The sequence below is a fragment of the Flavobacterium resistens genome (genome assembly GCF_900182645.1).
Lineage (GTDB): Bacteria > Bacteroidota > Bacteroidia > Flavobacteriales > Flavobacteriaceae > Flavobacterium > Flavobacterium resistens.
This window is the reverse complement of record NZ_FXTA01000001.1, coordinates 1,153,432-1,268,774: the sequence shown is the minus strand read 5'-3', so window position 1 is coordinate 1,268,774 and position 115,343 is coordinate 1,153,432. Positions and strand designations below refer to the sequence as shown.

The following is a 115,343-nucleotide window of genomic DNA, read 5'->3' as shown; positions in this document are numbered from 1 at the left end:
GTCTGAATTCTTGGATCGCAAAATTCAATAACTTCTCCAGAATCAGTCATGATGATATGATCATGCTGTTTGTCGAAATATGATTTTTCGTAGTAAGCCTGATTTTGCCCAAATTGATGTTTTCTAACCAAAGCGCAGTCTAACAATAACTCGATCGTGTTGTACAATGTAGCTCTACTCACACGATAGTTTTTGTTTTTCATTTTGATATATAGGTTTTCTATGTCAAAATGCTCTTCGCTATCGTAAATTTCCTGAAGTATAGCATAACGCTCAGGAGTTTTGCGATGCCCTTTTTGTTCAAGATACATTGTAAAAACATTTTTTACAATTTCTTGATTCTTAGTGTTGTCAGTTGAAATAAGTGTCATATCCTGCAAAGATAATTTTTTATTTTTAATCAATAAAAGTTTCGGCTTTAAAGTTTAACGTTCAAAATCATTTCAGAACAGTCAAAGTGTAATAGTTACAGGGTTTAACAGTCGTATTTTTTGGAGAATCTAAAAAAGCTTAATTAACATAAATATTTTTAATTACAATAAAATTAACAAATTCCTATTTGCTTTTTGTCATGTACATATACCAATTCCATTCCCAGGTTTTTCCGTTATCATCAGACATGGCCTGACTCCAAACTGGATTTTGTTTGTCTCTGGCGTCCCAACGAAAAACCTGAATCACATTTTTTCCTTCATAAACATCTTTTGAAAAAAAGTGCCCAATATTATTTTCGAATGAACCCACAACAGGCTTATCTAAAACGCCAGTATTTGAATCTGACCAATAAATACTCCACAATCTGTCTTTTGGATTAAATAATCTGACGGTCATTCCTTCAAAAGGTTCGCCATCAAAAGTGGCCAGGAAATTATCGATATTTCCAATTCCGTTCAGGATTTTATACATTTCCTGAGTTGATGGAAATTCGATCCATTCGGTACAATTTGAAAATCTTTGTTTTAATTTTTTATTTCGAATGAAAGATTTTCCCTGAAAAAAATCAAAATCATCTTTTGAAGAAGATTCAGAAGCGATAATAATAAGTTCGCCATTTTCATCAAAATGTATTTCGGGAATTTCTAGGTTTTCATTTTCCATAAAAAAATATTTAAGTTCGATATTCTCTTGTTACTTTGTCAACGCCATCTATTTTTTTAATAGCACTGATCATTTTCTTCAAAATGGTATTGTTTTTAACAATTACTGCAACCTGTCCGTGAAAAATTCCAGCATCTGTACTTAACGAAATGCTTTGAATATTAACGTTCATATTGTTCGAAATTACTTTTGTTAATTGATTTGTAAGTCCTAAAACGTCCATTCCGGTAATATTGATAATCGCTTTGAATTCTTCCTGTGAAGAGTCAATCCATTTAGCGCTCATGATTCGGTATGCATAATTAGACTGCATCCCAATAGCGTTTGGACAATCTTTTTTATGCACTTTTATTCCTTCGTTAATGGTAACAAAACCAAAAACGTCATCTCCAGGAATCGGGTTACAGCATTGCGAAAGTTTATAATCCAATTTGTCATGCTCAGTTCCAAAAACCAGCATATCATAATTACTGCTGATGACAGGTTTGTGGATATCCTCGTCTGCGGTATCTTTATTTCTTTTGATTTTATTTTTGAAGAAATTGATAAACGAATTACTTTTCTGAGCCGCATAATCTTTTAACTGCTGATTTTCGATAGCTCCAATTCCAACTCTGTAAAATAAATCTAAGCTTGTTTTTAATTTAAAAAAGTTAACTAACTCGTTTGTAACTTGCTCGTTTAGTGTAACTTTTAAATGTTTTAATTTTCGGGTAAGTAGTTCTTTTCCTTCTTCGCCAATTTTTTTGGTGTTCTCGTTAAGAACGTTTTTGATTTTGTTTTTGGCACGAGAAGTCGTTACATATTCAAGCCAGTTTACAGTTGGTTTTTGGCTTGCCGATGTAATTACTTCAACCTGATCACCACTTTTTAATTCGTGATTTAACGGAACCAAACGTCCATTAACACGTGTTCCTCTGGTTTTAATTCCAATTTCAGAGTGAATGCTAAACGCAAAATCTAATGAAGTTGCGCCTTTCGGAAGCGATTTTATTTCTCCTTTTGGTGTAAAGACGAAGATTTCTTTTGAATATAAATTCATTTTGAAATCTTCAACGAAATCTACTGCGTTGGTTTCAGGATTTTCCAAAGCTTCGCGAAGCAAGTTCAGCCAAGTGTCCAATCCGCTTTCTTCCGTAGCACCATTTTTATATTTGTAATGAGCAGCATAACCTTTTTCAGCAATTTCATCCATTCGTTCGCTTCGAACCTGAACTTCGACCCAACGTCCTTTTGGTCCCATAACGGTAATGTGAAGTGCTTCATAACCAGTTGATTTTGGCGATGAAATCCAGTCACGCAAACGACTCGGACTTGGTCTGTAATGATCTGTTACAATCGAATAAATTTTCCAGGCGATAAATTTCTCATCGTGAGGGTCTGATTTATAGACAATTCGAAGTGCGAATTTGTCATATACTTCGTCAAAACTCACATTTTGAGCGCGCATTTTTCTGCGAATCGAGTAAATAGATTTTGGACGACCTTTTATGATATAGTCAATGTTTTCAACATCTAGCGATTTCTTCAAAACATCTGAAATGTCTTTAATGTAGGCATCCTGTTCCTCTTTTGTTTCTCTGATTTTGCTTACAATGTCATTGTAAATAGCTGGTTCAGTATATTTTAATCCTAAATCTTCTAGTTTTGTTTTGATGTTGTAAAGTCCTAAACGATGGGCAAGTGGGGCATAAATATAAAGTGTTTCCGAAGCAATTTTCGTTTGTTTATATTCTGCCATCGAATCCATCGTTTGCATATTGTGGAGACGATCTGCGAGTTTTATCAAAATAACACGCACATCATCGTTCAGGGTCAGGATCATTTTTCTAAAATTCTCAGCCTGCATTGAAGCATTCAAATCTTTTTGAACCAAAGAAATCTTTGTTAAACCTTCTACTAATTGAGCTACTTTTGGATTAAATAATCGCTCAATTTCCTGTACGGTCATAGGTGTATCTTCGACAACATCGTGCAATAAAGCCGCAGCAATAGAGGTTGCACCCAGACCAATTTCTGAGGCAACAATTTTTGCAACTGCAATAGGATGAAATATATACGCTTCTCCAGATTTGCGTCTTTGTTCTTTATGAGCATCAACAGCAACGTCAAAAGCTTTTCGAATTAGTTTTTTATCGGCTGGGGTTAAAGTCTGATAACTTATTCGAAGTAATTCCTTGTATTCCTGCGCAATCGCTTTGTTTTCTTTCTCAATATCTATTTCTATCATAACGGCATATTCAAGTACTAAAAATACGCATTAGTTTGAATATACGCAAGGCTTTAGATTGTTGATTTTAGAAAGGAATTTTTTTGTTTCAAGTTTCAGGTTTCAAGTTTTTAACGATCGTTTTAAGTCCCATTTTTCAACCTGAAACCTGAAACCTGAAACCTGAAACTTTGAACTTGAAACAAAAAAAATTATTCTTTAGAAAAATCCAAATCCTGAAAATCATAACTAAAGTCAGTCAATTCAGAGATTGGGAGCATTTTTAGATTATTAACTTTTCCGCTTTCATCATATTTGAAGAGTAAATGAGCATCGGCATGGAAAAAAGCATTGTTCCATTTTACAACATAATTTCCATCTTTATAAAAAGAAACTTCGCCTGCCAATTGTGGAGAGCGTTTAGAGGCAAAATATAATTTTCCTTTTTTCTCTGTAATCGTGATTTCTCCAAACCAATTGTCTTTATAAGTTCCAACAATTTTAGAAAAATCAGTTATTATTTTATCTTTTTTATTCTTAGCAACAACTGCCCAAACTTCGTCTGTAACTTTATCAGCCTTTTCTTCGTTGGCCTTCATTCTGTTGCTGTAAACAGTCACGTAATCATCAGATTTTATGCCTAAATAACTGTCTTTTATAGTATTCGTAATCGCATTAAAGGCAGCACCAGATTGCTGATTTGTTAAAACAATAATTCCCAAACCAATTTCTGGAATCAAGGTTGTCTGCGTCACATTTCCTTCTAAACCTCCCGTGTGAGATGCTTGTTTGTATCCTTTTACATCGCTTAAAAACCAGCCTAATCCGTAACCTGAAAAATGAGTATTGTATGGCGGTCTGGTTTTAGCAGGAATAATTGTTTGTAGTTGCCACATTTCATCATGCTCTTTTTCAGAAAATAATTGTTTATTCTCGCCGTATTTTCCATTATTGATTTGTAAAATTGCCCATTTGCTCAAATCATTCACGCTTGAGTAAATTCCGGCAGCGCCATCAAAAAGCTGGTTTTCGTAACGTTTTATTGTTTTTAGTTTTCCGTCAATAGGAACGTGAGGCGTAATTACATTTGAAGTATCTTTTAAGCGTTTTATTGAAGCCACGCTGTTATTCATTTCTAAAGGTTTCATGATGCGCTCTTCGACAAAATCTGCCCAGGTTTTTCCGCTTACAACATGAACAATTTCACCAGCAATAATATACATTAGGTTGTCATAATCATATTTTGTTCTAAAGCTCGAAACCGGCTTCAAATAACGTAAATTATGAATTATATCTTTTGCTGTAAAATCACTTCCGTCTGGCCAGATCATTAAATCTCCGGCACCAAGACCAAGTCCGCTTCTGTGTGTTAGTAAATCACGAATGGTGAATTCACGAGTTACAAAATCATCATACATTTTAAAATCAGGAAGATATTTGATCACTTTATCGTCCCATTTTATTTTGCCTTCATCTACCAACATTGCCAATGCTGCACTGGTAAATGCCTTACTGTTTGATGCAATTCCGAAAAGTGTATTAGTATCTACTTTTTGTTGCGTTACGATTGATTTTACGCCATATCCTTTAGCCAGAACTACTTTTCCATCTTTTACAATAGCAACTGAAATTCCGGGAACGTCAAATGCTTTCATCGTTCGTTCTACTAAATTGTCAACTTCCTGATTGGTAATTTGTGCGAAAGTTGTGAAACTGAATAAAAGTGCTAAAAACGATAATTTGTACTTCATAACTTGGTTAGTTTAAGATTATTTAAATTCTCTTTGGCGTTTGGCTTCAAAAATCAAAATTGCAGCTGCCACAGAAACATTCATGCTGTCAATTTCTCCCTGCATCGGAATGATGATATTTTGTGTTGCGGCGTCACGCCATATCTGGGTTAAACCTGTTGCTTCAGTTCCCACAACCAAAGCGGTTGGAGTAGTGAAATTTTGAGTATGGTAGAAAGTCGAATTTTGTAAAGTTGCGCTATAGAAGTTGATCTTTTTTTCTTTTAAAAACGCAATGATTTCGTCAGATGTTCCGGTAGCAATCTGATTAGTGAAAAGACACCCAACACTGGAACGCACAATATTCGGATTGTATAAATCACTTTTTGGATTGGCGATTAAAACAGCATCTAAATTGGCTGCATCGGCAGTTCGTAATACAGCGCCTATATTTCCTGGTTTTTCCAAAGATTCAACAATTAAAATCAATGGATTATCAGATAGTTTTAAATCAGATAATTTTAGGGATTTGGTTTTGGCTACAGCCAAAATACCTTCGGTCGTATCGCGATAAGCCAGTTTTTGATAAACTTCTTTATTGATTTCGATTAGTTGAAAGGGACGAGAAATCAGTTTATTTATTTCTGTTTCAGAAACCAATTCAGGTAAAAATAAAACCGTTTCAATTTCGTAACCGCCTTTTATAGCTAATGAAATTTCTCGTAATCCTTCGATCAAAAATGTACCAGTTTGTTTTCTAGCTTTGGATTTTTCCTGAAGCAAAACAAGCGATTTAATAAATGGATTTTGAACTGAAGTGATTTGTTTCATTTTTTTGAGCGACTAAGATTCTAAGGCGCTAAGGTACTGAGATTTTTTTTAAAGTTCCAAAGCGTCAGAACGGCAAAGGTTTTTTAGCCACGAATTCACGAATTATTTTTTCAAAACTTTGCGTGGAAAAAATTCGTGAATTGCTTCACCTATTCGCTATCGCTCGGGTCGTGGCGAAAAAAAAGAACTATTTCTCAAAAACTTCTTTTACCTCTTCATTAACAGGATGATCCGTTTTAAAATCATATCCCATCAATTTTGCTAATGTTTGCGCAAATTGTTTTTGATACAATTGAGATTCGCTTTTGATTTCGCCTTTTGGAGCAATTTCTGGTCCTATAGTTGCGAACCAAATTTGCGAAGCACCTTCAATATCAGCACCGTGATCTGTCCATTGTTTTTTTATTTTGTCGCCGCGACCGTGATCAACTGTGATAAATAAAGTGGTTTTGTTTTTGTATTGCGGATCGTTTTGCACAAAATTCCAGATTTCCTGAATCCATTTATCCACTTGGTTTGCAGCATCAAGATACGAACGATATTCAGCATGATGTGCCCATTCATCTGTTTCTCCGTAGGCAATATAAAGTACTTTTGGTTTTTTCGTTTTAAGCTCATCCATGGCCTGATAATGTGTGAAAACATCCAGACATTCATCTTCATGAAATGGCTTATACGAGTTATCGCGCATTTCGTTTAATAATTTTTGAGATAAAGTTGGCTTATTTCCGCCCACTTTATCAAATGCTGAAATTACCGGAAACCCGCTTCTTTCTTCGTTTAAAATTCGGTCAAAAGCATCCCAGGCGCCAAATGCGGCAACTTTTCCTTTAAGTTTGGATTGTTTGTTTAAAAATTCTAAAACATTCACATTTGGATTTGCTTTATAACCGTTTGAGTTTACTTTAGTATCTACATTTCCAGTCATAATTTCACTGTAACCTGGATAACTAAACCAATACGGATTGGCAACATCGACTTTATTTCCTAGATCACGATTGCCATAAATTTGTCCTTTGGAAGCAATTTCAGACCAGAAAAAAGGCATTAGTTTTTTGCGTGCTTCTTTGATTTCGGCACTTCCATATTTTTTATAAATGTAAGCGCTGTCTCCCTGATTGAATTTTTTATCATTGGCAATTGCCGGATCTAATCCTTTAAAAACTTCTTGCCATCTGAAACCATCTGTAGTTATGATGATAATGTTTTCTGTTTTTTGTGCTGAAGCTGAAAATCCTGCTAAAAAGAGTAGAATTAGAGATATTTTTTTCATTTTTTTTGAGTTACAAAGGTTCAAAGTTTTTTCAATATTCTTAAATCTAATTTACGAACTATATATCTTATGATTACTCTTTTAGTATTTTCTAAATATAAAGGTTTCGTTAATCTTCAATAGTTAAAAAAATCAGGAAAAATTCATCTATTTCATATTGTTTGTACCATTTTTCAATGTCTATATATCCTTTGGTAACTTCACAATAACCAAGTGCGCCTTTTTCTTCATTATCATTTGGAGGAGTAATAAAAGCAATTTGAAATTCTTTTCCAATCTGGATTTCAATTGGTTTTTGATCAGAAATCTCACGGAGAGAAAATGTATTGTCTTTGTACTTTTTATTTACATCAAAAATATTTTTATTATGAGAATTTGAAAATGCAAATGTGATTTTTTCATTGCTTAAAAGCTGTTGAGCAACAATTGAAAACTTAAAATCTTTACCAATTTTAGGGTCTTCATTTTTTTTAGTGTCTTTTGCAACTTTTTCAATTTCAACTTTTCCGTTTTTATATTTTCGGATTACAATCTTGTAATTCTTGCCAATTAATTTTTCAGAATTTGTAAAAGTTAAATCGATTTTCTCTATTCCCTGAAAAGCTTCTAAAATGAATTCTCGTGACCCCATAGGAGGCATGTCTAATTTGGAAATCATTTCAATTTTGTTCTCTTGTCCATAAGAATAAGACATCAAAAATGTAAAAATAAGAAGTAATGCTTTTTTCATAATATCATTTTATTTTTTACAAATAACGTTTTACAGCATTTACAAAATCCCTCTCGCTTTTATTTCTAAATATTTATTTATCGCATCCAAAGTCAGATTTTCAGGCTGCGTTAAAACCGAATGAATTCCGTACTTTTTAAGTTCATTTGCAATTAATCGTTTTTCGAACATGAATTTTTCAGCAATTACTTTGTCATAAACCTCCTGAATGGTATCTGTTTTTTTGTTAATGATCGAGTTCAATTCCGTATTCTGAAAGAAAACAACAACTAACAGATGATTTTTTGCAATTCCTTTTAAATAAGGTAATTGACGGTTTAAGCCATCCATCGTTTCAAAGTTTGTATATAAAATAATCAAACTTCTTTGGTTGATGTTTTTCTTGATATCAACATACAAACGACTGTAATCGCTTTCGAAAAAATCGGTTTTGATATTGTATAAAGTCTCAAGAATTTTTTGCATTTGCGAGCCTCTTTTTTCGGCAAAAACGCGATTTTCTACTTTTTTAGAAAAAGAAAAAAGTCCGGCTTTATCCTGTTTTTTCAGAATAACATTAGACAAAACCAATGTTGAATTGATCGCATAATCGAGTAGACTTAATCCGTCAAAAGGCATTTGCATCACGCGGCCTTTATCAATTGCCATATAAACCGATTGTGATTTTTCATCCTGAAACTGGTTGACCATCAAAGCATTTTTCTTTGCTGTCGCTTTCCAGTTTATAGTTCTTAAATCATCGCCCTGAACATATTCTTTAATTTGCTCAAACTCCATTGTATGACCAATTCGGCGAATTTTCTTGATCCCGTATTGAAATAAATTATTCGAAAATGCCAATAAATCGTATTTTCTTAATTGAATATAAGAAGGATACGTAGGTACCATTTGATCATTATTAAATATAAATCGTCGTGAAATTAATCGCAAAGGTGAAGAAACATAAATATTTAAATAACCAAAATAATATTCTCCACGCTCGGTTGGACGTAAATCATAACCGATTTCTTTTTGTTCCGAGGCTTTTAACGTTTTAATAATTTTGAAATCACGAACCTGAAACTGAAACGGAATTTCATCAATTATTTTTACCGAAACCGAAAAGGTATAATGATTCTTTAAAACAAGATTTATAGGATTTAAATCTCCATTTGATAATTTCTCGGGAGTAATTCGGTCTGCTTCAAATCCTGTTTTGGTTAAATATAATAGCAAAATATCTAAACCCAAAAAAGTAATTAAAATCAAAACTCCAAACCAAACGGCATCATAAATATTCGGGAAAATAAAAGCGCAAACAAATAATCCTACAATGCCAGCAAGCACATAGAAAAAGAAGTTGTTGAGATATAGACTTTTTATAAACTTCATTTTTTTGTTTAAAGTTTCAGGTTTCAAGTTCTGTCTGCATTGTCAGGCTGAGCGGAGTCGAAGCCCGTTGCGTTCTGCCCTTCGACTTCGCTCAGGGTGACATCAATTATATTTTTGAATTTCAGGTTTTTGATGGTTTAATCAATTCACATTTCACAATTCACATTTCACAATTCACCATTCATCATTCACAATTAATAATTATCTAGGTATTTCTACAGTTTCGATAATTTGTTTGATAATTTCTGAGCTTGTAATTCCTTCCATTTCTCGTTCTGGCGCAACAATTACACGATGTTGTAAAACCGGAATTGCAGCTTCTTTAATATCCTCAGGAGTAACAAAATCACGTCCTCGGATGGCAGCAAAACCTTTAGCGGCATTCAAAATTGCAATCGAAGCACGTGGTGACGCCCCTAAATACAAAAAGGCATTTTCTCTAGTATTCACTACAATTCGGGCAATGTATTCCAATAGATTTTGCTCTACTCTAATCTGTTTTATTAAAGCCTGATATTCTTTTATTTCTGAAGCAGAAAGTACGGCTTTAATTGCTTCCAATTTTCCATGATCCTGTAATAAATGCTCACGTTGAATAATCAGGATTTCTTCATTTAATTTAGGATAATCAACCGCAATTTTGAATAAAAATCGGTCTAATTGCGCTTCTGGCAAACGGTATGTTCCTTCTTGCTCAATTGGATTTTGGGTTGCAATTACTAAAAAAGGAGTGTCAAGTTGATATCCTGAACCGTCAATTGTAATTTGGCGTTCTTCCATAACTTCAAAAAGAGCTGCCTGTGTTTTTGCCGGCGCACGATTGATCTCGTCAATTAAAATCAAATTAGAGAAAATAGGTCCTTTTTTAAATTCAAATTCAGAACTTTTTAAATTAAAAATTGAGGTTCCTAAAATATCCGAAGGCATTAAATCTGGTGTAAACTGAATTCGACTAAAGTCAATATTCACGGTTTTTGCCAGAAGTTTTGCCGTAATTGTTTTCGCAACTCCGGGAACACCTTCTAATAAAACATGTCCATTTGACAAAATAGCAACCAAAAGCTGGTCAACCATTTTGTGCTGACCAACAATTACAGTTTCGATTTCTTTTTTGATGGCATTAACGTGTTCTAAAAGCGGCGTTAAATTTAGTCTGGTTTCGAAATTTACATTTTCATTTGTGATTTCGTTTTCTGTGATGCTATTTTCGTCCATGTTTTGGTATGTTTTCTTTTGGTGAATTTCGGTTAAAAATACTAATGTATAACTTTTTCAATTGCATTATTAATTCGGATTAAATCTTCTTCAAGACTTCCGTGATAACTCTTTCGATGTTCATTTATTAAAAAGACAAGTTCTTGTATATCAGCAATGTTTTTTCCTGTTTTAAGATGCAGTTTTTTAATAAAATCATCATCCAGTTTTGTGGTATCAAGCAAATATTCGGTTCGCATTTTTTCAAGAAAGAAAATAATTTTCTTGTCGATAATATTTGTGTGATCGCCCTCCTGATAATATAAATTTCCGATTGTTTTGGTAAAATCGACTGTTAAATTGGCAAGCGGTTTTACAATTGGCACAATTCGTTGTTTTCGTTTGGCATTAAAAAATATGAAAATCAAAATCCCAAATATACTCATCAAATAAGCCCATTTTAATCCCGGCTGGCTAAAAATATATCGAAGAGGAGAACCAGAAACCGACTCATTATTTTGTCCTTTTGTGTACCAAAAAATAGCTCCTTTAGGAATTTGTGACAATGCATTTTCGGCATATTGATAATGATTTCCTTTCAGCAAATGATAATTAGTAAAAGCGGCCGGCTGTGTATGCAGATAAAAATAACCGCTGTGATATTGCACTTTTATGAAATTAATATGCTTTTCATTTTTTGCTGAACTTTGATAGCCTAAAACAGTAGTATTTGCTGTATCGATTTTAGAAAAATAATCCTCAACCGACTGCGTAAAAATGTATTTTTTTGAACTTGCTTTTTGATTTGCCATCCAAATCAAAGTCTTATGAGGTCTTTTTAAATCGTTCTGAACATCAAGTTTTAAACTATCTAACAAAATTTGAGGAAAACTGCGCATACTCAAAAAAGCATTATTTCCTCGCGAAACAAAATAAAAAAGCTCTTTTACAGATTGCTCGTCAATATCGCCATTTCCAGCAATATTAAGGAATGTGCCTTTTATTCTATAATCTTCAACTAAAGTATCTGGATTGTATTTAGAATCTAAATATTCGTAAGGCGTTACAGCCGTAATTCTTTCGATTTTTTGTCCTTTCAAAAGTCCTTTGATTTCTTTGTCAAAAACATATAATCCGTACGGAATCTTGTCATGTACAGAAAAAGTTGGACGCCAGTCAATTGGTTTTGGCTGTTTCTTACCTGCAAATAAAATCAAGCCGAAAATAAAAACCAGAACACCGATATAAATTTTAATAGATTTATCCATGGTTAAAGGTTTTTATAGCTTTTTTAAATCGGTTTTCAGCTTTTAAGAAAATAGGCTCGTTTATATCAAATTCGCCGTACCAAATGTAATTGTACAAATAAGATAAATAGGTAAATTCTTCCCTATGAACAGGACTTTGAATTTCATATAAATAATCAGAATTGGTTTTTTCAATATCCCATTCTATGTAATGATTTTGCGCCATGACTTTTAATAGCCACAAATAATAATAGCGAATCGCAATCCTTTTTTGATCTGACTGAATATTTTCTGCAATCAGTTTTTCGAAATCTATAAGATGAATATTTTTTTCGGCATCAGAATAATAAATAGTTCTTTTTTTAGAATTTTTGCCAAAAATCCATTGTCCTTCTTTATTGATTAATGCTTTTACTATCAGGAAAATAACAATGATTACAATTATTGCCGCCAAAGTTTTAAAAAGAATAGCAACAAAATCTATTGAGGCTTTTTGATTGCTGAAAGTGAATATTTTGCTGAAAATACGGGCAAGCCATTCTAAAAAATCATCCCAAAATGTTTTTTCAGGAGGCTTAACTTCATAAACAAAATCATCGCTTTTGTATCTCTTTTTGAAATCTTTTTCAAAAGTTTTAGGGGGAATTGTAGCCGTATCAATCTGGATGTCTTTTTCAGTATATTTAATAGAAACGGCTTTTGGAGGTTCTTCGGTCACAAGAGAATCTTGCGCATTTGAAAAACTGCAACAAAAAATAAAAAGTAAAATGAAGAAAATCTTATTCATTATGGTTTCCGATTAAGTCAATTTAGGCTGAGAATTGTTGTGTTTTTTTGTGGACAATAAAAGGATAAACCAAATAGTAAAATGAAATTATTCCTAATGTAAATAATATGATAAAACTGCTGAGCCAATTTGGCATATCAATAGAATATCGTGTAATAAAACCTTCCAGAAAACCAGCACCAATTGTAAAAGGAAAAGTACTCAAATAGATTTTGAAACTATTTTTAAAACCAATTTTAAAAGAATTGATTCTTGAAAAAGTTTTTGGAAATAATATTGAAGCACCTAAAATAAATCCGGCTGCAGTTTCAATTACAATTCCAAAAATTTCCATTGCGCCATGAATCCAGATTCCTCTGACGCTTTTCCAAAAAACGCCTTGTTCATAAAAGAAATATTGAAAAGATCCCAACATAATACAGTTCGACATGCAAATGTAGAAAGTTCCAATTCCGGCAAAAAGTCCAAAAAAGTAGCATTTTGCGCCAACAAAAAGATTGTTCATTGTAATCGAAATAAAACTTCCCCAATTACTTCCTGATCCATAAACGGCCATTGGATTTCCTTTTTTGATGTTTTCCAAAGTTTCGTTTACATAATTGTCGCCAAGAATAAGCCGAACAAAATTAGGATCGTATTTTGCCGAAATAACACCTATCGAAACTGTCACAAAAAATAAAATAAAGGCATAGACTAAATAACGTCTGTATTCATAAACCAGTAACGGAACTTCGGTTACAAAAAATTCGGCAACCCTGTTTTTCTCCGTTCTCTTGGTTTTATAAATCTTCTGATAAATTTGTGATGCAAGATGATTTAAGTAAATAACTGTTTTACTTTTAGGATAATACGTTTGTGCATACGACAAATCATTCATCATCTGAATGTACAAATTAGCTAATTCGTCAGGATTTTTTTTAGCTTTACCAAAAATAGCTAGCTCAAATTCCAGCCATTTTTCTTTATTTTGTTTTATGAAGGCAACTTCTCTCATTGAAGGCTAAAGTATAAAATATGTCAGAATTATCTATTACTACAACACAAAATGTTAAAATAAATTTTATATCGGCTTCGGTAGGAGACCGGTTAGGAGCTTATTTTATTGATGCTGGGATTAAAATTGGCTATATGCTGATCGTGTATTTTATCTTTTTTTACTGGCTAAAAATAGGTATTTTAATGGATGGTATAGATAGTTGGTCAGAACGAGCGATTATGCTATTTTTTGCTGTTCCGCTGATGTTTTACTCGCTTGCCTTTGAAAGTGTTTTTGAAGGACAGTCAATCGGAAAAATATTGCTTAAAATAAAAGTGGTCAAGATTGACGGCTATCAGGCTGGTTTTGGCGATTATTTGATTCGATGGTTTTTTGGTATCATTGACTTTTTTATTCCGCCATTTTATGGGCTTGTAGCATTGATTACCGCAATATCGAGTAAAAAAACACAGCGTTTTGGAGATATGGCAGCGGGAACAGCCGTAATTACTTTAAAAAACAATATCAATATAAGCCACACGATTTTAGAAGATATCGGAACGGCTTATGTGCCAACTTATCCTTTGGTTATTAAATTGTCTGACAATGACATGCGAATTATCAAAGAAACTTTCAAAAAAGCGGTCGTTAAAAATGATTTTGAAATTATAGGCAAATTAGTTGCAAAAATTGAAAGTGTGACCGGAATTAAAAACCAATCCGGAAATAACAGTGATTTTATTCGGGTTATTCTAAAAGACTATAATTTTTATACGCAGAATATGTAAAGAAAAGGTTCTAAGCTTCTGAGTTGCTAAGCTTCTAAGTTTTAAATAGTTGATTAGCTACGTTTTGGATTTAATTTTTTAAATTTAACAAGTTTAATATTTAGAAAAGGAGTAACCGAAAAGCCAAAGAGTAGGAAAACCTAAGCGTAAATACCATGAAAATTAAGAAAGTCGCCGCGTTATTAATATTGTTTTTTGTTTCTGTTTTTTCTTTCGCTCAAAGCGGAAAAAAATTAGATAAAATAATAAAAAGAGATTACACGATTATTGAAGGTACAGTTTCTAAAATATCGGATAAAACTATCGAATATTCACTGCCGGGAGAAACGCTTTTAATAGTTCTCGATGTTTCGCAAATTGCCCGAATTGATTTTGCAAGCGGGCGCTCACAAACATTTGATGTTAGTCAGGGAAGTAGTTCTGCGTTGCCTTCTTCAGGCTCTGGATATATTGCTGCAACCGAGGTAAAACAAAATACAATTGCTGTACTTCCAGTTCCGTTTTTAAATTCAGATACTCAGCAAAGTTCTGAGGAAATGGCAAAATTTGCTCAAAACGATATGTATAATAAATTACTGGATAAATCTGGAAATATTGCTCCTTTGACAGTTCAGGATTTGAGAACTACCAACAGTTTATTGAGCAAAGCAGGAATCGATTATCACAATATTGATTCGACTCCGATTGAAGATCTTGAAAAAATATTAGGCGTTGATAATATCGTTGCAGCAAAGGTTTCATACACAATTAACTCAGGAACAACGTCTACTACATACAACAGCGGTAATGCTACGATTAGCAATAATGACAAAAAGGTCAAAACAAATGATTATTCAACAACTACTGCAAATAATCAGGTTTATTATTACTACACAGTTTATTTTGATATGTATAAAAATACTTCAAAAATATATTCTCAAACGCGTAAACCCTTTTTGGCTGTTAAAGACAGTTGGATGGAATCTGTTCAGTATTTATTGAAAAGAAGTCCGATTTACGTAAAAAAATAAATAAAATAGGAGAGTTGTATATTAAGAAAAGAAATCTTTGCACCTTTGTAACTCTGAACCTTTGCACCTAAAAAGAAATGTTTCATTTACTAGATATTATCGGTACAATGGCTTTTGCCATGTCTGGCGCATTAACGGCAATGCACAAAAAATTAGACCCGTTTGGGGTTTTTATTATCGCTTTTGTTACGGCCGTTGGTGGCGGAACTTTGCGTGATGTTTTAATTGGACGAACTCCCGTTGGTTGGATGCGCGATATGCAGTACGTTTATGTGATAATTTTAGGTTTTTTCCTTGCTATTCTTTTCAGAAAAAGCTTTGATAAACTTCGAACTTCATTGTTTCTTTTTGATACAATTGGACTTGGCGTTTTTACTTTAATTGGTCTCGAAAGAGGATTAACAACAGGACTTCATCCGGTAATTTGTATTGCTTTAGGAACGATGACAGCTTGTTTTGGAGGCGTTATCAGAGATATTTTATGCAACGAAATTCCGAACGTTTTTAGAGAAGAAATTTATGCAACAATCTGTATTTTAGGCGGAATCGTTTTTTTTGGTTTGAGAAAATTAAATTTGAACGACGATATTTTATATCTGGTAACTTCATTGGTAATAATTGTAATTCGACTAATGGCAGTGAAATACAAATGGAATTTAAAAGCATTTGATCATAAGTAATTTGGAAATGAAATTTACCGTAAAAAAATACGATCAAAAAGATTACCAGCTCTGGAACGATTTTGTCGCTTCGGCAAAAAATGCTACATTTTTGTTTCATCGTGATTTTATAGAATATCACAAAGATCGTTTTGAAGATTTTTCGCTTTTGATTTTTGATGACGAAAAACTGCTTGCCGTTTTACCAGCCAATAAACAAGGAAATTCGATTCATTCACATCAAGGGCTTACTTATGGCGGATTGATTTTTTCTTCCAAATTAAAAGCAGAAAAAACAGAAATGATTTTAGATGAAATTCTGTTTTTTTTGAAAGGAAATAAAATAGAAGTTTTTCATTATAAACCAATTCCCGATTTTTATTTTTCAAAAGGAAATCAGGAAATGGACTTTTTTCTATTTAAAAGAAATGCAATTCCAGAAAGAAAAGAAATGAATTTGGCGGTTAATTTGCAATTGCCTTTAAAGATTTCTAAAAGCAAAATGAAGCATTTCAGACGAATTGAAAATCTCGATTTGGATATTGTCGAAGAACAAGATTTTCAGCCTTTTTGGGAGTTAATTCTGGAACCAAGATTATTGGAGAAATTCAATGCAAAGCCAGTTCATTCAAAAGAAGAAATCAAACTTTTAAAACAAATTTTCCCCAAAAATATCAAACAATATTCGGTTTATCAAAATGACGAAATTATTGCAGGAATTACCCTTTTTGAAACCGAAAACGTGGTGAAATCACAATACGGTGCAACTTCGAAAAAAGGTGAAGAAGTGCGCGCTCTCGATTTTTTATTCATTAATCTGATCCATAAATACAAACGAAAAGGAAAGCATTTTTTTGATATGGGAATTGTAAATTCTGATAATGAAAGCGGTTACCATTCAGGTCTTTTGAAACAAAAGGAAGAATTAGGCTGTGCAGTTTACAATCAGGATTTTTATAAAATCGATTTAAAATGATATCCTTTTTAGACCTGAAAAAAATTAACGAACCGTATGAAACTGCATTTCAGGAAAAGCTGAAAAAAGTTTTAGAAAACGGCTGGTACATTTTAGGAAAAGAAGTGGAAACTTTTGAAAAGGCTTTCGCCGTATATTGCCAGTCAAAATATTGTATAGGAGTTGGAAATGGATTTGATGCTTTAGTGTTAATCTTTAAAGGGTATATTGAACTCGGAAAACTAAAAAAAGGCGACGAAGTAATTGTTCCGGCAAATACTTATATAGCAAGTATTTTAGCCATTTTGCAAGCCGATTTAGTTCCGGTTTTCGTCGAACCAAAATTAGAAACCTACAACATAAATCCTGATTTAATCGAGGAAAAAATAACTTCAAAAACAAAAGCAATTTTACCAGTTCATCTCTACGGACAATTGGCTGAAATAGATAAAATAAATGAAATTGCAGAAAAATTTAATTTAATTGTTGTTGAAGATTGTGCACAATCACACGGCGCAATTCATAATTCACAATTCACAATTCACAATTCAAGAGCTTACAGTTTTTATCCCGGAAAAAATTTGGGCTGTCTTGGTGATGGCGGTGCGATTACAACAAATGATTCAGAATTGGCTAAAGTGCTTTTTTCGCTTCGAAATTATGGTTCAGAGAAAAAATATTACAACGAACATATTGGCATAAATTCAAGATTAGATGAACTTCAAGCTGGTTTTTTAAATCTTAAATTGATAAATTTAGATGCTGACAATCAAATACGAAGAGCAATTGCAAAACGTTATTTGACAGAAATTAAAAATGATAAAATAATATTGCCGTTTTGGGATTTCTCGAATAATCATGTATTTCATTTGTTTGTTGTTCGAACTGAAAACAGAGAAGATTTGCAAAATTATTTGACGAAAAATAATATTCAAACTGTTATTCATTATCCAATTCCGCCACACAAACAAAAAGCGTTTTCTGAGTGGAATAATTTGTCATTTCCAATTACAGAAAAAATTCACAATGAAGTCTTGAGTTTGCCAATGAGTCCAGTTTTAACCGAAACTGAGGTGAATTTTATCATAGAAATTTTAAATAAATATTAATTCGTGTCTGATAAAAAGTCATATCAGCAGATTTTAAAAACGACTTCGCTTTTTGGAGGCGTTCAGTTTTTTTCGATCTTAATGTCAATTGTTCGTACCAAATTAATTGCTGTTTTTATCGGACCAGCCGGAATGGGAATTATCGCTTTGCTGAATTCAACTTTAGGCGTTTTAAGCAGTGTTTCCGGTTTCGGAATCGAAACGAGTTCAGTAAAAAATATCTCTGAAAATTATAAAAATGATGATTTAAAAACCGTTTCCAAAACCATTCAAATCGTAAAAAAGATTGTGTTTTTTACGGGAATTTTTGGAATGGCGATAACGCTGGCTTTTTCAAAAGTATTGAGTATAATAGCTTTTGGAGATTCAAGTCAGACATTTGCTTTTGCAATACTTTCTGTTACGGTTTTGTTTAAACAATTAAGTTCGGGGCAATTAGCAGTTTTGCAAGGTTTGCGATCTTTTCGTTTTTTGGCGAAAGCCAATTTATTTGGAAATCTTTTCGGGCTTCTTTTCTCAATTCCGCTTTATTATTTTTTGAAAATTGATGCGATACTTCCAACAATTATAATTGCTTCATTTTCAGCTTTGATTTTTTCATTTTATTATTCAAACAAAGTAAAATTTGAGAAAGAAAAAATAGATAAATCCACTTTGTTTTTAGAAGGAAAAACGATTGTGAAATTAGGTTTTATGCTTACAATCAGCAGTGTTTTAACGCTTTTGTCCAGTTATTTAATTCAAATTTATATTGGAAAAACTGGAGGTTTGGAGCAAGTCGGATTTTACAACGCCGGATTTACTTTGCTTAATTCTTACGTCGGAATTATTTTTACCGTAATGAGCACCGATTATTTTCCAAAACTAGCTTCAATTAATGCTGATAATGAAAAAGTTAGAACAAGCGTTGAGCAACAAGCTTTTGTTTCAATTTTGATTATTACGCCTATTATTGCTTTGTTTTTAGTGTTAAGTTCGATAATTGTCAAAGTAATTTACAGCAATAAATTCGATGCCATTTTACCGATGATTACGATTGGGATTTTGGGAATGCTTTTTCGCGCGGTTTCCTGGTCCATTGGCTTTATTTTAATTGCCAAAGGCGATTCGAAAATGTTTGTAAAAACCGCAATTGGTTTTAATATTTTGTTTCTGATAATGAATATTGCGGGTTATTATTTTTATGGTTTGGAAGGTTTGGGTTTCAGTTTCTGTCTTTACTTTTTTTTCCATTTTATCGGACTGAAAATCATCACTAAAAAGCGATATAATTTTTATTTTGAAAATGATTTTTACAAAATATATCTGGTTTGTTTTCTGATTTGTATTTCAGTATTTTTAATCAAATATGTCGAAATTCCTGTTTTGAAATACAGCATGATGGCTCTATTTGTTTTGATTTCGTTTGCTTTTAGTTTGTACCAAATCAATAAAAAGATAAATTTAAAAGAAATATTTACGTCATTTGCTGAAAGAAAAAAAGATAAAAATGATTAAAAGCAGTTACAGAAAATGCCGTACTTTTTATCACAAACTCAAGTTTTACTGGTCGGTAAACTGGACTAAAACACTATATTTTAATTTTAAGAAGTTTCCTTTTGCGACCGCTAAAAAACTTCCAGTTTTCTTTTATAAAAGAGTAAAATTCACTTCAATTTCCGGAGAAATTCAAATTAACGGAAACATAAAAAGAGGCATGATTGGTTTTGGTCAGCCTTATGAATTGAACACTGTTCATCGCGGAATTGCAGAAATCAATATTCAGGGAAAATTAATTTTCAAAGGAAAATTTCAATTCGGGAAAGATTATTTTCTTTTCGTGGGAGAAAATGCCGTTTGCGAATTGGGAAATATGTCTTCAATGGCTTCGAACGCCAAATTAATTTGCCTTGAAAAAGTTGTTTTAGGAAATTATGTTCGTTTAGGTGCTGAAAGTCAGATTATGGACACGAATTTTCACGATATAATCGACACAAATACTGGTGAAAAACAGGAAAAAACGGGGCCAATTTTTATAGGAAACTATAATTTTAGCGGAAGCAGGATTTCGATTATGAAAAATACCAAAACACCTGATTTTTGTACCATTGCGACTAATTCTTTCTGTAATAAAGATTATACTTCATGGGGAAATAATATTTTAATTGGCGGAATTCCCGTCAAATTAATCAAAACAAATATTTCGCGTGATTGGGAAGGAGAAAAGCAACAGCTAGATGATTTTTTGACGATTTGATTCAACTAAAAATAATTCTAAATCGTTGTTTAATTTCTAATAAAATATATTTCAACAACAACTTAAAATTTGAATTTTTATAAGCCAAAATCATTTCAAAATGTATTCTTTTCAAAATCGCTTTATGTTCTTCTTTTGTTTGGTTTAACCGAATTGCTTTTTTGATAATCAAATAAGTAGAATAATTTATTTTCCTGGATCTTTCGTCTTTTTTAAGAAAAAAATGAGTTCCTAAAGAGTTGTCCGAAATTCTTTTTTTGATCAAAATTTCATCAATAAAATCAAATTCATATTTGCGGGAAGCGCGAATCCAAAGGTCTAAATCTTCATAAGCCAGATTTTCGTCATAACCATTTAAATCATCAAAAACCGATTTTTTAACCATCGAAGAAACGGAACAAATACTGTTTCCGCCTGAAATTACGCTTAAATAAATATCTCCGGTTTTTCGATTTTCGATCACTTTTTTATCTGAATCAACTGGAAAATAATAAGAATCAAATACTCCGTTTTCGGTTATTAATTCGACGTTTCCATAAACTACGCCCAAGTTTTTAAATTTACTTTCTGCAAAAGTTTTCAATTGTAATGAAACGCAATTTGGAAGTAAAACATCATCGCAGGCCAAATCAATTATAAAATCGCCTTTGGCTAATTTCAATGCTTTATTAAAGGATTTTGTGCTTCCTAAATTTATTTCATTTTCAATAACCTGAATTTGAGGATAATTGACAAGGAAGTTTTTAATGACATCTCTGGAATTGTCCGCACTAAAATCATCAACAATAATTATTTCAATGGCAGAATAATCTTGGTTCAGCGCAGACAATAAACTCTCTACAACAAATTTTTCATGGTTGTAGCACAAGCAAATAATGGTCACTAATGAATTATTCTGCATATTGTTTTAAAGAGTTATATTTGATACGAAAATAAGAAAACACGAATGATATTGTCTCACAAAAAAAAGAAAATTGCTTTAATTGGCTACCGTTTGAGCGGAGGCGGAAGTGACAAAGTAATGGCAAATTTGTCTCTTTTTTTTGAAAAACAAGGATTTGAAGTTGACATTATTATTGTTTTGAACGAAGTCAGTTTTCCTTATTCCGGGAAATTGGTGAATCTCGGATTACTGAAAAATGAAAGTAACGGAATTTTTAATAAAGTCAAACGTTTAAAGGCTTTGAGAACTTATTTGAACCAAAATAAATTTGATTTTATTATTGATTTTCGTTTCAGAACCAAGATTATTCAGGAACTTATACTTGCCCGATTTGTTTATAATGCCAAAACTATTTTTACCGTTCATAGTTTTTTGATTGATCATTATATGCCCAATAATTCCTGGCTGACAAGATTAATGTACAATCATTGTTTTGCAAATGTGGCAATTACAGAGGAAATGAAAACGTTGATTGAGAACAAACATAAATTACAAAACGTTGTAACGATTCATAATCCGGTAAATTTTGAAGAAATTAAAGAAAAGCAAAACGAAAAAGTTCATTTGAATTTTGATTATATAATTGCTATCGGACAATATGAAAACGATATAAAACAGTTTGATAAATTGATTTCAAGTTATGCTAATTCTGATTTAAAAGAAAAACAAATTCATTTGGTTATTCTTGGAAATGGCGACGAATCAAAACTTCAAAAAACAATTTCAGATTATAAAATTCAGGATTTTGTTCATCTTTTAGGATATCAAAGCAATCCGTTTAAATATTTGAGTAAAGCAAAATTTTTAGTTTTGAGCAGTAAAAATGAAGGTTTTCCGAATGTGATTTTAGAAGCTTTGGCCTGCGAAATTCCGGTTGTTTCTTTTGATTGCGATTTTGGGCCGCGAGATATGATTACGACTTTTGGAAATGGTATTTTGGTTGAAAATCAGAATTGGAAAAAATTGACAGAAGCTTTAAATCTTTTAATTTCAGATGAAGATTTGTATCAAAAATGCAAACAAAATGCACTGAAAAGCATTGAGCCTTTTTTATTGGAAAAGATTGGAAATCAATGGTTAAATTTGTTGCAACGAGACTAAAAATATGACAACAATTCAAGATATAGAATTAGTAAAAATTCCCGTAGTTGAAGATTTAAGCGGAAATTTAGCCTTTATTCAAAATGGTGTTTTGCCATTTGAATTCAAAAGGGTTTACTATCTTTTTGATGTACCGAGCAGCGCTTTTCGCGGCGGTCACTCGCATATTGAACAACACGAAGTTTTGATTGCTTTAAGCGGAAGTTTTGTAGTTACAGTAAATGACGGAAGTCAGAAAAAAAGCTATTTGCTGAACAAGCCAAATGTTGGACTTCATTTGCCAAAAGGAATTTGGCGTGAATTAGAAAACTTTTCATCGGGCGCAATTTGTTTGGTTTTGGCTTCAGATATTTTTGAAGAATCCGATTATATTCGGGATTATGAAACATTTTTGAATTCCAAAAAATGAGACTTCTTTATATTGTTCCCAAAATAAAAAATGCCGGTGGAGTTGCGCGCGTCTTGTTGATTAAGGCGAATTATTTTGTTGAAAATTTTGGGTACGAAGTTCACGTTTTATCTCAAAATGAAAAAAAAGATTTACCTTTTTATGACTTCAATTCTGAGGTTATCTTTCATGATATGACTTTAAAAGGAAACGTTTTTCAGTTTTTAAAATCTTATCAAAAACAAGTAAATAAAGCGATTCAGGAAATCAAACCAGACATAATTTTAATTGCTGACAATGGTTTGAAAGCCTTTGTTTTTCCGTTTATTGTCAAAACAAAAAGTCCGATTGTTTTTGAAATTCATGGATCGAAATTTATTGAGGAAAAAGCTCAAAAAACAGACTTCATTTCAAAATCAATTCAGAAAATAAAATACAGATTTAAAGATTTTAGTGTTCGAAAATTCACAAAAATTGTAGCACTTTCAGAGGAAAGCCGAAACGAGTGGAAAGCGAAAAATGCAATCGTAATTCCGAATCCTTCTTGGATTAAAACAGAAAAAACGGCGGATTTAAAAAATAAAAAAGTAATTGCCATTGCCCGAAATTCTTATGAAAAAGGCTTATTTAGATTGTTAATTATTTGGAAAAAAATAACCAAAAAACATTCAGATTGGACGCTTGATATTTATACCGATGAAGTTGATGCTCTACAAATTATTACTACTGATTTAAAATTAGATTCGAATATAAATATCTTCGGTTTTGTAAAAAATATAGAAGAAAAATATTCAGAATCTTCAATTTATGCGATGACTTCAAGATCAGAAGGTTTTCCGATGGTTTTACTAGAAGCGATGGCCTCTGGTTTGCCATGTATCGCTTTTGATTGTCCAATTGGACCAAAAACAATTATAAAAAATGGCGAAAATGGTTTTTTGATTCCGGAAAATGATTCTGAAATGTATGTTGAAAAATTTGCTTTTTTAATGGAAAATGAGGAATTAAGATTCAAACTTGGAACGAATGCAAAAGCAACATCTGAAAAGTATTCCGTGGATAAAATAATGGAGCAGTGGAGGCAGTTTCTAGAAAAATTATAAGTACAGTTTGTCATTTCGAGGAACGAGAAATCTCCACGAGAAGCTCCATACAGAATGTCGCCAATCTTTGTAGAGTTACTTGCGAAGATTTCTCGTTCCTCGAAATGACAAACTAGGCGAGTAGCTATTTGGAAACTCAGGAATTAAGAAAACAAAAATATCCCAATTTATAAATATCAAAGTAGAATAGCGAAGGATTTTCAGAAAGTAAATTATATTCTATTCTTTTTCTATTTCTATTGAAAAGAAATCTTGTAAAACCAATTAATTTTAAGCTTTTAAGAAGCTCAAAAGATTTAATTATTTTACTTTCTTCTGAAGAAATTTTCTTTGAATTATAAAGAAAAAACAAATTTTCTAAAGCTGTTTTTGTTTTGGTTAAAAATACTTCTGAAGTTTCCAGATTTAAATGAAAAGTTGGATTTTCAATTTGATTTATCTTGAAACTGTTTTTCTTCAAAACAGCAAAAAATAGTAAATCTTCATAGCCATATTTAGTAATCGATTCATCAAATGGAAACTGAAGAAAAACTTCTTTTTTAATTAATAAGTTTGAACTTAAAACAGCTGAAGTTTCTCTTTTTTGGCCATAAATCCAACGCAAAAGCTGCTCTTTTTCAGGTTTTTTATCTTCATAAATAATTCCGCCAAAAAAAATATTTTCAGAATCTGTAATTGTTGAAATATAGTTTTGAATAAAATTATTTTCCGTCGGAAAAGTATCGCAGTCTAAAATTAAAAGCCAATTGTATTTTGCTTTTTGAGCTAACGAATTGATGTTTTTTCCTCTTCCTAAATTGGTTTCATTTATAAAAAATGAACAATTTGAAAAAGAAATAATTTCCTGATTTTGAATATTTTCTGTTGAATTGGATGCGTCGTCCTGACAAAGGATTTCAAAAGTAATTCCACGCAAATTGCATTGTTTTACTAGTTCGTTAACGAGCGGTAAAACATTGTAATTAAAAACCGGAATTAAAATGGAAAGCATTACACGCTTCTTTGCACTACTTCGAAGATTCTTTCATCCTCGCATTTCAATGTTTTTGATGGGAATTTCATCAATAAAGCATAATCGTGTGTTGCCATGATAACGGTTTTACCATTAGCATTGATGTTTTTCAATACTTCTAAAACCTCAGAACTTGTTTGCGGATCAAGGTTTCCTGTTGGTTCATCTGCCAGGATAAATTCTGGATCGTTAAGCAAAGCTCTTGCAATCGCAACACGCTGTTGTTCACCTCCGGAAAGCTGGTGCGGCATTTTGTTTAAGAAGTCTTTCATTCCAACTTTATTCAAAACCTCGTCGATTTTGTGCTCCATTGCTTCTTTTTCTGTCCATCCAGTTGCTTTCAAAACAAAAATCATATTGTCTTTTACAGAACGGTCCGGAAGCAATTTGAAATCCTGAAACACAATTCCAATTTTACGTCTCAAATATGGGATGTCATTTTCTTTTAAAGTTGCCAAATCAAATTCTACAATGTGACCTTCACCTTCAGTTAAAGGCAAATCTGCATATAAAGTTTTTAAGAAACTACTTTTTCCAGAACCTGTTTTTCCAATGATGTAAATAAATTCACCATGCTGAACATCTAAATTAATATGAGATATAATTTTTCTTCCTTCTTGATATATAGTGACTTCTTTAAGAGATAGTACGGTTTGTGACATAATAAAATTGATTTGATTGGTAAAAGTAATAAGATAACGATTGGATTCAAAATAAATTTCAATCATTTCTTAAGAAAAATTCTAGAAAATGAAATGAAAATTTACGTCATATAAGTAATGTAAGTTCATTTTAGTTAATCTGCGAAAACATCCTAGCTTATAATTACTTATATTACTTATAGGATTAAAAAACGTTTTTTATTGTGTTCTAAAATATCCTATGTTGAAGATTTTTTTATAATAAAAGCCGGAAACGTTTCGTTATAAACGGTATAAAATGATAAATTTGAATACTAAATAAAACTAAAATGCGTAGACTTTCCTGGTTCTTTTTACTCCAAATTATTCTTATTTCGACCACAGTTTCGGCACAAAAATCAGCTATATATACTTACGAATTAAAGGATTTTGATAAAGCTGTGGCTTTATACAATGACAAACAATATGCATCGGCACAACATATTTTTGAATATGTAAAAAATAATACGGCACCAACAGAAGAGGTAAAATCAGATTGTGCTTACTATATCGCAAATTGCGCGATTAGAACCAATCAGCCAAATGCGGATGCGTTGATGGAAAAATTTGTGGATGATTATCCAACGAGTACCAAACAAAATCAGGCATATATTGAAGTGGCACAATATTTTTTCGAACAGGGAAATTATCCAAAAGCGTTGCAATGGTTTGACAAAGTGGATGAAAGCTATATGAGCAAATCAGATTCTGATAAATTTAATTTTCAGAAAGGTTACAGTTATTTCAATGCCAAAAAGAAAAAAGAAGCAACAACTTATTTCAATAAAGTCGTAAATTCTCCTGAATTTGGTTCGCAAGCTAAATATTATTTAGGATTTATGGCTTATGAAGGCGACGATTATAAAGAAGCAACCAAATATTTTGATGAAGTTTCGGGCGAAGAAAAGTACAAAGAAAAGCTTTCGTATTATCAAGCTGATATGAATTTCAAATTAGGAAATTTCCAAAAAGCAATTGATTTGGGCCAAAAAGCGATGGCAAAATCAAACGAAATGGAAAAATCAGAATTGAATAAAATCATTGGAGAAAGTTATTTCAATTTAAAACAATACGACAAAGCGATTCCATATTTAGAGCTTTACGCAGGAAAAAAAGGAAAATGGAATAATACCGATTTTTATCAATTAGGTTATGCGTATTATGAACAGAAAGACTACGAAAAAGCGATTTCTCAATTCAACAAAATTATTGAAGGAAAAGATTTCGTTGCACAAAATGCGTATTATCATTTAGGTTTAAGTTATTTGAATACAGGCAAAAAACAAGAAGCTTTGAATGCTTTCAAAAATGCTTCGGAAATGGAATTTAATGCTCAGATTCAGGAAGATGCTGCACTGAATTACGCGAAATTAAGTTATGATATCGGAAATGCTTATCAAACTGTTCCTGGAATTTTGCTTGATTTCTTAAAAAAATATCCAAACAATTCTAGTAAATCTGAGGTTGAAAAATTATTAGTCGACTCTTATATTTCTACAAAAAATTATAAAGAAGCTTTGACTTTGTTAGAAAAAAACAGAACTTCAGAAAATAAAGCAGCTTATCAAAAAGTATTGTTTTACAGAGGATTAGAATTGTACAATGAATCGAATTATGCTGAAGCTGGAAAAATGTTCAAAAGCGCTATCAGCGAGCAAAAAACACCTGAATTTACAGCGCGTGCCACTTTCTGGAAAGCTGAAACAGAATATCTTGCAGATGATTTTCAGAATGCTTTGTTGACTTACAAACAGTTTGCCGGACAAGCTGCTGCAAAATCGACAGAAGAATACAAAAACATCAATTACAACATCGGTTACACTTATTTCAAACTGAAAGATTATGATCAGGCTGCAACTTCATTTCAGGCGCAGATTGATAATTCTCCTTCTGATAAATCACGTTTGAATGACTCGTATTTGCGTTTGGGAGATTCCCGTTTTGTGAATTCTAAATATTCGCAGGCTATGGAAGCCTACGGAAAAGCAATTGACGCAAAAGGAGTTGATGCTGATTATGCACAATTTCAAAAAGCATTATCGTATGGTTTTATGTCGAAAAACGATCAAAAAATCAGCGAGTTGAACAACTTCTTAAAAATGTATAAAAAATCAGAATATCGTGATGATGTTTTGTTTGAATTAGGAAATACTTATGTAGCCGACAAGAAAAATGATTTGGCAATTAAAACCTATGATCAGTTGATTTCTGAATATAAAGACGGTTCGTTTACGTCAAAATCAATTTTGAAACAAGGTTTGATTTATTACAATTCTGATCGCGACGAATTGGCTTTGGCTAAATTCAAAAAAGTAACTGCAGAATTCCCAAAAACGCCTGAAGCTTTAGAAGCCGTTGCTACAGCAAGATTGATTTATGTTGATTCAGGAAAAGTGGATGAATATGCAACTTGGGTTAAAACATTAGATTTTGTTTCGGTTACAGATGCCGAATTGGATAATGACACATACGACGCTGCTTTCAAACAATATACTCAAAATAACAGCAAAGCAGCAGTTACTGGTTTTGCAGGTTATGTAAGCAAATTTCCGTCAGGTTTGCATGCTTTAGAAGCTAATTTCTATTTAGCGCAATTGTATTATGCCGATGGTTTAGAAATGAAATCAGTTGCAAATTATCAATATGTAATTGATCAGCCAAGAAATGAATTTACAGAACAAGCTTTGAATAGATTGGCTCAGATTTACCTAAAAGCTAAAGATTATGATAAAGCGATTCCGGTTTTGGTACGTTTGGAAAATGGTGCTGATTATCCTCAGAATAAAAACTTCGCCCAAGCTAATTTGATGAAATGTTATTATGACAAAAAAGATTATGATAATTCAGTTGTTTCGGCTGAGAAAGTTTTAGAAAATCCAAAAGCTGATGCAGGTGTAAAAGCTGATGCCCAAATTATTGTTGCCCGCGCTGCAATTCAGACAGGAAATGAAGACAAGGCAAAAGTGGCGTATGCAAAACTTTTAACAACATCAAAAGGAGAATTAGCAGCTGAAGCGCTTTATTATGATGCTTATTTTAAAACCAAAGAAGGAAAATTTGACGCATCAAATGTAGCTGTTCAAAAACTGGCAAAAAGTTATTCGGCTTACAAATATTACGGTGCGAAAGGCTTGGTTTTAATGGCGAAAAATTTCTACGGATTAAAAGACAGTTATCAGGCAACTTACATTTTAGATAACGTAATCAATAATTTTACAGATTATCCGGATGTTGTTGAAGAAGCTAAAAGAGAATTGAGCGCGATTAAATTAGAAGAATCAAAAACGAATTCGTCTATCAGTAAATAGTTTTATATAAGTGAAAAGTAAAATGTTATCTGTAAAAGGAAACGAACACAAAACACATTTTACATCTCACAAATCACATTTCACAAATTATGAGTTTACCTTTTTATATAGTTGATGTTTTTGCTGATAAAAAATATGCCGGAAATCAATTGGCGGTTTTTTTAGATGCGGGAAATTTAAGTTCAGCAGAAATGCAGCAAATGGCGCGCGAAATCAATTTTGCCGAAAGCACATTTGTAACCAAATTGGATAGAGAAAATAATAAAGCTGAGATTAGAATATTTACTCCGGCTCATGAAATGCAGTTTGCGGGTCATCCAATAATTGGAACTTCATGGGTTTTGATGAATAAGGTTTTTGATAATTCGCCTGACGAAATTAAATTAGAAGTTCCGATTGGGCCAATTGCGATTCATAAATCTGACGAATTGATTTGGTTAAAAGCAGCACAGCCGAAGTTTTGGGATATTTTTTCAAAAGAAGATTTAACATCATTCAGTAATCTGCAAATAAGCGATTTCGAAAATCAATTTCCAATTCAGGAAGTGACAACCGGAAGTGCTTTTGTAATGGTTGGATTAAGCAGCAAAAGAGCACTTGAAAATTTGGTTTTAGATAAAGATAAAACCGATAAATGGCTTAAGAATAATTGCAAAACTGATCACAGAGGCTTGTATTTTTATTATTTAGAAGGCTCAAAATTGTTTAGCAGAATGTTATGCGTCGAGCATAATCAATTGGTAGAAGATGCCGCTACAGGAAGTGCAAGTACTTGCCTTCAGGCTTTTCTGCTGAAATACCACAAACCTGAATTTGAACTAATCAATTATCAGGGAGATTATATAGGTCGTCCATCACAAATATATTTCAAAGGAAAATTAACTGATGATCAGTTTGATATAAAAATTGGAGGAAAAGCGCAATTTGTGGCCAAAGGCGAGTGGGAAGTTTAGAAATTAGAAAATTGAGAGAATTAGAGAATTAGAAAATTAGATAATGTAAGATGTCAAATGTGAAAAGTAAAAAGTGAGTTGTAAAACATCTGACATTTTACAATATCCATTTTACAAAAAAAGATAAATATGAAAATTAACTGCCGAAATAAAATTGTCGTTTTACTAGTGTTGCTTGTTTGTCAGCTTTCGTTTTCGCAGAAGAAAAATGAAAATATCGGATCTGAAACAGTTAATGTGGTAAAGCCTTATTCACCAACTATATCAGATGCGTTTAAAGTGAAAGAAACGCCTTCGCTTGACGATACAGGAAATCAGCCAAAAGAAACTATCAGGTATAGTATTCTTTCGGTTCCGGTTGCTTCGACTTTTACACCTTCAAAAGGAAATGCGCAAGCTGTGGACAAATCTAAAAAAGAGAGATTATTTAATAATTATGTAACTGCTGGAGTTGGTAATTACGGAACCTTAAATGCTGAATTGTTTGTTACCCAAGATTTGGGAAATAATGATTATGTGGCCGGAATGCTTCGTCATCATTCATCACAAGGCGGTATAAAAGATGTAAACCTAAATGATGAATTTTATGATACAGCATTAAATGTTGGTTATGGAGTTATCAATCGTGACATGTCTTGGGGTGTTGATTTAGGATATCAAAATCAATTATACAACTGGTACGGACTTCCAACAGATTTCGGAATGACTTTGCCGCCACAAACACAGGAAGATTTGATTAGAGGAATTAACCCAAATCATTCCTATAATACAATTTCGCTTGGCGGAAATGCTGAATTTACAGAAGGAATTTTCAGTAAAATCGCAACTCGATTTACGCATTTTTCAGATAGTTTTTCTTCGTCAGAAAACCGTTTTTATCTAAAACCAACTTTCAAAGTTGATGTAATGGATCAGGCCATAACTACAAATGTTATTGTTGATCATGTTAGCGGTTCTTTTGAACATAATTATGCGAGAGATAATACGGAACCTTTAAAATACAGTTTGACCAATTTTGGAATTGAGCCAAGTTTTGTAATTCATGAAAACGAATGGACTTTAGAATTAGGAGCCGGATTATTTTATGGCTTAGATTCTGAAAATAGCGGAAACAAATTTTTTATCTATCCAAAAGTAAACGCTTCTTATAAATTAGTAGGCGATTTAATGATTTTCTATACCGGAGTAAACGGAAGTTTAAATCAAAACTCATATGCTGATTTTGTGACCGAAAATCCATTTTTGTCACCAACTTTAAATATGAGACCAACAAGCAATCAATATACGGTTTTTGCTGGTTTAAAAGGAAAATTGGCCAACAATGTTAGTTATAATTTGACAGGTTCATATTTGAATGAAAAAGACAAAGCGTTGTTTAAAAGCCAGGATTATACAGAAGATTTTTCAAACCAAAATTATGCTTTCGGAAACTCTTTTAATGTAGTGTATGATGATGTGAGAACTTTCCGTTTCTACGGAGAATTAAAAGCTGATTTTTCTAAAAACGTTTCTTTCGGAATCAACGGTACTTTCAACAGTTATAAAACAGACGGCTTGGAAGCTTGGAATTTGCCATCAATGAAAATAAGCTCAAATCTTGATGTTACTATTACCAAACAATGGTACGCAGGTTTGAATGTGTTTTTTGTTGGAGACCGAAAAGACATGCAAACGAATTTAGATTTTGGAGTTGAACCAGCTGTGATAACTTTAAAAAGCTATTTTGATGCTAATGCTCATTTAGGATACAAATATAATGAACGTTTGACTTTCTTCTTAAAACTAAACAATATTGGAAATCAGGCTTATGAAAAATGGCTAAATTATCCTGTTCAGGGATTCCAGGTTTTAGTTGGAGGAAATTACAAATTTGATTTTTAGGAAGATTTTGCCGTAAAGGCACTTAGGCGCAAATCTACTTTAAAATTGCGTCTTTTTTAGCCATGATTTCATGAGTTTTTTGGAGTAAATTCGTGATTTCATGGCTAATTTTTTTATATAAAGAAAAACCTTAGCATCTTTGCAACTTAGAATCTTAGTAGCTTAAAAAATGACTTTCAAAGAAAAAATATATTCCCATTATCTGCAAATGGTTCAGGACCGAATCGATGTTTTTAAAGACATGATTTCTGGATTGACCGAAGATTCAAAAAACGATGCCAAAGGTTCTGCAGGCGATAAGCACGAAACGGCTTTGTCGATGATGCATATCGAACAGGAAAAATTGACTAATAAACTGAAAGAAGCGATTGCTCAAAAAGCGATTTTAGATAAAATTGATGCTGTAAAAACTACGGAAAATATTATTTCGGGCAGTTTGGTAAAAGCAAACGGAATCTATTTATACGTAAGTGTGGCACTTCCAAAAATTGCAATTGACGGAATAAATGTTATTGCACTTTCGCCGCAATCTCCATTAGGAAATCATTTAATGGGAAATAAAGTTGGATTTCAGTTTGAGATTAATAAAACGCATTATACGATTCAAAGCGTTGAGTAATTAAATTAATCATGAAGTTTTGTCATTTTGACCGAAGGGAGAAATCACACAAGCTATTCCGCAAAGAAATCACTAATCTTTGTCGAGTTTCTAGTGTGATTTCTCCCTTCGGTCGAAATGACAAGATTGAACATAAAATAATTTCTAAACAGCTTTTCATGTTCTGTTTGTGAATTTTTCATCGATATTTAAAGATCTTAAAATTTAATTCAAAGATTTCTGAAAAACCTTCGATTTTACTCGTATTTTATTCTCAAAATTAAAATTTTCAAGTTCAAGCCATTTTTTAGTGTTAAAATTTTACATTTTACATGTAAAATTTAATTTATGATTTAAAATTGTAACTGAAATGATTGTTTGTGTTTTTCAATTGTAACCATTACCGCATCTTTGCCTTATCAAATTAAAATTTACAAAATAAAAATATAGAATTATGTGCGGAATTGTATGTGCCTTTGATCTAAAACAAAAAGCCGAAACTTTAAGACCTCAAGTATTAGAAATGTCTAAAATCATTCGTCACCGTGGACCAGACTGGAGCGGAATTTACAGTAATGATAAAGCAATTCTTTCGCATGAGCGTTTGGCGATTGTAGATCCAGCTTCAGGAAAACAACCTTTATTTACAGAAGATAAAAAATTGGTTTTGGCTGCAAATGGTGAAATTTACAATCACAGAGATCTTCGTAAGCAATTTGAAGGAAAATACAACTTTCAAACAGAAAGCGATTGCGAAGTTATTTTAGCACTTTACAAAGAAAAAGGACCTCATTTTGTTGATGAAATGAACGGAATCTTCGGATTTGCAATTTATGATGTTGATAAAGATGAGTATTTTGTTGCTCGTGACCACATGGGAATTATTCCATTATATATTGGTTGGGATCAGCATGGAACTTTTTACGTTGCTTCAGAATTGAAAGCTTTAGAAGGATATTGTACAAAAATTGAATTGTTTCCTCCAGGACATTATTTATCAAGCAAAGACGGTGAATTTGTACAATGGTACAAAAGAGACTGGACAGAATATGATGCTGTAAAAGACAACGAAACAAGTATTCCAGAAATCAAAAAAGCACTGGAAGCGGCAGTTCACAGACAATTAATGAGTGACGTTCCTTACGGAGTTTTACTTTCTGGAGGTTTAGATTCGTCTATTACTTCGGCTGTTGCCAAAAAATATGCAAAAAACAGAATCGAGTCTGATGATACAACAGAAGCTTGGTATCCGCAATTGCACTCGTTTTCAGTTGGATTGGAAGGTTCTCCTGATTTAGCAGCTGCAAGAAAAGTGGCAGATCATATTGGAACTATTCACCATGAAATTAAATTCACCATTCAGGAAGGTTTAGATGCTGTTCGTGATGTGATTTACAACCTTGAAACATACGATGTAACTACAGTTAGAGCTTCAACTCCAATGTGGTTAATGGCGAGAGTTATCAAGTCAATGGGAATCAAAATGGTTCTTTCTGGTGAAGGTGCAGATGAGTTGTTTGGAGGATATTTATATTTCCACAAAGCGCCAAATGCTAGAGAATTCCACGAAGAAAACGTTCGTAAATTAGGAAAACTTCATATGTATGACTGTTTGCGTGCGAACAAAAGTTTGGCTGCTTGGGGAATTGAAGGTCGTGTACCATTCTTAGATAAAGAATTTATGGATGTTGCGATGCGCATCAACCCACAAGATAAAATGATCAACAAAGAGCATCCAATGGAAAAATGGGTTGTTCGTAAAGCTTTTGAAGAAATGCTTCCGGAAAGTGTTGCATGGAGACAAAAAGAACAGTTTTCTGACGGAGTAGGATATAGCTGGATTGATACATTAAAAGAAGTTGTTGCAAGAGAAGTTTCGGATGAGCAATTAGCAAATGCGAAATACAAATTCCCATTGCAGACACCAACTTCAAAAGAAGAATATTACTATCGTTCAATTTTTACAGAACATTTCCCAAGCGATGCTGCTGCGTTATGTGTGCCTCAGGAAGCAAGCGTTGCGTGTAGTACAAAAATCGCTTTAGAGTGGGATGAAGCTTTCAAAAACATGAACGATCCTTCTGGAAGAGCTGTAGCAAGTGTTCATGACGACGCTTATGTTAAAGCATAAACAAGTATAATTTTAGAATTAGTATATATATTGCAGAAAAACGTTCTCTTAATTGAGGACGTTTTTCTTGTCTTAAGTTGTTTAGATTGTATGTTTTCAGGTAGTTAAAAATAATTTTGGCGATAATTTGACTTTCTTTTTTATATTTGACATTCGTCGAAATAAAGTTAAATGCCTGATATTATAATAGGATTATAAAGGAAAAGCAGAAAATAATATTTAGTTTTGCTGCAGATTATAAAGTATAATCGTTTTTGCAGCTAATTGGCTTCATATAGTGAGTTTGAAGAAAATAATAAGTAAAAAAAATTAGAATATGTCTGGATTATTAGCCGTAATTGGCAAAGGAAAAGACCCAAAACTTGTACAAGAGCTTTCAGCAAGAATGTCTCATCGCGGACCAGATGAGAGTGATTTGCACATTATGGATAACGGAAGCGTGCTTTGTCACGAAAGTTTATCAATCGTCGACTTAAATACTGGCAAACAGCCTATTCAGGGAACAAATAGAGCCTGGATGATTCATGATGGCGAAATTTATAATTATCAAGAATTAAAAAACACGATTTTAAAAGATCACACTTTCAGAACCAATTCAGATTCAGAAGTTATTGTGCATTTGTATGAAGAATTTGGATATAATTTCTGCAATAAATTGGATGGAGATTTTGCTTTCGTTATAATCGATGGAGATGATTATATCGCAGGTAGAGATCCAATTGGAGTGAAACCGTTATATTATGGTTTGGATGAAAGAGGAAGAATTTATTTTTCTTCTGAAATGAAATCAATTGCAGATCAATGTAAATCGTTTTCAACTTTCCCTCCAGGGCATTATTATACTGCAAAAACTGGTTTTGTTAAATATTACCAGCCAGATTGCGAGGATCATAAAAAAGCAATTGAAAGTTTAGATTTAGGCTTAATCCGTGAGAGTTTGATTGAGGCTACACGTAAACGTTTATTAAGCAATGTTCCTTTAGGAGCTGTCATGTCAGGAGGTTTGGATACTTCTTTGATTTCTTCAATAGCATCACGATTATTAAAAGAAAATGGACAAAAACTGCATTCATTTTCTATTGGTTTAAATGCCGATGCTCCTGATAATATCGCAGCAAGAAAAGCAGCTGAGTTTTTAGGAACAGAACATCATGAAATTCATTTTTCGGTTGAAGAAGGCGTTAAAGTATTGGAACAAGTAATTTATCATATTGAAACTTATGATATTATTTCAGTAAGATCTGGCGTGCCGATGTATATTTTATCAAAAGCAATTGCTGATGCCGGAATAAAAGTTCTTCTTTCTGGCGAAGGTGCCGATGAAATTTTTGGTGGACATTTATATTTTAGAAATGCGCCATCAACAGAAGCATTTCAGGATGAAACTATTGAAAGAGTTCAAAAGTTGTTTACTGCCGATTTATTGCGTGTTGATAAAACTACAATGGCGCATGGTTTGGAGGCAAGAGTTCCATTCCTGGATACTGCATTTTTAGATGTTGCTATCCGAATCAAACCAGAAGAGAAACAGCCAAAAACATATGATGGTATTGAAAAATATATTTTAAGAAAAGCATTTGATACTCCAGAAGATCCTTATTTGCCGGCAGAAGTTTTATGGCGTCAGAAAGAGCAGTTTTCAGATGGAGTAGGTTATAAATGGGTTGATGAATTGATTGAATATTGTGCTTCACAAGTAACAGACGAGCAATTAGCCGGTGCAACTGCAGAATTCCCATACAATTCTCCAACAACAAAAGAAGCTTATTTATACAGAAGTATTTTTCATAAATACTATCCTCAGGTAAGCGCTGCGCATACGGTTCGTAAATGGATTCCGAAATGGCAGGATAATCTTGATCCGAGTGGAAGAGCAAATGCGGCACACGTAAAAGTGCCAGGTGTGGAGCTTTTGAAATCTTAAATTTCATTTTAAAAGAAAGTTTTTAAGAATTATAAATTATTAAAACCGAAACTACATTTTAAATGTGGTTTCGGTTTTTTTATTCTCCATTATATTGTTTTACGGAATGTCGTAAAATATTAAAAGTAAGTTAATAAGGATTTTGTGTTTAAGAAAAATATTATATTTGGTTACCAAGAATAATATAAATTCAAACCATTTAACAACCTATGAGAAACCTATTACTAAGCGGAATCCTATGCTGCTCATTAATTTCCATGAGCTCAGTTTATGCACAAAAATCGGTGTCGCCTAAAGAGACGCCAAAATTTATTACAAATGTCGAAGGTGTCAAAGAATATTCTTTAAAAAACGGATTAAAAGTTCTTTTGATTCCTGATGCTTCTCAAAGCAATATGGTGGTTAATATTGTTTACAATGTAGGTTCTAGAAATGAGGGTTATGGTGAGAAAGGGATGGCGCACTTGCTAGAACATATGCTTTTTAAAAGCACAAAAAATCTGGGAGATATTAAAAAAATGCTTTCAGATAAAGGAGGAAATGCCAATGGAACAACTTGGCTTGACCGAACAAATTATTATGAAGTTTTCCCATCAAATGATGAAAATCTGAAATGGAGTATTCAAATGGAAGCCGACAGGATGATTAATGCGACGATTCTGCAAACTGATCTTGACAAGGAATTTTCAGTTGTAAGAAATGAGTTTGAAATAGGTGAAAATAATCCGGATCGTGTTTTACAGGAAAGAATCGTTTCGACTGCTTATTTATGGCATAACTACGGAAATAGTACTATTGGAAGCAAAGAAGATATCGAACGTGTAAAAGCAAATACGCTTAGAGTTTTTTATGAGAAATACTATCAGCCGGATAATGCCACATTGATTGTTGCAGGTAAATTCGATGAGCAAAAAACATTACAATATGTAGGTCAGTATTTTGGAGCTGTTCCAAGACCTAAAAGAGTTTTAGATAAAACTTATACAATTGAGCCTGCGCAAGACGGTGAAAAATTTGTAGAGTTAAAAAGAGCAGGAGAAAGCAAAAATATGGGTGCACTGTATCATACAGTTTCTTATGCTGATAAAGATTATGCTGCGCTAGATGCTTTGGGAGAAATCTTAACCGCAGATCCATCAGGATATTTATATAAATCATTGGTTGAAACTCAAAAAGTTTCCAGTTTGTATTTTTGGCAGCCAACAGTGAGAGATGCAAGTTATATGTATTTTGGATTTGCTATACCTAATGACAAAGACATTAAAGCAACACAAGATATTGTTAGAGCAGAATTGGATAAAATCATCACAACGAAATACACAGATCAGGACGTAAGCAGAGCTCAGGCGAAAATTATTAAACAAATTGATGCAATTAAAAATAATACGATTTCATTTGCAATTAATTTGACTGAAATTATTGGCTCTGGAGATTATAGATTAGGATACCTGTATCGCGATGCTGTTGAAAAACTAACAAAAGAGGATATTCAGCGTGTTGCTGAAAAGTATTTTAGAAGCAATAATAGAACAGTAGGTATTTTTATTCCTTCAAAAGATGAACAAAGATTAAAACCTGTAGAATATACAGACGACCAAATCGTAGCATTAACTAAAGATTATAAAGGAAAGGCTTTAGAAAAAGAAGTTGCTGCTTTTGAAGCATCAATCAAGAATTTAAAACAAAATTTGACGGAAGGAAAACTGACAAATGGCGCAAAATACGGCTTGATCAAGAAAGAAATTAAAGGCGGAAAAGTTCAGGCTAATTTTAGTTTCCCTGTAAGTAATGAGAAAGATTTGAATGGGAAATCTGATGTTGGTGGTATTATGGCACAGCTACTGAAAACAGGAACAACTACAAGAAGCAAAGAACAAATTCAGGATCGTTTAGATCAATTGAAATCAAGTATTTATTTCAATTTTGATCATCAAACCTTGTCGGTTTATGTGAATACTTATAAAGAAAGTTTCAAAGAGGTTATGGGGATTTTAGAAGATTTACTTCTTAATTCAACTTTTCCGCAAAATGAATTAACTAAAACAATAGCAGAATATAATACTTATTTGGAAGGAAATTTAAATGATCCGCAATCTATTGCTTTTACAGAAATAGCGAGACAAACAACAAAATATCCAAAAGGTAGTATTTTTTACACTTCAACTACACAGGAAGAAATAGATGCTTTTAAAAATATAAAACAATCTGAAATTGTAGATTTTTACAAAAATATTCTAGGTGGAAACAACGGTTTTGGAAGTGTAGTTGGAGATTTAGATGCAAAATCAACGGGAGAAATTCTAGAAAAAACATTCGGTAAATGGAATTCTAAATCGAAATATGAACGTGCTATTCCGACTTATTTTGAAACGCAAAAACTAGATAAAGATATTATTACTCCAGACAAAGAAAATGCGGTTGCCGTAGGAAGAGTTAGTTTTAAAATGGATAGAAAAAATGCTGATTATCCTGCATTTGTCATGGCAAATGAAATATTAGGAAGCGGCGGTTTTTTAAGTGCCAGAATCCCTATGAGATTAAGAGAAAAAGATGGTATAAGCTATGGAGCCGGATCTTTTATTGATATTCCAGTTTCAAATGACGTCGCGTCATGGAGTTACTATGCCTTTTTAAATCCAACGAAAAAAAGTGCAGTTGAATCAGCAACGAAAGAAGAAATTGCAAAAGCATTAAAAGATGGATTTACGGCAGAAGAGTTAAAATCAAATTTGGTAAGCTGGCAGAATGAAAGAAAAACCAGTTTAGGTAATGATAATACTTTGATGAGACTTGTAAATACTTATTTGCAGTACGGAATTCCGCTAGAAGATTATGATGATTTAGAAAGTAAAGTAAAAGGGCTTAAAGTTGAAGAAGTTAATACTGTTTTGAAAAAGTATTTGAGCTTGGATAAAATGACATCAATTTACGCTGGAGATTTCAATAAGAAATAATAAAAAGGAAAATTTTAAATTCCAATTTAAGGAGTCTTAAAATCATAAAAACCGAGATGCATCTTACAAATGTATTTCGGTTTTTTTTATGTGTTTATAAAATTTGAAACTTGGATTTTTTGCATTTTTGGCATTTCAAATTTATAATCGCAATCTGAATTTTTATGCGATTATTATTTTTGGAATTTGGAATTTATGAATTTGGAATTTAAAATCGACTTTTTGAGCTGATTTTTTGATTTTTTAGACAATAGTGTTAATAACTTAAGCGCTTTAAATGGGATTTTAACGGATATATAATTTGCGTTTTTATATATTTGCGTGTTAGACAATAATTACATTTTTTAGAATAAATTATATGAGCGAAGAAATCAAGAAGAACAATTATTCAGCAGATAGTATTCAGGCATTAGAGGGAATGGAGCACGTAAGAATGCGTCCGTCGATGTATATTGGAGATGTGGGGGTTCGAGGGCTACATCATTTGGTTTATGAAGTTGTTGATAACTCTATTGATGAGGCGATGGGCGGACATTGTGATACTATTGGTGTTGCAATTAATGAAGACGGTTCGATTACAGTTGAAGATAACGGACGTGGTATTCCGGTCGATTTACATAAAAAAGAAGGAGTTTCAGCACTTGAGGTTGTAATGACTAAAATTGGTGCCGGAGGTAAATTTGATAAAGATTCTTATAAAGTTTCCGGAGGACTTCACGGTGTTGGGGTTTCTGTAGTAAACGCACTTTCTGTTCATATGAAATCGACAGTTTTCAGAGACGGAAAAATTTACGAACAAGAATACGAAAGAGGAAAATCATTATATCCGGTAAAACAAATCGGAGAAACAGATAAAAGAGGTACACGTCAGACTTTCTATCCTGACAATACAATCTTTACACAAACTACAGAGTTCTCTTATGATACTTTGTCTGCTCGTATGCGTGAGCTTTCTTTCTTGAATAAAGGAATCACAATTACATTTACAGATAAAAGAGAAGTAGATGAAAAAGGCGAATTCAAAAGCGAAGTTTTTCATTCAGATGAAGGTCTTAAGGAATATATCCGTTATTTAGACGGAAACCGTGAGCCAATTATTTCTCACGTAATCAGCATGGATCACGAAAAAGGTGAAATTCCTGTTGAAGTTGCCTTGATTTATAACACGAGTTATACAGAGAATATTTTCTCTTATGTAAATAATATCAACACACACGAAGGAGGTACGCATTTACAAGGTTTTAGAAGTGGTTTGACAAGAACGCTTAAAAAATATGCTGATGCTTCTGGAATGTTGGATAAATTGAAGTTCGAAATTTCCGGAGACGATTTCCGTGAAGGTTTGACTGCAATTATTTCTGTAAAAGTTGCTGAGCCTCAATTTGAAGGACAAACAAAAACTAAACTTGGAAATAGAGAGGTAGTTTCTCCGGTTTCTCAGGCAGTTGGGGAAATGCTTGAAAATTATTTGGAAGAAAATCCAAATGATGCTAAAATAATTATCCAAAAAGTAATATTAGCTGCTCAGGCACGTCACGCTGCTAAAAAAGCACGTGAAATGGTGCAGCGTAAAACCGTTATGGGCGGTGGCGGATTGCCAGGAAAATTATCTGATTGTTCAGAACAAGATCCTGCAAGATGTGAGGTTTACCTTGTCGAGGGAGATTCGGCTGGTGGAACAGCAAAACAAGGGCGTGACCGTAACTTTCAAGCAATTTTGCCTTTGCGTGGTAAAATCTTGAATGTTGAAAAAGCAATGCACCATAAAGTATTCGAAAACGAAGAGATCAGAAATATCTTTACAGCTTTAGGAGTAACAGTTGGTACTGCAGAAGATAGTAAAGCATTAAATCTTGAAAAACTAAGATATCACAAGGTAATCATCATGTGTGATGCCGATGTCGATGGTAGCCACATTTCTACCTTAATATTAACGTTCTTCTTCCGTTTTATGAAAGAGCTTATTGAAGAAGGTCACGTATACATTGCAGCACCACCTTTATACTTAGTTAAGAAAGGAAATAAAAAAGAATACGCTTGGAATGATGTTCAGCGTGATCAGGCAAACGAAAGAATGGGAGGAAGTGCCAATATTCAGCGTTATAAAGGTCTTGGAGAGATGAACGCGGAGCAATTATGGGAAACTACAATGGATCCGAATTTCAGAACTTTACGTCAGGTAAATATCGATAGTCTTGCTGAAGCTGATCAGGTTTTCTCTATGTTAATGGGTGACGAGGTACCGCCACGTAGAGAGTTTATCGAGAAAAATGCAGTTTATGCAAATATTGACGCATAAAATAAAAAATTAATAATTTCAATTCGTTTAATTGTTTAAATTTACTAGACAATTAAACGAATTGTCTTTTTAAGGAATAGACAAATAATTAATAACCGATAAAGTAAAAAATATGAAAGTTACCATTGTAGGAGCAGGAAATGTTGGAGCTACATGTGCAGATGTTATTTCTTATAGAGGAATTGCGAGCGAAGTAGTATTGTTGGATATTAAAGAAGGTTTTGCCGAAGGTAAAGCGTTGGATATTATGCAATGTGCTACAAACACAGGTTTTAATACCAAAGTTTCTGGTGTTACCAACGATTATTCTAAAACTGCTGGGAGTGATGTAGTCGTAATTACATCAGGAATTCCAAGAAAACCAGGAATGACAAGAGAAGAATTAATAGGGATTAATGCCGGGATTGTAAAAACAGTTGCCGAAAATGTATTGAAATATTCCCCTAACACTATAATTGTTGTTGTTTCTAATCCAATGGATACAATGACGTATTTGGCTTTAAAAGCTACAGGATTGCCAAAAAACAGAATAATTGGTATGGGTGGAGCTTTAGATAGTTCTCGTTTTAGAACTTATCTTTCTTTAGCTTTGGATAAACCTGCGAATGATATTTCAGCAATGGTAATTGGAGGACATGGTGATACTACTATGATCCCGTTAACGCGTTTGGCATCTTATAATGGGATACCGGTTTCTCAATTTCTTTCAGAGGAGGTACTTCAAAAAGTTGCAGCTGATACAATGGTAGGTGGTGCAACGTTAACAGGTTTGTTAGGAACTTCTGCCTGGTATGCTCCTGGAGCTTCTGTTGCCTATTTAGTAGATAGTATTTTAAACGATCAGAAAAAAATGATTGCTTGTTCTGTTTTTGTAGAAGGCGAGTATGGACAGAATGACATCTGTATTGGAGTGCCGTGTATAATTGGTAAAAACGGGATTGAAGAAATTGTAGATATTAATTTAAATGATCAGGAGAAGGCATTATTTGCGAAAAGTGCAGATGCAGTTCGTAACATGAATGACGCTTTAAAGTCGATTTTAGTATAATAAAAACATTAAAAAAAAGAAAAGGCTGCACTTTTGCAGTCTTTTTTTTGAGATTAATTAATAAATAAATTGCTTAATCATTTCGAGAATTATATATTTGCTCGGTTTAAAAAAAATGTTGTAATTCGTGATCTCGATTTTTTAGTTTTAAAATCTCATGTCAGGGCTTATTTTTAGGGAATTTAGAACCAAAAACAAACAATAAAACATAATTAATTTTTAGTAATAATGCAGAATAAAGGACTTATTAAATTTTTCGCAATTCTATTTGCATTGGTAAGTATTTACCAACTTTCATTCACTTTTGTGGCAAATAATGTCAAAGGTGAGGCTAAAGCTTTTGCAGGAGATAATCCTGATAAAGAGCTAAAATATTTAGATTCTATTGGTAAAGAGAAGGTGTTTGATCTTGGTTTTACAGATTTTACTTACAATGAAGTAAAAAACAAGCAGTTAAATAAAGGTCTTGACTTAGAAGGAGGAATCAACGTGATTCTTCAGATTTCTATTAAAGACGTTTTAAAAGGTTTGTCAAACAACTCTAAAAATCCAGTTTTTAATAAATCATTAGCTGATGCAACTGCAAATTTAGAAGGAAATAAAACTTATTTAAGTAAATTTTTTGAAGCTTTTGAAGCAAATTCAAACGGAACAGTGAAATTGGCTTCGCCAGATATTTTTGCAAACAGAAGTTTACAAGGAGAAGGCGGAATTGATTTTCAAATGACTGATGCGCAAGCTCAAAAAGTTATTAAAAGAAAAGTTGATGAGTCTGTAGAAAGTGCTTATAAAGTATTAAGAGAGCGTATCGACAAATTTGGTGTTACACAACCAAATATCCAAAAATTAGGAGAAACAGGAAGAATCTTAGTTGAGCTTCCAGGTGCTAAGGATGTTGATAGAATCAAAAAATTATTAGGTGGAAAAGCTCAGTTAGAGTTTTGGGAAACTTTCAAAATTGAAGAAATCGGTAACTTCTTAGTAGCTTCTAACGAGGCTTTGAAAAAAACTGAAATCAAAAAAACAGAAACGAAAACTGTTGCTAAAGATTCATTGAATGCTTTATTAACTGATGCTAAAGATTCTGTTGATACTAAAAAAGGAAACAATCCATTATTTGACAAAATGATCGGTCAAGGTGGTGGTCCAGTTTTAGGATATTTTGCTCCAAAAGATACAGCTACAGTTAATGCTTACTTCAAAAGAGCTGATATCAGAATTTTATTGGGTGCTGACCAACACAATGCAAAATTTGTTTGGAGTAAACCAACTACTTTAAAAGATGCTAAAGGAAAAGAAGTTGAAGCAGTTGAATTATATGCTTTAAAAGGTAACAGAGATAATGTTCCTGCAATGAGCGGTGGTGTTGTAACTGATGCTAAAGATACTTTTGATCAATTAGGAAAACCAGCTGTTTCTATGCAAATGAACAGCCAAGGTGCTAAAGTTTGGGAAGAATTGACAGGAAGAGCTTTCTCTCAAAAAGGTTATATCGCTATTGTTTTAGATGATATCGTTTATTCTGCTCCTGGAGTTACAAGTGGACCAATCGCTGGTGGAAGATCTGAAATTACAGGTTCTTTTGATGTTGCTGAAACTAAAGATTTAGCTAACGTATTAAATGCAGGTAAATTACCAGCTTCTGCAGATATTATTCAATCAACTGTTGTAGGACCATCTTTAGGTCAGGCTGCAATTGATGCTGGAACGATTTCATCTGTTGTTGGATTTTTATTAGTTTGTTTATGGATGGTATTCTATTATGGTAAAGCTGGATGGTACGCTAACCTTGCTTTATTATTAAACTTACTGTTCTTGTTCGGAATTATGGCAAGTTTTGGTTTTGTATTAACATTGCCAGGTATTGCAGGTATCGTATTAACATTGGGTACGGCTGTAGATGCGAACATTATTATATTTGAAAGAGCAAAAGAGGAATTGCGTGAAGGTAAATCATTATCTGAGGCTGTTGTAACTTCTTACGGATGGCACGGAGCAATGCGTTCTATTATTGATGCAAACGTAACACACGTTTTAACTGGAGCAATCTTGTTTATTTTTGGAACTGGACCAATCAAAGGTTTCGCATTGACATTATTAATTGGTATCGTAACTTCATTGTTTACATCTATCTTTATTGCTAGAATTTTCATTGACAGAAATATTGCTGGAAAAGGTGATTTAACTTTCTCTACAAACATTACTAAAAACTGGTTTACTAATTTCCATTTTGACTTTATTAAAATCAAAAAATTCACTTATATCTTCTCTTCAATTGTAGTTGTAGTGAGTTTAGTTTCTATCTTTTTCGTTAATGGATTAGATGAAGGTGTTGATTTTGTTGGAGGAAGAACTTTCCAAGTGAAATTCGAGAAACCAATTGATGCAACTGTAGTTTCGGATGAGTTATCTGCAGCTTTCGGAACGCCAGTTGAAGCTAAAGTTTTAGGTGATGATGATCAATTGAAAATCACTACTAAATATAAAATTAAAGAAGATGGTGTTGCTGTCGATGAAGAAGTAAACCAAAAATTATATCAGGCTTTACAGAAATATTACCCAAATACAACTTACGATAAATTCATCAACTCTTTTGATGGAAAAAGAGTAGGAGTATTGCAGGCTTCTAAAGTTGGAGCTTCTATTTCTGAGGATATCAAAACTAACTCTTACTGGGCAGTTCTTGGTGCAATGGCAGTTATTTTCTTATACTTAATGGTTTCTTTCCGTAAATGGCAATATTCATTAGGTGCGATTGCAGCTGTTGCGCATGATGTAATCTTTGTATTAGGAATCTACTCTTTATGTTATAAATTCATGCCTTTCCACATGGAAATGGATCAGCACTTTATTGCTGCGATTCTTACTGTAATTGGTTACTCTATGAATGATACTGTAATTGTATTTGACAGAATTAGAGAGTTTATCATCGGAAACCGTAAAGGAAGTTTTGAAGATATCGTAAATGCATCTATCAATACTACATTGTCTAGAACGTTGAATACTTCATTAATGATGATCATTGTATTATTAACAATGTTTATCTTCGGAGGAGAGTCAATTAGAGGATTTATCTTCGCAATGTTGATTGGTATTGTTGTAGGAACTTACTCTTCATTATTTATTGCTACACCAGTATTGGTTGATACAATTTCTAGTGATGATAAGCACACAATTGAAGACAAACACAATAAGGCTTAATTAGAAACCTTGTTTTAAATAGAAAAAGATCCAGGAAAACTGGATCTTTTTTTTGTTCTAATAATAGTTGTTTTTTAGTTTTGAATGAAACAAAGTTGAACTGCGAACTTTTGTTTAAGCCCAAGTTTTAATGACAAATTTGAATTAGAATTATGGTATCTGATTAATGCTTAAATGCAATTCGGTTAAAATCTTTTGAAAACATAAGCTTCTAATCTAGCCCCGATGGAAGCGTTATCCTTTTTCCTGCTTCTTCAGCAGGGAAAAGATATAGTCCCGATAGCTATCGGGACGGGACAACTGATCTTTTAAAATGATATATTTCTGCTTCTAAATATTATAAGAGTGAAGAAAATCGAGAATAGATTTAAACGATTGGTATTCTGATTGTAATTTGAAATTTTTGTTTCTGGCGCAAAAAAAAATCCCAATAATATGATTTATTGGGATTTTATATTTTTTTAAGATCTTTATTAAGAGGTTGCTAATGGATTTCTTTGTGCTCTAATGACAAAGAAAAGACCGATTATGATAAAAGGTATGCTTAGCCATTGTCCTGTTGAGAAATAGCCTAATTCGCTCTCAAAACCGCCTTGACTTTCTTTTACAAACTCAACGATAAAACGGACAACAAATAAAAGGACTAAAAACAATCCGAATAAGTATCCTGATTTAAGTCTTGCATTTGTTTTCCAGTATAAGAAATATAAAGCTGCAAATACAAAAATGTAACAGAAAGCTTCATATAATTGTGTTGGATGTTTTGCAGGAACCTGAGCTAGTAAATCAGCAAATTTTGGATCATGTGCAATTGCATTATAAGCTTCTTTAGGATTAGCAATTTGAGTTGCGTTAACAGCTTCTGCTTTGCTATATTTATCATGTAAAAAACGAATACCGAAAGCAGATGTTGTTTCGTGTCCGATAATTTCAGAATTGAAAAAGTTTCCTAAACGAACAAAAATAGCACCGCTAGCAACTGGAATAACAACACGATCTAAAATCCATAATAATGGGCGTTTTAGAATCATTTTGCTGTAAAAATACATGGCAACGATGATTGAAATCGCAGCTCCATGACTTGCTAGTCCTTGAAATCCTGTGAACTCAAATTTTGGTTCAAAACGGAATGGCAAAAAGATTTCAAGCAAATGGTTTCTAAAATATTCCCAGTCATAAAAGAAAACATGGCCTAAACGCGCGCCCGCTAAAGTGGCAAGAACAGTCCAAACAAATAAAGAATCTAGTTTGTCAAGTGATTCATTTTCGCGTTCGAAAATCTTTTTCATCAGGTACCATCCTAAACCAAAAGCAATTACGAACATTAAACTGTAATAACGAATCATAAAAAATCCTAAATCGATTCCTTCTGAAGGATTCCAAACCATGTTTAAGGCGTGTGTCATGTAGTATTTTGTTTTTTTTATTAATTGTAAAAATAAATATTTAAAGCAGAGTTCCTCTTTATAAAAAGTTAATGTTTATGTGAACATTTCTTTTTCGGAACTGGGTCGTAGCCGGTTCTTCCCCAAGGATGACAGCTTAAAATACGTTTCATTCCTAGATAACCACCATAAAATAATCCATGTTTTTGAAGTGCTTCGATCATGTAACTTGAACATGTTGGTTCAAAACGGCATGACGCCGGCGTAAAGGGCGAAATGGCAGTTTGATAAAAGCGCACTAATAAAACAAATGGAGTGATTGCTTTCATGGGTTTATGAAATGACTTTTTTAGATCGAAAAGCTGGTTCCTTCTTTTCCGTCTTTCAGCTGGATTCCTAAAGCGATAAGCTGATCACGAATTTGGTCAGAAAGCGCGAAATTTTTATCTGCTCTGGCTTGATTTCTCATTCCGATAAGCATATTTACAACGCCTTCTAATTTATCGTTATTGCTGTCAGAACCTTTTTCGTCGCTTAAACCTAAAACGTCAAAAACAAAAGCATTGATTGCTGTTGAGAATGTTTTTAGATCTTCAGCAGAAATGGTTTCTTTTCCGTCTTTTAATAAATTAATGTAACGAACACCTTCAAACAATTGTGCGATTAAAATTGGCGTGTTGAAGTCATCGTTCATTGCGTCGTAGCATAGCTGTTTCCATGCTCCAAAATCAATTGAACTCGTATTGCTTGCTGAAATAGTAGGCAATGCATCAAGTGCTTCCATTAATCTTTTGTATCCTTTTTCAGCTGCGGTAATAGCATCATCAGAAAAATCCAAAATGCTTCTGTAATGCGCCTGCAACATGAAAAAACGAGTTACTGAAGCAGAAAATGCTTTGCTCAAAATCGTATTATCTCCGCTTAAAATTTCTCCTGGCAAAATATTATTTCCAGTAGATTTTGCCATTTTCTTTCCGTTCAAGGTAAGCATATTGGCGTGCATCCAGTAATTTACCGGAGATTGTCCTGTGCAGGCTTCATTTTGTGCAATTTCGCATTCATGGTGAGGGAACTTTAAATCCATTCCGCCTCCATGAATATCAAAATGATTTCCTAAGTATTTTGTGCTCATTGCAGTACATTCAAGATGCCAGCCCGGAAAACCGTCGCTCCAAGGTGAAGGCCATCTCATGATATGTTCTGGTTCTGCTTTTTTCCAAAGTGCAAAATCCTGCGGGTTTCTTTTGTCTGATTGCCCGTCAAGATCACGGGTATTCGCAAGCATATCTTCAATATTACGGCCACTTAAAATTCCATAATTATTGGTTTCGTTATATTTTACAACATCAAAATAAACTGATCCATTGGCAACATAGCCAATTCCTTTATCGATAATTTTTTTGATGATTTCGATTTGCTCAATAATATGGCCAGTTGCTGTTGGTTCAATACTTGGCGGTAAAAAGTTGAAAGCTTTTAGAATATCATGAAAATCGACTGTATAGCGTTGTACAACCTCCATTGGTTCTAATTGTTCCAAACGTGCTTTTTTAGCAATTTTATCTTCACCTTCATCAACGTCATCTACAATATGTCCAACGTCTGTAATATTACGCACGTAACGTACTTTGTAATCCAGATGTAAAAAATACCTGAAAATTACGTCAAATGACATAAAAGTCCTTACGTTTCCTAAGTGAACATTACTATATACGGTAGGTCCACAAACATACATTCCAACATTTCCTTCATGGATTGGTTTGAAATCTTCTTTTTCACCCGAAAGTGAATTGTATATTTTTAGCGGTTGTGTTGTATATAATGGCATATTGATTTTTTGCTGTTTTTTTAGGAGCTAATCCTGCTATCCGCTGTATCTTTTATCTCGTAATGACGAGACCATAAAAGGATGCCGCTACTATCAGGGCTAGACCATAAATATAATAGAAATTTCGAAGAAAATTAGAACTGAGTATCTAATTTGATATAGTCCAAAAATTCTCTTTTCGTTTGAGCGTCTTTGAATTTTCCACCGAATTCAGATGTTACTGTGCTGCTTTCAATGTCTTTAATTCCTCTTGAATTTACGCAAAGGTGTTTTGCATCAATAACGCAGGCAACATCTTCTGTTCCAAGTGCTTTTTGTAATTCCTGAACAATTTGCATTGTTAAACGTTCCTGAACCTGAGGTCTTTTTGCATAATATTCAACAATACGGTTCATTTTAGAAAGTCCAATAACTCTTCCGCTTGAAATATAAGCAACGTGAGCGCGTCCAATAATTGGTAATAAATGGTGCTCACAAGTAGAATAAACGGTAATGTTTTTCTCTACTAACATTTCACCGTATTTGTAATTATTGTCAAAAGTAGAAGCTTTTGGTTGTTTTGAAGGATTTAAACCACCAAAAATTTCTTTTACAAACATTTTAGCAACTCGGTTTGGAGTTCCTTTGATGCTGTCGTCTGTCAAATCCATTCCAAGTGTCTGTAGAATGTTTTCAACATCTTTTTTTATTTTTTCTATTTTTTCTTCATCAGTTATATCAAAAGCGTCAGCTCTTAAAGGGTTTTTTGCATTACTGCTGAAGTGACTGTCACCAATTTCGTCTAAAAAATCTTCGTTATTTATCATTAAAAACTACTATTATAATGGGTATATCTTTTTAAGGCGGTAAAGATAATTAATAAAAAGCAAACCTTTTCTATCGTTTTTACTATTTAATCGATCCTTTTTGGATATAGTTTAAATTAACACCATTCGATTCGAATTTTGTTTGTAACTATTTACTACTTGAAAAAAAAGGAATAAGTCTGTATAAAATCAATTGAAAAATCGGCAAATGCTAATTTGTGGGTGTTAGCACTTTCTCCGGAAGGGAATTTTTTTGCAGACTGATATTTTGTTATTTCACTTTCAGGTTTTGTAAATCCGTAATTATATGCTGTTGCATAAAATCTAATTTTTTCCTCAGTACTTTTGAAATTAATATTTTGATATTTATATTCGGCAACAAACCAGAAAACTTTTAGATACCGCAATTGCCATTGCAAATTTGCTAAACGATTTATTCTTTCTTTTCGGGCTTCTTTTTCATCTTTGTTTTGAATAAGAACCCATTGATAAGTTTTTAAATCTTCAGTATTAGCGACATAATTTTCTAAATTTTCTAGAAATGAGGGTTTCATCTGAAAATAACCTGTTGAAAAATCAGAAGCTTCTTTTCCTTTATTTACATATAAAATTCTGTTTGAAGAGGTTTCCAGGTAATCAGAATAAGAGTCATATCGTAGGATTTCCGGAAAGGCAATCGAAAGAATTTGTGCTTTTTGGGTGTTAAGAAGTTCTAAGTCTATGAATTTCTTTTTCTTTTTTAATAATGAAAAAGCGCGGTTAATTTCTTGCCGATAATATTCGATGTCTTGGTTCTTAAAATCATTCTTTACCACTTTGCTATTTTTATTTATAGCAGATGCCGATATCAGAAACAGAAACGATATTACAATTAACTTTTTCATGTTAAATGCTTTTAAAGCTACAGCTAAATTACTAAGAACTAGATGATAAGAGGTTTGTTTTTAAAGTTATTTTCAGAAAAGAGAAAACAAAAAAAATCTGTTTCAACATTGAAGTTAAAACAGATTTTAGAATAATGTATTTAATTTTTACCTTTTGTTATAAACTAAAAGCGCTTCTTTTAATATGTTAACTGCTGTAATTAGATCTTTTTTATTTAAAACGTAAGCAATTCGAACTTGATTTAGTCCCATTCCCGGAGTTGAATAAAAACCTTTTGCAGGCGCAATCATTACAGTTTCGCCATTTAAATCATAACTTTCTAAAAGCCATTGCGCAAAATCATCAGAATCTTCTATTGGCAATTGTGCAATACAATAAAAAGCGCCTTTTGGTTTTGTGACTATAACGCCTTCAATTTTGTTTAATTCGGAAATTAAAGTATCACGGCGCTCTTTGTATTCTGCAATAACTTCATCAAAATAACTTTGAGGTGTATCTATAGCAGCTTCGCAAGCAATCTGCTCAATTGTAGGCGGACTTAAACGCGCCTGAGCAAATTTCATTACAGTTGCTAAAACATCTTTATTTTTTGTTACCAAACAGCCAATTCTTGCTCCACACATACTGTAGCGTTTAGAAACAGAATCAACCATGATAACATTTTGCTCGACATCTTCTAAATTCATTACAGAAAAATGAACGTCATTTCCGTCATACAAAAACTCACGATAGACTTCATCTGCAATTAAATATAAGTCGTGCTTTTTTATTAAGCTCGCTAATTGTTTAATTTCTGTTTCAGAATATAAATAACCTGTTGGATTGCCAGGATTACAAATTAAAATGGCTTTTGTTCTGTTCGTAATTAATTTTTCAACTTCTTCAATGCTTGGCAAAGCAAATGCAGTTTCTATAGTTGAAACAAGTGGTACCACGGTAGCACTTGTTGATGATGCAAACGCATGGTAATTAGCATAAAAAGGCTCAGGAATTATAATTTCATCTCCTGGATCAGTAATTGTGGCCAGCGCAAATAGTAAGGCTTCAGAACCACCAGTTGTTACAATGATGTCTTCTGTGTTAACGTTTACATTTTGGCGCTGGTAAAAATGAGCTAATTTTTTTCTATAGCTTTCATATCCGGCAGACGGACTATATTCTATAATACTCAAATCAATATTTTTTACCGCCTCGATGGCCACTTCCGGTGTTTTGATATCCGGTTGACCAATGTTTAAGTGATACACTTTGTGTCCTTTTTTCTTTGCTAAATCTGCAAAAGGAGCCAGCTTGCGTATCGGTGATTCAGGCATGTTTCTGCCTTTGTGAGAAATTGTTGGCATGAGTATAAATTATTGAAGTGCAAATTTGCATTTTTTTTTCGAATTTAACGTAAACATTATGAGGTGTTATGGAAATGTAACAATTATCAATATTTTTATTAATTTTATATTAAAATATTATCAATGAAAAAATATTTCATGTTGTTTTTTGGGCTTTTAACATCTTTAACTATGCAAGCTCAAGATGATTTTTTGATCCAGGGTCATAGCAATAAGGTCACAATTCCGTTTAAATTGATTAATAATCTCATCTTTATTCCAATAAAAGTAAATGGAGTAGAGCTGAATTTCTTGTTGGATTCTGGTGTGGAAGAAACCATTATGTTTAGCATGGAAGAACAAAAAGAAATCAGCTTTAATAATGTCGTAAAAATCAAGCTTAGAGGATTAGGAAGCGAAGAAGAAATAGAAGGGCTGAAGTCGACTAATAATGTGTTGGAAACACATAGTCTGAAATCTAGCACACACTTAGTCTATATTATTTTAGATCAAAATTTTAACCTATCATCGCACATTGGGATTCCAGTTAATGGCATCATTGGATATAAATTTTTTAAAAATAATTTAGTTGAAATTAATTACTCAAAGAAAAAAATTTATGTTTATCCAAATAAGGAATCTATTAAAGATAGACTAGAGAAGAAATTCAAATCAGTTCCAATTTCAATTGAAAGATCTAAGCCTTATATTACTACAACTGCAGTAGTTGACAGTGTTAAGATTTCGGCTAAATTATTGATTGATATTGGCAATAGTGATGCTTTTTGGATTTTTGAGAACAATAAAATCAAATTGCCTAAGAAAAACTTCCCAGACTTTTTAGGAAAAGGATTTAGCGGTGATATCGAAGGGCATCGTGCAAAAATTGCTAAATTTTCAGTTGATGAATTTGATTTTAAAAATCCAATAGTTGCATTTCCGGATTCAACTTCGATTCGGAATGTAAAAATGGTACCAGGCAGAATTGGTTCGATAGGAGGTGAGGTTTTAAAACGTTTTACTCTTGTTTTGGATTATGCTGATGAAAAGCTTTATCTGAAAAAAAACAGTAAATTTTCGGAACCATTTACTTATAATAAGAGCGGAATAACAGTTCAGCACAATGGTTTGCAATGGGTACAGGAAACACTTCATTTAGAAACAGTACAGGTTGCGAATGCTCTGTCAGACGTAAGTTATGATGCTAAAAAAGATGATAATTTCAAATATAAATTTTCATTAAAACCCGTTTATGAAATTGTTAATATTAGAAAAAAATCTGCAGCCGAAAAATGCGGTTTAAAAAAAGGAGATATCATTGTCAGCATAAATAATGCAGTACCTTATAAATATTCTTTGCAACAGATAAACAGCCTCTTAAAGTCGGAAGACGATGTATGGATTAATTTAGAAGTTGAACGCGACAGTTTGATTTTAAAATTCAGATTTAGACTTGAGGATGAACTTTAGGAAAAGACATTTTAGAAAGTTTTTTGGGTCATAATCAATAGAATGACTATTTTTGAAAAGTAAGTACACTTTTGTGATAAAATAATTGTTAAATTGTTTACAAAGTGCTTCTAAATTATAATGTTTAGCCAAATATAATTTTATGGTCAAAAAATACATTAGTTTTCTCCGAATCATTCTTTTTTTATTTTTTTTATCTGTAGTCCCAAATAAAATTTATGCTCAATGTGCAGGTGAAGACGGTACATTAACAGTTTGTGATATTCCAGCGGCAAGTAGTAAGGCAATTGATTTATATGCTCAACTTACAGGATCTCCCCTTTCCGGCGGAGTTTGGACAGATATCAATGGATCTGGAGGATTGGATCCTGATACCGGAATTTTGGACGCACAGCAAATTCGTCGTAGTGGTATTTTTAGATACCTTTATACAGTAGACGGAATTGGACTTTGTCCAGATAATACTGCTGTTGTTACCGTAACAATTGGCGGATATGCCGGTGTCCCTTCAAATACAGTAATTTGTAGTTCATCTAAAACATATAATCTTTTTCAGTCTTTTAATGGTCTTTTTTTGGGCCCCCAGTCTAATGGACAATGGCATGATAACACTACAAAAAAGGATATTCCATCTATTATCGATGTTATTGAGCTGGAAGGAAATTATTCTTTTACTTATACAATGCCAGCAAGAGGGAGTTGTGCTGCAGTTTCATCAACAGTTATTATTTCGGTTTTTAGGAAACCTGAGTCTGGTGATGGATCAAATTTACGATTATGTGCCACTGATGGTTTATCAGGTTATACAAATGTTGACTTAAATGGCTTGCTTAAAGATCAAGACCCTGATGGGACGTGGACCGATGAAAGTGCTACAGGAGAATTAACATTTGGAGGTGATCATTTTGTTGATGCTCAAAAATTATATACGAAATTTGGGGCGGGTAAATATGATTATAAATATACTGTTTTATCAACAAAAAACCCTATTTGTACTAATAGCGAAACAACTGTGTCGATCATTATTGAAAATAAATTGGATTTTTCAGGAGCAAAATTTACTGTGAATTCTGATATTTGTGAAACTGAAATTTCAACAGCAGTCTATACTGGTGTAATTGATCGAGGAACTGCTGTAATACCAGATGGGAATTATAGAGCTTCCTTTGTTGTTTCAGGTTCAAACAATGCGTCAGAATCATTTTCTGCAAGTTTTGTTAATGGTATTATGACCTTTCCAATAAAATCAGAGTATTTTCCTAAAGTAGGAAATTATACAATTACAATTACTGATATATATTTAGAAAGTAGTTCAAGGGCATGTAATAATATTATAAATAGTTTAAAAGATCTTTTAAGTGTTTACCCAATTCCTGATTTAATAGGAGCCAGAATTGAACCCGTGCAAGCATGTCAAAACACAGCTTCTTTAATTACTATCTCTGAAGCAACAAGAGTTGCGGATGGTATATATGATATCTCATATAATATTGCAGGTGTAAATAATATATCAGGCCAGACAGCAAGAGTGACTTTTGCCGGCGGGATTGCTTCATTCACATTGCCCGCAATTTTAAACTCTCAAAGTGGAAATTCAGTAATTACAATTACGAATATTAAACATATTGGTACCTCATGTTCGAATACAGCTAATTTAAGAGGAAACACTATTGTAAATCCTTTACCGAATGTTACAAATTTAAAAATACAAGCAACTACAGTTTGTTTTGGTTCAGCTGTAACAGCTTCAGTTACTGGACTAGGAACTTTAACAGATGTTACGTTATCTTATACACTTTCTGGAGCAAATACTGCCACAGTCCAGACAATTGCTCTGTCTCCTATAAGTGGTAATGCTAGTTTTGTAATTCCAGAAACTTTGCTCGCTAATACAGGCTCGACCACAATCAAAATTGAAAATGTAAAAAACAATATTACAGGTTGTGATAGTCCGGTAAGTACTGTGTCTGCAGCTTTTTCAATTAATCCTATTCCGGTTGCTCCAGTTTCAACAGATCAGTCTTTTTGCAAGTCTGAAGGAGCAATTATTGGCAATTTAGCACCTAGCGGACCACAATTTAAATGGTATAATTCAGCGACATTGACTACGCCGCTCGCAAACACCTATCTTCTTAAAGATGAAACCTATTATGTTACCGAAACTACGTTATCTTGTACGTCTTCAGCAACAATGATTAAGGTTACAATAAAAGACACGCCTGCACCGGAATTAAATACTGACGGACAGAATTTCTGCGGTTTAGATGCCCCAACACTTGCAAGCTTATCAAATAATACAAATGTACCGTCATCAGTAGTTTGGTATGATGCGCCGAAAGGAGGAACCCTTTTGCCTCCAACAACAGCTTTAGTTGATAAAGGAAAATATTATGGATTTGACTTTTCGTCAAGCGAAAATTGTCTTTCATATGAGAGTCTAGAAGTTATTGTTTCATTAACAGATTGCGACACTGTACCGCCAGATTTCTTTATTCCAGATGGATTCTCTCCAAATGGGGATGGAGTAAATGACACTTTTGTAATTCCTAATATAGATTTTTTATTTCCGGACTATTATCTGCAAATTTTCAACAGATACGGGAATAGAATGTATGAAGGATTTAAAGACAAAGCAAGTTGGGACGGAACCAATTGGGAGACAGGCGGATTTACTCATGGAATAGCGCCAAACGGAGTTTATTTTTATACACTCCAGTTTAATAAAGGCAATAAGCCTCCAATACAAGGACGCCTTTATTTAAACCGATAATTCCTTTTGCAATATTTAATATGATTCAAATGAAAAAAATATTACTCTACATAACTTTTCTCTTTTGCTTAACGACTGTTTCGGCACAACAGGATCCAGAATACACACACTATATGTACAATATGAGTGTTTTAAATCCGGCTTATGCAACTGGAACTCCTTTAATGATGAATTTTGGGGGGCTATACAGAACACAGTGGGTTGGGGCAGTAGGAGCGCCAAAAACCTTTACATTTTTTGGACATACAGCTTTATCAGAAAAAGTTGAAGTAGGTCTTTCATTTATTTCTGATGATATTGGCGATGGCGCAAAAAAGGAAAATAATATTTATGCTGATTTTGCTTATGTATTGAATTTAGGAGGAAAAAATAAACTTTCGCTGGGTCTGAAAGCCGGAGTATCATCAATGCAAACTAATTTTAACGGATTTAAATTTAGCGATCCTGCAACTGATTTTGCTTTTTCGGAAAATATAAATGCCACAAAACCTAATATTGGTGTTGGGGCTTATTATTTTAGAGATAATCTGTATGTCGGATTTTCTGCTCCAAATTTGATAAAATCTAAATATATCGAAGAAAAATCGGGAGTTAATGCTTTTGGAGCTGAAGAAATCCATATGTTTTTTACCGGAGGGTACGTTTTTCAAATTAATGATAACTTGAAATTAAAACCCGCTTTTATGTCGCGATTTGTAAAAGGTGCTCCAGTTTCTGTTGATTTGACGGCAAATGTTTTGTATAACGAAAAGTTTGAATTTGGTGCAGCATATAGAATCGATGATTCGGTAAGTGCTTTGTTTAATTTCAATGTAACGCCATCTCTTAGAGTGGGTTATGCGTACGATTATACACTTTCAAATTTAGGTCAGTTTAATTCAGGGACGCATGAAATAATGCTTCTTTTTGATTTGGATTTATTAGGAAAAGGATATGATAAATCACCTAGATTCTTTTAAAATGAAAAATATGAAAAAACTACTCGTTATTATATTCGTATTTTCAATACAATTTATAAGTGCCCAAGACAAAGATTTGGCAAGAGCCAAACGATTCTTCGATAAGACATATTACAGCGAAGCCATTATTCTATATGAAAAATTAGCCGAAGAAAAACCTTCGCAAGAAGTAATAAAAAACTTGGCCGATTCGTATTACTTCACAAATGATTTAGTAAAAGCGCAACGCTATTACCGAGTTTTATTTCAAAATTATAATAAGGATTTGAATCGCGAATATTATTTTAGATATGCTCAAACCTTAAAAGCGACAAACAGTTATGATGACGCAAATAGCGCTTTAAAACAGTATTATGCATCTTCAAATAATGGAAAAGATTCAATTTATTTTAAAAATGAGCTGAAAGAGCTTGAAAATGTTTCAGCCATTGGAAATCGATTTGAGATAAAAAATCTGGGAGTTAATACGCCAAATTCTGAATTCGGGGCAATTCCATACAATGGAAAATTAGTATTTGCAGCGGTTAAATTAAAACCTGGGTTATTTGATAAAAAATTCAAATGGGACAATGAAACATATTTGAACCTAGTTTCTGTTCCGTTGAGTGAAATAAATGCAGCAGAGCCAAACATTGACTATTTTTCTCAGGAATTAAAAACCGGAATGCACGAATCAAATGCCGTTTTTACAAAAGATGGCAAAACAGTTTATTTTACGCGCAATAATTCGAAGAATAAAACCAGAAAAACAAACGATCAAAAAGTTTCGAACCTTCAAATTTTCAAAGCCGAATTAGTTGACGGAAAATGGAAAAATGTCACTTCGCTACCATTCAATAGTCCAAATTATTCAGTCGAGCATCCAGCGCTCAGCGTTGATGAAAAAGTATTGTATTTTGCTTCAGACATGCCAGGATCTATTGGTTCTTTTGACATTTATTCGGTTAATATCAATAAAGGCGCTTTTGATACTCCAAAGAATTTAGGTCCAAATGTCAATACAGATAAAAGAGAGCAATTCCCTTTTGTTTCGGCAGACAATAAGCTTTATTTTTCTTCTGATGGACATTTGGGGTACGGATCATTGGATGTTTTTGTTTCAGAAATCAATGGAAATGAATATTCAGAACCTGTAAATATTGGGTTACCTTTAAACTCTAATTTAGATGATTTTTCGTTTACAATTAACTCAGAAACAAAAGAAGGATATTTCGCATCGAACAGAGACGGCGGAAAAGGAAGTGATGATATTTATCAATTTAAAGAAACCAAAGATTTAATTGTTGAAGATTGCAAACAGTTTATCGCAGGAACAATCACAGATGTTGATGACGGTTTGCCTCTGGAAAATGCAACAGTAATGTTGCAAGATGCTTCTAAAAAGACTTTAAATACAATTTCGGTCGCGGCCGATGGAAAATTCAGTTTTACGGTTGCCTGCGAAAGTTCTTATACAATTGTTGCTTTCAAAGAAAAATATACGAACGAATCTAAAACGCTTGAAATTGATAAAACAAGAAACATCACAAACGATGGTTCATTGGCACTAAAATCTTTAGAGGCAATTAAACTAGAAGAACAACAAATTGCCGAAAAAAGAAGAAAGCAAGAAATTCAGATAGAACAAGAGAAAAAAGAAAAAGAAGCTTTAGCTATTATCGCTTTAAATGAAGCTGCAAAAAAAGCCAAAGCAGATGAGATAAAAGCGGTAGAAATCAAGAAAAAAGAGAAAGAAACTGAGATTTTAAAGCAAGAAAAAGATGTTGTAAAAGATGATAAAGATCGATTGATCATTAAAACCGATCCAATTTATTTTGATTACAACATGTGGTACATTCGTAAAGAATCAAAAGTCGTTTTAGGGCGAGTGGTTGCTTTAATGAACAAGTATCCAGGAATGATTATCGAAATTGGTTCACATACAGATTCACGCGGAAATGCGAAATTCAATGAAGAATTGTCTCAAAAAAGAGCAAATTCAACCAGAGAATTTATAATTCAGTCGGGAATTAGCGCAAGCAGAGTTTCGGCAAAAGGCTATGGAGAATCTGTTCCAATTATAAAATGCAAAACCGACGATGCTTGTTCAGAAGAAGATCACGAGCTGAACCGAAGATCTGAATTTGTAATCAAGAAGTTGTAAATATAAGTTAGGACCGTTTCAATATGCTGGGCAAGAGCACTGCAGTGCTTCTCATGCATTGTAGATATTTGTCATAAAATAAATAAACAAGAAGCCTTTTTTTTGGCTTCTTTTTTTTTATTTTTATATGAAATTAAAAAATTCAGTTATGAAAAAAATAGTGTTGTCTTGTATGCTTTTGTCTTTTGTTGGACTTCAAAGCTGTAAAAATGAGGAAAAACAAAAAGCTGAAGCGGCAGCTAAAGCTGAAGGTGAAAAAGTAGTGAGTACGGAATGTTATAAAGCAATTTATGAAAACGATACTTTAGACCTCAAATTGAATACACTTAAAAACGGAAAAATTGGTGGTGAGATGATAATGAAAGTCGAATCTTCGCCACTAAAAAAAGGTGAAATTGCTGGAGAATTTCATGGTGACACTTTGTTTGTTGATTACACTTTTGTTGATGGAACAAATAACAATGCAAAGTTCAAAAACCCAATGGCATTTTTGAAACGCGATAAAAAGCTTATTTTAGGAAATGGAACGATGCAGACGACAATGGGAGTTACTTATTTGGTGAAAGATAAACCTATTGATTTTGAGCGCGTAAAATATAAATTCGAAAGTGCTGAATGTGCAACGAAGTAAAATGTAAAAAGTTAGATGTAAGATTCTAATTTGCATAATTAAAAAGCCGTTTCTTGAATTAGAAACGGCTTTTGTTATTTTTAGGTTTAAAAATTTTTATAAAACTTCACCTTTGATTTTTAAGGCAACTCTTCCGTCAGGATAATTGACAGCGTTGGTTTCAACAGTAATTGTTTTACGAATCGGGCCAGAAGCCATATTATATTTTACATCAATTTTACCTTTTTTTCCAGGCTGTATCGCCGCAGTAGGTTTAGTTACCACAATAGAACTCACAGTTGATTCTGCACCAATGATCATTAACGGAGCATCGCCAGTATTTGTGAATTCAAAGGAGCGAACTCCATTATCACTTTTCGAAATTTTTCCATAATCAATAGTATTGTCCTGGGCTGCAAATTCAATTTTTGGGCCGTTTTGCGAATAACCGATTGCACTAAACAATACGATTGCAATAAAAGAGGCAACATTTTTCATTTGAAATTATTTTAAATTGTAAGTAAATATACATTCTTTTAATTAACACACAAATTAATAATTCGCTTTTTATAGTGTCTTTAATTATTTACTTTTGCTGTCAATTATAATTACAAAAATTGAACCAAAGTTTTGTTTAACTGTTTAATCGTTTATTTGTTTAATCGTAATGATTAATTTGTAAGCGATGTTTTTAAAACAAAAAACAAATAAATAAGTTCATTTTGCATTCCAATGATCAAAGCCGAATAAACGGTTAAACAAATAAACGATTAAACATATATAAATGACAATTCCAGCACAATTTGACGCTAAGACGATTGAGAGTAAATGGTATGATTACTGGATGAAAAACAATTATTTTCATTCAGAACCAGATCATAGAACACCGTACACCATTGTAATCCCGCCGCCAAACGTCACTGGAGTCCTTCACATGGGACATATGTTGAATAATACGATTCAGGATGTTTTAATTCGTAGAGCTCGTCTTAAGGGATTCAACGCTTGTTGGGTTCCGGGAACGGATCACGCATCGATTGCTACTGAAGCAAAAGTTGTGGCGAAATTAAAAGCAGAAGGAATCAATAAAAACGATTTGACTCGCGAAGAATTCCTAAAACATGCTTGGGAATGGACAGATAAATATGGCGGAACAATCTTGGAACAACTTAAGAAATTAGGTGCTTCATGCGATTGGGAACGTACCAAATTTACTATGGATCCTGATATGTCAGCATCTGTAATAAAATCGTTTGTAGATTTATACAACAAAGGATTAATTTACAGAGGATACCGAATGGTAAACTGGGATCCGGAAGCAAAAACAACTTTATCTGACGAAGAAGTTATTTACGAAGAACAACAAGGAAAATTATTTTTCTTAAAATATAAAATTGAAGGTTCAGAAGATTTCTTAACTATTGCTACAACGCGTCCTGAAACTATTTTTGGTGATACTGCAATCTGTATCAATCCAAATGATGAGCGTTTTACTCATTTAAAAGGTAAAAAAGCTATCGTTCCAATTTGCGGAAGAGTTATTCCGATTATTGAAGATGAATATGTAGATGTTGAATTCGGAACAGGATGCTTGAAAGTAACGCCTGCGCACGATATGAACGATAAAACGTTAGGAGAAAAGCACAATCTTGAAATCGTTGATATTTTTAATGAAGATGCTACATTAAATAGCTTCGGATTGCAGTATCAAGGAAAAGACCGTTTCGTAGTTCGTAAAGAAATTGAAAAAGAACTGGAAGAAATTGGAGCTTTGGCGAAGACCGAAATCCATTTAAATAAAGTTGGTACTTCTGAAAGAACAAAAGCCGTAATCGAACCAAGATTATCGGATCAGTGGTTTTTGAAAATGGAAGATTTAGTAAAACCGGCAATTAAGTCGGTTTTAGAAACAGGAGACATTAAATTACATCCAAAACGTTTTGAAAACACTTATGCGCATTGGTTGAACAACATTCGTGATTGGAATATTTCTCGTCAATTATGGTGGGGACAACAAATTCCAGCTTATTATTTCGGAGACGGAAAAGAAGATTTCGTAGTTGCAGAAAATATCGAAGATGCATTAGTTTTAGCAAAAGAAAAAACATCTAATAACTCACTTACAACATCTGACTTAAAACAAGATGTTGATGCTTTAGATACGTGGTTTTCTTCTTGGCTTTGGCCAATGTCTGTTTTCGGAGGAATTATGGATCCGGAAAGTCCAGATTATAAATATTACTATCCAACAAACGACCTAGTAACTGGTCCGGATATTTTGTTTTTCTGGGTTGCGAGAATGATCATTGCAGGTTATGAATATGCGGGAGAAAAACCATTTACAAATGTATATTTAACAGGTTTAGTACGTGACAAACAACGTCGTAAAATGTCTAAATCATTAGGGAATTCTCCTGATCCTTTAGATTTAATCGATGCTTTTGGAGCTGATGGAGTTCGTGTTGGATTGCTTTTAAGTGCTTCTGCAGGAAACGATATTATGTTTGATGAAGAATTGTGTAATCAAGGAAAAGCGTTCTCAAACAAGATTTGGAATGCCTTTAAATTGATTAAAGGTTGGGAAGTTTCAGAAACTATTCCACAGCCAGAATCATCAAAAGTGGCAATCGAATGGTACGAAGCAAAATTACAGCAGACTTTAGTTGATATTGAAGATAACTTCGAAAAATACAGAATTTCAGATTCTCTTATGGCAATTTACAAATTGGTTTGGGATGATTTCTGTTCTTGGTTTTTGGAAATGATCAAACCTGCTTACCAACAGCCAATTGACAGCGTAACTTTCGCGAAAGCGATCGAAATGTTAGAAAGTAATTTGAAATTATTACATCCATTTATGCCTTTCTTGACAGAGGAAATTTGGCAATTAATTGCTGAAAGAACTCCGGAAGAAGCTTTAATCGTATCGACTTGGCCAGAATTAAAATCGTTTGATGCAAAATTAATTGTTGATTTTGAAAACTCAATTGAAGTAATTTCTGGAATCAGAACGATCAGAAAAGATAAAAATATTCCGTTTAAAGATGCAATCGAATTAAAAGGAATCAACAGTGAGAATGTTTCAACGTATTTTGATTCAATTATAACGAAATTAGGGAACGTTTCGGCTTTCGAATATGTTTCTGAAAAAGTAGACGGAGCATTGTCTTTCCGTGTAAAATCAAATGAATATTTCATTCCGATTACAGGAAATATAGATGTTGAAGCTGAAATCAAAAAGCTGACAGAAGAATTAAATTACACAAAAGGATTCCTGAAATCTGTTGAAGCAAAACTTTCAAACGAGAAATTCGTAAACGGAGCTCCGGAAAAAGTTTTAAATATAGAGAAACAAAAACAAGCCGATGCTTTGGCAAAAATTGCTACAATCGAGCAGAGTTTGGCTGGTTTGAAATAAGAATCAAACTTAGTTTATAAAATAAAACCCGACAGGCTTCGAAAACCTGTCGGGTTTGCTGTTTTTATACATGCAGTTTGTCATTCCGAGGAACGAGGAATCTCCGCGAGAAACTCCACAATCAGAATCAACAATCTTTGTCGAGCCACTTGCGGAGATTTCTCGTTCCTCGGAATGACAAGATTGTGTTGTTCTCTTCTGAAAAGAAAAAAATATGTTATTTCTTTCTTTTCAAAATCAAAAATAAAGGATAAGAAGCTATTGCAATACCAACAATAATAATAAAGCTTTTAGGATCACTGTAAATAAATCCCGCAAGTAATGCGATAGAAAATATTATTGCAATTATAGTTGTCCAGGGATACCAAAAAGAACGATAAGGTCTTGGTAAATCAGGTTCTGTGGTTCTTAATTTCAAAAGAGAATAATACGCCAGTCCCCAAACGATTATTGAGATAAAAGCGGCAAAAGAAAACAGTACTTCAAAAGAACCAATGCAGATTAAAAACAAACTAAAAAGCGACGAAACCAAAAGCGCTACAATTGGTGTTCCGCCTTTATTGACTTGAGTTCCTTTTTCAATAAAAAATCCGTCACGGCTTAATCCGTACAAAATTCTTGGTGGAATCATCATAAAAGCATTCAAAATGCTGATTAAAGAGAAAATCGAAATCACCGTTACGATTTTGGCACCACTTTCTCCGAAAAGAACCTTGGCAACATCGGCAGCAGCCAAATTAGATTTTGCTAAAGTTTCAATTGGCAAAACATGAAAAAAAGCGGCATTTACCAAAACATAAATAGCAACAACAAGCAAAACTCCGCTGTATAATGATTTCGGAATATTTTTGCCTGGATCGTCATTTTCTTCAGCAAAAAAACAAACGGCATTCCAGCCATTATAAGTTCCGATGATAAGTTGTAGCGATTTAAAAAATCCGAATAATAAACCAATTTGAAAGATTGAATTATCAGTTTCAATTTTAGGAACTTGAACTCCAGAATACATAAAACAAGCCACAACCAAGGCTACAAAACAAATCACTTTTAAAAAACTAGTAATTTGCTGAATTACACTTCCGTTTTTCACGCCACTCAAATGCAGCAACACAAAAGAGACCAATAAAGAAATCGAAATTACAGTCGAATAATTGCTCAATTCAGGAAATAAAATAATAATGTATTCGCTAATTACAATGCAGTAAAATGCTGGCGGAATGGCATTAACTATATAATCATACCAACCAGATAAAAAACCTGCATATTCTCCTAAAGCTCTTTTGATATAATTATAAGATCCGCCGGCTTTTGGAAGCATTGTAGCCAATTCTGAATAAGAGTTAGCTCCTAATAAAACATATAAGCCTCCAAAAATCCACGAGGCAAGAATCAGCCAGTAATTATTTAATAATCCGGCAATAGCTCCTGGTGTGCGCAAAATGCCGACTCCAATTGTTCCGCCAATTAATACTGCGATGTTAAAACTTAATCCGAGTGTTTTTTTTAATTGGTTTTGTTTGGAATCTGACATACAATTTGGTTTTGTTTTTAGTGGATAATTTAAAACAAAAGTAAAGATAATTAAAGCACTTTCTTTTGTAAAAATAAAAACCTCATTTATTGCTAAATGAGGTTTTTAGTGAAATTTAAACCAAAACTTTTGCTGTTTTTCAAAATGAAGAGTAGAAAAAGTTTTAACAAATTAAAATCTAATTCAAAAATTTAGAATTTGTATCGTAAACTTGTCATAACTTGACGAGGTGCAATCGGGTTTACACTATAATTTTCGTGAACTGTGTAATTAAGTTCGTTTGTAATATTTGATAATTTGCAAAGAATCGAGAATTTTTTCCAAGTATATCCTGCTGAAACATCGATTGTTGTATAACCTTTTAGAGGAACTTCTCTATCCCAGATTCCTCCTGGTTTAGTAGGATCATATTGGTTGTTCCATCCACCAATTCTGTCACCAATGTAGTTTGCAATTGCTCCAAGTGAAACATTTTTAAAGAAGCCATCTTGTAATGTGTAGAAGAAACTTAAATTCGCTGTGTTAACAGGAGTTCTTGCTACACGGTCGCCTTCAACAAAACTCCCTGTCAATCCAGATGTTTTAGTATAACGCATATCGTTGTAGCTGTAACCTGCAATAATGTTTAATCCTTCAACAGGATGTGCTGTTACGTCAATTTCAACTCCTTTACTTTTAGTTTCTCCACTCAAAACTTTGATACTAGTATCTAAATTTTCAGATCCATCGGCTTTGTATTGAGCCATTTGAGCCAAATTGCTGTTTGTGATTTGGTAAACAGTAACGTTTGTTGTCAATAAACCTTTAAACCAGTCTGTTTTTACACCAGCTTCATATTGATCAATAATAGAAGGTTTTATTGGTTGTAAATCAACAGTTGTTCCTGTATTTGGTGTAAAAGAATTTGAGTAACTACCAAATAATGAAATCTCTTTTGTTGGTTGATAAACTAATCCAGCTTTTGGAGAAAAAGCATTATCTAAACGTTTTGGTGTAACAGTTGGTACAGCATCTTCTGGTGCTACCGTTTGTTTATTATTTACGTAAGTTTCTTTGTAAGTTGAAACTTCAGCTTCCTGCCAAGACCAACGAACTCCTGCAAGTATTTTGAATTTTTCTGTAATTGAAATTAAATCCTGAAAATAAACTCCAAATCGATTTGTTTCTGTTTTTGCAATTTGAGTTGCTCGGTCTGTTGTAGGAACATCCATTCTTTGATTTGCCGGATTAAAGGTAAATAAGTTTATGGTGTCATAAAGTGTTGGCCCATAAACAGGCTGACCATTTTTTGTACCTGTTATTACATATTTCTCATTGAAAGTAAAAGTATATGCTGTTGCAAATGAGTTTTCCCAATCAGCACCGGTAAAAATCTGATGTTTTACAGATCCAGTATTAAAGTTTCCTTGTAAACTCAATTGATCTCCTAAAATTTGCTCTAAGTTTTTATTTTTAGTTAAACCTCTGTTCCAGTCACCTGGAGTTGCATAAGTTTCTAAACCTGATAATTGCGCTGTTGAGTAACTTCCTCTATCATAAGTTTGAAAAGAAGAGTTGAAGTTTAACTTCCAGTTTTTATTAAAATCGTGATTTAATAATACAGAAGCACTTGAAGATTTAGTATTTCCGTTTGACCAAAGCGCTCCGTAAAAAGCATTTCGAGGTAAGTCTAAAATATCTTTATTAATAATTCCTGTTCCAAAATCCGGAGTCCAGTCTGCAGTTAGATAATCTCCTTGTACAGTAATTTGAGTTTTTGGATTGATGATAAAAAGCAAAGATGGATTAATATACAAACGCTCATTTTTTACAACATCTCTGAAGCTTTCTGAATTTTCATAAGAACCATTAATTCTAAAAGCAATAGATTTAGAAAGAGGGCCATAAAAATCAAAAGCTGGTTTGTAATAAGCATAACTTCCTATTTGCATAGAAACTTCTCCACCACTTTTAAACTGAGGAGTTTTAGTAACCAAATTTAAAATACCTCCCGGAGCTACATTTCCAAATAATAAAGCAGCACCTCCTTTTAAGAACTCTACTTTATCTAAACCTGAAACATCTGGAATAGAACCAGAATTGTAACGGAATCCATTTTTAAACATATTGTTGGCAGACATATCATAACCTCTTGAGAAAAAAGATTCCTGAGCTCCACCACGCGCTGAACTTACATAAACACCATTTGCGTTTTTTAGGACTTCACTTAATCTAATAGCTTGTTGCTGTTCGATAACTTCAGCACCAATTACCTGAACTGTTTGTGGGTTATCCATTGGTTTTAATCCTGAACGAACTGCAGTAACCGGTTTTGGCTCTTTAGATTTAGTAACTACAACTTCATTAAGGATTTCTCCTTTTTTATTTTTTACAGTATCACTTACAGTTGTGGTATTTTCTGCACTTGTGAATTCTTGGCTATAAGCTCCAAAACTTATTAAAGATAAAGCAAGTAGTAAACTATGTTTCATGTGACTTATTTAGATTTAATAAAAATAATTTTTTGCAAATATAAGGTCGCAAATAGTGTTTAACAAAATTTATAGAGGTATTTTCTTTATTAAAGTTGTATTATTTTTATCTTAAGATTAGCTTAAGATTTTGCTTTCTGAAGTTTAATTTCTTATTTAGATTGAATTAAAAGAAGCAATAGTATAACAGAAAAAGCCTTGCTCACAAAGAACAAGGCTTTTTACTAAGACTAATTTAAAAATGAAGGGGTATTATTATTTTACTGTAATTTGGTAAGTGGCCATTTTCCAAATTTCATCGTATTTTTTGCCATTGTGTTCTCCAGCAGATTTATCGGTGTGGGCATATTCGACCATATAATTTCCTGACCAGATAGGAGTAAATGAAAATTCACCCTTATCGTTTGTCCACAATTCCTTTTCCCAGCCGTTTGGAGCAATTACTTTGATTTTTGTTTCTTTTGCTATTGCGCCATCATAAGAAGCTAAGCCTGTTATTTTGGTATCTTTTTTTGCAACATCTGCATTTTCTGAGAAAACAGCAATCTTGTTAGTGTTAGATGTAATGTTGTTTCCTGCAGCTTTGTTTCCAACAACAACTGTAGCGCTTGAATTGTAATCTAATTTCATTGTTCCGTAAACATCTTTAACTGTGTGATGCATTACGATAGTATAAACTCCATCTTCATCTGGTGTGAAAAATGCCTGATATTTATTGTCCAAAGCTTTTGAAGTAAGTTTTGTTTCTTTTTTTGATGGACTGATAACTACTAAAGAAAAGTCTTTTAAATCTGAAAACCATTTGTCTGCTTTTGTAATATCGTTATCTGAAAATTCTCCAAAATAAATTGAAATTTCCTGTGCTTTTCCTTTTACGCCAGTAGCTTTTGTTTCGATCCAAAGGGCGTGGGCAAATATTTGCGGACTAGCAACTAACATTAAAAATAAAAATGCAATTGTTTTTAAAGTTTTCGATTTCATAATAATTAAGGATTAAGATTAATAGTTTTTAGAAATTTCTTTTACAGTTTTAATACCGAAGAAATCATTGAATAGCTGACTTTGCTTGCCTGCCGAAATTAAATGCAAATATAAAGTTTAAAATCAGTTTAACAATTTTTATTTAGAATAAATATTAATAATGTTTTTTTAAGCTTTATTTTTTCAAATCCCAATTTCTAATTTGTTTTTAGAAATCGGTTAATTCGAGCTTTTACAGGCGTTTTTTGCTTTTATTATTTTTTCCCCACCAAGGTATCTAGCCTGTAATTAAGAAATGATAAATATAATGGTCGCAGTTCCTAACAATTGAGTCGCTATTTCGCTTTTTAAGAAAAGTGTCTGGTGAAGCATTAGAACAAAAACAAAAAACTCAGAAAAGGATAGAAGTTCGTTTTTAAAAGCCTTAATTTTGCAATCAGAAAATTGACTTCATGATTTTACCTTTCTTAAAAAAGTATCAAAATACGCCTAAAGGATATCGAATAGCTAACACGGTTTTTTTCTTTCTTTCCGGAATTGGATATTCTTCGTGGGTTTCCCGAATTCCGCATATACAAGCACAATTGCATTTATCTGAGGCTCAGTTTGGAGCAGTTTTATTTGCCTTCCCGATTGGATTGATGCTGACAATGCCATTTACAGGAAAATTATTGAACAAATACAGCAGCCGTTACATCATGCTTTTAGGTGCAATTATGTTTAATATAGTACTTGCATTGCCTGGTTTAGTGGCTTTTGTGTGGCAATTGGTTCTTGTGCTTTTGATTTTTGGGGCATCCCGAAATATTTTCAATTTGTCGATTAATGCACAATCGCTCGAGGTGCAAAAATTATATCCAAAATCGATTATAACACGTTTTCATGCCGTTTGGAGTATCGCCATTTTTACAGGTGCCGGATTGGGTTATGTAATGGTAACGCAGCATATTTCGCCTGCACATCATTTGCTGGGCGTAAGCGTTTTTATGATGGCACTTACGGCTTGTTTTTATCCAATGAGTATTCATAATGAACCGGTTCCGGTTAAAAAGAAATTCTTTTCAATGCCCGAAAAAAACTTAGTCAAATTTGCTTTGATTTGTTTTGTTTCTATGGCTTGTGAAAATACCATGTACGATTGGAGTGGAATTTATTTCGAAAATATATTAAAAGCGTCTCCAAAATTAACCAGCGCAGCGTTTGTGTTTTTTGCCACAGCCGTAACTTTAGGGCGTATTTTTGGTGATTATGGCGTAATGAAATTTGGAACTAAAAAAATCCTACTTTATAGCGGAATCTTAATTACAGTAGGTTTTGGAATTTGTTTTATTCTGCCTTATGTGTACCCAACAATTTTTGGTTATATGTTGATCGGATTTGGAGTTTCTTGTGTAGTTCCTTTGGTATTTAGCATTGCAGGAAGATCGTCAAATTTGAGTAGTGGTTCTGCTTTGACTTCGATTTCTACAATTGGTTATCTCGGATTTTTATTAGTTCCGCCAATGGTTGGTTTTATTTCTGAATATCTAAGTATGAAATGGGCGTTTCTAGTAATGGCGCTTTTAGGTATTTTGATGATTTTTATGGTGAATAAAATCGGGGAGAATGAGTGATTTTTTAAGGTTCTAAGATGCTGAGAATCTAAGGAGCTAAGTTTTTTCTGGATTTCGCTAAATATACTTTGGAGATTATCTTTGCGTAACTGGACTGAAGTTCAGCTCTACAAGATTTGTCGAACCTTTGGTTCGTTTATTTTTGATTTTCGATTTTGATATTTTTTAGCTTTTTTGATTTATACAAAGTATTTTTTTGAAAACATTTTATGTTTTTATTAATCACAATTTCGAATGATTTCGCTTTTGTATTTCCAATATAAATTATTGGCGATTTTTTATCGTTCTCATTTTCCTCATATCCGACTAAAAGAAATTGGTTTTCATTAATCCAAATTACATCATCAAAATATTTGGAGTATTCGTTATACGCGATTCGAATCCAGATTTTATTATTGATATCACAGAGATAAATTGCTTGACCAACATCGTTTATGGAATAATATTTTCCGTTTTTCTTCTCAAGATTGAGTTCATAACTGTAAATATCGATAAATTTATTTTTGCCTCCTGAATAAGAAATAATAGGATTATAAATACTTTGAAATTTCTTTAGACTTTTAAAATCTTCTTTAAATTGGTTCTCAAAATCTGCAGTACTTCCACTTTTATAAAATCGTTCCAATTAAAGTTTTGAAATGAAGCTGTCCATTCGGGAATGTTTTTGTTTATGATGTTTTTCAAATCTTTAACAGCTAAATTTTGAGCTTTAATGGGATTAATAGCAAGGAGAAAAAAGAGAATAATTAGATTTTTCATTTGATCACCTATAATAAAGAATTATTTCTTAGCAGTTTCAATCACTTTTGGTGCTGGACTTGAAATTTCGCCTGCTGTCTTAAAAACCGTTTTGATTGTTGTCAAATCAGTACTTAATTTATAGACTTCACCAGATTCATCAGCAAAATAGATTGAATTTTCGATCAGTATCGGACTTGATTTTATTTTTTCTTTTGCTAAAAATTTCTTGATTAATTTTCCTGTAGTTTTATCTAAAACGTAAAGGTTTTTATCATCGCTTCCGAAGAAAATTTTATTGCCAATTATAAGTGATTCGGTACGAATACTTGCAGCGGCTTTAAACTTCCATTTTGTAGTCATGTTGGTCTTGTCAAGACAATAGAAGAAACCTCCGTCGTTGCTAAAGAAAACCAAATTTCCATCTATTACAGAAGTCGACGAAATCCATTCATTTGTTGGGATTTTTGAAACTATTTTCTTTTCATCCAGATTGAATTTATAAAAATTCATATCATTACTTCCAAAAAAAAGATTGTTTTGGTCTATTGTTAATTTACTAAAAATAGCTGCAGAAGCACCCTGATAGGATTCAATCAGTGCACCTTCTAAACTCAATTTATATATTTTTCCTTTCGAATCAGCAATGAAAATCGCATTATCCTTATATGAAATTGGAGAACTAATTGGCGTATCAGCATAGAATTTTCCTAGTATTGATCCATCTTTAGGATCAAGGACAAACAAACTAGACGCAGATGCCACATAGAGATTATTATCTATAATAGTTGGCTTATTTGCGATTGCATTGTATGTCCCAAGATTTGTTTTCCAGATTTGTTTTCCGTCTGATCCAATACAATATACCATTGCATTGCTATCGCCAACAAAAATCCTATTTTCTTTGATTTCTGCGGAACTATATATTGGGTTTTCAGAATTAAAAATCCAATTTGTATTTTTTGTATCGATATTCAAGGAATATAAATTTTTATCTAAGCTCCCAAATATTAGATTTTTATTCTGAAAATTTATTTTAGCAATAATGCTTTGTGCTTGTGAACTGGTCAATGCGGCAAAAAAACTGATAAATAGTAGGATTTTAATTCTCATATTTTAGCTTAAGATAAAATGTTATTTCTTCGTCATCACAAACTTCTCAGAACTTGGTTTTCCATTTAAATTCCCGGAAATTTCAGCAGTCAAAGTATTGTTGGTGCCTTTTGTATATGTAATTTTTTGGGGATAATCGTGTTTTGGATTTTCGAAAACTAATTTTTGATCTGTTTCGGAAGTCGAAGGGAAGAAAACAGGTTTGTCTTCATTTTGGCCTTTTACAGTAGCTTTGTAAGTTAATGTTTCGCCTAATTGAGCCAAAATAATAGTTTCAAAATGCAGTGTGTCTTTTCCTTTTATAAAATAAGAAGAAGCACTGAAGGTACTGTCGTTAAGTTTTTGCCAGTTTTCAGATAGAACACCATCTGGAGAAGAATTCTCCCAGTTTCCAATTAGCCAATCTGCTTTTTTGATTTTGTCTTTTTCGACCGTTTCCTTTTTTTGACAAGAAACAAAAGCTATGATTAAGGCAATAAGAGTAATTTTTTGAAACATATTTATTTGATTTTGATAATACTAATGTATGAAAAAAAGTTTGTCACTAATTATACAAATTTTAACAAATTATTTTTTTTTGAAGTTGAGACGCATTTTGCCACAGATTTAAGGATAAAAATGATTTTGTCACTGACAAAAATCTGTGAGTTTCTTCTTAAATCTTTTTTAAATTGAATGAAAAAATATAAAAATTAGCGTAGTTAATAGTAAAAAACTTAAACGCTTTCTTGTAAAATAGAATAAACCAATTCTTTAGTTGGTTTTTGATCTTTTAATTTAGTTCGGACTTCATCAAAAGTAACTTTAAAATCACAGCCTGATTTATATTCACCACAGCCATAAGCCGTTTTTCCTTTAAGAATGGTTCCTTTTTTACATTTAGGGCAGGTCAAAGCATCAGAACTTTCTTTTGATTCGGCTTTTTTCTCGGTTTTTTTCGGCTCTAATTTCAGTTTGTAGTTTTCCTCAAATCGGATTAAACCTTCAACAGTTCCAGAATCGGTTTTAAAACCTTTTATGTTTGCGGTTGAACCTTTTTGTACCAATCTTAAATATTGGCTTTCGGTAATTTTTTTGTCATGAAAAACAAATGGCAACACAAAATCACAACCCGATTTATATTCACTGCATCCAAAAGCCGATTTTCCTTTAATCAGATTTCCTTTCTGGCATTTCGGACAAGTTTCTGCTGCTATTCCGGAAGATTTCTTTTTTTCTTTTTCTGCTTTTACAACAGGTTTTTGGATTGTTGCTGCATGAGAAATATTAGCGTGTTTGGTTTCGCTTCGGACTTCATAAACCAAAGCTTCAACCATACGTTTCATGTTTCTGATAAACGCTGCGGCGGTGAAAGTACCTTTTTCGATATCTTTCAATTGTTTTTCCCAAGTTCCGGTAAGTTCAGCCGATTTGACCAATTCATTCTGAATCGTATCAATCAATTGAATTCCGGTTAAAGTAGGTAAAACCTGTTTTTTATTTCGAACAATATATTGACGTTTGAAAAGAGTTTCAATAATATTCGCGCGCGTAGACGGACGCCCAATTCCGTTTTCTTTCATCAATTCACGTAAATCTTCGTCGTCAACTTGTTTTCCAGCGGTTTCCATCGCACGCAGTAAAGTTGCTTCCGTAAATTGATTTGGCGGTTTGGTTTCTTTTTGAAGAAATGAAGGTTCATGCGGGCCTTTTTCGCCTACAACAAAACTCGGCAATAAATCCGGTTCTTTTTCTTTTGCATTTGGATCTTCAAAAACCACGCGGAAACCTTTTTTCAGAATTTCTTTTCCTGTCGCCTTAAACATTACTTCGGCCGCTTTTCCTATTACTGTAGTGTTGGCAACCAAACAATCATCATAAAAAACGGCAATAAAACGTTTTGTGATTATATCATAAACTTGTTGCTGATTGTACGGTAGATTATTTTGAATTCCAGTTGGAATAATTGCATGGTGATCAGTTACTTTTTTATCGTTGAAAACCTTTGGCGATTTTTTGATTTTTTTCTCTAAAATGGGCTGGGTTAATTCGGCATAATTAGTTAATTTTTGCAGAATTCCCGGCACTTTCGGATAAATATCTCCAGGTAAAAAAGTCGTATCAACTCTGGGATACGTGATTACTTTTTGCTCATACAAAGTCTGTGCAATTTTCAGCGTTTCTTCTGCCGAAAATCCAAATTTTTGGTTGCAATATACTTGTAATCCCGTTAAATCAAAAAGTTTTGGCGCATATTCGTTTCCGTTTTTTTTATCAACCGAAACAATTTCGAAATCACTTTCTTTTACTTTTTCGGCCAGAATTTCTCCGTCTTCTTTGTTTAAAAAGCGACCTTCTTCATAACTAAAAAGCGTTTCTCTGTACAAAGTCTGCAATTCCCAATACGGTTGTGGTTTGAAGTTTTCGATTTCTCTAAAACGATCTACAACCATCGCCAGTGTTGGCGTCTGCACACGTCCGATAGACAAAACTTGTTTGTAACCGCCATGTTTTACGGTATACAACCGCGTTGCATTCATGCCTAAAAGCCAGTCACCAATGGCGCGGGAAAATCCGGCATAAAATAAATTATCGTAATTTGTTGAGGGTTTTAAGTTTTCAAAACCTTCTTTTATAGCTTCTGTTGTTAAGGACGAAATCCATAAGCGCTGTACTTCGCCTTTATAATGCGCTTCATTCATTACCCAGCGCTGAATCAATTCTCCTTCCTGTCCGGCATCCCCGCAGTTTATAACCACTTCGGCTTTATCGAAAAGACTTTTAATGATTTTAAATTGTTTTTGGATTCCCGAATTCTGAACGACTTTGGTCTCAAACTTCTCAGGAAGCATTGGCAGATTGTTCAAATCCCAGCTTTTCCAATGGGGTTTGTAATCGTTGGGTTCTTTCAAAGTACATAAATGTCCAAAAGTGTAGGTCACGGCATAACCATTGCCTTCGTAATAACCATCGTGCTTGGTATTGGCACCCAAAACGGATGCGATTTCACGTGCTACACTCGGTTTCTCAGCAATACAGACCTTCATTTTTTCATTTCTTGTTGGAGGGCGAAATTAGGGAATTTTTTAGAGAAAAGTTGCTAAGGTTCTAAGATACTAAGATTCTAAGGTTTTTTGTTTTGTTTATTTTTTGAATCTCACAGAGTGACAGTTTTTCTATTATTTCGAAGAAGGACACTATCACATCTATGGTTTTAAGTATTTGAATGAGTTTTTATGAAATAAAAAAAGCCACAGAAAAATATTTCTCTGCAGCTTTTTATACTTTTCAAAACTAAGTATACTTTATTTCTTTTGCTTCAAATGTTTGTCTAAGAATTTTTCCATAGCGCCATAAAAATCAAAACGATTATTTTGGTTTCTGAAACCGTGTCCTTCATCATTTTTGACCATATATTCTACAACAACACCGCGTTTTTTTAATGCTTCGACCATTTGATCGCTTTCGGCTTTATTCACTCTCGGATCGTTTGCTCCTTGGGCAATGAATAATGGCGTTTTTATTTTGTCAGCATGCAAAGCAGGAGATGCAGAGGCAAGTAATAAACTATCTTTTTTTGGATCGCCAACCATTTCGTGAAACTGATCCAAATAAGGTGTCCAATAAGGCGGAATCGTATGCATGAATGTAAACAAATTGCTGACACCAACATAGTCCACTGCTGCGGCATATAAATCAGGAGTAAAGGTGATTCCGGCAAGTGTTGCGTAACCGCCATAGCTTCCGCCGTAAATGGCAATTCGGTTTTCATCAGCGATGCCTTCTTTTTTTAGCCATTCAACACCATCAGTAATATCGTCTTGCATTGTTTTTCCCCATTGTTTGAAACTGGCTTCCCAAAATTTCTTTCCGTAACCTGTGCTTCCTCTGTAATTCATTTGTAAAACTGCATAACCGCGATTGGCCAAAAACTGAACCTCCGGATTGAAATACCAACCGTCTCTAGCCCAAGGTCCGCCATGCGGATTGATGATCACCGGCAGATTTTTTGGCTCAATTCCCAACGGAAGCGTCAAGTAACCGTGAATTTCTAAACCATCTCTTGATTTATAAGTAACAGGTTTAATGTGGCTCATTTGATTTTCTTTAATCCAAGGATAAGGATCAGCAACTTCTTTTACATTTGAAGTTTTGAAATCATATAGATAAAATTTCCCTGGAGTTCGGTCGTTGCCAGCCCAAACGATAGCTTTTGTTCTGGCATCATCGTAGCTTACAATTTCAGTTTCGTAGCCTTCAATCTGTTTTTTTAGATTGTTCTGGATTGCTTCCCAATCTTTATCAAAAAAATGTTTTTCCTGTTTTTCGGCTTCCCAGTCAACAGAAGTCAAAGCTTGTTTTTTTCGATCGTAGTTAATGGCGTCTAAATCATATTTGCTGTCTGAAAAAAGTTCTTTTACATTTTTTTTGGCAACAGGATCGTATTCAACCAAAGCCACTTTATCTTTTCCGATATTGCTCAACGCATAAATGTTTTTATTGTTTTTATCAAAAGATGCTGGCGTAAAAACATCTTTGAAAGTTGTTGTAATCAAAGGTGTAAAAGGTTCTTTATCGGAGTTTCTGTAATTCCACGTAATGTTGACACCATCTGTTTTTGAAGCTAGACGAATAATTCCGTTATTATCTGTAACCCAGCCGTCAAAGTTTTCTTTGTTGTTGTAAAGCAACGTCAAAGTTCCGGTTTCAACATTTAAAATATAAGGATCAAAGTATTCTTTTACCCTTTTATTAATCTGTACAATCAGTTCTTTTTCTTTTCCTGGAATATCAATCAAAGCATCTGTAATATCGCTTCTGATGCCTGGAAAAGGCGTTAAAGCTTTTAAGTCAGTTCCATCAGCTTTTACCGAAAAAAGCTGAAAATTTTCGTCTCCGCCCACGTCCTGCGCATAAACAATTCGGTCACCTTTCCAGAAATAATTGAAAATGCTTCGTAAAGTATCGTTTGTTACACGAACAGCTTTAGTGTCGTTTACTTTTTGAACAAAAATGTTGGTTTTTCCTTTGTAATCGGCACGATAGCTAAAATAATTTCCGTCTGGCGAAATTCGGAAAGAGCTTTTTTCTCCATTTTTGAAGAAAGTTTTTACGTCTATTAATGGGGCAGGTGTTTCTTTTGGCTCCTGTTTGCAGGAATTTAAAACCAATAGTAAAACAACTAAAACAGATAAAATGGATTTTTTAATCATATTTTGCTTTTTTGAGGTTTTGGAATTATAAGCTATTCTTGAAAATGCAACATTGTATAATGTTGAAAATGTGGTTTGTATATTTTCAAAAGTAAGAAAAAGTTTCTAACTTTGAAGATGAAGAAGAAAATATTTTGCAAAAGCTGAATAAAGTTAACTCTATACAAATTGTTACTTACTTGCCTCTTTTTTGTAAGAAAAAAAGCGTATATTGCAGAAAGATTAGAATTCAAAATAAATGGTCACTGCAAATTTTTATTTAGTAAATAGCTGTTTAATGTGCTTGATGTGCACATTATTGTATTTGCATGACGATACCTTTTTAAGAAGCTCAAAAGAGTTTATTCCTTTTGCCCTGTCAAAACTCTAGACAGGGATCCTCCCATTTATATTGCTCATTTATTAACCTTCAATTTTCATTCGGGATGAGATATCACTGAATTAGATTGAGCAGCAAAATATTCAGTGAAGAGTTGTGTATCATTATTTGAAAAATTGAAGCAAACACGAAAATTATGACACAAAATATTATTTTAACAACAGGAACATACGATTTAATTAAAGATCACGTACGAAGAAAAAAGGTAACACCACGAGAAGAAGAATTATTATTGAGCGAATTAAAACATGCTACTCAGGTATTGAGAAAAAACCTGCCTGAAGATATTGTTTCAATAGATCGAAAAGTTACCTACAAAGATCATATTAATAACGTAGAAAAAACAATCCTTTTAGTTGGTCCTGAAAAAGTAAAAGTTAGCAAAAATAAAATTTCGGTACTCTCTGATGAAGGTATTGCAATGGTTGGCTACAAAGAGGGCGATATTATTGAATGGCCAGCTAAAAAAGGAAATTTAAAATTAGAGATTTTAAAAGTCGAAGAAGTGTAATCTATTTTTTCCATATAGAAACATCCCGTAGAAGATTTTCTTGCGGGATGTTTTTTAATTTTAACTTCATCAGATGATAAAAATAATTAAATTCGTTCTTCTCAATTTAACCGCAACCAATTCTGAATGAGTATGAAACAAGCCAATACTATAGATGAAGTAATTTTTTTATTAGATGAAATAATAGAAAAATCAAAAATAGATCAAAGCAATTTAGGTCTATTTGCTATTCTATATCGCGAAGTTACAGTAAGAATAAAAGAAGGTATTTTGGCTGGTTCATTTCAAAATGGCGAGCGAATGGAAAAATTGGATGTTATTTTCGCGAATCGGTATTTGAAAGCGTATTATCAGTACCAAGCCAAAGAAAAACCATCTGAATGCTGGGCATTTGCTTTTGAACAGGCCGAAAAATTTTGGCCTATAGTTTTGCAGCATTTATTGCTCGGAATCAACGCTCATATTAACCTCGATTTAGGAATTGCTTCGGCAGAAGTCAGTACAGTTGAAGACATCGAAGATTTAAAAGCTGATTTTGATAAAATAAACTTCATTCTCAGCAATTTGGTTGGTAGTGTCGAAAAATGTTTGATCAAAATTTGGCCAACACTTACGTGGATATTAAAATTTACAGGTAAAGTAGATAATTTCTTTATTGATTTCAGCATGGAAACCGCGAGAAATGGGGCATGGAAATTTGCCACCGAATTTGTAGCAGTTCCTGAAAATGAAAAAGAAGCTTGCATAAAATTAAGAGACAAAAGAATAACAGAAATCGCCCGATTGGTTTCTAATCCTGGGTATTTTGCTAGCGCCGTTTTTAAATTCATTCGTTTATTTGAAAGAGGAACTGTTGCTCAAAAAATAATCGATATGAAGATTATGGAAGAAAAAAATATGGAATGCGTTGTGGCGTGATTTTGAAACACAAATTATTTCATATAAAATCTCTGTTTCAGCATTGTAAAAAGTATATCCCATTTTTAATTATTAATCATAGGATCCAAATTCTCGTCCCTATTTCGTAAATCCAATCCGCCTTCGTAAACTGATTTAAGATTGGTCAGATAAAAATGCCAGCCGTTAGAACAGCCCAGTCTAATGAATTTTTTCGAATTATCATCTGTCGGAATATTGTGCTGACGAAGTTCGACAATTGTATAACCATTGGTTTCGCTCAATTTTATATCGACAAGACAATTTCCTTCAAATGTAAATTGCAAATAATCTTCTCCATTAGCAGACGTAATTTTTCCATTCATTCCATCTTTATATAAATGCCAAAGCCATTCATAAGTACTGCCTTCTGAAACATTTTCGTCTTTGCTGATAGCTCCCTGATTCGCATCAAAAAAAGAAACTTTTTCGAGAAACCATTTTTCTAATTCACTAGCTATTGTCCAGGCGTTATAAATGTCGCTGATTTTAGCTTTAATTGCTATTTTCTTTGTAAAGGATGTCCAGTCGAAGTTTTCCATGATTACATTTTTAGATTTTTTCTTGAGCTTATTCGGCAATTTTTACATTTAGTTTTAGCTCTTTTATTGTTGCTTTTTGATTTCTGCTTATAAGAGTAATTCCATCAGAAAGCAAATCAGGATTTATAGCTTTCATTTCATTTGTATAGACGTTTTCTATAATTCGTTCATCAAGAACGGCATATTCTGCGCCATTTTTTTTAATTAACTTCATTCCTGTAATACCACCAGTATAAAATATTGATTTTCCATCTGTAAGGTAGTTGGAGTTTTCAATTTGTCTTAAATTTTTCAAATCCAATTTTGAAGCTTCTACAGGACGATCATCAAAATAGAGTACATTTTTGTATTGAAGAAATTGATTCTTAAAGATTTTCAGGTATTTTTCATCAAAATCCCCATTGGTCTTGGTTTCAGAATGATAAAATAACATTTTGCCTGTTTTTATTTTCTTTTTATTTGACAAAATATAATTCTCGTTATTAATTACCACGGCTAATTCTATCGAATTAAAAGAGCGCCCCTTATTAAAAACAATCGAATTGTTTTCGTTCGCAAAAGGCAACGATTGTGGATATATTTTTTGCAGATTACTTCCAGAAAATAGTGACGGAAATAAAAATCCATAAGTACCTTTTTCATTTCGGTTGTCGTCATAACCGTAATTTGAATTGCTATATACATTTTTTCCATCCGTAATTAAGGATTGCCTATCCCAGAAATAAACTTCAATTAGTTTTTTAGGATTAAGATCCAGCTTCTTTATTTCATCGTCATCTATTGCAAAAACCTGATTTCCAAAAGTTAAATAGTGTTTTGAAATGAAAGGCACAACGTTTTTTGCATCAATTATCTTTTCAGATTTCTCAATATAATCTCTTTGATTGCTTTGTACGTTTTTTTTATAATGTGCACCAAAAAAGTACAAACCGTTCTTATCCGAATAATAATTTCCGGCTAAATGTTTAATCGAATTTTCATCGACATTTATTTTTACAGGATTAAGTTTGTATTTTTCTGCATCCAGAAAAAAAAGTGCTCCATCTTTTGATTTATAAACAAAATCATTTATTGGTTTGTAGTCTGCAATATGAATTTGTGTTGAGTTTGTACGATCAGAAACGTAATAAATATAATTGTCGTCTCTGCAGATAGTCATGAATTCGTTGCTGGAAATCAGTTTTAGTTTATCTAAGTTAAACGGAAAAGGAAAATATTCTTTAAATAAAATGCTGTTTCCAAGTATCAATAAAGTAGTTTTTTCGTAATCGATTTTTGGGTCTTTACTATACCTATGACCGTCCCAAGTTTCGCCGCCAATCATTTCATAGGTTCTTATTTCCTTCAATTTTGGAACAAGCATATGATAGCCAATAATGAAATGCTTTATTGTATCTTCAGGATTGTTTTTTACAATGTCATCTTGTTTTTCATGTCCCTTGCAAGAGGTGAAAAAGAGTAAAAAAGCAAGAAATGGAGCGAGTTTGTTTGGGTTCATTGGTTAGTTCGTGTAGTTTCTGAGATTAGATTTTAGCTGTTTTCTATGATAAAATTGATTTTATTATCTGTTGCGATCGGCTAAGTTTCTTTTTAAATCTTTTATTCGATCTTCCGTAGATTCGGTGAGACATGTGTAATAAATTAAGGGCTGAATACTTCCGCCATCATATTGCTGTTTTTCAAAATCACATTTTGAATCTCTAAATTTAATCCAGTTTTTCTGGGCTGTAATCAATAAACTTTTTTCTTTTTCATCTAATTTTTTCACGAGATTTTTATAAACCTGATTGAGTTTATCATCTGCTTTTTTAAAATTATTCATAGCCGTCTCATTCATTTCAAGCTGTGTTTGTGCAAACAAATTAGTGCTAAAGCTGAATAGAAATAATGTTGCGGAATATAGAAGGAAGTTTTTCATTCAATTTGAATTTTACTGTTTTTTGGAATTATCGAAAGGCGTTCTCTATGTAAATATAAAAAAGCTGTAGGATTATTTATAGCTTTTGTTTTGATAATTTGTATTGTGTCAAACTTAGAACCAAATATTTATACAATTACGCTTTTCCGTAAAAATAGGAAACACAGGATGCTTATATTTGATTTAACCAAAAACAATCTAATCTTATGAAAAACAGCCTAATTCTATTTACTGTACTATGTTTTATTGTAACAATCCAAGCTCAAAAAAGAGAATTTAAATGTCAGGACATTTATAAAGCAGCCAAATTAATAGACGAAGGAAAATACGATGAAAGTATTGCAATCTTAAAAGAATGCGAAAAAACAGATCCTAAAGATTATGCTTATCCGTACGAAATTGCATTGGCGTATACACATAAAGAAGAATATCAAAAAGCGATTGATCAATTAGAAAAAATCAAAAATTATGCTGGAATCGAAGCCGATTTTTATCAGTTGCTAGGAAACAATTACGATTATGTCAAAAATCCTAAAAAAGCCATTGCAACTTATGAGGAAGGATTAGTAAAATTTCCAAATGCCGGAAGATTGTATCTTGAAAAAGGCGTTGTTTATGAATCGCAAGATAACTATGTGGAAGCTGTTTTGAGTTACCAAAAAGGAATGGAAGTGGATCCGATGTATCCTTCAAACTATTACAGAGCGACTTTATTATATTTAAACTCACGTAACAAACTTGCAGGTTTAATGTATGGTGAAATTTTCGTGAATTTGGAAAGAACAACCAAACGAACTCAAAAAATAAGCGAATTACTCTACAACACGTATAAAAACAGTATTCAATTTAAAGACAACGAAATGAAAATTGATTTATGCGACATTTTAATTGATGGAAGCGGCGATGTTAAAAATTTGAAACTTCCGTTTTGTGCTATTTATGGAAAAAATCTTTCGTTGAGTGTACTCGGACAGAAAGAAATAACTTTAAAATCGCTTTCAGAAATCAGAACGGCATTTATTAAAAACTATTTTAAAGATGATTTCAAACAATACCCAAATGTGGTTTTAGAATATCAAAAAACCTTATTCGACGCAGGTTTGCTTGATACGTACAACGAATATCTTTTTCAGATGGGCGCGCAGGATGAATTTAGTGAATGGCACACAGCTAACAAAGACAAAATGGATCAATTTGTAGCTTGGTATACAGCACCTGAAAATGCTTTGAAAATTACTAAAGAGAATCTTTACTTATCGAACTAAAAAGAAATATTTGATATTGAGCAGTCCCGAAAACTTTTGGGACTGACTTTTTGTTTTTAGAAGGAACTTTTTCCTTTGTTGCGGAGTTTATTATAAACCAAGTTTTTTTTCGATATCAATATCTGGAAAATTGAGTTGAACGTACTTTACAAAGTCAGAATTAGTGCCTTTGCCGTTTAACGACGAAATTCTTGTGGGGCATGCATTTGTTATTAATTCCAAAATTCCTTCGTTGGTTGCAAGCTTAGAAATCCAGGGAACAATTTTGTCATCAATAAATTTTACGATAGCGTCAAACTTTTCTTTGTCAATTCCATAAATGTTGCAGTAGTGGTTTTCAATTATATTTGATTCATTACTGTATTCATCAATGCGTTCCAATTCATCTCCAAATATTTGCTTTACCAGTATTTGTTTTGGGTTGTCAGTATATTTATGATAAAAAAGCCCCGTATGTCCAAATAGAATTCCGTTTATGTTACTTGTTTTAGCCAACTGTTTAGAATAAAAACTGGGTAATATTTCAAATGAAACCGATTTGCCTGGCGTATTGCTCTTGGTTGACCAAAATGCAATTTCCAGTTTTATGTCGTCTTTTTCAAGTGTTATTTTTTTTTGAGACCGAGAATATTTAAAGCCTTTTGCCTGGTAATATTTGCCAAGTTCATCACACACCGCTTGAAATATCTCTTTGCATGGTGTACGTTTTGAATATTCTAATAATGTCTGATTATCGGTCCAATCCATATTAATTGCTTTTTATAATAGGTTTCAAAAAAATTATCGGTTATTACATATTTGTTTTAAGATCTGGATTTCATCGCTTTAATTAATTTTTCATTGCGTTTATCAGCTCTTGAATTTTGCAAAGAAATAACAGCCCAAATCGCTGCAGGAATCCAGCCAATTAAAGTGATTTGCAAGATCAGACAAATAATAGAAGTTAATATTCTTCCTCTCAAAAAGAAAGAAGCAAATGGAAAGAAAATTGCAATAAGTGTCATATATTTTGATTTGTTTCTTGTAAATATAAAAAAAAGCCACATTATCTTTTTGTAGCTTTTGTATTTGATGATTTGTATTATGTATTAAGAATTGCAAATCCGCATTGCTATTTCCAGTTTAAAACAAAATCAAGCAAATTCTCTACAATTATTTTGAGCCAGTTTTTCTCTTTCTTCATAAAACATGTGTGTTATTTTTAACTAAAGCTTTCTTTTGCAATCATTTGTTAATGCGATTACTAATGCAATACCACAGAAAAGCAAGCATATAAGCGCACGAATAATTTCGTTTCCGCCACTGGCTGATGGGTTTGCAATGGCATCAGGAATATGAAAGAATAGAAAAAACAGTAAAAGCATAAAGGCTAAAAGAAGGCCAATTGGTTTTATTAGTATTTTGAAAATAATGGATATTCCAGCAATGACAAGCGCAGCGCCAAAAAAATAAGTCCAAAACATTGGCGCTGGTAACCATTTTGGTACGAGTGTAGCGATAAACCCAGCAAAAAAGAAATGACTCAATCCAAATACAATCATTAAAATGGAATAAAAAACGCGTCCACACGGAATAAGTTTTTCTAATAATGAGGTAAAATTCTTTTTATTTCCGGCAGAAATGTTTTCTGTAAATGAGCCAGCCATTACAAATGCTCCACCACTATAAGTTAAGGCTTCGAGAAGATTTATCCAAACCTGAAAATCTGGAGTTTTATCTGCGCTAAGCATTATCACATACGGTAAATGAGAAGCGATAACCGAAGCAAGAAAACCAAAACCCAAATAAAGACATACTTTTTTGGTGTCAATAAATTTGATTTTAAATACTCCTGAAATGATAATTCCGGCAACTATCAAAACGATTCCAACAAGAATAGGGAAGATGCTATTTTGATGCGCCCAAGCGGGAAATGGAGCTAAAATTTCTGAACGAAAATCTTTGATAATAAGTTGATGAATCCCTAAAGCAATAACGCCGATACCAAAAAAGATACGACCAATTTTAATAAGTTCTTTCATTAGTGGTTTTGTTAGAAAAAAAAATTAATGATTTTGGTGACTATCAAATATATAAATTAATTTTTAAGATGTTGATTTAGTGTTTGTTTTGTTTTTTATTTCGTTTAAATTGAGTGCACGAAGGGCAGTGTTTTATTAGAATCTGCGCTAGCGGATGTTTTTTATTATTGCGGAAATCTTTTTAAGTCTTGTAAAGTTTTCCAATTAACACATGAAATATTTTGTGCTTTCTGTATTAAGTTTTCAATGCCAATATTTAAGATCCATCTTTCGATTTTTTCGTCAAGTTCAAAAAAATCTAAATTTGAAGATTCTTTTTCGTCTGATTTGTTTCGAATTCCGATTGCGGGATAATTTTGCCCCAAAAAGTTTGAAAATGAAATTAAAAAAACGTCTATTTTATCACCTTCAATTTCTAAAATAGTATGAATTTCAGTTCGAATATATTCTAAACACAAAACAATTAAATCATAGTCCCAATTTAGTTTATCATAGATGTCAGGCTCAATCGGAGTAAAACCTTTGTTGGAATTGTAATTGAGTTCCATATTATTGATTTTTGTTGTGCAAATACCCCGGTTGGTGCTGGTATAACAGTTTATCCACTTAGTTTTGTTATTTCGACGCAAGGAGAAATCTTCGCAAGTAGCTCTGCAAAGATTATATAATCACATTGTTAAATTTTAAATCCTACGAGGACTATAAACACTTTGATAAATTCCATTTTCTAAAGGATGATCTCTTTCTTTTCTTTCCATTCCAATTTTGTATAAATCTTTATCAAAACAACTTACTATGGCATTTAAAAGTGCCTGACCTGCAGCACCACGTCCCCAAGTATCTGCAGGGGCATATCCAGCAAAATTAATTTCAAATACTAAATTTATTTTTTCCCCTTTTATGGAAGAAAACCAATTTGTTATGAATTCAGCGTATTTTATAAGTTCTTCTTTCCCATATTCATAATAGTCCAATGGAAATTGATTTGTATCGACTTTCCAATCTAAATAGGAGTAATAGGAGTAGTGATTTTCTATCTTATCTTTTTCAGGATAATGGCTAAGATGATATACTTTTAATTCAATAAAAGAATATTTATCATGCTTTCTGCAAAAGCCTATTCCATCCAGAGTTTCGAAATTCCAATCTCTTAGGTTATCGATAATTTTGGATAAGGATTCGTTTCCGTAAATTGAATTATTTAGGTACTCCATTTTTAATACTTTAAATCACTTCTTGCAATCCGCTACCGGGTTTTGCATCTTTTATTTTTATTCCTCTATTTGATCATCTATTTCAAATGATTGTCTTTCATTTTCTGATTCTTTAGATTTTACAAAAACTAAATTATCTTTCTTGAAAACAAATGTATCTTCTTCTTTATAGCTCCAAGATTGTTCAGTGCGCATATTTACGCCATTTGCTGCAAAGGATATTTTAATAGTATCGCCTTTAGTTGTAACATCTATGTAATCAAATGTTGACTGAACACTTGCTGTATAGGGAACTGCAGAGCAATCTTTTAAACGTTCTAACGCTTTTTTGTCATTTTTAAACCACTTTCTTAAAAAACCTAAATGCTCATCTGAACATTGATGACCGAGATTAAGCGCTGTATTAATTTTACAACTTAAATTATCATATTTTACATTTGGTGCTCCATCCCAATCGCACTCACTTCCAATAAAGCTGGCAACAAATCCAAGTGCCGCTTTTTCAGGTTCAGAAATGTTTTTTGAATATTCCTGATTTATAAAAATTGAATTGACCGTGTCCTGTAGTTCCTTGTCATATTCATCTTCTCTCCATAAAAATTTTACAGATTTGTCTGTTAATTTTAATTGAGTTTCGGCTTTTAAAGTTGCAACTCCTTTATTTAAATTTTCGGATTCATTTTTCTTTGCACAAGAAATTAGAAAAATCAAAAGGGTTAAGCTTAAATATTTCATTTGGGGCGTGTTTTTATAAGTTACTCTTGGTTTAGCAGATTATTTTTATGTTTTCTTTTTTAAAATTAGCAGAATAATAAAAAGCGGAATGATAGAAAAATAAAAATATATATGCGAAACAGCATTAGTTTTGGCTCTTTCAAATTCTCTTTCGTTTCCTAAAAAAACTTCATCATTAATTGTATTTCGCCACACTTTAATGGGTTTTATATTTTCGTTTACAATATTAGTGTCATGAAAGAAGTTAAGATTCATTCCTGTAAATCGTAATTCTTTTTTCTTTGTAGAATGTAATAGATTGCCTCTAATTACTGTAATATCTCTAGAAGTAGATTTTCCCTGACTAGAAGATGTTTCTATGTCAATAAAAACAGTATCGATCACAAACAACTCTTTTTTGAGGTATTTTTCAGGATTGTTAAAAGCTTTATGATTATCAAAAGCTTTTTCAAAAGTTCCTAAAATATCCTTGTCTTTAATGCCATGCACAAGCATTGAAACACAAACAATAAGCGAAAATATGAAATGAACTAATAATATAATTTTGACATATTTATATTTTTTGAAAAAAGGATGGTTTTTTAGGTTCATTTAATTGCTAATTTTATAATATCAATATGAAATACTCTATGCAACGTACTCTAAAAAGCCTATTTATCTTTTGAGAAGTCTAATTTCACTTCTTGATTTTAACCTTCTTAACAGGGCGAATATACCAATAGACAATAGAATTATATATCCTGTTATAATTTTGATTGAGCCTAAATTTGCAATTGCAAGCACAATTCCTGTAATTCCTGGATTTCCGCCGCCAACGAGTTCATATCGTACGCCACTTTCAATTTGTAAGGCTAAATATAATGACCAGATAAAAATAACCGAAATGGATAATAATGCAAAAAACTGTGCTTTTGCATAGCTTATAGAATCGGGCGTTTCGGCACTATATTTAAAATGTGGATTGTTGAGTTTTATAAATTCAAAAACTTCATTTTTAATGTTTTCATTATCGATATAAATTATTTCTTCAGAATCCCTTCCGAAGAATATTTTGATATAGTTTTTTTCGTCCTGATTTTCAATTTGCTTGATGTAAGCGTACGGAATACTAAATAAATCTTTTAAAAATGTAAAGTCATGAGTTTCTGAATTGATGCGATTCAGTTCATTTTCTTGTAGATTTCCTTTGTAAATAATATTGTCTTTTATTACGATTACCTTATCGTTGGATTTTAAGTTTTTTAATTTCCAAATCTTATGCATTTCAGAGGTTTTAGTTATTTGGTTTTTTTGAGGTTGGTGGTAATTTTTTCAAACATAACCTCTTTAAAATCAATTTCCTTACGGGAAACCGTAAAAAATAATCTGAAACTAACGAAATATTACAAATCCTTAATTAATTCGCTTGGATGAATTTTTAAGGCTTGCGCAATTTTAAATAAAGTGCTTACTTTCATTTCTTGCGAGCCTTTTATATATTTTCTTAGACTTTCAACATCCATTTCTGCATCATGAGCAACCTCTCGTCGCTTGAATTTCTTTTCTTCAATTATATCTTTAATCTTGATTCCTAGTTCTTTTACAACTTCTGGAATTTCACTTTTTCTTTCTCTTTTCATAGAAATGAAATTACAAGTAATCGATTGTTTTTAAGTGAATGTAAGAAAGGGGTTGTATGTGACTGATTTTTTATATATTTGTTTAAAATTGTAAAATAAATCTTATATAAAATAGAGATGCAAAATAAAGTAAGAGCCGAAGAATTATTAGAAATTATAAATAAAGGAAAATATTTCACTACGCTAAAACCAGTGGCAAAAGAAGTCAACTCGTATACAATACCGCTAAAAGTATCTTCGTATAACGAATTAAATTTAATGGTTTCAGATTTGCTAAAAGCAAGTATTATTTTGCTTAATCCTGACGCTCAAAGTTTGTCTAGTTTTACAAAAGGTAATAATGTCAATGTAATGACTTTGCTTGAAATTGCCTTGCAGTTATTGCCAGAAGAAGAAATGGAATTGTTAGATGATGTGCGTAAACTTTATTACAAGGAATAATCTCTACTTATTATTTTTAATTAAAATGACAATTAGAAAAAATCATATTGATTTTAAAAATGCAGATAAATTAGTTGAAATCGAAGCCAAAAGAAAAAAGCTACTTTGGGAACGAAAAAGCAAAAAACTATTAATAATCTTAATAGTTTTTCTTCTAATCATTATACTTTTAATGGAATAATCCTATGCTGTGCGAAATCGAGAGACTTCGCACCCGTTGCTATATTCCGTCTGGAATAGTTTTATTTTTCTTTGTGGATAATTGGAGTGGGTACGAAGTAGGGAGACTTCGCACAGCGATTGTCGCATTTTATAAAAGAATATTTCGTAGAGCTGGGGCTGGGTTATTGGAATTAATCGATTTTAAATTTATAAAGTTGTTCATATTTTGTGACTTGTGAATTAAAATTGTTTTTTTTTATAATTAATTTACTTTCAATTTCCGGCAATTTTTCTTCGATTTCAGTTATTAAAGCCCAATTTAATTTTTGCCTTAATTTATTTATAACTAGTGGATCGATAAAAAAGGTTTGAAGGCCGAAAGCAAATACTAGCAAAATAAAATGTTTTATTCCGAAACTATTTTCCGCGAAAGATTGAAAAATATCTATTAAGAAATTAAATATGAAGGTTAGTAGCAAAATGAAAATAATATTAATAACTATATTTTTTATTTTGTAGTAAAAAACACTTCGATTAAGATGCCAAAGTTGTTTCTTTAAATTTTTGATATCTGCATATAAAGGTTTCAAAATAGCCACAGTTTCATCAACATTATCAATTAAATTTTGACTCTCTACCATTTTTTTGTTTAAGTTCTTTCCAGTATTTTGTTTAAACTCTTCATTTTTTTGTGCTAACATATTAGTTGTTGCTTCAACAATTTGCTCAATATATTTTTTGCAATCTTTAGTATTGCGGTTAAGATTTTTAAAGGAATTTTTAATTGATTTTGTTCGAGCTAAATAATAATTAAGCAATTCCTTATTATCAATTAAATGTTTGTTCTTAAAAATGAATTCTTTTTGGCTTTCTAACATATAAATTTTGTGGTTGACTTCTTGTGTTATTATTTATTTTTTAGAAAAATAATTGTTTAATTAAAATATAACGAAGCGGGCTTCGTACAGCAATCATTGAAATTTATAAGAATACTTCGCAGAGCATGAGGGACTTCGCACAGCATTATCGAATTTTATAAAAGAACACTTCGGAGAGCTGGGGGTTAGTTAGGAAATTTATAATTTATCGATTTTTTTTATCCATTTTTCTACTACATTTTTCCACGTTAACATTGTATCATCATATTTCCGTCTTTTTAAAACGTGTGTGGCAAATGCAATCAATTCTGTAGGCATTTCAATTATATTGCTGGCGTAGCCACTTTCTTTTAAATCCTGAGAAATTTCGTTAAAATAAGGATTAAATTTATCAATAATTTGTTCTAATTCTTTAAAGTTTATTTTATGCTTTTTTAATTGCTCAAATGAATTATCAAGTCGTTGAGGCTCAATTTTGGGAATATCAGGAAAATGGAAATTTAAAAAAGCTAATAAACTATCTAGATTAAAATCTTGATTAATATCAAATTTGTTTTCAATTTTTGCATTGGCAACAATTGTTTTCCTATAATCAGAAATTCCATTTCTTAATTCTTCAAATTGTTCATCAGCTTCTTCAAATTTTGCACTAAGACGAAATAACTTTCTCTGAAAATTAACAGGAACCTGATCATCATTTTTATAATTTAATTTATGTTCTACTTCTGCCCAAGCATGCATAAGAATTGTCCTTATTTGAATTTCTACTTTTAAGTCTTCAAGACCTCTATAGTTGGGTGTAGCAGTCCAGTTATTTTTAATCTTTACAATTTTGTGTACTGATCTATATGCAAATTCTTTTAGGCCTAATGAATTTGATTTGTCTTCTGATTCTAAAACATGGAATTCTCGGTCAATTATATTTTCAATTTTAATAATATCAGACGCATAATAGCATATAATCCTTAATCCACAAATATCTTCAATTTCATCAAAAGGATTCTTGTAGTGTTTTCTCTTAATTTTTTCATCAAAGGAATTAAATTCTTTAACTCTGTGATAAATATTAAGAAATGGAATTTTTTCTTCTTCAAGAAAAGATAATACTGCTTCTTCTAAATTTTTTCCAAGCCGGGAATAGTTTCCACATACGCTTACAAATTTTTCCTTTATCTCAGATATTTCCATGTTCCATTGTTTTTATATCTTAAATATTAGTTTAAGATTAAAATTATTATAGCCCAAATATAATTCCTTTAGAACCTAAAACCTTGCGGAAATACTAAAACTTTCTTTTGAAATTAATTTCTCTAGCGCTGATAGCAGTGGCTATCGATACTATATGAATTGCCAAGAGTGTTTGAGTATTTCATCATATAGATGTTCAATTTCATTTATTTTTTTATTTGCGTTTACCTTAAGTTGGTTTTTTAGATTATCGCAATATGCTTCCAATTCATAAAATATTTCAACTTTACTGAATTCTTCTTTGTTTTCACATTTAATGTATTTAAAAACACAATAAGAAAGAAGTTTACCAATATACCATTCTAAGTGATTCCAAAGATTTGAGTATTCATTTATAAATTTACCTGAATGTACAATTTGGTTTCGATGTAAATAAATTCTATCTAATTGAAATTTTATTAACTCTTCCGATGCGTTGATTTTATCAATCCAATATTGAACCTTTACATTATTTTTTCCTGTATATTTATCATTTAAATTGCAAAAATCGTTGCACAGTAAATTAGAATTCTCCTTCATCAGATTAAAAGGATCATTACTTGCATTAAATATTGTACAAAGCCAGTATAAATAGACTTTTAAACCATCGGATGTATAATTAGTATAGTTTGTGTGAATTCCAATGGGATCAAAACATTTACCATTTACCCAATTACAATTAGAGTATCTTAATGCAAATGAAGTGATTTCTCTCCCAATTGTTCCAATGCTTAATGATTTTGATACAAAATGTTGAACGTTCATTATATCATTATCCTGCATTCTATATGGTAGTAAAGTTTCTAATGATGTCCATAACAAGGATAATGAGTTTTCAATTGATTTTGATCCTAATGCTAAATTATAATAATATAAACTATCAGAAATATCGTCAATATTTGGAATGTCTGTTTTGTCATTAAATTCATAATCAAATGATTTGCTTAATGATTGTAATGTTTCTAATAAAGAACTTTTTCTTTTATTAACATTTAATGGATCAATATTGAAATTCGACTTTTGAAAATTATGATTTGTTGCATCAGAAAACTTCCAAAATACGCGTTCAAAAAAATCATTTAGAGGAGTTAAATCCATTCGATCTCTTGAAATGACATATCTTTTTAAACAAATCTCATAGAGATTTCTTAAATAATTATGAGGATCAATCGTTGAACGTTTAATTTTAATAAAAATATCAGTTTTAGAATGAGGAAATAAATAATTTGTTTTGATATCTGTATATTTTACGATTTTAAAATCGACAGATTTTTTATTTAAATAATCAGATATAGTTTGAATCTCAATACTATTTTCTTTTGTTTTAATTAAAAATGTATAATTTGAAAGTTGACTTTTAAATTTACTTACGATCCTAAAAGCAGATTTATTACCATTGGCTTTATCAATAAATCTAAATGAAATATCACTAATACTTGTTGTTGAATATCCTTTAAAAATAAGATAAGGAATTAAAGAGTCAATTATTAGATCAATTTTTTTTGCATACCTTTCAAAATTCGTCGATTGAAAATCAATTAATTTTATTTCAGAGATGATATTATTTAAGTATTCACTTTCAAGTCTTTTAGAATTAATCCTTGATTTATTATAAAGATCAGTTAATTCTTTTGCATTCTCCTTAATTTTATTATGGTTTATATTTTTATAGTAAAATACAATATCACTATGATATTTGTTTAAAATAAAATCATTTATAATACTAGCTTTTATATTTTGTGATTTAGATTCATTTAAAAGACTAAGTAATCTGTGAATTGATTTAATGCGCTTTAAAGCTAATTGACTTACTTCACAAATTTCCTCGATTAATGTATAACCATTTGATGTTCTATGTCTATTTGAAATAATCTCTTCAAAATCAACTTTTTGCTTTACTCTTTCTATAAAATATTTTGATAAGTCTGTATGAGAACTATGCCATCCATTTTTTTGTGCTATCCACATATTTAAAATTTAAATTATTTTAAAAATTTTAATTTTACAATCAAAAAAATTGTATTTTATTAATCTTAACGTAACCGTAAATCAGATTGCTTTTTTTATTATTTTGTTTCACTAATCTAATTTCAAAGCAAACATCGTCTTTAATTTAAATTCACGACCACGTAAAAACCCCTGATTTCATGAAGAAAATATTCCAAAATTTCCCAAAAAATAACCACTAGAATAATCCACAAAAATTTCGTAATTTTGCCGTCCAAATAAAAGGAATTAGAAAATGTTAGATAGACTTCAATATGTAAAGCAGCGTTTTGATGAGATTTCGGATTTGATTATTCAGCCGGATGTTATTGCTGATCAAAAGCGTTATGTGCAGCTTAACCAGGAATATAAAAGCATAAAAGCACTGGTTGAAAAGAGAGAAGAATACATTCTTGTTTTAGCAAATATTGACGAAGCAAACGAAATTATTGCAGACGGTAGCGATGCAGATATGGTTGAAATGGCCAAAATGCAACTTGACGAAGCAAAAGAACGCTTGCCTCAACTAGAGGAGGAAATCAAATTTATGTTGATTCCTAAAGATCCTGAAGATGCTAAAAATGTTATGGTGGAAATCCGTGCCGGAACGGGTGGGGACGAAGCAAGTATTTTTGCAGGGGATTTATTCAGAATGTATACTAAATACTGTGAGTCACAAGGATGGAGAACATCTGTGGTGGATATGAACGAAGGTACTTCGGGAGGTTTCAAAGAGGTTATTTTTGAAGTTTCTGGAGAGGATGTTTACGGAACTTTGAAGTTTGAAGCGGGTGTTCACCGTGTACAACGTGTTCCACAAACGGAGACGCAAGGTCGTGTGCATACATCAGCGGCTACTGTTATGGTTTTACCAGAAGCAGAAGAGTTTGATGTTCAAATTGATATGAATGATGTTCGTGTAGATTTCTTCTGTTCGTCAGGACCTGGAGGACAATCGGTAAATACTACGAAATCGGCGGTACGTTTAACGCACATTCCAACAGGTTTGGTGGCGCAATGTCAGGATCAGAAATCACAGCATAAAAATAAAGATAAAGCATTAATCGTATTGCGTTCTCGTTTGTACGAAATGGAATTAGCGAAAAAACAAGAGGAAGATGCTACAAAACGTAGTTCTCAAGTAAGCTCTGGTGACCGTTCGGCTAAGATTCGTACGTACAATTATGCGCAAGGTCGTGTTACGGATCATAGAGTTGGTTTGACACTTTATGATTTAGGAAACATCATGAACGGTGATATTCAGAAAATCGTTGCCGAGCTTCAATTGGTAAACAATATGGAGAAATTGAAAGAAGCTTCAGAAGTTTACTAACGTAAACTTCTTAGGTTCTAAGATACTAAGATGCTAAGGGCCTAAGTTTTTCCCTTTTGAGCATATATATTTAAGCCGAACTTTTGTTCGGCTTTTTTATGCTTAAAAATGACGACAAGAGGAAACTTAGTAACTTAGAATCTTAGCACCTTAGCATCTTTAGAAAAATTGCAAGAACCTTCCTAGATTTTTGATTTTTTGAATTTTTTCTTCGATAAGTTGTTAAATTTATGAGATTAAATTGTTAATAAGTCTTTAGAGAATTTTCTTAACTTTTTATTTTAAATCAAGGCAATTACTACAATGTGTTTTAGTGTAGTAGGATTAATATTATTTTCTGTTAAAACTTAGCCACTTAGAAACTTAGCGTCTTAGAATCTCAAAAAAAAACTTGCCAATCGTCAAGATTGGCAAGTTTTTTTTTGCCATTTTTTTGTTAATATTTGTCTGCTTTTTTCAAAGAAGAACAAAACCAAATCAACCAGTTTAAAAATAATCTATGAAGAGAACTTTACTTTTATTTTGCTTCTTTGGAAGCTTTTTTTATGCGCGATCGCAATCGTATTTTGGATTCAGAGATGATAATTATGCCGGAATTCAGGGCGTGTTGTTTAATCCGTCAGCTATTGTGGATTCAAAATACAGATCGGATGTTACGATTTTCTCGGCAAGTGCCACGGGACAAAATGATTTGTACGGATTTAATTTTGCTGAAGTTTTAGACGGAAATTATGATATCCAGAAAGATGCCAGCAAAAACATCAAAACAAACAACCGCGGAAATTTGAACGTCGATATTATGGGACCGTCGTTTACGCTGAATATTACCCCGGTTCATAGTATTGCGCTTTATACTCGCGTACGAAGCATTACAAGTCTTGTTGATGTAAATGGAAAATTGATTGATGAGGTAAGCAAAGATCTTGATGTGTCAAATAGTTTCCTGATTCAGGGTGGAAATCCAAATGGCGTGAGTAATTCCTGGGCAGAAATTGGTGCCAGTTACGGAACAGTTTTAATGGATCATGATGATCATTTTATTAAAGGTGGTTTGACGGTTAAATATTTAATGGCTGGCGTTAACGGCTATATCAACGGAAATGATTTAAGCGTAGCTTTCAATAAAAACAATGCCAACCCAGAGCAAAGCCAATATTTGTCAACAGGAACTTTAAAAACGGCTGCAAGTTATGATTATCAAAACGGAAATGATCCTAAGTTTAGCGGTGCTTCGGCTGGCGTGGGACTTGATTTGGGATTTACATATGAATACCGCACAAATTGCCATACTTGTATTGGAAACCGATATAAATTTAAAGTCGCAGCTTCGGTAACGGATATCGGAAAAATCAATTATAAAAATATTGTCGAAAACACTTATAATCTTGCAGGAAGAGTATCGCAGGCTGATATTGATAATGCAGAAAATATTTTCGAATTCTTTGATACGCATTACACAAAAGTTTCATCAAAAACAGGTGTAAAAGCAAATTTGCCAACAGCAGTTCACACGAATTTTGACTGGAATATCGACAATAAATTCTACCTGAATTTAAGCACTGATTTTAGTTTAGTTGATGCCAAAACAGTAAACGGAACAGCAATCGCAAATTCGGTTACATTTACGCCACGATATGAAACCAGAATATTCAGTTTTTACGTTCCGGTAACGTACATGGAATACAGCGGTACACAAGTTGGAACTGGTTTTAGAGCTGGTCCATTGTTTGTTGGTTCAGGCTCGTTGATTTCGAATTTGTTTTCGAATACATCTAAAGCATGTAATTTATATGTTGGCTTGAAATTACCGATTTATCAAAATTACAACTAAAGGGTCTAAGGTGCTGAGGTACTAAGGTTCTAAGTTTTTTTAAAATAAAAAGTGGCTGTTTTCACATTGTGAAACAGCCACTTTTTGGTTAAGAAAAAGCGTTAGCTTTGACAAAACCTTAGTCCCTTAGAATCTTAGCCCCTCAGAACCTTAAAAATATAGTATGTATTAACCATTTAACCGTTTGTTGTGAAGAAACGTATAAACAAGTTAGATACCTAGAAATACTCTTGTGTATTCAAAACATTTATATAGATTAGAGTACATGTAAACTCCATTTTTTATTACGATATGGCTTAACTTTTCCATGATATAAAATTTAAGTTAGACAAATTACTCTTTAGATGGTTCGTGTTGTGATGAGGCTTCTTGTGAAGTTTCATCTGATTCGTGATGTGGTTTTGAAACCAAATTGGTTACGACCAGCTGCACGATTGATCCTAAAATTCCTTTAAACATTGAATCGCCTTTTCCGACAATAAATCGTTTTGCCAAATAGCCAATTCCGATACTGATGGCTGATTGTGCAATATGACTTTTAAAACCAACTGTTTCGTTGATTTCTTCAACCGTATTCCGGATCAGGTTTATAGGTTTTAGGTTTTCTTTGATATCGTCGATTTCATCTTTAATGGAACACCACTCGGCATCCTGACGATTTTCTAAAAACTTTATTCTCTGATTTAATTCATCAATAGTGTAAATAGGCTCCATAACAGTCTTTTTTAGTTATTAATAGTTTTAAATCAGTTTTGTTTTTCTTTTAAAATACTTGAAATAATAGTATTTCCAATCGGGGTTTTTATCAATTTGTGATGCGTTTTGTGAATCACAATGGCAACAATCAAATAGAAAAGTGCCATGATAAAAAAGCCGTAATAATACTCTCCAAGTTCTTTCCCAACCCATAAACTAATCCCGATATTAAGAAACAAGGTAAAAAATGCAACAACAACGCCAACTGCGATCTTTGATGTTAAGGTTGAAACCACATCGGCGACTGAACATACTGTTTTGAGTTTCAGTAATTCCAAACTCGTTTTAGTATAGTTTTCCGCTTTTTCATAAAGATTTAAATTCTCGTTTGTTGTTGCATTTGGTTCCATGATATAAGGTATTTATGGTTTAAAAATCTCACTTTGTACTAAATACTAGTAGTTCGATTTTACAGTTTTTGCCTCGTCTTTAATTGAATTGTAGTCATCTTTAACCTGGTTAAATTTGGCTTTTCCTTCATCTACAATTTCTTTACCGTTTGATTTGATTGTGTCTACAATTCCGTCAAATTTTGATTTTAAATTATCTCCGTAATCTTTCGATTTATCTTTGATTTTTTTGCGAGTTTCTGAACCTTTATCTGGTGCGAATAAAACTCCTAATAATGCTCCTGCAGCTGCAGCTCCAACAATTCCTAAAATGGTGTTACTTGCTTTCATAATATTTGATTTTAATGATTAATATATAATTGTTAATATGATTTGTTTTTAAATTTCCCTGCCTTTGATTAGTCTAAGCAATACAGCAATAATGGCAATCACTAATAAGATGTGAATAATGCTTCCGAAGCTGTAAACAAAGAAACCAAGAGCCCAAAGAATAACTAATATTACTGCGATTGTATATAATAAATTTGACATGGTTTTTATATTTAGAGGTTAATTAAAATTATTTTTTCTAATTTAGTTTATACGACAGGTATAAAGACAAATTGCTATTTTTTGCATCTGGAACTGTATAAGTTGTTCCGGCAACAGTTCTTTCTTTTCCAATTGTTGTTAATCCGTAATTGTATCGTAAACCAATACTGATTGGGCTAAAATCTACTCCAACACCGGCTGATAAACCAGCATCAAATCGGTTTAAATCATCAGCGTTAATTTCTTCATCAAAATTGAAATCGCCATCACCAGAAACTTTAGAACTTACCAGATACGATGCATATCCACCGGCATGAATATTAAAATTTTTGGTAACATTCACTCGCACTAACAAAGGAACTTCAATATAATTCAGTTTAAATTTTCCGGTTCCGCTTACAAAAGCATTGTTGTATTCTAATTCGGCACCTTTTGTAGTGAACAAGATTTCAGGTTGAATTGCAATAAAATCTGAAATAGGCAATGTTGCATAAACACCGGCATTGAAACCGTATAAAATATTTTCGTCGTCAGCATTATTGTTATATAAATTTGACATGTTGAATCCTCCTTTAACACCAAACTCGGTAGTTACATTTTCATCGTTTTGAGCTTGAAGCATTCCAAACGAAGCAGAGAAAAATAAGGCTAAGGCGCATAAAAAATTAGTGTGCATTTTCATAGTAAAAAATTTAGTTAATAATAGATTTTAAGGCGTTTAAATAAATTCTGTTTTTAATCTTTCGGTTTCTCTTAAAAGCTGATACTGGTCTGGCAAATATTGAAGTACTAATTTTAAAATCGTTTCATCATCCGTTTCGGTCGAAATTTTTTCAAACAGTTTAATCTGTTCGGTCAAAGACTCTGAAATTGAATTTAGATACGTTTGGTTAAAAGTATTTTCATCAGTATCAATCAATTCATATAAATCTCTTTTATGCGTCACATTTATATCCGTAATGACAACAAGTTTTTTATTGGCCATTTCTGCTATTTGCTGCAACAATTGATTTTGATGTTCTTCAATTTTTTTGCTTAAATCCTGTATCGGATTTTCTGAATGTTTTTGTGCAAATTGACTTTTTGAAATAAGAACATTACTCACATTTGCCGCTGCAATAAAAAACGAAGTTTCAATTTGATCCTTATCGATTTGCAGTTTGTTGTTTTGGCTAAAAGTTTCATTTTTAAAGAAATTTGCTTTTTGACGTTCTTTCTTTCCGCATGCTGAAAAAGATAAAATAATCAATAAGAAAAAGACTTTTAAAATAGCTACTTTTATTAAGGGCATTGCTTTCATTTTTACTTCATAAAGTATTACATTACAAAGTTGCTAACGAATAGCTTATTTTACTTTACAGCATAAAAAAGAAACGTTATATAATTCCCATAATCGGCTTATATAAAGGTTTTAAGAAGATTTGATAATAAAAAAAAGAGCGTTTTCAGCTTCAAATAATTGATTTGCTGAAAACGCCCTTTGTAAGAATTTGTATGTTTTTAATCCGGAAGAAACACAGTGAAAACAGAACCTTTTCCTGGAATACTATCTGCCAGAATATGTCCTTTATGATTTTCGACAATCTTTTTGCAGATTGCCAATCCAATTCCGGTTCCGGGATAATCCGTTTTTGAATGCAGACGCTGGAAAAGAACAAAAATGGTTTCTTTAAACTGAGGATCAAACCCCATTCCGTTGTCTGAAAAAGTGATTTTATGAAATTTTTTGGTTGTTTGTTCCAATAAATCAGGATAAGCGGCTGAAAGTACTTTTTCGCTTTCAACAATAATTTCAGGAATTCGGCCCGGCTGGCTGTATTTTAATGAATTTCCAATCAAGTTGATGAAAAGCTGTTCGATCTGATACGGAATCACGTCTAATTTTGGAAGTTTCGTAGCCGTAATAACTGCTTTTTTCTCATGAATAATTTCAGTTAATTCCGATTCGGCATTTTCTAAAAGTTCATTTAAATTCGATTTTATAAACTCTTTTTTAGTCGTATTCGTTCTCGAAAAAAGCAATAAATCATCAATTAAGACACGCATTCTTTTTGCCGAACTTTCAATTTTAGAAAGATATTCGCGCGCACTGTCCGACATAACAGCTTTGTCAGCATCAGAAACTCGGGAAATAAAAGTCTGTATTTTTCGGAGTGGTTCCTGCAAATCGTGACTAGCAACGTGATTGAAAGAAGCCAGTTCTTTATTGCTTTTTTCCAATTCACGGTTTCGTTCCTGAAGTTCAATATTTAAAAGATGTTCATCTGTAATATCAAAATTAATTCCCAACAAAATTTTGCTTCCCTGTTGATCGGTTAATAATTTTCCAGTCGATTTAAAATGCCTGATTTCGTGATCTGGACGAGCAATTTTATAGTAAATAAATGGCAGATTCTTTTTTTCTATAATTCCTTGCATTGATGCAGCAACGGCATCTTTGTCGTCTGGATGTACAAAATCAAGAAATGTTTCCTTTTCAGGAACAAAAGAATTAGGTTCAACGCCTAAAATTCGGAACTGATTATCGGAATAATCGATTTTATTTGAATCCAAATCCCATTGCCAGGTACTGAATTTTCCAATAATTTCAGATTCGGCCATCAAACCGCTTGAAATTAAAAGTTTTTTATTAAAGACTTTCAAGCGCTCAAAATCACGACTGATTTGTCTGTAAGCTAATAAAATAAAAGTAAGTGCTGTTAAAAAAAGGGAAATTGAAAAAATCGGGCTTAATGAAATTTCCTGATCGTAAATCTTAAGTCGGTTTTCCAGATATTTTTTCTCAATATCATTCATTTTATCGACTTGAAACCGAATGTTTTCCATCAAAATTCGGCCTCCAAACATATAATTGTCAAGTTTTCTTTTATCGTATGTTTTAGGATCGCTGTATTTGAGGCAATTCTCAAAGGAGACAAATCGCTGAATAATAAGTTTGAATAAGTTTTCGAGATTTCGCTGTTGAATAGGATTGTCAGCAGTCAGTTTTTTTAGTGTAATAAAAGAAGCATTTACTTTATCACGCGAATAAAGATACGGAGCTAAAAAGCGGCCATTTCGCGTTATAATATAACCACGCTGGCCCGTCTCTGCATCTTTAATTGCCGACATTAATCGCTCTAACTGAATGTTTATTTCATAAGTATGCATAACCAGTTTACTTGATTCATTCAAGTCCTGGTTATGTTTGTAAGCGATTGAAGAAAGAAACAACAGGATGAAAACTGCGATTACAAAAATAACTCTCAAAGAGTTTGAAGAATTAAAATTTGGTATCCACTTCATTTGGCAATCTTATTCTATTTTAGTCGGAGCAGGAAATTATCACGGTTCAACCCAGAGGTATGGTAATGCCAATTTACAGTCACGACTTCATTAATTATTTTTTTGAGTGTATTAAAATCACTTGGCTTTTTGATGTAAATATTGGCGCCCTGAATAAACGTATCTTCAATATCCTCTTCAGATGACGAAGTAGAGTAGATCGCAATGATAATATTTTTAAGGCGTTCTGTTTTTTTGATTTCAATCAAACATTCTTTTCCTGTTTTCTTTGGCATGTTCAAATCCAGAAACAAAATGTCTGGAAGTTTGTTTTCAGGATCGTTCAAATGATCCATTAACTGCATTCCGTCATGAACAAAATCTACATTGGTCTGAATTTTAATTTCTTCAAATGCGTCTTTAAAAAATAAACGATCATCTTCATCATCATCAGCCAATAAAATATATAATGCGTTTTTTTGCATTTTAGTATGGTATTTGAGTTTTTATTTTAAATTTTCTCTACGTTTCTTGATTATTCTCTGAAATGCCGATGGCGTAATTCCGGTTGTATTTTTAAACTGTGTACTTAAATGCGCAACACTTGAATAGTTGAGTAAAAAAGCAATTTCAGTCAGGCTCATTTCATTAATGATAATCAATTGTTTTGCTCTTTCAATTTTTTGTAAAATGATGAAATTTTCGATAGAAGAATAAGTTACTTCCGAAAAAACATTGGATAAATAACCGTAGCTGTGATTCAATTTTTCGGCTAAAAAAACAGAACTTTTATAATTATTGCTGTCTTCCATAAAAACCAGTTCAATTATGGCATCTTTTATTTTTTGAACCAAAACACTTTTTTGATTTTCGACAATCTCAAAACCGCACGGACTTAAATTATTTTTTAAAGTTTCGAGTGCATCAGCATCAAGGTTGTCAGCAATCTCAATCTCACCAAAACCCAAACTTGTAAAATTAATATTCTGCTGGTCAAGGTTGTGTTTAAGATAAAGAGAACAAATGGTATTAATGTCGAACTTTATAAATAGTTTCATTTTATAAAAATTTGGTTAAAGATACTTAATTTATTTTTGGGGTTAATGTTTAATCTTTGTTAGAAATCCTGAAACAGATCAAAATAAATAAATTTTTCAAAAAAATACCGTCTAGTACAAGTAGTAGACGGTATTTCCTGATTTGAGTTATAGGTTACAAATCTGAAAGCATCTGATGAAATTCTTCTTTGGTTTTACCCAGTTTTTGCTGTAGTTTTCCGTACATCTCGTCTTCTTTTCCTTCAGCAAACATCAAATCATCATCTGTCAGTTCTGCGTATTTTTGTTTTAATTTTCCTTTTAACTCATTCCAGTTTCCTTTTATTTCGGTAGTATTCATAACTTTCTGTTTAGTGTTAATTACATTGTAAAGTTCCGATTTTAAAAGCAGGCAATTGTTACATGAATTTCGGTAATCGTTGCATAATTTGCATTTCTGCTTTTATTTTAAGCCTTATAACGTCGCAGTACCCAAGCCATTTTCTCGTGTTCCTGAAGCAATCCAGTTACAAAATCGGCTGAGCCGGCATCTTTTGTTTCGTTTTCAAAAACCGGAATATAATCTCTTAATTCATTTACTATTTGTTCATGATTTTCAAGAAGTTCTTCCAGCATATGTTTTTGTGAAGCATATTCTTTTGGCGATTCTTTCAAAGTCGAATTTTCAATAAATTCCTTCATGGTTCCGATTGTTTTTTCGCCAAGCTGACTAATGCGTTCTGCAACTTCGTCAATTTTTGCTTCCAGAATACGGTATTGCTCTTCAAACAATTTATGTAATTCCATAAAACTGTTTCCGGAGATGTTCCAATGAAATTTTCTTGTTTTTACATAAAGTGTCATTTCATTTGATAAAATGGTAGCTAATATGCTTGTGCTCTTTTTTAAATGTGCTGCTGAAATTCCAATATTTGGGCTCATAATGGGCTGATTTAAGGTTCAGTATCAAAATTAGAGAACAGGGGTTTGTTTTTTCTTACACAATTTTCAGGAGTTGTTACAGGAATTCAATGTTAATTAGAAAATTAGAAAATTAGAAAATGAAGTTAGAAAGATCTCTAATGTCAGCCTGAGCGGAGTCGAAGGGCGCTCCAATTGGAACGTAGGCTTCGACTCTCCGCTCAGCCTGACAAAATATGCAAAACCTGAAACCTAAAACTTGAAACTTGAAACCAAAATAATTATTTGTAATTTTGCGCAACTATTAAAACACACTATGACAACACAACAGCTTCACGAACAAATCCTTCAAAAAAAATCATTTCTATGCGTTGGCCTGGATCCTGATTTAAGTAAAATGCCATCTCATTTATTAGAAACGGAAGACCCAATTTTTGAGTTTAATAAAGCAATAATTGATGCAACGCATGATTTGACTGTTGGTTACAAACCAAATACCGCTTTTTTTGAAGCATACGGAATTAAAGGCTGGATGTCGCTGCAAAAAACAATTAATTATATTAACGAAAATTATCCTGAAATTTTTACAATTGCAGATGCAAAACGTGGCGATATTGGGAACACTTCAAGCATGTATGCAAAAGCTTTTTTTGAAGATTTGAATTTTGACAGCGTTACCGTTGCTCCTTATATGGGAAAAGATTCAGTTGAGCCTTTTTTGGCTTTTGAAAATAAACATACTATTATGTTAGCGCTGACTTCAAACGAAGGCGCTTTTGATTTTCAGACTTTAACTACAAACGGTAAAGAGCTTTATAAACAAGTTTTAGAAACCTCTAAAACATGGAAAAACAGTGAAAACTTAATGTATGTTGTTGGTGCAACTAAAGCCGAATATTTTACCGAAATCAGAAAAATTGTTCCGGATAGTTTTTTATTAGTTCCAGGAATTGGCGCTCAAGGTGGAAGTTTGTCTGAAGTATGCAAATACGGAATGAATGATAAAGTTGGTCTTTTGGTAAATTCGGCAAGAGCTATTATATATGCTTCAAAAGGAACTGATTTTGCTGAAAAAGCCAGAGAAGAAGCTTTGAAAGTACAGCAGGAAATGGAGGAGATTATTGGTTTAAAGTTTCAGGTTTAAAGTTTGCTTTGAACAAATAATTTAACCGCAAAGTTCGCAAAGAGTTACGCTATGAACGCAAAGCTTTGCGAACTTTGTGGTTAAAAAATACATTCCAAATAATCTGAAACAAAAAAGACTTGAAACATGAAACAAATGACTGATCAATTAGGAACTTTACATTCTTTTGAAAATGCTCCAAAACGTATTATTTCGCTTGTTCCTTCGCAAACCGAATTATTACATGATTTAGGTTTAGAAGAAAAAATAATCGGAATTACGAAGTTTTGTGTTCATCCGTTTCATTTTAAATCCACTAAAAAGATTGTTGGGGGAACCAAGAAAATTCATTTCGGAAAAATAAAGCTTTTACAACCCGATATTATAATCTGCAATAAAGAAGAAAACACAGAAGAAATCGTAAACCAATTACAGGAAATCTGTCCGGTTTGGGTAACGAATATTGTTTCTATCGAAGATAATTTTCAAATGATTTCCGATTTTGGACAATTATTCAACTGCAGAACCGAAGCTCAAAAGTGGAACGACAAATTGGCTTTCGCCTTGAGCGATTTCAAAAAATACATTCTGGATATCGAAGAAAAGAAAGTGGCTTATTTTATTTGGAAGAATCCTTATATGGTGGCCGGAAATGATACATATATAAATGAACTTTTAAAACTGAATCATTTTAAAAATATTTATGAAGATAAAGGAAGATATCCAGAAATAGAACTCAAAAAAATGCGACTGGAAGGCGATCCTGATATCGTTTTTCTTTCCTCAGAACCTTATCCTTTTAAAGAAGAAGATGCTTTTGAAATTGGGAGATTCACACATCACGCCAAAACAATCTTTGTTGACGGAGAAATGTTCTCCTGGCACGGAAGCCGATTACTTAAGGCTTTCTCTTATTTTAAAATGCTTCACGAAAGATTGAAGAATTAGTTTTTTTGTTTCAGGTTTTAAGTTTCAAGTTGTCGGAAACTTAACCGCAAAGAGTGTTATCCCGATAGCTATCGGGAACGCAAAGTTCGCAAAGTTTTTTACATAAAGCTTTGCGAACTTTGCGTTTTTAGAGTGCTCAATATAAAAAAACCTTGCGCTCTTTTCGGTTAAATTATGTTCAAAGTAAAGCAACGTGAAACTTGAAACCTGAAACAAAATAAACAAAAAAAGAATGCCGACATCTCGAAGACGCCGGCATTATTTAACTAACCAAAACCAAAATAATAAATAACCAGTTTATTACATTACAAAGATCCGACATATATCAATCTTAATGTGTTAAGACCTTGTTATTACTTTGTTGGATATAAGTTAATATCAAAATTTTAAAAATAGGATTACAAAAGAAACCTACATTTTGAGGTAATATTATGTTCAAAACAAGGCAACATGAAACAAAGAAAACTTGAAACCTGAAACCAAAACAATATAAAAAAAGAATGCCGGCATCTCGAAGACGCCGGCATCATTTAACTAACCAAAACCAAAATAATAAATAACCAGTTTATTACATTACAAATGTCCGACATATCTCAATCTTTTGCTGTTAAGGTTTTGTTATTACTTTGTTGACCATAAGTTAAGATTTATAAAAACGTGTTTCTGAGCTTTCTGCAACGTTAAATAATTTTTGGCTATTAAAATATAATAACAATCAATTTTGTTTATGAATATGCTAAACATACTTTCGTATATTTGATAATGTGTTAAATATCAGCAATATGTGATTTTTGAAAAAATTAGCATTTAAATAAAAATAACTCAAAAAAACAAAAGAGATGAGCGAATCAATTGAAAGTAAATGTCCATATCATAACGGACAAATGAAAGAAACATCGGGAGCAGGAACCTCTAATAAAGATTGGTGGCCAAATCGGTTGAATCTAAACATCCTGCGTCAACATTCTAGTTTATCAGATCCTATGGAAAAAGGTTTTGACTATGCAGCAGCCTTTAAAACTTTGGATTTAAATGAAGTCAAAAAAGATCTTTATGCATTAATGACTGATTCTCAGGATTGGTGGCCAGCTGATTATGGTCATTATGGTCCTTTGTTTATTCGTATGGCTTGGCATAGTGCAGGAACTTATCGTATTTCTGATGGACGTGGAGGCGCCAGTTCAGGTAATCAACGTTTTGCACCACTTAACAGTTGGCCAGATAATGGTAATTTAGATAAAGCTCGTTTTTTGCTTTGGCCTATTAAACAAAAATACGGGAATAAAATTTCATGGGCAGATTTAATGATTTTGACAGGGAACTGCGCTTTGGAATCTATGGGATTTAAAACTTTTGGATTTGCAGGCGGAAGAGAAGATGTTTGGGAACCAGAACAAGATGTCAATTGGGGTAATGAAAAAGAATGGTTAGCTACAAGTGACAAACCTAATAGTAGATACTCTGGCGATAGAGACTTAGAGAACCCTCTTGCTGCCGTACAAATGGGATTAATATATGTAAACCCAGAAGGTCCAGATGGAAATCCTGATCCGCTAGGTTCTGGTAGAGATATTAGAGAAACTTTTGCCCGTATGGCGATGAACGATGAAGAAACGGTGGCTTTGACGGCTGGTGGACATACTTTTGGTAAAGCACACGGAGCTGGAGATGCATCATTAGTAGGAGCAGAACCAGAAGGTGCGAGCATTGAACAAATGGGTCTGGGCTGGAAAAGTTCATATGGTACAGGAGTAGGTGGAGATGCTATTACAAGTGGTATTGAAGGTGCTTGGAAACCAAATCCGACGACTTGGGATAATGGTTATTTTGAAACATTATTCAAATATGATTGGAAATTAACTAAAAGCCCTGCAGGAGCGCATCAATGGACACCAACCGATGAAAGTGCCGCTACAACTGTAGAAGACGCTCATGATCCAACAAAAAGACATGCGCCAATGATGACAACAGCAGATATGGCCATGAAAATGGATCCTGCTTATGAAAAAATTTCCAGAGACTACATGCAAAATTTTGACAAATTTGCTGATGCTTTTGCAAGAGCGTGGTTCAAGTTAACGCACAGAGATATGGGACCAATTAGCCGTTATTTAGGCCCGGAAGTTCCTTCTGAAGAGTTGATTTGGCAAGATCCGATTCCTTCAGTTAAAAGCGAATTAAACCATAGCGACATTGCTCTTTTAAAAGAAAAAATTAAAGCGAGTGGTCTTTCAATTTCTCAATTGGTATCGACTGCTTGGGCTTCGGCTTCTACTTTCCGTGGTTCTGATAAACGTGGTGGTGCAAATGGTGCACGTATTCGTTTTGAACCGCAAATTAATTGGGAAGTGAATTCACCAACTCAATTAAAAAATGTGTTAGCAACTTATGAAACAATACAAAATGAATTTACAACTTCTGGAAAAGTAGTATCTATTGCAGATTTAATTGTTTTGGGAGGATCTGTAGGAATTGAAAAAGCGGCTGGAAATGCAGGAATAAATATTGATGCTCCTTTTTCTCCTGGAAGAGGCGATGCAACTTTAGAGCAAACGGATGTTCATTCTTTCAACGCGCTAGAACCAAAAGCTGACGGATTTAGAAACTATAAAAGTGCGAAATGTAATTCAGTAACCGAAGAGCTTTTAGTAGATAAAGCACAATTATTAGGCTTAACAGCTCCTGAAATGACAGTTTTACTCGGTGGTTTGAGAGTCTTGAATACCAATTATGATGGCTCTAAACATGGTATACTAACAAAGAACACAGAAACATTAAACAATGATTTCTTCATCAATTTACTAGATTTAGGTACAGTATGGAAAGCAACGAACGAAAGTGGCGAAACTTTTGAAGGCCATAATCGCAAAACAGGTGAATTGAAATGGACAGCAACTCGTGCTGATCTTATTTTTGGCTCAAATTCAGAATTGCGTGCGATTGCTGAAGTTTACGCATCCAACGATGCAAAAGAACGATTCGTAAAAGATTTCGTTGCCGTATGGACTAAAGTAATGAACGCTGACCGATATGATTTGGTTAAATAAGGTTCTAAGTTGCTAAGGCACTAAGATCTATAGTTAAAAAGATTTAAAACAAAACTTACTTCCAAATGAAAACCCGACAGATTATAAATCTGTCGGGTTTGTTATATAAGTTCAAAGGTAAAAAACTTAGAAGCTTAGTGCCTTAGAATCTTAGCACCTTTTAAGAAAAAACCACCGTCTTATTACTATAAACCATTGTTTTTCTTTCAGCATGGAGTTTTATTGCTCTTGCCAGAACAATTCGTTCTAAATCGCGTCCTTTCATGATAAAATCTTCAACCGAGTGAATATGTGAAACTCTTGCAATATCTTGTTCAATAATTGGGCCTTCGTCTAATTCTTCGGTAACATAATGGCTTGTTGCGCCGATAATTTTCACACCGCGCTTAAAAGCCGAATGATAAGGTTTTGCACCCGGAAAAGCGGGCAAAAAAGAATGATGAATATTGATGATTTTATTTTCGTAAAGACTGATTAAATTTGGCGTAATAATTTGCATATAGCGAGCCAAAACGATAAAATTGATTTCATATCGCTTTAAAAGTTCAATTTGTTTCGCTTCGCCTTCTTCTTTATTGTCTTTTGTAAAAGGAACACAATGAAACGGAATATTAAATCGTTCCGCAACGCTTCTCAAATCATTATGATTGCTTATAATAACTGGAATTTCAACATTCAATTCATCAGCACTGTAACGTCCTAAAATGTCAAAAAGACAATGATCGTATTTTGAAACAAACAAAGCCATTTTTGGTTTTTGTTCCTGATTATATAAGTCCCACGACATATTGAAATCGGTTGCGAGTGTTTTATCGAATTCTTCTTTCAGACTTTCAATTGTAATTTTAGGATTGGTAAATTCACATTCCAATCGCATAAAAAAAACATTTTGCTCCACATCAACATGCTGGTCGATGTAAGTGATATTTCCTTCCACTTTTGCAATAAAAGTAGTCACTGCGGCAATAATTCCTTTTTGGTCTTTACAGTGAATGAGAATGGTTATTTTTTGCATCTTAATTTTTTGGTTTTTGGTTAGTGACAAAGTAACAAAGGTTCAAAGTAACAAAGGGTTTGTTACTTTGTCTCTTTGCACCTTTGAAAAAAACTATTTTCCGTCCTGCATTGCAAAAACGCTTTTCAATAAAGGAGTTGTTCTTGCACTAATATTATTTCGGATTTCTTTTTCTTCTACAGCAATCATTTTAAAAACTCCTGCCAAGGCTTGATTTGTTGTATAATCAGTCAAATCTGGGTTTACTTTTTTCACTAACGGAATTGTATTGTATTTCGTGATGATTTTAGTCCAAACTGCATCGGCACCTACTTTTGCGAATGAATTTTTAATCACAGGATTAAATTTTCCGTATAAAGCTGTTGTTGTACTTCCTTGCAAATAAGTTGTTGCCGCACTGTCATTTCCTAACAAAATATTTTTAGCATCTGTAAACGACATATTTTTAACCGCCGATACAAATATTGGTGTTGCTTCTTTTACAGCATCTTCTGCAGCGCGATTTAGCATTTTAACGCCTTCATCAGCAAGCGAACTCAAACCAACTTTTCTTAAAGTGGCATCTACTTTTTGTAATTCTTCAGGCATTAAAATTTTTACAGCTTCGTTTTTATAAAAACCATCAACAGCGGTTAATTTGCTCACTTGTTGTGTAATTCCTTTATTTAGAGCTTCTTTTAATCCAGCTGAAATATCAACTCCTCCAACCGGAATTTGTGATGATATTTGTGGAAACTGATTTAAAGTCTGCTGCATCTCTGCGCATGAAACAAGTGAAAATGTAAGGGCGAATAATAAAATCTTTTTCATTTGGGGGTTTTGTTTAAGTTTCAAAAATACTACTTATTCAAAAACAAAGCCATAATTTTATTTCGGGAGCAGAAAGATTTTGTTTCATAATTAACACTCGTCCCGCTATTCGTTGCAATCTTTTGCTTTTTGGCAGCAAAAAGCAAAAGGATTTCCACTGCTATCGGGGCTAGGATAGAAGTTTTTCGTTTTTAAGATTTAAGGAGAAATTGAAAATTGGTAAAAGAAAATAGAATTTAGTTTGTGTTTTATTCCTTTTTCAGCAAATCAATTTTTTCGTCTGTCTTTTCAATGTAAACAGACATTTCACTGTATTTCCATTTTCCTCTTTTTTCGCCAACAACAAACAAGGTTGCTTTGCCTTTTGGACCTTTTAGAGGAACTTGTACATCACACTTTCTAACATCGTTTACGGCACTTACAGTTCCGGAAACCATTCCGTCTGTTTCTATTGGCGATCCAAGCTTTTCGATTAGTATTTTATTGTGCTGAACAAGTTCCATCGATTCTATATAAGCATCAGAATCTTTGATAATTGAGGTTACTTCAAAGAAAACTCCGACCAAGAATAAAACAAATAGTATTATTATACTTAAACAGCCTGTTGGAATGAACCATTTCCAGTTTCGATTCCACCAGTTTTTTTGTGGTTGATTGTAATCGTCTTGCATGAAAGGATGATTTGAAAATTCACTAGAAAGATATGATAAATTTTAAATTTAAAAAACACCTATTTTGTTTTAATACAATTAATTACAAAAAAAAAATCACCCTGTAAATTACAAGATGATTGATTTTGAATTTTCTTTACTATGGATTTTAACGATTATCAAAAGCAATTTCTTCCAAAGCTTTTGGATTACTAATAGCCTCGTTAACATCTTGTTTTTTCATATCGTCATTATCTTCCGTTCCAGTGCTTAAAGTAAGTGCTTTTGGCATTATGGGTTTTTTATTAAAGATTGTTGCAAATAGTAATGCTCCTTGCAAATAGCCACCATCATTTAAAAGGTGTAATGTGTTTTCGCCATAACGAAGATTGTCTTTATTTGCAACTAAATATTTATAATCTTTTTTGCCTTTATAAGCATCATTAACCGCGTCTCCAACTCTCAATAAACCAGCATTTTTTGTTGTTTTGACCACTTCAACTGCATTTGTACGCATTATATCATAATACTCTTTATATTCAGGATCAGTAAAAGGAATTGGAGACATTCCTTCGTAAATATAAATCGCTGTATCAGGACTGTTTTTGTGTATTTTTTTCACAATCATATCTACATTAGATTTATATTTATCTGGCTCTCCACCCGCAACTGGTGTAGATTCCTGAATGATTACATAATCGTAATAATTTCCGTCTTTATCTACTTTCGCAAAATTTTGTTCTGCTTCGACTTTATGAACATTATAAATTTCATCAATTGAAACTCCCATTGTAACCAATTGGTCTACATTCATCGGCTGATTATTTGCCTTGCAGATTTCCCCAAATAAAATTGGGGCACTTACAAAAAACTCTGTATGACTATTTCCTATAAATAAAATTCTAGGGCTGCCTTCAGCTTTTGGTGCTTTTGGTCTTTCGGTTGTTTCTTCTGTTGTAGTTTGATTTTCTGCCGTAGCCGATTTGTCTTTGCACGAAGTAAAAAGAATTGTTGCAATACTAAATAATAAAATGTGTTTTTTCATCATAAATTTAATTAAAAAGAAATGCAAATCTCTCCTTAACTAAAAAAAATAGTAGCTTTAAAAAGTTTTAAAATTGATACTTTAGGACAAAAAATAATGTTGAAATTTTAACTGAGTTTAGGTTAAAAAATAAATCATAAAGATTTTTTATTTCATTGCTTTTGATTAAAGATTATTAGAGATAATTTCTAACGATTTAGGATGGGGCACATGAAGAATTCTTAAATAGATTTTGGGGAATTTATCTATTACTAAAAGCAATTTCTTCCAAAGCTTTTGGATTACTGATTGCTTTAGCAACTTCTTGTCTTCTCATGCAATCATCATCGTTTATTCCGGTACTTAAAATTAGCTTTTTTGGAATAATTGGCCTTTTGTCGAAAATTGTAGCATACAATAAAGTTGCTTGTAAAAATCCACCATCGTTTAAAACAAGGAATGTGTTATTTTGTTCATAACGAAGATTGTCTTTGTTGTTTAGCAAATAGTTATAGCCTTTTTTACCATCATATGCGTCTTTAATTGCATCACCAACTCGTAACAAACCTGCATTTTTGATAAATACCATGGCTAAAAGAGCATTTTTGCGCATCTCTTCGTGATATTCATTAAATTTTGAATCGGTATAAGATACTGGAGACATTCCTTCGTATATATAAATGGCTACGTCTGGACTGTTTACATGTATTTTTTCGACTAACATTTTTAAATTGGATCTGTATTTTTCAAGAGCAGATAATGCAATTGGGGTCGATTCTTGAAGTATTACATAATCATAATAATTTCCATCTTTATCTCTATTTGAAAAATTTTGATTTGCTTCTGTTTTATTAGTATCATATACTTTATCAAGCGGAACTCCCATTGTTATCAATTGTTGCACACTGACAGACTGATTATTTGCATTACACAATTCCTGAAACAAAGTTGGTGTGCTGACAAAGTATTCTGTATGGTTGTTTCCTATAAATAATAAACGTTTAAAACCTTCTGCTTTTGGTGCTTTTGGTTTTACAATTCCATCTTCTGATACCGTTATGTCATTTTCTTTATTATTACATGCAGTAAGCAGAATTGCTACAACAGCGAAAAGAAAAATATGCTTTTTCATTACAAGTTTATTTTGAGATTTACATTTATAGATTAAAATCCGGCAAACTTCAGTTTTAAAACTTGCAACTCAAGGCTCAAAAGGTTTTAAAATTAATAGATTAAGACCATAAAAAATATTTCATTTATAGCTCTTGTAAGCTATTCAAATCGTATAAAGAATATAAATTGGTATTATAAATGGGAGTAATTGTTTTTGCATCTCTGTTACCAATTGCTAAATAAAATAAAGATTTAGATACTTGAAATGGTCTTGTAGGAAATGAATTCCATCCTCGTAATAAATTTTTTATAAAATGTTTTAGTGCGTACTTGAATATTTTTTCCCCGGGATGTAAAAAGTAAATCGTTGAACTTTTGTGTTTATTAATTGTATTGGGAAACGTAATAAATCTTCCGCCTTGTTGAATTAATCTATTGATTTCAAAAAGAGTTAATCCTTCTATATTCTCTGTTTTCATTCTAAATTGATTTTAACAAATTAATACTAGTGGTATATTATTTGGCAAAGTTCAAATTTTAGTAAAACTTTTTTGTGTCGTAAGAGGTTTAAAATCATTAAAATAGGTTTTTTTTACCGCTTGGAATAAATCAAAAAAAAGAGAATTTATCATCAAGGTTGATAAATTCTCTTTGAAAATATAAGTTTAATATATTGTTAATTTGAAACTACACTTTGAGAAACTGATTCTTGATCTCTTTCATAAACGTCCTGAAAGAATCCAATTTCGCCATTTTCGTTTACTAATGAAGTAAAATAAGTAATGTAAATAGGAACTTTTTTAGCTAGTTTAAAACTTTTTTCTGTTTTGCCGGCCATCGCGCTATCAATTTTTTCCTGAGTCCATTCAGGATAATCTTTCAGCATTGCAGCAGCTAATTCTTTTGCCATTTTTACATTGATACAACCGTGGCTAAAAGTTCTTTTTTCAAAATCGAATAAAGTTTTTGCTGGTGTATCGTGCATGTAAATGTCATCTGGATTTGGAAACATAAATTTTACTAAACCTAAAGAGTTTTCTGGCCCTGGTTTTTGTCGCACTTGGCCGTTTACAATTTCCATATTTTTTTCTGCTAAATAATTTGGGTCTGCAGCAATTTTAGATTTCAATTCGTTTTCTACAATACTTTGTGGTACTGTCCAGTATGGGCTAAAAACAATTCGGTCAATTTCACCATTAAAAATGGTTGTTTTGGTCAAAGGTGCCCCTACAAATACACTCGATTTCAACTGAACTTTTCCGTTTTTAACATAAATTAATTCAAACGAAGGAACGTTTACCAAAACATATTCGTCTTTTCCGGCAATTTCAGCTGCAATCGTACGACATCTTTCCATGTTAAGTTGTAAAGTTTTAACCTTATCTGAGATTGGAACATTCATTTCTTTAATATGTTCTTCGGCAAGGATATAATTAGGTTTAAAACCATTACGAACTTTGTATTTCATTACAGCATCCATTAGTTCACGATCATAAACATTGCTTTTTGAATCCTGTTTTAAATCGCCTAATAAATATAAACGAGTTCTAACTTGGGCAATTGTGTTTGAAACAGCATCCGGACGTAAGTCTTTGTATGGAGTTTCGGTTACAATTGGTTGCCATTTACTAGATTTTTCTAATTTTTTGTATTTTTTTAGAACGTCTTGTAATTTATAGTATTGGTCAAATTCAACTTTTTCATTTGTTGAAACTGTTGTTGTTTCTTCAATTGTGCTGTAATTCATAAAATCTTTAAGCATAGCATCATAAGAAACTTTTTTACTAGAATCTGAAGTACTTTTTTTAGCATACACTATATATAAAGAACTTAGAAGTATATCAGCATCTGTTTTTGAAAGATTTGTTGTTGCTGAAGAATCAAAAAGCTGATCTATTTCTTTTTGATAAGGAATTACCAAATCGTTTGTTTTTTTTGCTTTTTGGTACAAAGCAGATGCAAATTCATTTATTTGATCTTCATCATACCAAATAGTTCCTAAAGATCTGTTTTTGTACAATGACATCACATCAGATTTATATTTTTTCAAATCAGAGTATCTTTTAAAGAAGTCGTTTGAAATTTCATTTTGGTCATCATTTGGGGTTGTATTAATGATGGCAGCGTTTGGAGTTTTTGTATATAAAAAATTTGTGTTTTCAATTTTACTATAAGATGATACAAAAAAACTCAAACCTAAAATTACGGTGAATGAATATAGTGTTTTCATTTTTTTAAATTTTTACGTTATTACTTTTTATTTTGCTAAGTTTTTGGTAAAAATTTGGGGCTTTTCTACACTGCTAAATTACTATGAGAGAGCTTGAAACACGTTTTTAGATTTTGTTTAAATGTTGCGAAATTGCCATGTCTTTAAGCTTTCTTTAACTTATATCAATTCATCTTCAAAATTGTTACCCCAGAAATCAAAAAAACATTTTTCTTTTTTTTGTTAACATAAAGCTATTCTAGTAATCAAATATTAAAATAATTTGTACATTGGTCGCTTAAAATTATCATATTCATAAAATGGAACCACAAATACCATATATTCCTAAAAATAAAGTAAGAATTGTCACAGCAGCTTCGCTTTTTGACGGACATGATGCCGCAATCAATATTATGCGTAGAATCATACAGTCAACCGGAGTTGAGGTAATACATTTAGGTCACGACCGAAGTGTAGAAGAAGTTGTAAATACCGCCATTCAGGAAGATGCAAATGCGATTGCAATGACATCATATCAAGGAGGGCACAATGAATACTTTAAATATATGTATGATTTGCTTCGCG

General features: G+C 32.5%; 100 protein-coding genes (2 of these 100 only partly in view). 37 read left to right on the top strand and 63 right to left on the bottom strand.

From position 1 onward, the window contains the following. The 12 genes from FN795_RS05480 to FN795_RS05425 form a co-directional block, all read right to left on the bottom strand. A protein-coding gene (locus tag FN795_RS05480; RefSeq protein WP_035649453.1) for a Fur family transcriptional regulator crosses the window boundary here: on the bottom strand, positions 1-371 show its 5' portion. It extends 85 nt beyond the left edge of the window; 371 of the gene's 456 nt are visible here — the first part of the coding sequence; the start codon lies at positions 369-371; its stop codon lies off the left edge, out of view. Positions 372-555: 184 nt separating this feature from the next. Continuing rightward, positions 556-1,098 (bottom strand): hypothetical protein, encoded by a 543-nt coding sequence (locus FN795_RS05475; RefSeq protein WP_142449724.1) that lies wholly within the window; start codon positions 1,096-1,098, stop codon positions 556-558. A gap of 10 nt (positions 1,099-1,108) precedes the next feature. Beyond that, positions 1,109-3,328 carry a RelA/SpoT family protein gene (locus FN795_RS05470; protein ID WP_142449723.1) on the bottom strand — a complete coding sequence of 740 codons (2,220 nt, stop codon included), beginning with the start codon at positions 3,326-3,328 and terminating at the stop codon, positions 1,109-1,111. A gap of 191 nt (positions 3,329-3,519) precedes the next feature. Continuing rightward, positions 3,520-5,058, bottom strand: a complete 1,539-nt coding sequence (locus FN795_RS05465; RefSeq protein WP_142449722.1) for a serine hydrolase — start codon at positions 5,056-5,058, stop codon at positions 3,520-3,522. 18 nt (positions 5,059-5,076) lie between these two features. Beyond that, a complete protein-coding gene (locus FN795_RS05460; RefSeq protein ID WP_142449721.1) occupies positions 5,077-5,868 on the bottom strand; it encodes a TrmH family RNA methyltransferase in 792 nt (263 codons plus the stop codon). Between the two features lie 187 nt (positions 5,869-6,055). Then, positions 6,056-7,141, bottom strand: a complete 1,086-nt coding sequence (locus FN795_RS05455; RefSeq protein WP_142449720.1) for an alkaline phosphatase family protein — start codon at positions 7,139-7,141, stop codon at positions 6,056-6,058. 109 nt (positions 7,142-7,250) lie between these two features. Then, positions 7,251-7,871, bottom strand: a complete 621-nt coding sequence (locus FN795_RS05450) for a hypothetical protein (protein ID WP_142449719.1) — start codon at positions 7,869-7,871, stop codon at positions 7,251-7,253. A gap of 39 nt (positions 7,872-7,910) precedes the next feature. Next, a complete protein-coding gene (locus FN795_RS05445) occupies positions 7,911-9,242 on the bottom strand; it encodes a DUF58 domain-containing protein (RefSeq protein WP_035649088.1) in 1,332 nt (443 codons plus the stop codon). A gap of 201 nt (positions 9,243-9,443) precedes the next feature. Then, positions 9,444-10,457, bottom strand: coding sequence for an AAA family ATPase (locus FN795_RS05440; protein WP_142449718.1), 1,014 nt, complete (start codon positions 10,455-10,457; stop codon positions 9,444-9,446). 41 nt (positions 10,458-10,498) lie between these two features. Then, the gene (locus tag FN795_RS05435; protein ID WP_142449717.1) at positions 10,499-11,704 is read right to left on the bottom strand and encodes a DUF4350 domain-containing protein; all 1,206 of its coding nucleotides are present in this window, start codon (positions 11,702-11,704) and stop codon (positions 10,499-10,501) included. Beyond that, a complete protein-coding gene (locus FN795_RS05430; protein WP_142449716.1) occupies positions 11,697-12,470 on the bottom strand; it encodes a DUF4129 domain-containing protein in 774 nt (257 codons plus the stop codon). Before FN795_RS05430 ends, FN795_RS05435 begins: the two co-directional genes overlap by 8 nt. Before the next feature lie 22 nt (positions 12,471-12,492). Beyond that, a complete protein-coding gene (locus tag FN795_RS05425) occupies positions 12,493-13,464 on the bottom strand; it encodes a stage II sporulation protein M (protein ID WP_142449715.1) in 972 nt (323 codons plus the stop codon). 20 nt (positions 13,465-13,484) lie between these two features. Here FN795_RS05425 and FN795_RS05420 point away from each other — a divergent pair, with 20 nt between their 5' ends. From FN795_RS05420 to FN795_RS05390, 7 genes are all read left to right on the top strand, one after another. Beyond that, positions 13,485-14,234 (top strand): RDD family protein, encoded by a 750-nt coding sequence (locus FN795_RS05420; protein ID WP_142449714.1) that lies wholly within the window; start codon positions 13,485-13,487, stop codon positions 14,232-14,234. A 155-nt stretch (positions 14,235-14,389) separates the two neighbouring features. Next, a complete protein-coding gene (locus tag FN795_RS05415) occupies positions 14,390-15,244 on the top strand; it encodes a hypothetical protein (RefSeq protein WP_142449713.1) in 855 nt (284 codons plus the stop codon). Between the two features lie 77 nt (positions 15,245-15,321). Then, on the top strand, positions 15,322-15,924 hold the full coding sequence (locus FN795_RS05410; RefSeq protein ID WP_142449712.1) for a trimeric intracellular cation channel family protein: 603 nt from the start codon (positions 15,322-15,324) through the stop codon (positions 15,922-15,924). A 7-nt stretch (positions 15,925-15,931) separates the two neighbouring features. Beyond that, entirely contained in the window at positions 15,932-16,879 is a 948-nt protein-coding gene (locus FN795_RS05405) for a FemAB family protein (RefSeq protein WP_142449711.1), read from the top strand. Continuing rightward, a complete protein-coding gene (locus FN795_RS05400) occupies positions 16,876-17,967 on the top strand; it encodes a DegT/DnrJ/EryC1/StrS family aminotransferase (RefSeq protein WP_142449710.1) in 1,092 nt (363 codons plus the stop codon). The genes FN795_RS05405 and FN795_RS05400 overlap by 4 nt, the downstream gene beginning before the upstream one ends. Positions 17,968-17,970: 3 nt before the next feature. Further along, on the top strand, positions 17,971-19,464 hold the full coding sequence (locus FN795_RS05395; protein WP_142449709.1) for an O-antigen translocase: 1,494 nt from the start codon (positions 17,971-17,973) through the stop codon (positions 19,462-19,464). Next, the gene (locus tag FN795_RS05390; RefSeq protein WP_211374376.1) at positions 19,457-20,203 is read left to right on the top strand and encodes an acyltransferase; all 747 of its coding nucleotides are present in this window, start codon (positions 19,457-19,459) and stop codon (positions 20,201-20,203) included. The genes FN795_RS05395 and FN795_RS05390 overlap by 8 nt, the downstream gene beginning before the upstream one ends. 1 nt (position 20,204) lies before the next feature. Here the strand turns inward: FN795_RS05390 and FN795_RS05385 are convergent, their stop codons facing one another. Beyond that, positions 20,205-21,104 (bottom strand): glycosyltransferase, encoded by a 900-nt coding sequence (locus FN795_RS05385; protein ID WP_142449708.1) that lies wholly within the window; start codon positions 21,102-21,104, stop codon positions 20,205-20,207. A gap of 51 nt (positions 21,105-21,155) precedes the next feature. On the opposite strand from FN795_RS05385, the gene FN795_RS05380 reads away from it, so the two are divergent. The 3 genes from FN795_RS05380 to FN795_RS05370 are packed head-to-tail and all read left to right on the top strand — an operon-like array spanning position 21,156 to position 23,738. Further along, on the top strand, positions 21,156-22,247 hold the full coding sequence (locus FN795_RS05380) for a glycosyltransferase (protein ID WP_167498053.1): 1,092 nt from the start codon (positions 21,156-21,158) through the stop codon (positions 22,245-22,247). Positions 22,248-22,251: 4 nt separating this feature from the next. Next, complete coding sequence (locus tag FN795_RS05375; protein WP_142449706.1) at positions 22,252-22,656, top strand: sugar 3,4-ketoisomerase; 405 nt, start codon at positions 22,252-22,254, stop codon at positions 22,654-22,656. Then, positions 22,653-23,738, top strand: coding sequence for a glycosyltransferase family 4 protein (locus FN795_RS05370; protein ID WP_142449705.1), 1,086 nt, complete (start codon positions 22,653-22,655; stop codon positions 23,736-23,738). The genes FN795_RS05375 and FN795_RS05370 overlap by 4 nt, the downstream gene beginning before the upstream one ends. 136 nt (positions 23,739-23,874) lie before the next feature. Here the strand turns inward: FN795_RS05370 and FN795_RS05365 are convergent, their stop codons facing one another. Continuing rightward, positions 23,875-24,729, bottom strand: a complete 855-nt coding sequence (locus tag FN795_RS05365) for a glycosyltransferase family 2 protein (RefSeq protein WP_142449704.1) — start codon at positions 24,727-24,729, stop codon at positions 23,875-23,877. Next, positions 24,729-25,412 (bottom strand): cell division ATP-binding protein FtsE, encoded by a 684-nt coding sequence (locus tag FN795_RS05360; protein ID WP_035649442.1) that lies wholly within the window; start codon positions 25,410-25,412, stop codon positions 24,729-24,731. The genes FN795_RS05365 and FN795_RS05360 overlap by 1 nt, the downstream gene beginning before the upstream one ends. Positions 25,413-25,720: 308 nt before the next feature. Here FN795_RS05360 and FN795_RS05355 point away from each other — a divergent pair, with 308 nt between their 5' ends. From FN795_RS05355 to secDF, 10 genes are all read left to right on the top strand, one after another. Further along, on the top strand, positions 25,721-28,738 hold the full coding sequence (locus tag FN795_RS05355) for a tetratricopeptide repeat protein (protein ID WP_142449703.1): 3,018 nt from the start codon (positions 25,721-25,723) through the stop codon (positions 28,736-28,738). Positions 28,739-28,827: 89 nt separating this feature from the next. Continuing rightward, on the top strand, positions 28,828-29,691 hold the full coding sequence (locus FN795_RS05350; RefSeq protein ID WP_142449702.1) for a PhzF family phenazine biosynthesis protein: 864 nt from the start codon (positions 28,828-28,830) through the stop codon (positions 29,689-29,691). 129 nt (positions 29,692-29,820) lie between these two features. Continuing rightward, the gene (locus tag FN795_RS05345) at positions 29,821-31,572 is read left to right on the top strand and encodes a TonB-dependent receptor (protein WP_142449701.1); all 1,752 of its coding nucleotides are present in this window, start codon (positions 29,821-29,823) and stop codon (positions 31,570-31,572) included. A gap of 169 nt (positions 31,573-31,741) precedes the next feature. Beyond that, positions 31,742-32,191 carry a hypothetical protein gene (locus FN795_RS05340; protein ID WP_142449700.1) on the top strand — a complete coding sequence of 150 codons (450 nt, stop codon included), beginning with the start codon at positions 31,742-31,744 and terminating at the stop codon, positions 32,189-32,191. 433 nt (positions 32,192-32,624) lie between these two features. Further along, a complete protein-coding gene (gene asnB, locus FN795_RS05335; protein WP_142449699.1) occupies positions 32,625-34,301 on the top strand; it encodes an asparagine synthase B in 1,677 nt (558 codons plus the stop codon). Between the two features lie 316 nt (positions 34,302-34,617). Beyond that, positions 34,618-36,225 carry an asparagine synthase B gene (gene asnB / locus FN795_RS05330; protein ID WP_035649050.1) on the top strand — a complete coding sequence of 536 codons (1,608 nt, stop codon included), beginning with the start codon at positions 34,618-34,620 and terminating at the stop codon, positions 36,223-36,225. A 209-nt stretch (positions 36,226-36,434) separates the two neighbouring features. Continuing rightward, positions 36,435-39,179, top strand: a complete 2,745-nt coding sequence (locus FN795_RS05325) for a M16 family metallopeptidase (RefSeq protein WP_142449698.1) — start codon at positions 36,435-36,437, stop codon at positions 39,177-39,179. A 358-nt stretch (positions 39,180-39,537) separates the two neighbouring features. After that, the gene (gene gyrB / locus FN795_RS05320; protein ID WP_142449697.1) at positions 39,538-41,478 is read left to right on the top strand and encodes a DNA topoisomerase (ATP-hydrolyzing) subunit B; all 1,941 of its coding nucleotides are present in this window, start codon (positions 39,538-39,540) and stop codon (positions 41,476-41,478) included. Positions 41,479-41,590: 112 nt separating this feature from the next. Beyond that, entirely contained in the window at positions 41,591-42,526 is a 936-nt protein-coding gene (gene mdh / locus FN795_RS05315) for a malate dehydrogenase (RefSeq protein ID WP_035649045.1), read from the top strand. Between the two features lie 228 nt (positions 42,527-42,754). Further along, positions 42,755-45,727: a protein translocase subunit SecDF gene (secDF, locus tag FN795_RS05310; protein WP_142449696.1), complete on the top strand. Its 2,973-nt coding sequence runs from the start codon at positions 42,755-42,757 to the stop codon at positions 45,725-45,727. 473 nt (positions 45,728-46,200) lie between these two features. Here the strand turns inward: secDF and lgt are convergent, their stop codons facing one another. The 6 genes from lgt to FN795_RS05280 form a co-directional block, all read right to left on the bottom strand. Then, positions 46,201-47,133, bottom strand: a complete 933-nt coding sequence (gene lgt, locus FN795_RS05305) for a prolipoprotein diacylglyceryl transferase (protein ID WP_142449695.1) — start codon at positions 47,131-47,133, stop codon at positions 46,201-46,203. Positions 47,134-47,201: 68 nt separating this feature from the next. Beyond that, the gene (gene yidD / locus FN795_RS05300; RefSeq protein ID WP_142449694.1) at positions 47,202-47,441 is read right to left on the bottom strand and encodes a membrane protein insertion efficiency factor YidD; all 240 of its coding nucleotides are present in this window, start codon (positions 47,439-47,441) and stop codon (positions 47,202-47,204) included. Between the two features lie 20 nt (positions 47,442-47,461). Beyond that, a complete protein-coding gene (gene cysS, locus FN795_RS05295) occupies positions 47,462-48,940 on the bottom strand; it encodes a cysteine--tRNA ligase (protein WP_142449693.1) in 1,479 nt (492 codons plus the stop codon). Positions 48,941-49,074: 134 nt separating this feature from the next. Continuing rightward, positions 49,075-49,746, bottom strand: coding sequence for a GTP cyclohydrolase I FolE (gene folE / locus FN795_RS05290; RefSeq protein ID WP_142449692.1), 672 nt, complete (start codon positions 49,744-49,746; stop codon positions 49,075-49,077). 155 nt (positions 49,747-49,901) lie between these two features. Then, a complete protein-coding gene (locus FN795_RS05285; protein ID WP_142449691.1) occupies positions 49,902-50,630 on the bottom strand; it encodes a hypothetical protein in 729 nt (242 codons plus the stop codon). A gap of 147 nt (positions 50,631-50,777) precedes the next feature. Then, complete coding sequence (locus FN795_RS05280; protein ID WP_142449690.1) at positions 50,778-51,974, bottom strand: pyridoxal phosphate-dependent aminotransferase; 1,197 nt, start codon at positions 51,972-51,974, stop codon at positions 50,778-50,780. Between the two features lie 123 nt (positions 51,975-52,097). On the opposite strand from FN795_RS05280, the gene FN795_RS05275 reads away from it, so the two are divergent. From FN795_RS05275 to FN795_RS05255, 5 genes are all read left to right on the top strand, one after another. Continuing rightward, the gene (locus FN795_RS05275) at positions 52,098-53,423 is read left to right on the top strand and encodes a PDZ domain-containing protein (RefSeq protein ID WP_142449689.1); all 1,326 of its coding nucleotides are present in this window, start codon (positions 52,098-52,100) and stop codon (positions 53,421-53,423) included. Positions 53,424-53,565: 142 nt separating this feature from the next. Next, a complete protein-coding gene (locus tag FN795_RS05270) occupies positions 53,566-56,193 on the top strand; it encodes a gliding motility-associated C-terminal domain-containing protein (RefSeq protein WP_142449688.1) in 2,628 nt (875 codons plus the stop codon). Positions 56,194-56,222: 29 nt separating this feature from the next. After that, entirely contained in the window at positions 56,223-57,152 is a 930-nt protein-coding gene (locus FN795_RS05265) for a PorP/SprF family type IX secretion system membrane protein (RefSeq protein ID WP_142449687.1), read from the top strand. A 10-nt stretch (positions 57,153-57,162) separates the two neighbouring features. Then, positions 57,163-59,295 carry an OmpA family protein gene (locus FN795_RS05260; RefSeq protein WP_142449686.1) on the top strand — a complete coding sequence of 711 codons (2,133 nt, stop codon included), beginning with the start codon at positions 57,163-57,165 and terminating at the stop codon, positions 59,293-59,295. A 148-nt stretch (positions 59,296-59,443) separates the two neighbouring features. Continuing rightward, positions 59,444-59,926, top strand: a complete 483-nt coding sequence (locus FN795_RS05255) for a hypothetical protein (protein WP_142449685.1) — start codon at positions 59,444-59,446, stop codon at positions 59,924-59,926. A gap of 96 nt (positions 59,927-60,022) precedes the next feature. Here FN795_RS05255 and FN795_RS05250 read toward each other — a convergent pair whose 3' ends face one another. Beyond that, on the bottom strand, positions 60,023-60,403 hold the full coding sequence (locus FN795_RS05250) for a DUF1573 domain-containing protein (protein ID WP_142449684.1): 381 nt from the start codon (positions 60,401-60,403) through the stop codon (positions 60,023-60,025). Between the two features lie 286 nt (positions 60,404-60,689). Between FN795_RS05250 and FN795_RS05245 the strand changes: the two genes are divergently transcribed. Further along, the gene (locus FN795_RS05245; protein WP_142449683.1) at positions 60,690-63,323 is read left to right on the top strand and encodes a valine--tRNA ligase; all 2,634 of its coding nucleotides are present in this window, start codon (positions 60,690-60,692) and stop codon (positions 63,321-63,323) included. 217 nt (positions 63,324-63,540) lie between these two features. On the opposite strand, the gene FN795_RS05240 is transcribed toward FN795_RS05245, so the two are convergent. The 3 genes from FN795_RS05240 to FN795_RS05230 all read right to left on the bottom strand — a co-directional run bounded on the left by FN795_RS05240 (position 63,541) and on the right by FN795_RS05230 (position 68,306). Next, a complete protein-coding gene (locus tag FN795_RS05240) occupies positions 63,541-64,854 on the bottom strand; it encodes an APC family permease (protein WP_142449682.1) in 1,314 nt (437 codons plus the stop codon). A gap of 191 nt (positions 64,855-65,045) precedes the next feature. After that, positions 65,046-67,325 carry a TonB-dependent siderophore receptor gene (locus tag FN795_RS05235; RefSeq protein WP_142449681.1) on the bottom strand — a complete coding sequence of 760 codons (2,280 nt, stop codon included), beginning with the start codon at positions 67,323-67,325 and terminating at the stop codon, positions 65,046-65,048. Positions 67,326-67,580: 255 nt separating this feature from the next. Next, positions 67,581-68,306 carry a DUF4198 domain-containing protein gene (locus FN795_RS05230; protein ID WP_142449680.1) on the bottom strand — a complete coding sequence of 242 codons (726 nt, stop codon included), beginning with the start codon at positions 68,304-68,306 and terminating at the stop codon, positions 67,581-67,583. Between the two features lie 452 nt (positions 68,307-68,758). Here FN795_RS05230 and FN795_RS05225 point away from each other — a divergent pair, with 452 nt between their 5' ends. After that, a complete protein-coding gene (locus FN795_RS05225) occupies positions 68,759-69,919 on the top strand; it encodes an MFS transporter (protein WP_132988599.1) in 1,161 nt (386 codons plus the stop codon). Between the two features lie 136 nt (positions 69,920-70,055). On the opposite strand, the gene FN795_RS05220 is transcribed toward FN795_RS05225, so the two are convergent. The 5 genes from FN795_RS05220 to FN795_RS05200 all read right to left on the bottom strand — a co-directional run bounded on the left by FN795_RS05220 (position 70,056) and on the right by FN795_RS05200 (position 76,962). Continuing rightward, positions 70,056-70,544 (bottom strand): hypothetical protein, encoded by a 489-nt coding sequence (locus FN795_RS05220; protein ID WP_142449679.1) that lies wholly within the window; start codon positions 70,542-70,544, stop codon positions 70,056-70,058. 155 nt (positions 70,545-70,699) lie between these two features. After that, a complete protein-coding gene (locus FN795_RS05215; protein ID WP_167498052.1) occupies positions 70,700-71,635 on the bottom strand; it encodes a PQQ-binding-like beta-propeller repeat protein in 936 nt (311 codons plus the stop codon). A gap of 156 nt (positions 71,636-71,791) precedes the next feature. Further along, the gene (locus FN795_RS05210; RefSeq protein ID WP_142449677.1) at positions 71,792-72,268 is read right to left on the bottom strand and encodes a DUF6265 family protein; all 477 of its coding nucleotides are present in this window, start codon (positions 72,266-72,268) and stop codon (positions 71,792-71,794) included. 218 nt (positions 72,269-72,486) lie between these two features. Then, complete coding sequence (locus tag FN795_RS05205; RefSeq protein WP_035649018.1) at positions 72,487-74,796, bottom strand: type IA DNA topoisomerase; 2,310 nt, start codon at positions 74,794-74,796, stop codon at positions 72,487-72,489. 258 nt (positions 74,797-75,054) lie between these two features. Next, the gene (locus FN795_RS05200) at positions 75,055-76,962 is read right to left on the bottom strand and encodes a S9 family peptidase (RefSeq protein WP_142449676.1); all 1,908 of its coding nucleotides are present in this window, start codon (positions 76,960-76,962) and stop codon (positions 75,055-75,057) included. 515 nt (positions 76,963-77,477) lie between these two features. Here FN795_RS05200 and FN795_RS05195 point away from each other — a divergent pair. Further along, positions 77,478-77,852: a GreA/GreB family elongation factor gene (locus FN795_RS05195; protein WP_142449675.1), complete on the top strand. Its 375-nt coding sequence runs from the start codon at positions 77,478-77,480 to the stop codon at positions 77,850-77,852. A 132-nt stretch (positions 77,853-77,984) separates the two neighbouring features. Next, positions 77,985-78,770 (top strand): DUF5995 family protein, encoded by a 786-nt coding sequence (locus tag FN795_RS05190; RefSeq protein WP_244289943.1) that lies wholly within the window; start codon positions 77,985-77,987, stop codon positions 78,768-78,770. Positions 78,771-78,835: 65 nt separating this feature from the next. Here FN795_RS05190 and FN795_RS05185 read toward each other — a convergent pair whose 3' ends face one another. The 3 genes from FN795_RS05185 to FN795_RS05175 form a co-directional block, all read right to left on the bottom strand. Continuing rightward, positions 78,836-79,330: an SRPBCC family protein gene (locus FN795_RS05185; protein WP_142449673.1), complete on the bottom strand. Its 495-nt coding sequence runs from the start codon at positions 79,328-79,330 to the stop codon at positions 78,836-78,838. A gap of 28 nt (positions 79,331-79,358) precedes the next feature. Next, the gene (locus tag FN795_RS05180; protein WP_142449672.1) at positions 79,359-80,828 is read right to left on the bottom strand and encodes a hypothetical protein; all 1,470 of its coding nucleotides are present in this window, start codon (positions 80,826-80,828) and stop codon (positions 79,359-79,361) included. Between the two features lie 63 nt (positions 80,829-80,891). After that, a complete protein-coding gene (locus FN795_RS05175; RefSeq protein WP_142449671.1) occupies positions 80,892-81,248 on the bottom strand; it encodes a lysozyme inhibitor LprI family protein in 357 nt (118 codons plus the stop codon). A gap of 206 nt (positions 81,249-81,454) precedes the next feature. Between FN795_RS05175 and FN795_RS05170 the strand changes: the two genes are divergently transcribed. Then, positions 81,455-82,513, top strand: coding sequence for a tetratricopeptide repeat protein (locus tag FN795_RS05170; protein WP_142449670.1), 1,059 nt, complete (start codon positions 81,455-81,457; stop codon positions 82,511-82,513). 90 nt (positions 82,514-82,603) lie between these two features. On the opposite strand, the gene FN795_RS05165 is transcribed toward FN795_RS05170, so the two are convergent. From FN795_RS05165 to FN795_RS05125, 9 genes are all read right to left on the bottom strand, one after another. Beyond that, a complete protein-coding gene (locus tag FN795_RS05165; protein ID WP_142449669.1) occupies positions 82,604-83,260 on the bottom strand; it encodes a hypothetical protein in 657 nt (218 codons plus the stop codon). A 56-nt stretch (positions 83,261-83,316) separates the two neighbouring features. Then, on the bottom strand, positions 83,317-83,517 hold the full coding sequence (locus FN795_RS05160; RefSeq protein ID WP_035649009.1) for a YqaE/Pmp3 family membrane protein: 201 nt from the start codon (positions 83,515-83,517) through the stop codon (positions 83,317-83,319). A 201-nt stretch (positions 83,518-83,718) separates the two neighbouring features. Then, positions 83,719-84,534: a DoxX family membrane protein gene (locus FN795_RS05155; RefSeq protein ID WP_142449668.1), complete on the bottom strand. Its 816-nt coding sequence runs from the start codon at positions 84,532-84,534 to the stop codon at positions 83,719-83,721. A gap of 164 nt (positions 84,535-84,698) precedes the next feature. Continuing rightward, complete coding sequence (locus tag FN795_RS05150) at positions 84,699-85,082, bottom strand: hypothetical protein (RefSeq protein ID WP_142449667.1); 384 nt, start codon at positions 85,080-85,082, stop codon at positions 84,699-84,701. A 135-nt stretch (positions 85,083-85,217) separates the two neighbouring features. After that, positions 85,218-85,748 carry a hypothetical protein gene (locus FN795_RS05145; protein WP_142449666.1) on the bottom strand — a complete coding sequence of 177 codons (531 nt, stop codon included), beginning with the start codon at positions 85,746-85,748 and terminating at the stop codon, positions 85,218-85,220. Positions 85,749-85,805: 57 nt separating this feature from the next. Beyond that, on the bottom strand, positions 85,806-86,483 hold the full coding sequence (locus tag FN795_RS05140) for a hypothetical protein (protein ID WP_142449665.1): 678 nt from the start codon (positions 86,481-86,483) through the stop codon (positions 85,806-85,808). Positions 86,484-86,528: 45 nt separating this feature from the next. Beyond that, positions 86,529-87,074 (bottom strand): hypothetical protein, encoded by a 546-nt coding sequence (locus tag FN795_RS05135; RefSeq protein ID WP_142449664.1) that lies wholly within the window; start codon positions 87,072-87,074, stop codon positions 86,529-86,531. Positions 87,075-87,137: 63 nt separating this feature from the next. Next, the gene (locus FN795_RS05130) at positions 87,138-87,746 is read right to left on the bottom strand and encodes a hypothetical protein (RefSeq protein WP_142449663.1); all 609 of its coding nucleotides are present in this window, start codon (positions 87,744-87,746) and stop codon (positions 87,138-87,140) included. Between the two features lie 119 nt (positions 87,747-87,865). Next, positions 87,866-88,102 carry a helix-turn-helix domain-containing protein gene (locus tag FN795_RS05125; RefSeq protein WP_142449662.1) on the bottom strand — a complete coding sequence of 79 codons (237 nt, stop codon included), beginning with the start codon at positions 88,100-88,102 and terminating at the stop codon, positions 87,866-87,868. 117 nt (positions 88,103-88,219) lie between these two features. Here FN795_RS05125 and FN795_RS05120 point away from each other — a divergent pair, with 117 nt between their 5' ends. Then, entirely contained in the window at positions 88,220-88,543 is a 324-nt protein-coding gene (locus FN795_RS05120; RefSeq protein WP_142449661.1) for a hypothetical protein, read from the top strand. A gap of 353 nt (positions 88,544-88,896) precedes the next feature. On the opposite strand, the gene FN795_RS05115 is transcribed toward FN795_RS05120, so the two are convergent. The 3 genes from FN795_RS05115 to FN795_RS05105 form a co-directional block, all read right to left on the bottom strand. Next, a complete protein-coding gene (locus FN795_RS05115) occupies positions 88,897-89,583 on the bottom strand; it encodes a hypothetical protein (RefSeq protein ID WP_142449660.1) in 687 nt (228 codons plus the stop codon). A 198-nt stretch (positions 89,584-89,781) separates the two neighbouring features. Continuing rightward, a complete protein-coding gene (locus FN795_RS05110; RefSeq protein ID WP_142449659.1) occupies positions 89,782-90,771 on the bottom strand; it encodes a GTP pyrophosphokinase in 990 nt (329 codons plus the stop codon). Between the two features lie 150 nt (positions 90,772-90,921). Next, positions 90,922-92,778 (bottom strand): hypothetical protein, encoded by a 1,857-nt coding sequence (locus FN795_RS05105; protein WP_142449658.1) that lies wholly within the window; start codon positions 92,776-92,778, stop codon positions 90,922-90,924. 274 nt (positions 92,779-93,052) lie between these two features. On the opposite strand from FN795_RS05105, the gene prfA reads away from it, so the two are divergent. Then, on the top strand, positions 93,053-94,129 hold the full coding sequence (gene prfA / locus FN795_RS05100) for a peptide chain release factor 1 (RefSeq protein ID WP_035648994.1): 1,077 nt from the start codon (positions 93,053-93,055) through the stop codon (positions 94,127-94,129). A 499-nt stretch (positions 94,130-94,628) separates the two neighbouring features. Then, positions 94,629-95,960, top strand: a complete 1,332-nt coding sequence (locus FN795_RS05095; protein WP_142449657.1) for a DUF5723 family protein — start codon at positions 94,629-94,631, stop codon at positions 95,958-95,960. 333 nt (positions 95,961-96,293) lie between these two features. Here the strand turns inward: FN795_RS05095 and FN795_RS05090 are convergent, their stop codons facing one another. The 11 genes from FN795_RS05090 to FN795_RS05040 all read right to left on the bottom strand — a co-directional run bounded on the left by FN795_RS05090 (position 96,294) and on the right by FN795_RS05040 (position 102,840). Next, positions 96,294-96,674, bottom strand: a complete 381-nt coding sequence (locus FN795_RS05090) for a hypothetical protein (protein ID WP_142449656.1) — start codon at positions 96,672-96,674, stop codon at positions 96,294-96,296. Between the two features lie 32 nt (positions 96,675-96,706). Further along, positions 96,707-97,066 (bottom strand): hypothetical protein, encoded by a 360-nt coding sequence (locus tag FN795_RS05085; protein ID WP_142449655.1) that lies wholly within the window; start codon positions 97,064-97,066, stop codon positions 96,707-96,709. 45 nt (positions 97,067-97,111) lie between these two features. Further along, positions 97,112-97,396 (bottom strand): YtxH domain-containing protein, encoded by a 285-nt coding sequence (locus FN795_RS05080; RefSeq protein WP_142449654.1) that lies wholly within the window; start codon positions 97,394-97,396, stop codon positions 97,112-97,114. Between the two features lie 48 nt (positions 97,397-97,444). Beyond that, positions 97,445-97,597, bottom strand: a complete 153-nt coding sequence (locus FN795_RS05075; RefSeq protein WP_109192514.1) for a lmo0937 family membrane protein — start codon at positions 97,595-97,597, stop codon at positions 97,445-97,447. Between the two features lie 37 nt (positions 97,598-97,634). Beyond that, entirely contained in the window at positions 97,635-98,279 is a 645-nt protein-coding gene (locus FN795_RS05070) for a porin family protein (RefSeq protein ID WP_142449653.1), read from the bottom strand. Between the two features lie 36 nt (positions 98,280-98,315). Further along, the gene (locus FN795_RS05065) at positions 98,316-98,897 is read right to left on the bottom strand and encodes a DUF4142 domain-containing protein (RefSeq protein WP_142449652.1); all 582 of its coding nucleotides are present in this window, start codon (positions 98,895-98,897) and stop codon (positions 98,316-98,318) included. 200 nt (positions 98,898-99,097) lie between these two features. Continuing rightward, positions 99,098-100,882 carry a sensor histidine kinase gene (locus tag FN795_RS05060; RefSeq protein ID WP_142449651.1) on the bottom strand — a complete coding sequence of 595 codons (1,785 nt, stop codon included), beginning with the start codon at positions 100,880-100,882 and terminating at the stop codon, positions 99,098-99,100. A gap of 14 nt (positions 100,883-100,896) precedes the next feature. Then, positions 100,897-101,346 (bottom strand): response regulator, encoded by a 450-nt coding sequence (locus FN795_RS05055; RefSeq protein ID WP_035648984.1) that lies wholly within the window; start codon positions 101,344-101,346, stop codon positions 100,897-100,899. Positions 101,347-101,367: 21 nt separating this feature from the next. Then, positions 101,368-101,919, bottom strand: a complete 552-nt coding sequence (locus FN795_RS05050; protein ID WP_035648983.1) for a helix-turn-helix domain-containing protein — start codon at positions 101,917-101,919, stop codon at positions 101,368-101,370. A gap of 154 nt (positions 101,920-102,073) precedes the next feature. Then, positions 102,074-102,259, bottom strand: coding sequence for a CsbD family protein (locus FN795_RS05045; RefSeq protein WP_035648981.1), 186 nt, complete (start codon positions 102,257-102,259; stop codon positions 102,074-102,076). Between the two features lie 107 nt (positions 102,260-102,366). After that, the gene (locus FN795_RS05040; RefSeq protein WP_142449650.1) at positions 102,367-102,840 is read right to left on the bottom strand and encodes a Dps family protein; all 474 of its coding nucleotides are present in this window, start codon (positions 102,838-102,840) and stop codon (positions 102,367-102,369) included. Between the two features lie 295 nt (positions 102,841-103,135). Here FN795_RS05040 and pyrF point away from each other — a divergent pair, with 295 nt between their 5' ends. The 3 genes from pyrF to katG all read left to right on the top strand — a co-directional run bounded on the left by pyrF (position 103,136) and on the right by katG (position 107,937). Beyond that, a complete protein-coding gene (gene pyrF / locus FN795_RS05035) occupies positions 103,136-103,963 on the top strand; it encodes an orotidine-5'-phosphate decarboxylase (RefSeq protein ID WP_142449649.1) in 828 nt (275 codons plus the stop codon). Positions 103,964-104,089: 126 nt separating this feature from the next. Further along, positions 104,090-104,890, top strand: coding sequence for an ABC transporter substrate-binding protein (locus tag FN795_RS05030; RefSeq protein WP_142449648.1), 801 nt, complete (start codon positions 104,090-104,092; stop codon positions 104,888-104,890). Between the two features lie 839 nt (positions 104,891-105,729). Beyond that, positions 105,730-107,937: a catalase/peroxidase HPI gene (gene katG, locus FN795_RS05025; protein ID WP_142449647.1), complete on the top strand. Its 2,208-nt coding sequence runs from the start codon at positions 105,730-105,732 to the stop codon at positions 107,935-107,937. Positions 107,938-108,097: 160 nt separating this feature from the next. Here katG and purU read toward each other — a convergent pair whose 3' ends face one another. The 7 genes from purU to FN795_RS04990 form a co-directional block, all read right to left on the bottom strand. Further along, positions 108,098-108,952, bottom strand: coding sequence for a formyltetrahydrofolate deformylase (gene purU / locus FN795_RS05020; RefSeq protein ID WP_142449646.1), 855 nt, complete (start codon positions 108,950-108,952; stop codon positions 108,098-108,100). 93 nt (positions 108,953-109,045) lie between these two features. Next, positions 109,046-109,762, bottom strand: a complete 717-nt coding sequence (locus FN795_RS05015) for a DUF4197 domain-containing protein (protein WP_142449645.1) — start codon at positions 109,760-109,762, stop codon at positions 109,046-109,048. Between the two features lie 248 nt (positions 109,763-110,010). Then, positions 110,011-110,433, bottom strand: coding sequence for a cytochrome c oxidase assembly factor Coa1 family protein (locus FN795_RS05010; RefSeq protein ID WP_142449644.1), 423 nt, complete (start codon positions 110,431-110,433; stop codon positions 110,011-110,013). A gap of 148 nt (positions 110,434-110,581) precedes the next feature. Continuing rightward, positions 110,582-111,460: an SGNH/GDSL hydrolase family protein gene (locus tag FN795_RS05005; protein WP_142449643.1), complete on the bottom strand. Its 879-nt coding sequence runs from the start codon at positions 111,458-111,460 to the stop codon at positions 110,582-110,584. Between the two features lie 238 nt (positions 111,461-111,698). Beyond that, the gene (locus tag FN795_RS05000; protein WP_142449642.1) at positions 111,699-112,568 is read right to left on the bottom strand and encodes a hypothetical protein; all 870 of its coding nucleotides are present in this window, start codon (positions 112,566-112,568) and stop codon (positions 111,699-111,701) included. 124 nt (positions 112,569-112,692) lie between these two features. Next, positions 112,693-113,028 (bottom strand): hypothetical protein, encoded by a 336-nt coding sequence (locus FN795_RS04995; RefSeq protein ID WP_142449641.1) that lies wholly within the window; start codon positions 113,026-113,028, stop codon positions 112,693-112,695. Between the two features lie 197 nt (positions 113,029-113,225). Further along, a complete protein-coding gene (locus tag FN795_RS04990) occupies positions 113,226-114,779 on the bottom strand; it encodes a L,D-transpeptidase family protein (protein WP_142449640.1) in 1,554 nt (517 codons plus the stop codon). Between the two features lie 299 nt (positions 114,780-115,078). On the opposite strand from FN795_RS04990, the gene FN795_RS04985 reads away from it, so the two are divergent. Then, positions 115,079-115,343 carry the start of a methylmalonyl-CoA mutase family protein gene (locus FN795_RS04985; RefSeq protein WP_142449639.1) on the top strand. Its footprint extends 3,176 nt past the window's final position, so 265 of the gene's 3,441 nt are visible here — the first part of the coding sequence; it begins with the start codon at positions 115,079-115,081; the stop codon falls past the right edge of the window.

Coding starts and splice junctions, on each gene's coding strand:
- FN795_RS05070 (WP_142449653.1), bottom strand. CDS start 98,279: ATGAAAATGCACACTAATTTTTTATGCGCCTTAGCCTTATTTTTCTCT.
- FN795_RS05090 (WP_142449656.1), bottom strand. CDS start 96,674: ATGGAGCCTATTTACACTATTGATGAATTAAATCAGAGAATAAAGTTT.
- FN795_RS05455 (WP_142449720.1), bottom strand. CDS start 7,141: ATGAAAAAAATATCTCTAATTCTACTCTTTTTAGCAGGATTTTCAGCT.
- FN795_RS05250 (WP_142449684.1), bottom strand. CDS start 60,403: ATGAAAAATGTTGCCTCTTTTATTGCAATCGTATTGTTTAGTGCAATC.
- FN795_RS05360 (WP_035649442.1), bottom strand. CDS start 25,412: ATGTCACAAACCGTACTATCTCTTAAAGAAGTCACTATATATCAAGAA.
- cysS (WP_142449693.1), bottom strand. CDS start 48,940: ATGCCATTATATACAACACAACCGCTAAAAATATACAATTCACTTTCG.
- FN795_RS05160 (WP_035649009.1), bottom strand. CDS start 83,517: ATGACACTTATTGCAATTTTCTTTCCATTTGCTTCTTTCTTTTTGAGA.
- FN795_RS05365 (WP_142449704.1), bottom strand. CDS start 24,729: ATGCTTTCCATTTTAATTCCGGTTTTTAATTACAATGTTTTACCGCTC.
- FN795_RS05450 (WP_142449719.1), bottom strand. CDS start 7,871: ATGAAAAAAGCATTACTTCTTATTTTTACATTTTTGATGTCTTATTCT.
- FN795_RS05270 (WP_142449688.1), top strand. CDS start 53,566: ATGGTCAAAAAATACATTAGTTTTCTCCGAATCATTCTTTTTTTATTT.
- FN795_RS05440 (WP_142449718.1), bottom strand. CDS start 10,457: ATGGACGAAAATAGCATCACAGAAAACGAAATCACAAATGAAAATGTA.
- FN795_RS05125 (WP_142449662.1), bottom strand. CDS start 88,102: ATGAAAAGAGAAAGAAAAAGTGAAATTCCAGAAGTTGTAAAAGAACTA.
- FN795_RS05005 (WP_142449643.1), bottom strand. CDS start 111,460: ATGATGAAAAAACACATTTTATTATTTAGTATTGCAACAATTCTTTTT.
- FN795_RS05400 (WP_142449710.1), top strand. CDS start 16,876: ATGATATCCTTTTTAGACCTGAAAAAAATTAACGAACCGTATGAAACT.
- FN795_RS05435 (WP_142449717.1), bottom strand. CDS start 11,704: ATGGATAAATCTATTAAAATTTATATCGGTGTTCTGGTTTTTATTTTC.
- FN795_RS05225 (WP_132988599.1), top strand. CDS start 68,759: ATGATTTTACCTTTCTTAAAAAAGTATCAAAATACGCCTAAAGGATAT.
- FN795_RS05370 (WP_142449705.1), top strand. CDS start 22,653: ATGAGACTTCTTTATATTGTTCCCAAAATAAAAAATGCCGGTGGAGTT.
- FN795_RS05015 (WP_142449645.1), bottom strand. CDS start 109,762: ATGAAAAAGATTTTATTATTCGCCCTTACATTTTCACTTGTTTCATGC.
- FN795_RS05460 (WP_142449721.1), bottom strand. CDS start 5,868: ATGAAACAAATCACTTCAGTTCAAAATCCATTTATTAAATCGCTTGTT.
- FN795_RS05265 (WP_142449687.1), top strand. CDS start 56,223: ATGAAAAAAATATTACTCTACATAACTTTTCTCTTTTGCTTAACGACT.
- FN795_RS05200 (WP_142449676.1), bottom strand. CDS start 76,962: ATGATTAAAAAATCCATTTTATCTGTTTTAGTTGTTTTACTATTGGTT.
- FN795_RS05010 (WP_142449644.1), bottom strand. CDS start 110,433: ATGCAAGACGATTACAATCAACCACAAAAAAACTGGTGGAATCGAAAC.
- FN795_RS05155 (WP_142449668.1), bottom strand. CDS start 84,534: ATGAAAGAACTTATTAAAATTGGTCGTATCTTTTTTGGTATCGGCGTT.
- FN795_RS05080 (WP_142449654.1), bottom strand. CDS start 97,396: ATGAAAGCAAGTAACACCATTTTAGGAATTGTTGGAGCTGCAGCTGCA.
- FN795_RS05145 (WP_142449666.1), bottom strand. CDS start 85,748: ATGGAGTACCTAAATAATTCAATTTACGGAAACGAATCCTTATCCAAA.
- FN795_RS05470 (WP_142449723.1), bottom strand. CDS start 3,328: ATGATAGAAATAGATATTGAGAAAGAAAACAAAGCGATTGCGCAGGAA.
- FN795_RS05350 (WP_142449702.1), top strand. CDS start 28,828: ATGAGTTTACCTTTTTATATAGTTGATGTTTTTGCTGATAAAAAATAT.
- FN795_RS05410 (WP_142449712.1), top strand. CDS start 15,322: ATGTTTCATTTACTAGATATTATCGGTACAATGGCTTTTGCCATGTCT.
- pyrF (WP_142449649.1), top strand. CDS start 103,136: ATGACAACACAACAGCTTCACGAACAAATCCTTCAAAAAAAATCATTT.
- FN795_RS05055 (WP_035648984.1), bottom strand. CDS start 101,346: ATGCAAAAAAACGCATTATATATTTTATTGGCTGATGATGATGAAGAT.
- FN795_RS05390 (WP_211374376.1), top strand. CDS start 19,457: ATGATTAAAAGCAGTTACAGAAAATGCCGTACTTTTTATCACAAACTC.
- FN795_RS05425 (WP_142449715.1), bottom strand. CDS start 13,464: ATGAGAGAAGTTGCCTTCATAAAACAAAATAAAGAAAAATGGCTGGAA.
- FN795_RS05175 (WP_142449671.1), bottom strand. CDS start 81,248: ATGAAAAACTTCCTTCTATATTCCGCAACATTATTTCTATTCAGCTTT.
- FN795_RS05195 (WP_142449675.1), top strand. CDS start 77,478: ATGACACAAAATATTATTTTAACAACAGGAACATACGATTTAATTAAA.
- asnB (WP_035649050.1), top strand. CDS start 34,618: ATGTCTGGATTATTAGCCGTAATTGGCAAAGGAAAAGACCCAAAACTT.
- FN795_RS05325 (WP_142449698.1), top strand. CDS start 36,435: ATGAGAAACCTATTACTAAGCGGAATCCTATGCTGCTCATTAATTTCC.
- FN795_RS05275 (WP_142449689.1), top strand. CDS start 52,098: ATGAAAAAATATTTCATGTTGTTTTTTGGGCTTTTAACATCTTTAACT.
- folE (WP_142449692.1), bottom strand. CDS start 49,746: ATGATAAATAACGAAGATTTTTTAGACGAAATTGGTGACAGTCACTTC.
- mdh (WP_035649045.1), top strand. CDS start 41,591: ATGAAAGTTACCATTGTAGGAGCAGGAAATGTTGGAGCTACATGTGCA.
- FN795_RS05040 (WP_142449650.1), bottom strand. CDS start 102,840: ATGAGCCCAAATATTGGAATTTCAGCAGCACATTTAAAAAAGAGCACA.
- secDF (WP_142449696.1), top strand. CDS start 42,755: ATGCAGAATAAAGGACTTATTAAATTTTTCGCAATTCTATTTGCATTG.
- FN795_RS05190 (WP_244289943.1), top strand. CDS start 77,985: ATGAAACAAGCCAATACTATAGATGAAGTAATTTTTTTATTAGATGAA.
- FN795_RS05475 (WP_142449724.1), bottom strand. CDS start 1,098: ATGGAAAATGAAAACCTAGAAATTCCCGAAATACATTTTGATGAAAAT.
- FN795_RS05075 (WP_109192514.1), bottom strand. CDS start 97,597: ATGTCAAATTTATTATATACAATCGCAGTAATATTAGTTATTCTTTGG.
- FN795_RS05110 (WP_142449659.1), bottom strand. CDS start 90,771: ATGGAAATATCTGAGATAAAGGAAAAATTTGTAAGCGTATGTGGAAAC.
- FN795_RS05260 (WP_142449686.1), top strand. CDS start 57,163: ATGAAAAAACTACTCGTTATTATATTCGTATTTTCAATACAATTTATA.
- FN795_RS05465 (WP_142449722.1), bottom strand. CDS start 5,058: ATGAAGTACAAATTATCGTTTTTAGCACTTTTATTCAGTTTCACAACT.
- FN795_RS05340 (WP_142449700.1), top strand. CDS start 31,742: ATGACTTTCAAAGAAAAAATATATTCCCATTATCTGCAAATGGTTCAG.
- asnB (WP_142449699.1), top strand. CDS start 32,625: ATGTGCGGAATTGTATGTGCCTTTGATCTAAAACAAAAAGCCGAAACT.
- purU (WP_142449646.1), bottom strand. CDS start 108,952: ATGCAAAAAATAACCATTCTCATTCACTGTAAAGACCAAAAAGGAATT.
- FN795_RS05170 (WP_142449670.1), top strand. CDS start 81,455: ATGAAAAACAGCCTAATTCTATTTACTGTACTATGTTTTATTGTAACA.
- FN795_RS05060 (WP_142449651.1), bottom strand. CDS start 100,882: ATGAAGTGGATACCAAATTTTAATTCTTCAAACTCTTTGAGAGTTATT.
- FN795_RS05205 (WP_035649018.1), bottom strand. CDS start 74,796: ATGAAGGTCTGTATTGCTGAGAAACCGAGTGTAGCACGTGAAATCGCA.
- FN795_RS05135 (WP_142449664.1), bottom strand. CDS start 87,074: ATGAACCTAAAAAACCATCCTTTTTTCAAAAAATATAAATATGTCAAA.
- FN795_RS05345 (WP_142449701.1), top strand. CDS start 29,821: ATGAAAATTAACTGCCGAAATAAAATTGTCGTTTTACTAGTGTTGCTT.
- FN795_RS05285 (WP_142449691.1), bottom strand. CDS start 50,630: ATGAAAAAGTTAATTGTAATATCGTTTCTGTTTCTGATATCGGCATCT.
- FN795_RS05140 (WP_142449665.1), bottom strand. CDS start 86,483: ATGAAATATTTAAGCTTAACCCTTTTGATTTTTCTAATTTCTTGTGCA.
- FN795_RS04995 (WP_142449641.1), bottom strand. CDS start 113,028: ATGAAAACAGAGAATATAGAAGGATTAACTCTTTTTGAAATCAATAGA.
- FN795_RS05105 (WP_142449658.1), bottom strand. CDS start 92,778: ATGTGGATAGCACAAAAAAATGGATGGCATAGTTCTCATACAGACTTA.
- FN795_RS05185 (WP_142449673.1), bottom strand. CDS start 79,330: ATGGAAAACTTCGACTGGACATCCTTTACAAAGAAAATAGCAATTAAA.
- FN795_RS05180 (WP_142449672.1), bottom strand. CDS start 80,828: ATGAACCCAAACAAACTCGCTCCATTTCTTGCTTTTTTACTCTTTTTC.
- FN795_RS05065 (WP_142449652.1), bottom strand. CDS start 98,897: ATGAAAGCAATGCCCTTAATAAAAGTAGCTATTTTAAAAGTCTTTTTC.
- gyrB (WP_142449697.1), top strand. CDS start 39,538: ATGAGCGAAGAAATCAAGAAGAACAATTATTCAGCAGATAGTATTCAG.
- FN795_RS05255 (WP_142449685.1), top strand. CDS start 59,444: ATGAAAAAAATAGTGTTGTCTTGTATGCTTTTGTCTTTTGTTGGACTT.
- FN795_RS05245 (WP_142449683.1), top strand. CDS start 60,690: ATGACAATTCCAGCACAATTTGACGCTAAGACGATTGAGAGTAAATGG.
- prfA (WP_035648994.1), top strand. CDS start 93,053: ATGTTAGATAGACTTCAATATGTAAAGCAGCGTTTTGATGAGATTTCG.
- FN795_RS05420 (WP_142449714.1), top strand. CDS start 13,485: ATGTCAGAATTATCTATTACTACAACACAAAATGTTAAAATAAATTTT.
- FN795_RS05355 (WP_142449703.1), top strand. CDS start 25,721: ATGCGTAGACTTTCCTGGTTCTTTTTACTCCAAATTATTCTTATTTCG.
- FN795_RS04990 (WP_142449640.1), bottom strand. CDS start 114,779: ATGAAAACACTATATTCATTCACCGTAATTTTAGGTTTGAGTTTTTTT.
- FN795_RS05385 (WP_142449708.1), bottom strand. CDS start 21,104: ATGCAGAATAATTCATTAGTGACCATTATTTGCTTGTGCTACAACCAT.
- yidD (WP_142449694.1), bottom strand. CDS start 47,441: ATGAAAGCAATCACTCCATTTGTTTTATTAGTGCGCTTTTATCAAACT.
- FN795_RS05120 (WP_142449661.1), top strand. CDS start 88,220: ATGCAAAATAAAGTAAGAGCCGAAGAATTATTAGAAATTATAAATAAA.
- FN795_RS05230 (WP_142449680.1), bottom strand. CDS start 68,306: ATGAAATCGAAAACTTTAAAAACAATTGCATTTTTATTTTTAATGTTA.
- FN795_RS05115 (WP_142449660.1), bottom strand. CDS start 89,583: ATGTTAGAAAGCCAAAAAGAATTCATTTTTAAGAACAAACATTTAATT.
- katG (WP_142449647.1), top strand. CDS start 105,730: ATGAGCGAATCAATTGAAAGTAAATGTCCATATCATAACGGACAAATG.
- FN795_RS05235 (WP_142449681.1), bottom strand. CDS start 67,325: ATGAAACATAGTTTACTACTTGCTTTATCTTTAATAAGTTTTGGAGCT.
- FN795_RS05000 (WP_142449642.1), bottom strand. CDS start 112,568: ATGAAAAAGCATATTTTTCTTTTCGCTGTTGTAGCAATTCTGCTTACT.
- FN795_RS05445 (WP_035649088.1), bottom strand. CDS start 9,242: ATGAAGTTTATAAAAAGTCTATATCTCAACAACTTCTTTTTCTATGTG.
- FN795_RS05375 (WP_142449706.1), top strand. CDS start 22,252: ATGACAACAATTCAAGATATAGAATTAGTAAAAATTCCCGTAGTTGAA.
- FN795_RS05030 (WP_142449648.1), top strand. CDS start 104,090: ATGAAACAAATGACTGATCAATTAGGAACTTTACATTCTTTTGAAAAT.
- FN795_RS05165 (WP_142449669.1), bottom strand. CDS start 83,260: ATGGATTGGACCGATAATCAGACATTATTAGAATATTCAAAACGTACA.
- FN795_RS05095 (WP_142449657.1), top strand. CDS start 94,629: ATGAAGAGAACTTTACTTTTATTTTGCTTCTTTGGAAGCTTTTTTTAT.
- FN795_RS05210 (WP_142449677.1), bottom strand. CDS start 72,268: ATGTTTCAAAAAATTACTCTTATTGCCTTAATCATAGCTTTTGTTTCT.
- FN795_RS05240 (WP_142449682.1), bottom strand. CDS start 64,854: ATGTCAGATTCCAAACAAAACCAATTAAAAAAAACACTCGGATTAAGT.
- FN795_RS05130 (WP_142449663.1), bottom strand. CDS start 87,746: ATGCATAAGATTTGGAAATTAAAAAACTTAAAATCCAACGATAAGGTA.
- lgt (WP_142449695.1), bottom strand. CDS start 47,133: ATGACACACGCCTTAAACATGGTTTGGAATCCTTCAGAAGGAATCGAT.
- FN795_RS05415 (WP_142449713.1), top strand. CDS start 14,390: ATGAAAATTAAGAAAGTCGCCGCGTTATTAATATTGTTTTTTGTTTCT.
- FN795_RS05050 (WP_035648983.1), bottom strand. CDS start 101,919: ATGAAACTATTTATAAAGTTCGACATTAATACCATTTGTTCTCTTTAT.
- FN795_RS05430 (WP_142449716.1), bottom strand. CDS start 12,470: ATGAATAAGATTTTCTTCATTTTACTTTTTATTTTTTGTTGCAGTTTT.
- FN795_RS05150 (WP_142449667.1), bottom strand. CDS start 85,082: ATGGAACTCAATTACAATTCCAACAAAGGTTTTACTCCGATTGAGCCT.
- FN795_RS05045 (WP_035648981.1), bottom strand. CDS start 102,259: ATGAATACTACCGAAATAAAAGGAAACTGGAATGAGTTAAAAGGAAAA.
- FN795_RS05280 (WP_142449690.1), bottom strand. CDS start 51,974: ATGCCAACAATTTCTCACAAAGGCAGAAACATGCCTGAATCACCGATA.
- FN795_RS05085 (WP_142449655.1), bottom strand. CDS start 97,066: ATGGAACCAAATGCAACAACAAACGAGAATTTAAATCTTTATGAAAAA.
- FN795_RS05405 (WP_142449711.1), top strand. CDS start 15,932: ATGAAATTTACCGTAAAAAAATACGATCAAAAAGATTACCAGCTCTGG.